Origin of the sequence: Corynebacterium sp. MSK073 (assembly GCF_030232085.1) — a bacterium.
In the GTDB taxonomy this organism is placed as follows: Bacteria; Actinomycetota; Actinomycetes; order Mycobacteriales; family Mycobacteriaceae; genus Corynebacterium.
Genome location: NZ_JASPIY010000008.1, coordinates 1 through 114,375 on the forward strand (window position 1 = coordinate 1; position 114,375 = coordinate 114,375).

109 protein-coding genes and 1 tRNA gene (1 of these 110 only partly in view) are annotated in these 114,375 nt (G+C 60.4%); 65 read left to right on the forward strand and 45 right to left on the reverse strand.

Annotated elements, in window-relative coordinates; genetic code table 11:
- Positions 1-226: 226 nt before the first annotated feature.
- The 3 genes from QP970_RS06655 (at position 227) to QP970_RS06665 (ending at position 4,039) form a co-directional block, all read left to right on the forward strand.
- On the forward strand, positions 227-973 hold the full coding sequence (locus QP970_RS06655) for a Bax inhibitor-1/YccA family protein (RefSeq protein WP_255716968.1): 747 nt from the start codon (positions 227-229) through the stop codon (positions 971-973).
- A 369-nt stretch (positions 974-1,342) separates the two neighbouring features.
- On the forward strand, positions 1,343-2,068 hold the full coding sequence (locus QP970_RS06660) for a DUF3558 family protein (protein ID WP_239267974.1): 726 nt from the start codon (positions 1,343-1,345) through the stop codon (positions 2,066-2,068).
- Positions 2,069-2,374: 306 nt separating this feature from the next.
- Positions 2,375-4,039 carry a hypothetical protein gene (locus tag QP970_RS06665; RefSeq protein WP_239267972.1) on the forward strand — a complete coding sequence of 555 codons (1,665 nt, stop codon included), beginning with the start codon at positions 2,375-2,377 and terminating at the stop codon, positions 4,037-4,039.
- A 57-nt stretch (positions 4,040-4,096) separates the two neighbouring features.
- Here QP970_RS06665 and QP970_RS06670 read toward each other — a convergent pair whose 3' ends face one another.
- The 3 genes from QP970_RS06670 to QP970_RS06680 all read right to left on the reverse strand — a co-directional run bounded on the left by QP970_RS06670 (position 4,097) and on the right by QP970_RS06680 (position 5,538).
- Positions 4,097-4,369, reverse strand: a complete 273-nt coding sequence (locus QP970_RS06670; protein ID WP_239267970.1) for a thiamine biosynthesis protein X — start codon at positions 4,367-4,369, stop codon at positions 4,097-4,099.
- Positions 4,370-4,425: 56 nt separating this feature from the next.
- A complete protein-coding gene (gene greA / locus QP970_RS06675; RefSeq protein ID WP_005280026.1) occupies positions 4,426-4,947 on the reverse strand; it encodes a transcription elongation factor GreA in 522 nt (173 codons plus the stop codon).
- Between the two features lie 120 nt (positions 4,948-5,067).
- A complete protein-coding gene (locus tag QP970_RS06680) occupies positions 5,068-5,538 on the reverse strand; it encodes a DUF4307 domain-containing protein (RefSeq protein WP_239267968.1) in 471 nt (156 codons plus the stop codon).
- Between the two features lie 92 nt (positions 5,539-5,630).
- Between QP970_RS06680 and mca the strand changes: the two genes are divergently transcribed.
- The 3 genes from mca to QP970_RS06695 are packed head-to-tail and all read left to right on the forward strand — an operon-like array spanning position 5,631 to position 7,625.
- Positions 5,631-6,521 (forward strand): mycothiol conjugate amidase Mca, encoded by an 891-nt coding sequence (mca, locus tag QP970_RS06685; RefSeq protein WP_239267966.1) that lies wholly within the window; start codon positions 5,631-5,633, stop codon positions 6,519-6,521.
- 3 nt (positions 6,522-6,524) lie between these two features.
- Positions 6,525-6,836, forward strand: a complete 312-nt coding sequence (locus tag QP970_RS06690) for a hypothetical protein (protein WP_239267964.1) — start codon at positions 6,525-6,527, stop codon at positions 6,834-6,836.
- Between the two features lie 18 nt (positions 6,837-6,854).
- Complete coding sequence (locus QP970_RS06695) at positions 6,855-7,625, forward strand: isoprenyl transferase (protein ID WP_284771501.1); 771 nt, start codon at positions 6,855-6,857, stop codon at positions 7,623-7,625.
- A gap of 3 nt (positions 7,626-7,628) precedes the next feature.
- On the opposite strand, the gene coaA is transcribed toward QP970_RS06695, so the two are convergent.
- On the reverse strand, positions 7,629-8,555 hold the full coding sequence (coaA, locus tag QP970_RS06700; protein ID WP_239267962.1) for a type I pantothenate kinase: 927 nt from the start codon (positions 8,553-8,555) through the stop codon (positions 7,629-7,631).
- Between the two features lie 119 nt (positions 8,556-8,674).
- On the opposite strand from coaA, the gene glyA reads away from it, so the two are divergent.
- A complete protein-coding gene (gene glyA, locus QP970_RS06705; protein WP_284869795.1) occupies positions 8,675-9,958 on the forward strand; it encodes a serine hydroxymethyltransferase in 1,284 nt (427 codons plus the stop codon).
- Here glyA and QP970_RS06710 read toward each other — a convergent pair.
- Complete coding sequence (locus QP970_RS06710; protein ID WP_438802133.1) at positions 9,955-10,359, reverse strand: DUF5997 family protein; 405 nt, start codon at positions 10,357-10,359, stop codon at positions 9,955-9,957. The two genes, glyA and QP970_RS06710, sit on opposite strands and share 4 nt — an antisense overlap.
- A gap of 35 nt (positions 10,360-10,394) precedes the next feature.
- Here QP970_RS06710 and QP970_RS06715 point away from each other — a divergent pair, with 35 nt between their 5' ends.
- From QP970_RS06715 to QP970_RS06735, 5 genes are all read left to right on the forward strand, one after another.
- A complete protein-coding gene (locus tag QP970_RS06715) occupies positions 10,395-11,069 on the forward strand; it encodes a LysR family transcriptional regulator substrate-binding protein (protein WP_239275742.1) in 675 nt (224 codons plus the stop codon).
- 146 nt (positions 11,070-11,215) lie between these two features.
- Positions 11,216-11,824: an LGFP repeat-containing protein gene (locus QP970_RS06720; protein WP_239267958.1), complete on the forward strand. Its 609-nt coding sequence runs from the start codon at positions 11,216-11,218 to the stop codon at positions 11,822-11,824.
- A 236-nt stretch (positions 11,825-12,060) separates the two neighbouring features.
- Positions 12,061-13,425, forward strand: coding sequence for an RNA 5'-3' helicase PhoH2 (gene phoH2 / locus QP970_RS06725; protein ID WP_239267957.1), 1,365 nt, complete (start codon positions 12,061-12,063; stop codon positions 13,423-13,425).
- Positions 13,426-13,502: 77 nt separating this feature from the next.
- Positions 13,503-14,081, forward strand: a complete 579-nt coding sequence (locus tag QP970_RS06730) for a GNAT family N-acetyltransferase (RefSeq protein WP_005280037.1) — start codon at positions 13,503-13,505, stop codon at positions 14,079-14,081.
- Positions 14,082-14,116: 35 nt separating this feature from the next.
- Positions 14,117-14,260 (forward strand): hypothetical protein, encoded by a 144-nt coding sequence (locus QP970_RS06735; protein ID WP_239267955.1) that lies wholly within the window; start codon positions 14,117-14,119, stop codon positions 14,258-14,260.
- Here QP970_RS06735 and QP970_RS06740 read toward each other — a convergent pair.
- From QP970_RS06740 to glpX, 4 genes are all read right to left on the reverse strand, one after another.
- Positions 14,257-15,825 carry an MDR family MFS transporter gene (locus QP970_RS06740; RefSeq protein WP_239267953.1) on the reverse strand — a complete coding sequence of 523 codons (1,569 nt, stop codon included), beginning with the start codon at positions 15,823-15,825 and terminating at the stop codon, positions 14,257-14,259. The genes QP970_RS06735 and QP970_RS06740 overlap by 4 nt on opposite strands.
- Positions 15,819-16,442, reverse strand: a complete 624-nt coding sequence (locus QP970_RS06745) for a TetR/AcrR family transcriptional regulator (protein ID WP_239267951.1) — start codon at positions 16,440-16,442, stop codon at positions 15,819-15,821. Before QP970_RS06745 ends, QP970_RS06740 begins: the two co-directional genes overlap by 7 nt.
- Positions 16,443-16,659: 217 nt before the next feature.
- Complete coding sequence (locus tag QP970_RS06750; RefSeq protein WP_239267949.1) at positions 16,660-18,060, reverse strand: class II fumarate hydratase; 1,401 nt, start codon at positions 18,058-18,060, stop codon at positions 16,660-16,662.
- A 108-nt stretch (positions 18,061-18,168) separates the two neighbouring features.
- The gene (gene glpX, locus QP970_RS06755; protein ID WP_239267947.1) at positions 18,169-19,182 is read right to left on the reverse strand and encodes a class II fructose-bisphosphatase; all 1,014 of its coding nucleotides are present in this window, start codon (positions 19,180-19,182) and stop codon (positions 18,169-18,171) included.
- A gap of 217 nt (positions 19,183-19,399) precedes the next feature.
- Here glpX and QP970_RS06760 point away from each other — a divergent pair, with 217 nt between their 5' ends.
- The gene (locus QP970_RS06760) at positions 19,400-19,969 is read left to right on the forward strand and encodes a DUF4245 domain-containing protein (RefSeq protein WP_239267945.1); all 570 of its coding nucleotides are present in this window, start codon (positions 19,400-19,402) and stop codon (positions 19,967-19,969) included.
- Here QP970_RS06760 and QP970_RS06765 read toward each other — a convergent pair.
- Genes QP970_RS06765 through xseA form a run of 3 tightly spaced genes read right to left on the reverse strand, consistent with a single transcriptional unit; the run spans position 19,953 to position 21,876 of the window.
- Positions 19,953-20,333, reverse strand: a complete 381-nt coding sequence (locus tag QP970_RS06765; protein ID WP_239267944.1) for a hypothetical protein — start codon at positions 20,331-20,333, stop codon at positions 19,953-19,955. The two genes, QP970_RS06760 and QP970_RS06765, sit on opposite strands and share 17 nt — an antisense overlap.
- The gene (locus QP970_RS06770) at positions 20,333-20,611 is read right to left on the reverse strand and encodes an exodeoxyribonuclease VII small subunit (RefSeq protein WP_023026190.1); all 279 of its coding nucleotides are present in this window, start codon (positions 20,609-20,611) and stop codon (positions 20,333-20,335) included. The genes QP970_RS06765 and QP970_RS06770 overlap by 1 nt, the downstream gene beginning before the upstream one ends.
- A gap of 23 nt (positions 20,612-20,634) precedes the next feature.
- Positions 20,635-21,876 (reverse strand): exodeoxyribonuclease VII large subunit, encoded by a 1,242-nt coding sequence (gene xseA, locus QP970_RS06775; protein WP_239267942.1) that lies wholly within the window; start codon positions 21,874-21,876, stop codon positions 20,635-20,637.
- Positions 21,877-22,029: 153 nt separating this feature from the next.
- Between xseA and QP970_RS06780 the strand changes: the two genes are divergently transcribed.
- Positions 22,030-22,980, forward strand: a complete 951-nt coding sequence (locus QP970_RS06780) for a 4-hydroxy-3-methylbut-2-enyl diphosphate reductase (protein WP_239267941.1) — start codon at positions 22,030-22,032, stop codon at positions 22,978-22,980.
- 74 nt (positions 22,981-23,054) lie between these two features.
- Here QP970_RS06780 and QP970_RS06785 read toward each other — a convergent pair whose 3' ends face one another.
- The 3 genes from QP970_RS06785 to QP970_RS06795 all read right to left on the reverse strand — a co-directional run bounded on the left by QP970_RS06785 (position 23,055) and on the right by QP970_RS06795 (position 26,524).
- Positions 23,055-23,864, reverse strand: coding sequence for a DUF6542 domain-containing protein (locus tag QP970_RS06785; protein ID WP_239267939.1), 810 nt, complete (start codon positions 23,862-23,864; stop codon positions 23,055-23,057).
- A 65-nt stretch (positions 23,865-23,929) separates the two neighbouring features.
- A complete protein-coding gene (locus QP970_RS06790; protein ID WP_284771503.1) occupies positions 23,930-25,000 on the reverse strand; it encodes a DNA recombination protein RmuC in 1,071 nt (356 codons plus the stop codon).
- A gap of 36 nt (positions 25,001-25,036) precedes the next feature.
- A complete protein-coding gene (locus QP970_RS06795) occupies positions 25,037-26,524 on the reverse strand; it encodes an AI-2E family transporter (protein ID WP_284771504.1) in 1,488 nt (495 codons plus the stop codon).
- Positions 26,525-26,553: 29 nt separating this feature from the next.
- Between QP970_RS06795 and ychF the strand changes: the two genes are divergently transcribed.
- From ychF to QP970_RS06810, 3 genes are all read left to right on the forward strand, one after another.
- Positions 26,554-27,639 (forward strand): redox-regulated ATPase YchF, encoded by a 1,086-nt coding sequence (ychF, locus tag QP970_RS06800; protein WP_284771505.1) that lies wholly within the window; start codon positions 26,554-26,556, stop codon positions 27,637-27,639.
- Positions 27,640-27,737: 98 nt separating this feature from the next.
- The gene (locus tag QP970_RS06805) at positions 27,738-28,271 is read left to right on the forward strand and encodes a type 1 glutamine amidotransferase domain-containing protein (protein WP_005282146.1); all 534 of its coding nucleotides are present in this window, start codon (positions 27,738-27,740) and stop codon (positions 28,269-28,271) included.
- A 310-nt stretch (positions 28,272-28,581) separates the two neighbouring features.
- Complete coding sequence (locus QP970_RS06810; RefSeq protein ID WP_474897287.1) at positions 28,582-29,496, forward strand: cation diffusion facilitator family transporter; 915 nt, start codon at positions 28,582-28,584, stop codon at positions 29,494-29,496.
- A gap of 45 nt (positions 29,497-29,541) precedes the next feature.
- On the opposite strand, the gene QP970_RS06815 is transcribed toward QP970_RS06810, so the two are convergent.
- Positions 29,542-30,903 (reverse strand): dicarboxylate/amino acid:cation symporter, encoded by a 1,362-nt coding sequence (locus QP970_RS06815; RefSeq protein ID WP_284771506.1) that lies wholly within the window; start codon positions 30,901-30,903, stop codon positions 29,542-29,544.
- A 505-nt stretch (positions 30,904-31,408) separates the two neighbouring features.
- Between QP970_RS06815 and pcp the strand changes: the two genes are divergently transcribed.
- From pcp to nrfD, 4 genes are read left to right on the forward strand one after another with little or no spacing between them, the layout of a single operon-like run.
- Positions 31,409-32,005: a pyroglutamyl-peptidase I gene (pcp, locus tag QP970_RS06820; protein ID WP_284771507.1), complete on the forward strand. Its 597-nt coding sequence runs from the start codon at positions 31,409-31,411 to the stop codon at positions 32,003-32,005.
- Between the two features lie 47 nt (positions 32,006-32,052).
- Positions 32,053-35,328 carry a formate dehydrogenase-N subunit alpha gene (gene fdnG / locus QP970_RS06825; RefSeq protein ID WP_284771508.1) on the forward strand — a complete coding sequence of 1,092 codons (3,276 nt, stop codon included), beginning with the start codon at positions 32,053-32,055 and terminating at the stop codon, positions 35,326-35,328.
- Entirely contained in the window at positions 35,329-36,387 is a 1,059-nt protein-coding gene (locus tag QP970_RS06830) for a 4Fe-4S dicluster domain-containing protein (RefSeq protein WP_284771509.1), read from the forward strand. It abuts the gene before it with no gap.
- Positions 36,384-37,499: an NrfD/PsrC family molybdoenzyme membrane anchor subunit gene (nrfD, locus tag QP970_RS06835; protein WP_284771510.1), complete on the forward strand. Its 1,116-nt coding sequence runs from the start codon at positions 36,384-36,386 to the stop codon at positions 37,497-37,499. Before QP970_RS06830 ends, nrfD begins: the two co-directional genes overlap by 4 nt.
- Before the next feature lie 16 nt (positions 37,500-37,515).
- Here nrfD and QP970_RS06840 read toward each other — a convergent pair whose 3' ends face one another.
- Both QP970_RS06840 and selD read right to left on the reverse strand, forming a co-directional pair.
- On the reverse strand, positions 37,516-38,097 hold the full coding sequence (locus QP970_RS06840) for a hypothetical protein (protein ID WP_284771511.1): 582 nt from the start codon (positions 38,095-38,097) through the stop codon (positions 37,516-37,518).
- A gap of 1 nt (position 38,098) precedes the next feature.
- The gene (gene selD / locus QP970_RS06845) at positions 38,099-39,088 is read right to left on the reverse strand and encodes a selenide, water dikinase SelD (RefSeq protein ID WP_284771512.1); all 990 of its coding nucleotides are present in this window, start codon (positions 39,086-39,088) and stop codon (positions 38,099-38,101) included.
- 76 nt (positions 39,089-39,164) lie between these two features.
- Between selD and QP970_RS06850 the strand changes: the two genes are divergently transcribed.
- The 3 genes from QP970_RS06850 to selB all read left to right on the forward strand — a co-directional run bounded on the left by QP970_RS06850 (position 39,165) and on the right by selB (position 42,396).
- A tRNA-Sec gene (locus QP970_RS06850) sits at positions 39,165-39,259 on the forward strand.
- Between the two features lie 23 nt (positions 39,260-39,282).
- Positions 39,283-40,611: an L-seryl-tRNA(Sec) selenium transferase gene (gene selA, locus QP970_RS06855; RefSeq protein ID WP_284869796.1), complete on the forward strand. Its 1,329-nt coding sequence runs from the start codon at positions 39,283-39,285 to the stop codon at positions 40,609-40,611.
- Positions 40,612-42,396 carry a selenocysteine-specific translation elongation factor gene (gene selB / locus QP970_RS06860; RefSeq protein ID WP_239267922.1) on the forward strand — a complete coding sequence of 595 codons (1,785 nt, stop codon included), beginning with the start codon at positions 40,612-40,614 and terminating at the stop codon, positions 42,394-42,396.
- A 15-nt stretch (positions 42,397-42,411) separates the two neighbouring features.
- Here the strand turns inward: selB and QP970_RS06865 are convergent, their stop codons facing one another.
- Positions 42,412-43,518, reverse strand: a complete 1,107-nt coding sequence (locus QP970_RS06865) for a hypothetical protein (RefSeq protein ID WP_239267919.1) — start codon at positions 43,516-43,518, stop codon at positions 42,412-42,414.
- 250 nt (positions 43,519-43,768) lie between these two features.
- On the opposite strand from QP970_RS06865, the gene QP970_RS06870 reads away from it, so the two are divergent.
- Together QP970_RS06870 and zupT are read left to right on the forward strand one after the other, a co-directional pair.
- Positions 43,769-45,685, forward strand: coding sequence for a BCCT family transporter (locus QP970_RS06870; protein WP_370657776.1), 1,917 nt, complete (start codon positions 43,769-43,771; stop codon positions 45,683-45,685).
- A 35-nt stretch (positions 45,686-45,720) separates the two neighbouring features.
- A complete protein-coding gene (gene zupT / locus QP970_RS06875; RefSeq protein ID WP_239267918.1) occupies positions 45,721-46,518 on the forward strand; it encodes a zinc transporter ZupT in 798 nt (265 codons plus the stop codon).
- Between the two features lies 1 nt (position 46,519).
- Here zupT and QP970_RS06880 read toward each other — a convergent pair whose 3' ends face one another.
- The 3 genes from QP970_RS06880 to QP970_RS06890 are packed head-to-tail and all read right to left on the reverse strand — an operon-like array spanning position 46,520 to position 48,729.
- A complete protein-coding gene (locus QP970_RS06880; protein ID WP_239275750.1) occupies positions 46,520-47,461 on the reverse strand; it encodes a DUF808 domain-containing protein in 942 nt (313 codons plus the stop codon).
- A gap of 3 nt (positions 47,462-47,464) precedes the next feature.
- Positions 47,465-48,001, reverse strand: coding sequence for a ribonuclease FAU-1 family protein (locus QP970_RS06885; protein ID WP_239267914.1), 537 nt, complete (start codon positions 47,999-48,001; stop codon positions 47,465-47,467).
- On the reverse strand, positions 48,001-48,729 hold the full coding sequence (locus tag QP970_RS06890) for an Rv1157c family protein (RefSeq protein ID WP_239267912.1): 729 nt from the start codon (positions 48,727-48,729) through the stop codon (positions 48,001-48,003). Before QP970_RS06890 ends, QP970_RS06885 begins: the two co-directional genes overlap by 1 nt.
- A gap of 271 nt (positions 48,730-49,000) precedes the next feature.
- On the opposite strand from QP970_RS06890, the gene typA reads away from it, so the two are divergent.
- The gene (gene typA / locus QP970_RS06895; protein ID WP_239267910.1) at positions 49,001-50,911 is read left to right on the forward strand and encodes a translational GTPase TypA; all 1,911 of its coding nucleotides are present in this window, start codon (positions 49,001-49,003) and stop codon (positions 50,909-50,911) included.
- Positions 50,912-50,923: 12 nt separating this feature from the next.
- On the opposite strand, the gene QP970_RS06900 is transcribed toward typA, so the two are convergent.
- Positions 50,924-51,580: a GPP34 family phosphoprotein gene (locus QP970_RS06900; protein ID WP_239267908.1), complete on the reverse strand. Its 657-nt coding sequence runs from the start codon at positions 51,578-51,580 to the stop codon at positions 50,924-50,926.
- An 89-nt stretch (positions 51,581-51,669) separates the two neighbouring features.
- On the opposite strand from QP970_RS06900, the gene QP970_RS06905 reads away from it, so the two are divergent.
- The 7 genes from QP970_RS06905 to QP970_RS06935 are packed head-to-tail and all read left to right on the forward strand — an operon-like array spanning position 51,670 to position 57,426.
- Positions 51,670-53,289, forward strand: a complete 1,620-nt coding sequence (locus QP970_RS06905) for an ABC transporter family substrate-binding protein (protein WP_239267906.1) — start codon at positions 51,670-51,672, stop codon at positions 53,287-53,289.
- A complete protein-coding gene (locus QP970_RS06910; protein WP_284869797.1) occupies positions 53,279-54,148 on the forward strand; it encodes a PIG-L family deacetylase in 870 nt (289 codons plus the stop codon). The genes QP970_RS06905 and QP970_RS06910 overlap by 11 nt, the downstream gene beginning before the upstream one ends.
- Positions 54,148-54,525: a hypothetical protein gene (locus QP970_RS06915; protein ID WP_239267902.1), complete on the forward strand. Its 378-nt coding sequence runs from the start codon at positions 54,148-54,150 to the stop codon at positions 54,523-54,525. The genes QP970_RS06910 and QP970_RS06915 overlap by 1 nt, the downstream gene beginning before the upstream one ends.
- Positions 54,526-54,579: 54 nt before the next feature.
- Positions 54,580-54,903: a ferredoxin gene (gene fdxA, locus QP970_RS06920; RefSeq protein ID WP_023017724.1), complete on the forward strand. Its 324-nt coding sequence runs from the start codon at positions 54,580-54,582 to the stop codon at positions 54,901-54,903.
- A gap of 3 nt (positions 54,904-54,906) precedes the next feature.
- Entirely contained in the window at positions 54,907-55,995 is a 1,089-nt protein-coding gene (dapC, locus tag QP970_RS06925) for a succinyldiaminopimelate transaminase (protein ID WP_239275754.1), read from the forward strand.
- A gap of 52 nt (positions 55,996-56,047) precedes the next feature.
- The gene (locus QP970_RS06930; RefSeq protein ID WP_239267986.1) at positions 56,048-56,836 is read left to right on the forward strand and encodes a pseudouridine synthase; all 789 of its coding nucleotides are present in this window, start codon (positions 56,048-56,050) and stop codon (positions 56,834-56,836) included.
- 29 nt (positions 56,837-56,865) lie between these two features.
- Positions 56,866-57,426, forward strand: coding sequence for a GtrA family protein (locus QP970_RS06935; RefSeq protein ID WP_005280100.1), 561 nt, complete (start codon positions 56,866-56,868; stop codon positions 57,424-57,426).
- A gap of 431 nt (positions 57,427-57,857) precedes the next feature.
- On the opposite strand, the gene QP970_RS06940 is transcribed toward QP970_RS06935, so the two are convergent.
- From QP970_RS06940 to QP970_RS06955, 4 genes are all read right to left on the reverse strand, one after another.
- Positions 57,858-58,109, reverse strand: a complete 252-nt coding sequence (locus QP970_RS06940; RefSeq protein ID WP_239275756.1) for a hypothetical protein — start codon at positions 58,107-58,109, stop codon at positions 57,858-57,860.
- Entirely contained in the window at positions 58,061-58,339 is a 279-nt protein-coding gene (locus tag QP970_RS06945; RefSeq protein ID WP_239267898.1) for a hypothetical protein, read from the reverse strand. The genes QP970_RS06940 and QP970_RS06945 overlap by 49 nt, the downstream gene beginning before the upstream one ends.
- A complete protein-coding gene (locus tag QP970_RS06950; RefSeq protein ID WP_023017728.1) occupies positions 58,332-58,541 on the reverse strand; it encodes a helix-turn-helix transcriptional regulator in 210 nt (69 codons plus the stop codon). The genes QP970_RS06945 and QP970_RS06950 overlap by 8 nt, the downstream gene beginning before the upstream one ends.
- A 65-nt stretch (positions 58,542-58,606) precedes the next feature.
- Positions 58,607-59,452 (reverse strand): type IV toxin-antitoxin system AbiEi family antitoxin domain-containing protein, encoded by an 846-nt coding sequence (locus QP970_RS06955; RefSeq protein WP_239267896.1) that lies wholly within the window; start codon positions 59,450-59,452, stop codon positions 58,607-58,609.
- Between the two features lie 106 nt (positions 59,453-59,558).
- Between QP970_RS06955 and QP970_RS06960 the strand changes: the two genes are divergently transcribed.
- Positions 59,559-59,768, forward strand: coding sequence for a hypothetical protein (locus tag QP970_RS06960; protein WP_284771517.1), 210 nt, complete (start codon positions 59,559-59,561; stop codon positions 59,766-59,768).
- A 145-nt stretch (positions 59,769-59,913) separates the two neighbouring features.
- On the opposite strand, the gene QP970_RS06965 is transcribed toward QP970_RS06960, so the two are convergent.
- The 3 genes from QP970_RS06965 to QP970_RS06975 form a co-directional block, all read right to left on the reverse strand.
- Positions 59,914-61,263, reverse strand: coding sequence for an amino acid permease (locus tag QP970_RS06965; protein ID WP_350309408.1), 1,350 nt, complete (start codon positions 61,261-61,263; stop codon positions 59,914-59,916).
- Between the two features lie 101 nt (positions 61,264-61,364).
- The gene (gene dapD, locus QP970_RS06970; protein ID WP_239267892.1) at positions 61,365-62,336 is read right to left on the reverse strand and encodes a 2,3,4,5-tetrahydropyridine-2,6-dicarboxylate N-succinyltransferase; all 972 of its coding nucleotides are present in this window, start codon (positions 62,334-62,336) and stop codon (positions 61,365-61,367) included.
- A gap of 17 nt (positions 62,337-62,353) precedes the next feature.
- Positions 62,354-63,712, reverse strand: a complete 1,359-nt coding sequence (locus tag QP970_RS06975; RefSeq protein WP_239275294.1) for an amino acid permease — start codon at positions 63,710-63,712, stop codon at positions 62,354-62,356.
- A gap of 88 nt (positions 63,713-63,800) precedes the next feature.
- Between QP970_RS06975 and dapE the strand changes: the two genes are divergently transcribed.
- From dapE to QP970_RS07010, 7 genes are read left to right on the forward strand one after another with little or no spacing between them, the layout of a single operon-like run.
- Positions 63,801-64,889, forward strand: a complete 1,089-nt coding sequence (gene dapE, locus QP970_RS06980; protein WP_284869799.1) for a succinyl-diaminopimelate desuccinylase — start codon at positions 63,801-63,803, stop codon at positions 64,887-64,889.
- A gap of 2 nt (positions 64,890-64,891) precedes the next feature.
- Complete coding sequence (locus tag QP970_RS06985; RefSeq protein WP_239267886.1) at positions 64,892-65,656, forward strand: LOG family protein; 765 nt, start codon at positions 64,892-64,894, stop codon at positions 65,654-65,656.
- A gap of 14 nt (positions 65,657-65,670) precedes the next feature.
- Positions 65,671-66,483, forward strand: coding sequence for a dihydropteroate synthase (gene folP, locus QP970_RS06990; RefSeq protein ID WP_239267984.1), 813 nt, complete (start codon positions 65,671-65,673; stop codon positions 66,481-66,483).
- On the forward strand, positions 66,480-67,202 hold the full coding sequence (locus QP970_RS06995; RefSeq protein ID WP_239267884.1) for a glucosyl-3-phosphoglycerate synthase: 723 nt from the start codon (positions 66,480-66,482) through the stop codon (positions 67,200-67,202). Before folP ends, QP970_RS06995 begins: the two co-directional genes overlap by 4 nt.
- Positions 67,203-67,205: 3 nt before the next feature.
- Entirely contained in the window at positions 67,206-67,511 is a 306-nt protein-coding gene (locus tag QP970_RS07000; RefSeq protein WP_239267882.1) for a DivIVA domain-containing protein, read from the forward strand.
- An 11-nt stretch (positions 67,512-67,522) separates the two neighbouring features.
- Positions 67,523-67,690, forward strand: a complete 168-nt coding sequence (locus QP970_RS07005; protein WP_005280113.1) for a DUF3117 domain-containing protein — start codon at positions 67,523-67,525, stop codon at positions 67,688-67,690.
- A gap of 9 nt (positions 67,691-67,699) precedes the next feature.
- On the forward strand, positions 67,700-68,566 hold the full coding sequence (locus QP970_RS07010) for a methyltransferase domain-containing protein (protein ID WP_239267880.1): 867 nt from the start codon (positions 67,700-67,702) through the stop codon (positions 68,564-68,566).
- A 533-nt stretch (positions 68,567-69,099) separates the two neighbouring features.
- On the opposite strand, the gene QP970_RS07015 is transcribed toward QP970_RS07010, so the two are convergent.
- Both QP970_RS07015 and QP970_RS07020 read right to left on the reverse strand, forming a co-directional pair.
- Positions 69,100-70,542 carry a GH32 C-terminal domain-containing protein gene (locus tag QP970_RS07015; protein ID WP_239267878.1) on the reverse strand — a complete coding sequence of 481 codons (1,443 nt, stop codon included), beginning with the start codon at positions 70,540-70,542 and terminating at the stop codon, positions 69,100-69,102.
- A 190-nt stretch (positions 70,543-70,732) separates the two neighbouring features.
- Entirely contained in the window at positions 70,733-71,380 is a 648-nt protein-coding gene (locus QP970_RS07020) for an O-methyltransferase (RefSeq protein WP_239267876.1), read from the reverse strand.
- Positions 71,381-71,531: 151 nt separating this feature from the next.
- Between QP970_RS07020 and sigE the strand changes: the two genes are divergently transcribed.
- From sigE to QP970_RS07035, 3 genes are all read left to right on the forward strand, one after another.
- On the forward strand, positions 71,532-72,161 hold the full coding sequence (gene sigE / locus QP970_RS07025; protein ID WP_239267874.1) for an RNA polymerase sigma factor SigE: 630 nt from the start codon (positions 71,532-71,534) through the stop codon (positions 72,159-72,161).
- A gap of 65 nt (positions 72,162-72,226) precedes the next feature.
- The gene (locus QP970_RS07030; RefSeq protein WP_239267872.1) at positions 72,227-72,703 is read left to right on the forward strand and encodes an anti-sigma factor family protein; all 477 of its coding nucleotides are present in this window, start codon (positions 72,227-72,229) and stop codon (positions 72,701-72,703) included.
- 21 nt (positions 72,704-72,724) lie between these two features.
- Entirely contained in the window at positions 72,725-73,258 is a 534-nt protein-coding gene (locus QP970_RS07035) for a twin-arginine translocase TatA/TatE family subunit (protein WP_239267870.1), read from the forward strand.
- 12 nt (positions 73,259-73,270) lie between these two features.
- Here the strand turns inward: QP970_RS07035 and QP970_RS07040 are convergent, their stop codons facing one another.
- The gene (locus tag QP970_RS07040) at positions 73,271-74,401 is read right to left on the reverse strand and encodes an Mrp/NBP35 family ATP-binding protein (RefSeq protein WP_239267868.1); all 1,131 of its coding nucleotides are present in this window, start codon (positions 74,399-74,401) and stop codon (positions 73,271-73,273) included.
- 123 nt (positions 74,402-74,524) lie between these two features.
- Here QP970_RS07040 and QP970_RS07045 point away from each other — a divergent pair, with 123 nt between their 5' ends.
- Positions 74,525-75,271: a hypothetical protein gene (locus QP970_RS07045; RefSeq protein ID WP_239267866.1), complete on the forward strand. Its 747-nt coding sequence runs from the start codon at positions 74,525-74,527 to the stop codon at positions 75,269-75,271.
- Positions 75,272-75,644: 373 nt separating this feature from the next.
- On the opposite strand, the gene QP970_RS07050 is transcribed toward QP970_RS07045, so the two are convergent.
- Together QP970_RS07050 and QP970_RS07055 are read right to left on the reverse strand one after the other, a co-directional pair.
- Positions 75,645-79,400 carry a multifunctional oxoglutarate decarboxylase/oxoglutarate dehydrogenase thiamine pyrophosphate-binding subunit/dihydrolipoyllysine-residue succinyltransferase subunit gene (locus tag QP970_RS07050; RefSeq protein WP_411697121.1) on the reverse strand — a complete coding sequence of 1,252 codons (3,756 nt, stop codon included), beginning with the start codon at positions 79,398-79,400 and terminating at the stop codon, positions 75,645-75,647.
- 169 nt (positions 79,401-79,569) lie between these two features.
- Positions 79,570-80,301, reverse strand: a complete 732-nt coding sequence (locus QP970_RS07055; RefSeq protein ID WP_239267862.1) for an EcsC family protein — start codon at positions 80,299-80,301, stop codon at positions 79,570-79,572.
- A gap of 143 nt (positions 80,302-80,444) precedes the next feature.
- On the opposite strand from QP970_RS07055, the gene QP970_RS07060 reads away from it, so the two are divergent.
- The gene (locus QP970_RS07060) at positions 80,445-82,148 is read left to right on the forward strand and encodes a carboxylesterase/lipase family protein (RefSeq protein WP_239267860.1); all 1,704 of its coding nucleotides are present in this window, start codon (positions 80,445-80,447) and stop codon (positions 82,146-82,148) included.
- A gap of 81 nt (positions 82,149-82,229) precedes the next feature.
- The gene (locus QP970_RS07065) at positions 82,230-83,084 is read left to right on the forward strand and encodes a DNA primase (RefSeq protein ID WP_239267859.1); all 855 of its coding nucleotides are present in this window, start codon (positions 82,230-82,232) and stop codon (positions 83,082-83,084) included.
- A 4-nt stretch (positions 83,085-83,088) separates the two neighbouring features.
- Here QP970_RS07065 and QP970_RS07070 read toward each other — a convergent pair whose 3' ends face one another.
- Positions 83,089-83,601 carry a hypothetical protein gene (locus tag QP970_RS07070; protein ID WP_239275302.1) on the reverse strand — a complete coding sequence of 171 codons (513 nt, stop codon included), beginning with the start codon at positions 83,599-83,601 and terminating at the stop codon, positions 83,089-83,091.
- A gap of 112 nt (positions 83,602-83,713) precedes the next feature.
- Here QP970_RS07070 and QP970_RS07075 point away from each other — a divergent pair, with 112 nt between their 5' ends.
- Entirely contained in the window at positions 83,714-84,949 is a 1,236-nt protein-coding gene (locus QP970_RS07075) for an MFS transporter (RefSeq protein WP_239267855.1), read from the forward strand.
- Between the two features lie 39 nt (positions 84,950-84,988).
- Positions 84,989-85,216: a hypothetical protein gene (locus tag QP970_RS07080; RefSeq protein ID WP_239267853.1), complete on the forward strand. Its 228-nt coding sequence runs from the start codon at positions 84,989-84,991 to the stop codon at positions 85,214-85,216.
- Here QP970_RS07080 and QP970_RS07085 read toward each other — a convergent pair.
- The 3 genes from QP970_RS07085 to QP970_RS07095 form a co-directional block, all read right to left on the reverse strand.
- Complete coding sequence (locus QP970_RS07085) at positions 85,213-86,505, reverse strand: Nramp family divalent metal transporter (RefSeq protein WP_239267851.1); 1,293 nt, start codon at positions 86,503-86,505, stop codon at positions 85,213-85,215. The genes QP970_RS07080 and QP970_RS07085 overlap by 4 nt on opposite strands.
- A 93-nt stretch (positions 86,506-86,598) precedes the next feature.
- Positions 86,599-89,721 carry a DUF3427 domain-containing protein gene (locus QP970_RS07090; protein WP_239267849.1) on the reverse strand — a complete coding sequence of 1,041 codons (3,123 nt, stop codon included), beginning with the start codon at positions 89,719-89,721 and terminating at the stop codon, positions 86,599-86,601.
- Between the two features lie 12 nt (positions 89,722-89,733).
- Positions 89,734-90,120, reverse strand: coding sequence for a (deoxy)nucleoside triphosphate pyrophosphohydrolase (locus QP970_RS07095; protein ID WP_239267847.1), 387 nt, complete (start codon positions 90,118-90,120; stop codon positions 89,734-89,736).
- Between the two features lie 127 nt (positions 90,121-90,247).
- Between QP970_RS07095 and QP970_RS07100 the strand changes: the two genes are divergently transcribed.
- Positions 90,248-91,594, forward strand: a complete 1,347-nt coding sequence (locus tag QP970_RS07100) for a YjiH family protein (RefSeq protein ID WP_239267845.1) — start codon at positions 90,248-90,250, stop codon at positions 91,592-91,594.
- A gap of 3 nt (positions 91,595-91,597) precedes the next feature.
- On the opposite strand, the gene hutG is transcribed toward QP970_RS07100, so the two are convergent.
- On the reverse strand, positions 91,598-92,536 hold the full coding sequence (hutG, locus tag QP970_RS07105) for a formimidoylglutamase (protein ID WP_239267843.1): 939 nt from the start codon (positions 92,534-92,536) through the stop codon (positions 91,598-91,600).
- A gap of 62 nt (positions 92,537-92,598) precedes the next feature.
- Between hutG and QP970_RS07110 the strand changes: the two genes are divergently transcribed.
- The 3 genes from QP970_RS07110 (at position 92,599) to QP970_RS07120 (ending at position 95,634) form a co-directional block, all read left to right on the forward strand.
- A complete protein-coding gene (locus QP970_RS07110) occupies positions 92,599-93,342 on the forward strand; it encodes an IclR family transcriptional regulator (protein ID WP_239267841.1) in 744 nt (247 codons plus the stop codon).
- 74 nt (positions 93,343-93,416) lie between these two features.
- On the forward strand, positions 93,417-94,970 hold the full coding sequence (gene hutH / locus QP970_RS07115) for a histidine ammonia-lyase (RefSeq protein ID WP_239267838.1): 1,554 nt from the start codon (positions 93,417-93,419) through the stop codon (positions 94,968-94,970).
- A 1-nt stretch (position 94,971) separates the two neighbouring features.
- Positions 94,972-95,634 (forward strand): flavin reductase family protein, encoded by a 663-nt coding sequence (locus QP970_RS07120; RefSeq protein ID WP_023021803.1) that lies wholly within the window; start codon positions 94,972-94,974, stop codon positions 95,632-95,634.
- On the opposite strand, the gene QP970_RS07125 is transcribed toward QP970_RS07120, so the two are convergent.
- On the reverse strand, positions 95,617-96,423 hold the full coding sequence (locus QP970_RS07125; protein ID WP_239267836.1) for an SGNH/GDSL hydrolase family protein: 807 nt from the start codon (positions 96,421-96,423) through the stop codon (positions 95,617-95,619). The genes QP970_RS07120 and QP970_RS07125 overlap by 18 nt on opposite strands.
- A 181-nt stretch (positions 96,424-96,604) precedes the next feature.
- Between QP970_RS07125 and hutU the strand changes: the two genes are divergently transcribed.
- The 4 genes from hutU to QP970_RS07145 all read left to right on the forward strand — a co-directional run bounded on the left by hutU (position 96,605) and on the right by QP970_RS07145 (position 102,754).
- On the forward strand, positions 96,605-98,281 hold the full coding sequence (gene hutU, locus QP970_RS07130) for a urocanate hydratase (protein ID WP_239267834.1): 1,677 nt from the start codon (positions 96,605-96,607) through the stop codon (positions 98,279-98,281).
- Positions 98,282-99,451 carry an imidazolonepropionase gene (gene hutI / locus QP970_RS07135; protein WP_284869800.1) on the forward strand — a complete coding sequence of 390 codons (1,170 nt, stop codon included), beginning with the start codon at positions 98,282-98,284 and terminating at the stop codon, positions 99,449-99,451. It abuts the gene before it with no gap.
- Positions 99,452-99,497: 46 nt separating this feature from the next.
- Positions 99,498-101,369: a DEAD/DEAH box helicase gene (locus QP970_RS07140; RefSeq protein ID WP_239267830.1), complete on the forward strand. Its 1,872-nt coding sequence runs from the start codon at positions 99,498-99,500 to the stop codon at positions 101,367-101,369.
- A 146-nt stretch (positions 101,370-101,515) separates the two neighbouring features.
- Positions 101,516-102,754: an HNH endonuclease signature motif containing protein gene (locus QP970_RS07145; protein ID WP_284869801.1), complete on the forward strand. Its 1,239-nt coding sequence runs from the start codon at positions 101,516-101,518 to the stop codon at positions 102,752-102,754.
- 8 nt (positions 102,755-102,762) lie between these two features.
- Here QP970_RS07145 and QP970_RS07150 read toward each other — a convergent pair whose 3' ends face one another.
- Genes QP970_RS07150 through putP form a run of 3 tightly spaced genes read right to left on the reverse strand, consistent with a single transcriptional unit; the run spans position 102,763 to position 105,435 of the window.
- The gene (locus QP970_RS07150) at positions 102,763-103,206 is read right to left on the reverse strand and encodes a hypothetical protein (RefSeq protein ID WP_005282326.1); all 444 of its coding nucleotides are present in this window, start codon (positions 103,204-103,206) and stop codon (positions 102,763-102,765) included.
- Positions 103,207-103,262: 56 nt separating this feature from the next.
- Positions 103,263-103,829 carry an HNH endonuclease family protein gene (locus QP970_RS07155; RefSeq protein ID WP_255716798.1) on the reverse strand — a complete coding sequence of 189 codons (567 nt, stop codon included), beginning with the start codon at positions 103,827-103,829 and terminating at the stop codon, positions 103,263-103,265.
- A gap of 34 nt (positions 103,830-103,863) precedes the next feature.
- Positions 103,864-105,435 (reverse strand): sodium/proline symporter PutP, encoded by a 1,572-nt coding sequence (gene putP / locus QP970_RS07160; RefSeq protein WP_239267824.1) that lies wholly within the window; start codon positions 105,433-105,435, stop codon positions 103,864-103,866.
- 180 nt (positions 105,436-105,615) lie between these two features.
- On the opposite strand from putP, the gene QP970_RS07165 reads away from it, so the two are divergent.
- The 7 genes from QP970_RS07165 to QP970_RS07195 all read left to right on the forward strand — a co-directional run bounded on the left by QP970_RS07165 (position 105,616) and on the right by QP970_RS07195 (position 114,262).
- Positions 105,616-108,633, forward strand: a complete 3,018-nt coding sequence (locus tag QP970_RS07165) for a DEAD/DEAH box helicase (RefSeq protein ID WP_502869338.1) — start codon at positions 105,616-105,618, stop codon at positions 108,631-108,633.
- Between the two features lie 4 nt (positions 108,634-108,637).
- Complete coding sequence (locus QP970_RS07170) at positions 108,638-109,459, forward strand: SWIM zinc finger family protein (protein WP_239275312.1); 822 nt, start codon at positions 108,638-108,640, stop codon at positions 109,457-109,459.
- A 2-nt stretch (positions 109,460-109,461) separates the two neighbouring features.
- Positions 109,462-110,577: a metallophosphoesterase family protein gene (locus tag QP970_RS07175; protein WP_239267818.1), complete on the forward strand. Its 1,116-nt coding sequence runs from the start codon at positions 109,462-109,464 to the stop codon at positions 110,575-110,577.
- Positions 110,578-110,582: 5 nt separating this feature from the next.
- Positions 110,583-113,168 carry an AAA family ATPase gene (locus QP970_RS07180; protein ID WP_239267816.1) on the forward strand — a complete coding sequence of 862 codons (2,586 nt, stop codon included), beginning with the start codon at positions 110,583-110,585 and terminating at the stop codon, positions 113,166-113,168.
- A gap of 5 nt (positions 113,169-113,173) precedes the next feature.
- On the forward strand, positions 113,174-113,680 hold the full coding sequence (locus tag QP970_RS07185; protein ID WP_239267814.1) for a MarR family winged helix-turn-helix transcriptional regulator: 507 nt from the start codon (positions 113,174-113,176) through the stop codon (positions 113,678-113,680).
- Positions 113,667-113,987: a molecular chaperone GrpE gene (locus QP970_RS07190; protein ID WP_239267812.1), complete on the forward strand. Its 321-nt coding sequence runs from the start codon at positions 113,667-113,669 to the stop codon at positions 113,985-113,987. The genes QP970_RS07185 and QP970_RS07190 overlap by 14 nt, the downstream gene beginning before the upstream one ends.
- Positions 113,988-114,058: 71 nt before the next feature.
- On the forward strand, positions 114,059-114,262 hold the full coding sequence (locus QP970_RS07195; protein ID WP_023017763.1) for a hypothetical protein: 204 nt from the start codon (positions 114,059-114,061) through the stop codon (positions 114,260-114,262).
- 96 nt (positions 114,263-114,358) lie between these two features.
- Here the strand turns inward: QP970_RS07195 and QP970_RS07200 are convergent, their stop codons facing one another.
- Positions 114,359-114,375, reverse strand: the 3' end of a protein-coding gene (locus QP970_RS07200; protein ID WP_284869802.1) for an ABC transporter permease. It continues 1,114 nt past the right edge of the window; 17 of the gene's 1,131 nt are visible here — the last part of the coding sequence; its start codon lies beyond the right edge, outside the window; its stop codon occupies positions 114,359-114,361.

Below are 114,375 nucleotides of genomic sequence, written 5' to 3' on the forward strand. Positions count from 1 at the left end.
TACCCCCGGTACCCGATATCCGCACCGGTCGGTACTCGATACCGCCCTACCGGTACTAAATAGCGTCGCGCGTCAGGAGAGACCTGTTCAGTAATAAATTTCTTGGAATCTTGAACAAATTATTCTAAATGAGGAACTTTGTGGGGCGTGATGACGTTGATCTCCATGAGAAAGATGATTCGTACATCACTGAGAAAGGACAACCGTGCGTTCAAGCAATCCGGTTATGACCTCGCTGACTGAAACTAACCAGCAGCAGAACCCCGGCTACGCGAGCGAAGCCCCTCGCCCCATGACCGTGGATGACGTCGTCACCAAGACGGGCATCACCCTCGGCGTTATTATCGTGGCCGCTGCTATCAACTTCTACCTAGGCACCATGAACCCAGGCACCGCGATGATGCTTATGCTGGTCGGCGGCATCGGCGGATTCATCACCGTACTGGTGGCCTCCTTTGGTCGTAAGTGGGGTTCCCCGGCTGCGACCCTCATCTATGCGGTATTCGAAGGCCTTTTCGTTGGTGGATTCTCCTTCGTCTTCGCTAACAGCACCATCGGTGGTTCTAATGGCATGGCGCTGATCGGCCAGGCAATCGTTGGCACCATCGGCGTGTTCATCGGCATGCTCATTGTTTACAAGACCGGTGCAGTAAAGGTCACTCCAAAGTTCACTAAGATTTTGGTCGGCCTCATTGCAGGTGTCGCGGTAATGGCTCTCGCTAACTTCTTGGGCGCCATCTTCTTCGACTTCAACCCGCTGCGCGATGGTGGCCCCCTCGCCATCATCTTCTCCTTGGTCTGCATTGTCTTGGCTGCTCTGTCCTTCCTGACCGACTTTGACCAAGCAGACCGCCTTATCCGTGCCGGCGCTCCTGCCAAGCAGGCATGGGGCGTAGCCCTTGGCTTGGCCGTGACCTTGGTCTGGCTCTACACCGAAATCCTTCGCCTGTTGAGCTACGTTCAGCGCAACTAAGCCTCTCTACGCTTTCGGCCCGCACTTCGGTGCGGGCCATTTTTGTGTTTTCCTTTGGCTTACGGGCGTGTAATTATTGGGGTAATTCAGGGGGTATTAAGCCGTTCTTTAGGTTTTAAGCGGGTAGGAGCGGGCTTTCAGGTCAAAGACAGTCAATGAGCAGTTAATTTCACCATTTGAAAAGATTTAAATGTGGCGAATGAGGATAATGAGATAGTTAAATATTGACTAATTTGCGCTCTCAACGAGAAATTCTTGCACGATTCATGCATGCTATGTGGCGGGAACGGGAAACCGGAAGGTAGAGAGTTCTCTCCTCTATTTTCTTCTCGTTCCAGCTCGTCTAAAAGGAGTAACCGAAGGATTGTTGTGAAACGTCAGGCAACCGTAGCAGCGCTGGTAGTCAGCTCGGTCACGCTGAGTGGCTGCGCTGCGGAAGTCGGCTCGAAGAGCGCATCAGAAGATGCCGCGATGACGGCAGAAACTGATGGCACTAGTTCGGTCGATGGCGCGGGTAATGCCAACGGGAGCCAGGGGGATGATGTGGAAGACAATCCGGGGGATTCGGAACACCCCGAAGGCGAGCATTCGAGGGCCGGCGCCGGTCTTCGGGGGGAGACCGGCGCCACGGGAGATGAGGATTCCGGGGCACTACCGCCACCGGGAGAATTTGATCCTGCTGATCCAGATTTCGAGCTATTCGATCCATGTACGGAAATTCCGCCGGACAGGCTGGAGGAAATTGGTTTAGAACCACGAATACTCGATTATCGAAAAGAGCCGGGGCACTATTTTTGCAATTTTGCATCGAATGGGAGGAATTTTTCTGAAAGCATTCTAGTCTCTGCAGCTAGCGATTCAACTGCTATTGATGGGCTAGAGTTAAATGAAGATCTTCGACAAAAAGATGAAACAGCAGATATCGAAGGTATTCACCTATTTAACTCTGAGCTTTTTAAAGATTCCCAGTGTAATGGATATCTTTCTACCAGCCGAGGAACGATTACCGTCGGCATAAATGATGTCACACCACAGTCAAGTGCAATGAAGAGATGTCAATTGGTTGCTGAACTCATTACTAATCTCAAACAATAGTCGTGTTTTGGGGGAAACATGCTTGTTAGTGTCAAAAATCTACAACGAAATACCAGCATAATATCTGATCTATACCGTCGAGCTCAGTCACTAAAGGACCGAGTAAATAGCCCTCTTAATTCGGGCTTTTCGAATGTGTCGGGAATTGATCACGTAGGGGGTGTGCACGAAAGGACACTTACCACCGACCCGGGGTCGGCTAAAGGGACGCTCCTGGACTATGCCTCGCAAGTCGAATGGTTGTCGCAGGCTCTTGCCCGAGAAGCTCGAGGCTTTGAAGCCCAAGAAACTGCAAATAGTAGGGCGATGGATATCGCTGATGCGGGTGGTGAGATTGGCGTTGAATCGATGCCGATTATGGATCAGCCGGAGCCGGGGTATAGCCCCTTCGCCTTTACTCCTCCGGTAGTTAACGTCGGCACGTCGATTACCAAGTTGGCAACGGACTTGATGTCAACGCAGATTTGGAGTGTGTCTGAAGCTAATGCGCGTTGGGCGTCGTTAGGTTCTGAGGTTCGGGAGATCGTGAGCGGTCTTGAAGAAGCCGCAGGCTCCTTGGAAAGTGAGAATGACAGCGAAACCACGTCGCGGGCGGCGGCGAAGATTAGGGAAGTGGCAGCCTCCGGGAAACACTTTGTGGCCAATGCCGCAGCAATGGGAGAAAAGCTTACTGGGTTCCACTCGCGGTTGATGATGATTCAGCCTTCGGCGATGGCCATGGCGATGGATATTATGAAAATCCCTGATCCAGCGAAGCGAAAAATTGCAGAGAAGGCGGCGTTGGCAAAGCTGCAGCCGGATCTCCAGAGGTTTGCCATCGACGCCATGCCTAATCAACATCCGCTGATGGAACAGTCGCCGGCATCCGGAGGCGGCGGCGTAGATGCTGGCTTGTCAGGTGTGGAGGGCGATGGCCAGAAATATAACACCGACAACGTCGTCTGGCCGCGTGCAATTCAGGAAGCTATTGCTCGCGGCGATGTGGGCCCGGGAAACTTCGACGTGGCTAATGGTACGGTCCACGATTTGGAATCCGTCGGCATGACTCCTGAGGAAACTGCCGCGTTCCAGGAGCAATTGCATGCAGATGGCAGAAGGGCGCTTTCTGAGCTAGGCGTGGGCGACGGTATAGATATCAGCGGTCGCGATATCGCAACCAGTGGGGCCTCACTTCCTGGGGCGACGGCATCGCATGGCCACTTAGGATCTATGCCAACGGCAGGTGCCGCTCCCGGTACCTCGGGTATTGGTGCTGGAGCTGGCAGCGGTAGCGGCGGACTCGGTTCTACCGGGATGGGAGCACCGCTTGGTGTTGGACGTGGAACTGGTTCTGGTAACGGAGCCGGATCCGGGGTCGGCACAGGAACCGGTATTGCCGGTGCAGCAGGTGGTCCTGGCGTCGGCGGGCGAACTGGACGTGGAAACACTGGTGCGCTTCGTGGTGGCGGATTCAATTCGCTGGCCGGGCTCGGCAGCGGGGCCATCGGTACGGGCGGAAGGCCTGGTTCTGGGGCAGGTGGAAATATGGGTGCACTCGTAAATTCCGCCCCAGGTTTGGGAGCTGGCGGAACTGCTGCGCGCGGCGGAGTAGGAATGCGCGGCGGTGCCGGTGAGGGTGTCGGCGCCCGCGGCGTGGGAGGCGCGCTTCCTCGGGCCGCAGGTGAAGCTGCTGGCAATAGCAGCGGCGGTAACGGTAGCCGCGGACACCTAGAAAGGGGCGCTGCGCGTGAAGCTGTGGTGCGCGGGGGAGGCGCCGCCAATAGTACCGGTGCTAAAACCGGTGCCGGGAGACCGGCCGCTGGCATGCGCGCCCTTGCGCCGATGATGGGAACGCGGGGTCAGGGAAATGACAAGAACCGGGTGAAGGCGGTAACCACGCAGGTGGAGCGCGATCCGAATAAGCGGGATCTGTTGGGCGAGCCGCCGGCGGTCGTGCCTGGGGTCATCGGCAATTGGGCGCGAGAATCCTAGCCAGTGAATTGTGGAAAGAAAAAGGGCTGAAGGAAATAATCCTTCAGCCCACTTCTTTTATTGCGGCAGTTGCGTCGCGGTGGCCTTTGGCTGCTGCTCAGGTTCCTCGACCCCGTTTTGCAGGCCCTCCGGATCCACTTCGGTCTCGGTGGTGGCAGCAGACGAGGACGTCTCGGCATCCTTCTGCGCCGGTGCTTCGCCGGTAAAGGTCGATGCATTGTCGATCTTGCCGGATTCAGAATCTTGCTGATTCGGCGGGTGGCATGCGGCCAAGGAAAGGCCGGCGGCAAATACTAATCCAGCGGTAGCGAAACGGGAGAATTTCTTCATGGGGATGTGCTCTTTCTCCAGAGTAGTGAAGGCGGTAGTGGGGTAGATGGAGGGAATTAGGACTCGCGCGGGGTGGCAGCCTTGGCGGAATCGTACGGGGCGGCCGACTCGATGGTTACTGAGATGGTCTTACCATTTGGTGCGGAGTACTCGCGGGTTTCACCCTCCTGTGCGCCGATGATGGCGGCGCCCAGCGGGGACTGCTCGGAGTAGGTCTCCAAGTCCTTGTTATCGGTCGCAGCAGCGCGGGTGCCGATGAGGAAGGTTTCCTTATCGTCCTTGTTGCCGTTGTAGTACACGTGAACGACGCTGCCGGTGTAGGCAACGCCCTCCTGCATGGTGCCACGCTCGGTGGTGGAGTTAGCCAGCAGCTCAGAAATCTGCTTGATGCGGGCCTCTTCCTGGTCCTGCATCTCGCGGGCGGCATCGTAGCCGGCGTTTTCTTTCAGGTCGCCCTCTTCGCGGCGCTCATTGATTTCCGCTGCAACCTCAGGGCGGTGATCGATAAGCTCCTGCAGCTCGGTCTCGAGCTTTGCCTTGGTTTCTGGGGTGATGTACTGCTTTTGCTGCTCAGCCATTCTAAAACCTTCCGTGCTGTGGAATAGTGGTCAAAGCCCCGCGATGGTGGCGGGACCGAAGTTAAGTATGCAACCAGGCAAATGCCCAGTTCTAGGCTGTACAAATCCTAGCACATGGAGCTAGCGACTTTCCGCGTAGTCGGGGTTGTCCATATCCAGGTAATCCGGGATATTGCCGGAGCAGCCATAGGCGCCACCGGCGACGGCGCGGGCATTGGTGGGGACATCGACGGCAATGCGATGCGTTTCTTTTCCGCCGGCGGGAACGGCAAATTCGCGGCGGCCTACCTCGGATTTGGAGTAATCGTAGGCCTGCACGATGCAATAGGCGTCTTCATCGGTGTGATTGCGGGTCACATCGACCCAGACGCGCGTGGTGTCATCACTGAGAACCTCCTGGGTGACCATAGAGATCTGAGCATTGACGGATTCTTTTTCCCGAAAATACTGGAAACCGTAATAAAGAAGGGTGACGAGCATGGCGGCGAAAATCAACACCAGCGCCTTATTGGTCCAGCTACCAGAGTTCTTTTGTGATTTATCGCGCGAGCCGTAGCGCGCGGCGGAGCGAGAATTTCCGGCGGAAGTCATAGCCCTACTTTAACCGAGGAGTACCATTTTCCCATTATCTACTAAGATAGTGATCTGTTCTAAAAGCTAGTTTTAAAGGGGATGGATTTTCAGTGAGCGACTTTCGCCTCCTAGCAATCCACGCACACCCGGACGATGAATCCTCTAAGGGTGCTGCGACTACGGCCCGTTACGCTGCAGAAGGTGCGGATGTAATGGTGCTGACCTGCACCGGTGGTGAACGCGGTGACATTATTAACCCGGCTATGGACCGTCCTGGCGTTAAGGAAAACATGGCTGAGGTACGCCGCGAGGAAATGGCTAAGGCAGCCCGCGCGCTTGGGGTCCAACACCAGTGGTTAGGCCACGTTGATTCCGGCCTGCCGGATCCTGAGGAAGGCAAGAGCATGGAAGACCTTTTGCCGGAAGGCTGCTTTGCCCTGATGGGTGATGATGCGGCGGCCCAGGAAATGGTGCGCGTTATTCGCTCGTTCCGCCCGCAGGTCATCATTACCTATGACGAAAATGGCGGCTACCCGCACCCAGACCACCTCATGGTCCACCGAGCATCTATGATTGCGTGGGAAAAAGCCGGTGACCCTGACTACCACCCAGAATTGGGCGAGCCCTGGGAGCCGCTGAAGCTGTACTACTCGCATGGCTTTGTGTACCAGCGCATGAAGATGTTCCACGATCTCCTCCTTGAGGAGGGCAAACCCAGCCCGTATGGTCCTATGCTGGCGCGCTGGGATACGGCTTTTGGCGATATCATGGCTCGCGTTACCACGCAGGTGGAGTGCGCCGATTACTTCCAAAACCGCGACGATGCGCTGCGGGCGCACGCGACGCAGATCGATCCTGCGGGCGCATTCTTGGCCACCTCCGTGGAGGTTCAACAGCGTCTGTGGCCTACAGAAGAGTTTGAATTAGCTAAGACCCGAGTATCGACGTCGCTGCCGGAAAATGATTTATTTGCGGGCATTGAAAAGAACGAGGAGACTTAAAGCATGAGCGTCTATGACTCCCTTTTCTTGGCTGCGCACGATGTCACTGTCCTTGCGCAAGGCACAGAAGGTGCTGAGGGTGGGCCAATGGGGCCCGAGTTTGGCAAAGCCTCGCCCATCGGACTGCTCATCTTGGCCATCTTGGGCGTTGCCGTGCTGGTAGCGGGCTGGAACTTCCACCGCCGCTATTCGCGCTTCCGTCGGCGCACCATGTTCGCTGAAGACCACGGAATCGATCCATTCGACGAAGAAGCAGTGGATGCGGCGCTCAAGGAAGCTGGCCTTTACGATAACCGCAAGAAGTCGATTTTCTAAGCGGCTGGAGTAATCAACGTGACATTTCTCAAGCGGCTGATGTACCCCTTGTATGAAGCACGCCTCGTGCGGCTTATCAAGGGCAGACCGCAGCCGAAGCACGTGGCGATCATGGCTGACGGCAACCGCCGCTGGGCGCGGGAAGCCGGGTTTACAGATATTAGCCACGGCCACCGCCAAGGGGCGAAGAAAATTGGAGAGATGATCGCGTGGTGCCGCGATACCGATATTGAGGTAGTCACCATCTACCTCTTATCCACGGAGAACTTGAAGCGCAGCCAGCAGGAAGTGCAGCTACTTTTTGACATCATCTCTGATGTGGTCACGCATCTGTCCCAGGGAGATCTGGATTGCCAGGTTCGTCTTGTGGGTAACTTAGGGTTGTTGCCCGCGCCGGTAACACAGCGCATGGTCGATGCCGCCGAGGAAACCAAGGATAACCAAGGGGTCATCGTCAATGTGGCTGTGGGCTACGGTGGGCGCCAAGAAATCGTTGATGCCGTTCAGAAGCTGGTGCGCAGCGAGGCTGAAAAGGGCACCAGCGCTGCCGAGATGGCGGACCGAGTCACCGCAGACTCGATCACGGAACACCTATATACCAAGGGCCTGCCGGACCCAGACTTGGTGATCCGCACCTCCGGCGAGCAGCGTCTTTCCGGATTCCTGCTGTGGCAAGCGGCCTATTCAGAAATCTGGTTCACCGATACCTATTGGCCGGCGTTCCGGAAGGTAGATTTCCTGCGCGCGCTGCGTGATTATTCGCAGCGTTCGCGCCGCTTTGGTAAGTAGCGGCTAGATTTTTCGCATGCGGACCTGTTCAACCAGGTGATGCGATCCCTTCTTCAATACCAGCGATGCGCGCACGCGGGTGGGTAGGATATTTTCCACCAAGTTTGGCAGGTTAATGGATTGCCAAATCTCGCGGGCCTGGGCGCGCGCCTGCTCGTCGTTCATATCGGCATAAGCAGCGAAGTGGGCATTGGGCCGGCGGAATTCGGTGTGGCGCAGCGTGAGGAAGCGGTCGATGTACCACTGTTCAATATCGTCCGTGCGGGCGTCGACGTAGACGGAGAAATCAAATAGATCCGCGATGGTTAAGGTGGGGCTGGTCTGGAGGACGTTGAGGCCTTCCAAAATCAAGATATCCGGCTGATTGACCTCTTGATAGCGATCTTTGACGATGTCATAGGTAATATGCGAATACAGCGGCGCTTTGACCACGGGTTTTCCGGATTTGACGTCGGTAACAAAGCGCATAAGTGCACGGCGGTCATAGGATTCGGGGAAACCCTTGCGCTTCATCAGTCCGCGGTCTTTAAGCGTTTGGGTGGGAAAGAGAAACCCGTCCGTGGTCACTAGGTCCACCTTCGGGTGAGAGTCCCATCGCTGTAGGAGCACTTGGAGGAGGCGGGCGGTGGTGGATTTACCCACGGCCACGGAACCGCCCACGCCGATGACGAAGGGCACGTGCGTGGGTGGGTTGCCCAAGAAGGCCTCGGTGGCGGCGGTGAGCTGCTGCCGGGCGGTGACCTGCATGTGGATAAGGCGGGAGAGGGGGAGGTAGACGTCTGCCACCTCGTCCAAATCAATGCGGTCGCCGATGCCGCGTAGCTCTTCTAGCTCGTTTTCTGTCAGCACCTGCGGCATGGATTTGCGGAGTTCACGCCAGGTTTCACGGTCAAAGTCGAGGTAGGGGCTTGAATCCAGGTTGCGCGCCATAACTTAATTGTCGCACGCGGCGATAAGGGAATGAAAAATTTGCCCCCTGTAAGGTAGCCGAAAGGTTATGATATGTAATAGTTCATACTGCTTCCTACCGAGAAGAGGACTAGTCTTTTATGGCTTCTTTTAATACTGACCTGCGCGATCTTGACCCAGATGTTTTCGGTGCTATCCAGGGAGAAATTTCCCGCCAGCGCGAAACCCTGGAAATGATCGCGTCTGAAAACTTCGTGCCGCGCGCCGTCTTGCAGGCACAGGGCTCTGTCCTGACCAATAAGTACGCCGAGGGCTACCCAGGGCGTCGTTACTATGGCGGCTGCGAGCACGTCGACGTCGTTGAGGATCTTGCCCGCGACCGCGCGAAGGCGCTCTTCAACGCGGAATTTGCCAACGTGCAGCCGCACTCCGGCGCGCAGGCTAATGCCGCAGTCCTGTCCAGCATCGCGGAACCGGGCGATAAGATCCTCGGCCTGTCCTTGGCCCACGGTGGACACCTGACCCACGGCATGAAGCTGAACTTCTCCGGCAAGCTTTACGATGTCGCAGCTTATGGCGTGGACCCAGAGACCATGCGCGTGGACATCGATAAGCTGCGCGAGCAGGCACTTAAGGAGAAGCCAAAGGTTATCATCGGCGGTTGGTCCGCTTACCCGCGCACCCTGGATTTCGCGGCCTTCCGCGAAATCGCCGATGAGGTGGGCGCTTACCTGTGGGTTGATATGGCCCACTTCGCGGGCTTGGTTGCCGCGGGCCTGCACCCGAACCCTGTCGAGCACGCCGATATCGTCTCCACCACCGTGCACAAGACCTTGGGCGGTCCGCGCTCCGGCATGATCTTGGCCAAGCAGGAGTACGCAAAGAAGCTGAACTCCAACGTCTTCCCGGGTCAGCAGGGTGGACCGCTGATGCACGCGGTGGCGGCAAAGGCCATTTCCATGAAGATTGCGGCCAGCGAGGAATTCAAGGAGCGGCAGGAGCGCACCCTTGAGGGCGCCCGCATTCTGGCCGATCGCCTCTTGGCAGAAGACACTCAGGCAGCTGGCGTGGACGTTGTGTCCGGCGGCACCGATGTCCACCTCGTCTTGGTCGATCTGCGCAACTCGCAGCTCGATGGTCAGCAGGCAGAAGACCTCCTGCACCAGGTAGGAATCACCGTCAACCGCAATGCGGTCCCGAACGATCCTCGTCCGCCGATGGTCACCTCGGGCCTGCGCATCGGCACCTCCGCCCTGGCCACCCGTGGCCTCGATGCGGAAGCCTTCACCGAGGTTGCCGATGTCATCGGTACCGCCTTGGCGCAGGGCAATAACGCCGATGTCGAGGCACTTCGCCGGCGCGTCGACAAGATCGCGGAGGACTACCCGCTGTATGAGGGCCTCGAGGACTGGAAGCTGGTTTAGTCCTTATCTTCTAAAGCATCCTCTGCGGCGTCCTTGTGAACGTCGTGGCCGCGAGCCTGCGCCAGCGTGGCGCGGGCTTGCTGCAGCCACTCCGGCTGCTTTTCCAAAAGCTCGCTGATTTCCGCGGTGGTCAGCGGCTTATCCATGTCGTTCTTCTTTAGCGCGGTAACGGAAATGCCCAGTTTGTGGGCAACTTCTTGCCGGGGGTGGGGGCCTTCGCGGCGCAGCGTTTGCAGCCACTGCGGGGGATTGTGCTGCAGCTCACGCAGTTCCTCGTGGCTGACCGCGCTATTTTGAAATTCTTCAGGCGCGGCGGGCAGATAGATATTCAGCTTCTTAGCGGCGGTCTGCGCGCGCATCGCGGTACCGGACGGTTGCTGTTGGTTATGTTGTTCACTCACGGTTTAACCGTAGCACTTTCAGTAGACTGTGCTCCATGCTGCGCTTAGCCTTTGTGACCGGTACGGAACCTGGAAAATGGTTTCAGAGATTTCAGGACAATACTGCCCACGGCGGTTTATCCACCGTCGATGCGGATGACAGCATGGCAGAATTGCTCGCAGGTCACGTGGATCTGGCGCTAACGCGCCTGCCGGATCCGCGGGTGGATGACTCTTTCCACGTGGTGCGCCTTTATGAGGAGGCCCCCGGCCTTGCGGTTCCAAAAGACTCGGTCTATGCGGAGGTGGGTGAGGCGCTTGCGCTTGCCGATGTCTCCGATGAGCACCTCAACTACCGCCTCACCGATGCCGGCGAGGTCGATATCGCCGCCGTACGAGAGGCCCTGCAGGTGGTCGCGGCCAATGTGGGCATCGCCATCGCACCGCTGCCGCTATTAAAAATCCTCAGCAAGAAACAGGTGGTTCCGCTCGCGCTCAAGGATAGCGGCGTGCCGGTGACGGAAATTGCCTTGGTTTGGCGGAAGGCGGAGGATGGCGAGGCCATCCAGGACTTTGTGGGCATCGCTAAGGGCCGCACCGCTCGCTCCTCCAGGCAGGAAAAGCCGAAGCGCACCGCCCGTGAAAAAGCTAAAGCCAAACAGTCTCGAAGGATTGTTAACAATCCGTTACAGAAACAAAAGAAGTGCCCTAAGCAGCGCAAACGACGATGATATGAGGGTTGATCCGCGCTAACCCCGTTGCACACGGTGGCAAGGAAGTGCATTTGGGGTATACCGTTGGCTGCGCTCGCCACAATGGCGGCTTAAACCTACAACGAACTAATATTTCAGCTGAAAATCGAAAGGTAGATCCAGAAATGCGCAAGATGACTCGTCGTATTGCAGGTGGCTTCGCGGCCGCAACCCTTTCCGTTGCTCTCGTTGCATGCTCGGACGCAGAGGACGCCGCCGATGACGCTAAGGATAGCGCTGGCTCCGTAGCCGCAGACGCCTCGGATGCTGCCGGCTCTGCCGCATCCGATGCCACCGACGCCGCTGGTTCCGCCGCCGAAGAGGCAACCGGCTCCAAGGACGGTGATGCAGAGGGCGCCAAGGGCGAAACCCAGACCATCACCACTGCACATGGCGAAGAAGAAGTTCCCGCTGATCTTGCAGCTGCCATCGAGGAAAAGCAGGCCGAGTGGGGCGACGTGCAGAGCATAGAGTCCTCCGATGAAGGCACCCTGGCTACCTTCGAGGGTGGCAAGTACTTGGCATACTCTGAGGAGACTGGTGCGCAGCCGGTCATCGGCAAGATTGCTGAAACCTGGGTAAACGAGGGCGGACTCGCTTCCTCCGTTGGCCTGCCTACCAAGCCAGAGGCTGACGCAGTCGAGGCGAACGGCTGGACCCAGGAGTTTAGCAACGGCACCATCTCCTGGACTGAGGGTGAAGACGGCACCTTCGCGGCCGATATCAACGCCTAAAAGCTAAAAGTCGGCGCCCTGCCCACGCGGCGCGTCGATTACCTCTCGCCACGATCCCTGCGGCTTTCCCGCAGGGATCTGTCGTTTTCTTAAAGTTCATCTTCCACCCATGTGATTTCAACCTTGGGTGCTTAGGTTGGGTGGCAGCCCCTAAGAGTTCGCAGCACTAGCGGCTCTAGGGGGCAGACAAGGAAGAACAGCTTTCTACCGCTTTACAAAGGAAGATTCCTGCCATCATGACTCGCCCCTCTGTACTTTCTACTGCACTAGGCACCACGGAAAATGACGTCGCTACCAAGACCTACGTGCTTGATACCTCGGTTTTATTATCTGACCCGTGGGCGCTGCGAAAATTTGCCGAACACGAGGTCGTCCTTCCCGTCGTGGTTATCTCTGAATTGGAAGGAAAACGTCATCACCCAGAGCTTGGCTGGTTCGCCCGCCAAGCTCTTCGCTTTTTGGAAGAGCTGCGCGCTACCTATGAGGCGCTCGACCAGCCCGTTCCGGTCAACGTGGACGGCGGTACCTTGCGGGTAGAGCTCAACCACCAAGACCAATCGCTCTTGCCGGCCGCATTCCGCGGGCCGGAAGGAGACCACCGCATCTTGGCCTGCGCCTTGAACCTGGCACACGAAGGCAAGGACACGGTTCTTGTTACCAAGGACGTGCCGCTGCGCGTTAAGGCTGGCGCCGTGGGCGTGCAGGCCGATGAATATCACGCTCAGGACGTCATTTTGACCGGGTACTCCGGTATGGCCACCGCCTATACCACCACGGATGTCATCGATGCCCTCTACAGCGATGGGGAAGTGCTGCTCGATGGGGTCGTCACGGACGATGACACCCCAGTGGAAGACTTGCCGGTGCACTGCGGCATCACCTTGGTCGGCGGCGCGCAATCTGCCCTGGGCCGCATTCTGCCGGACGGGGCGGTGCGCCTGGTGCGCGGCGATCGAAATGCCTTTGGCCTGCAGGGGCGTTCGGCGGAACAGCGCATCGCCCTCGATCTCCTGTTGGATCCGGAAGTCGGCATCGTGTCCATCGGTGGTAGGGCAGGCACCGGCAAATCCGCGCTGGCCTTATGCGCCGGCTTGGAGGCGGTCTTAGAGCGCGGTGAACATCGCCGCATCGTGGTCTTTCGGCCGATGTACGCCGTCGGCGGGCAGTCGCTGGGTTACCTGCCGGGCTCTGAGTCAGAGAAGATGAACCCGTGGGCCCAAGCGGTCTATGACACCTTGGAAGGCTTAGTCTCTGACAACGTGCTGGAGGAGATCCACGAACGCGGGCTCATCGAGGTCCTGCCCCTAACCCATATTCGCGGCCGTTCTTTGCACGATGCCTTCGTTATCGTGGACGAGGCGCAGTCGCTGGAGCGCAATGTTTTGCTTACCGTGCTCTCGCGCTTGGGGGAAGGCTCGCGAGTAGTGCTCACCCATGACGTTGCCCAGCGCGATAACCTGCGGGTGGGCCGCCACGATGGGGTACAGGCGGTCATCGAAAAGCTCAAGGGCCATGAGCTTTTCTCGCACATTACCCTTCAGCGATCGGAGCGCTCTGCCATTGCGGAGCTAGTAACGGATCTATTGGAGGGCAATGATTAAGGGAGAGATGAAAGCGTGTTCGCAGACAGCGAATTTAATCAAATTTATATGGCAAAAATCACCTAAGACCAGTAATAATGGTGCCTATGAGCGAGAACGCCAAGCAGACGTCTGCGGACGAAAAGAAAAAGGATTTCCGTATCCGGCCTTTCACGTCGGCCGATTACCCGCAGATGCGGGAGATCTACGAGCAGGGCCTGCAAACCGGCCATGCCACCTATGAGACCCGTTCCTTGACCTATGAGGAGTTTACGAACTCCAAAATCATGGCTTCGGTGCACGTAGCCGTTGAGGCGGACGATGATTCCAAGGTATTGGGGTGGGTTTCGGCCGCCCCGATTTCATCGCGCACCGTCTTCCACGGCGTGGTGGAGGATTCCATCTACTTGGGATCTGATGCCCAAGGCCGTGGCATCGCCGGGGCCTTGCTCGATTGCCTCATTGAGGTGTGCAAGGATCTGCACAAGTGGGCCATCCACTCCTGGATTTTCCCGGAAAATGAAGGCTCTGCGGGCCTGCACAAGTCCCGCGGCTTTGAAAAGGTCGGCACCTACTCCCACATGGCCAAGATGACCTATGGCGAGTTGGCCGGTCAGTGGCGCGATACCGATGTCTACGAGCTCCTGCTCCCCAAGCCGGAGGAAAAGAACCGCTAAATACACTGTGCCTAGTAACCACGAAGGCCGTAGCGATGCCGAGGGAATTAATAATCTCGGCCGCTACGGCCTTTAGTCGTTTTCTACTTCGCGAGGCCGCCGGGTGGGTAGCCGAGGGCGGACTCGATGGGGGCATCGGCAAGCAGCAGGCTATCGCGCAGCGCATGCAGCTCCCCTAATCGATCGTCTCCTTCAGGCGCTCTTCGCGCAGGGGAAGCAGGACGATCAGGGCGATGATGACGAGCGGGACCATCAGCGCGATGACCGGGGTGAGGCCATCGTTATAGGAATTGAGGATCGCCTGCTCGAGGGGCTCTGGCAGGGAAGAAACCATATCCGGGGTGAGGCTATTGGCATTGCCATTGGCGTTATTAAACTTTTCAGCATAGGCCGCGCCCTCGGGGCCCAGCTGCTGGATGGCCCGCGGCAGGCGGTTGGCCATCTCATCCTGCATGTTGTTGATGAACATGGAACCGACCAGGGAAGCGCCCAGGGCAGAACCGATCTGGCGGAAGAAGTTATTCGCCGCGGTGGCCGTGCCCACCTGAGACAGTGGGAAAGAGTTCTGGACGATGAGCACGAGCACCTGCATGACCATGCCCAGGCCGATGCCGAAGGCGAGGAACTCGAAGCCGAGCTGTGTGAGCGAGGTGTCTACCGAGAGGCGGGACATCCAGAACAGGGCGCCTGCGGTAATGGCTAGGCCGATGAGGGGGTAGATCTTGTAGCGGCCGGTGCGGGCGATGATGAAGCCAACTCCGGTGGAGGTGCCGATAAGGCCAACCATCATTGGAATCATCATCAGGCCAGCGTTGGTGGGCGATAGGGTGTGGACCATCTGCAGGTAGGTGGGCATATAGCCCAGCACGCCGAACATGGCCAGACCCAAGATGACGCCGGACAGGGTGGTTAGGGCCATGTTGCGGTTCTTGAAGAGGCGAACCGGGATGAGCGGCTCGGCAGCGCGCAATTCCACGATGGTGGTAATGATCGCGCCGACGAGGGTGATGGCGCCGAGGGTGAGGATCATGGAGGAATCCCAGTCGTACTCGGTGCCGCCCCAGGTGGTCATGAGGATTAGGGAAGCGGTGGTAATGGCGATGAAGGTGGCGCCGAGCCAGTCAAAGCGCTTCATATCGGCCTGGCCCACGCGCAGGTTGAGCACCAGGATGCAGACCACCATGGCCAGCAGGCCGAGCGGGATATTCATCCACATGCCCCAGCGCCAGCCGGGGCCATCAGTAAACCAGCCGCCCAAGACGGGGCCAAGGACGGAGGACAGGCCGAAGACACCGCCCATAATGCCCATGAACTTGCCACGCTCGCGGGAGGAGGTGACCTCGGCGATGATGGACTGCGAGGAGATCATCATGAACCCGGCGCCGAAGCCTTGCACGGCGCGGGCGATGATGAGCACCGTCATGGAATCGGCGAAACCGCCGATGGCGGAGCCCACGACGAAGACGGCGATGCCGCCAATGTAGAGCCACTTGCGGCCCAGCATGTCACCCAGCTTGCCGGAAATCGGCATGGCGATGGTCATGGTGACCAGGAATGCGGAGATGACCCAGCTCATGTGGTCAACGCCGCCAAGCTCACCAACAATCGTTGGCAAAGCGGAAGAGAAAATCATCTGGCCCAGCGAGCTCATCAACATGGTGAGCACCAGCGCAGAGAAGATGAGCCCCAGGTTATCCGCCCGCGACTGGCCCTGCGCAGGAGCCTTTTCGACTGTATCTACCATCGGATTCCTTTCATAACATCATTAATCAAAGTCAGTGAATCATTCAGACGCGAACTCAGGGCGTCGCTGCAATCGCTATCGGGGGCGGCGATGGAAAGCCACAGGGCCTCGCGGACCACACCGGCGATGACCATGGCCTCCGTTGCCGTGGAATGACCCTCCAGGATGCGCAGTTCCGGTTCCCGGTCAAGGCGCTCCTCAATGAGTCCAATAAGCTCGATGGATTTCGCCCGCTTGCGACTAATGGAGGCGGCGGCCGCCTCCGGGTCATTAGCAATGCGCTTGCGTCGCTCCCGAATCGTGGGATTAACGTGATGGCCCTCCATGTGCTGCTCCACCAGGTTAAGGACGAGCTCCATGATGTTGGTGGTGGGCTCGTGGAGGAAATACTCGCGCATTTCCGCGGTGAAGTCAGCGCTTGGTGCCCCGAGCACGGCGGATTCCTTCGAATCGAAATAATTAAAAAATGTGCGCCGAGAAATACCGGCTAGTTCGCAGATCTCTTCAATAGTGACCTCGCCAAAGGAATGCTTATCCACCAGTTCGGTGGCGGCATCCTCAATGCGTAGCCGTGTTTCTAGGCGTTTCTGCTCGCGTAGTGATAGTTCTTCTTGCACAGAATGCAACTTTACACTCGGTGCAAACTTGCACCAAGTGCAAAATGAGTGATTTTGTAGATGTGTACGCTGAATTTATGGCGCAAGTCACGGCATGTGCTTGCCGATGCCCCTTTTCTTTGCGCGCACTTCCCGTACCCGGTCATGTTCCCGGGCATGCAAAACCCCGCTCAGAAGCGATTTCCGAGCGGGGTTGCAGCGCTAAAGGCGGCTGAGGTTAGATATTGTCGCGCTCGCGGTTGGTCATGCTCAATACGTCCAAGCGCTTGTCCAGCTCTTCCTCGGTGAGGTTCTCGCCGTCAACAAAGCCCAAGTCGATTACGGCCTGGCGGACGGTGATCTTCTCATTGAGGGCGTGTTTTGCGGCCTTGGCGGCATTCTCGTAGCCGATGGCGGAGTTCAGCGGGGTCACGATGGAGGTGGAGGACTCCGCGAAGTGCTTCATTCGCTCCTCGTTGGCCTCGATGTGGTCGACGCACTTCTCAGCAAAGACGCGGGCGGAGTTGGCCAGCAGGCGAGCGGACTCGAGCACGTTGCGCGCCATCATCGGGATGAAGACGTTGAGCTCGAACTGTCCCTGCGCGCCGCCGAAGGCAACGGCTGCGTCATTGCCCACAACTTGGCCGGCCACCATGGTAACCGCCTCAGGGATAACCGGGTTGACCTTGCCCGGCATGATGGAGGAACCAGGCTGCAGGTCCTTCAGGTGGATTTCTGCCAGGCCGGTCAGTGGGCCGGAGCCCAGCATACGCAGGTCATTGGCAATCTTGTTGAAGGATACGGCCACCGAGCGCATGGCGCCGGAAAATTCTACGAGGCCGTCGCGGTTAGCCTGTGCCTCGAAGTGGTTTTCTGCTTCCTTCAGGTTCTCAACGCCGGTGAGCTTCTTGAGCTCCTCGGTCACCTTGCCGCCGAAATCAGCGGAGGTATTCAGGCCGGTGCCGGTGGCGGTACCACCGATGGCGAGCTCTCCCAAGCGCGGGAGGGTAGCCTCGATGCGCTCGATGCCGAGCTCCACCTGGCGGGCGTAGCCGCTGAACTCCTGGCCCAAGGTGATTGGGGTGGCGTCCATGAGGTGGGTGCGCCCGGCCTTGACGACGTCCGCGAATTCCTTCGCCTTCTTAGTCAAGGACTCGTGCAGGACCTTTAGGCCCGGAATGAGGTCATTGACAGCCGCTTCCGTAGCCGCCACGTGGGTGGCGGTGGGGAAGGTGTCATTGGAGGACTGGCCCATGTTGACGTCATCGTTCGGGTGAACCTCTACGCCCTGCTTATGCACCAAGGAGGCGATGACCTCGTTGGTGTTCATATTGGAAGAGGTGCCGGAGCCGGTCTGGAATACGTCGATGGGGAAGGCATCGTTGTGCTTGCCATCCGCGATTTCCTGTGCGGCGGCGATAATGGCGTCTGCCTTTTCTGCATCCAGGCTGCCGGAGTCCTTGTTGACCTGTGCGCATGCAGCCTTGAGCAGGCCAAGCGCACGAATCTGCGCATCTTCCAAGCCGCGGCCGGAAATAGGGAAATTGTTTACCGCGCGCTGGGTCTGTGCGCGCCACAGGGCATCAGCGGGAACTTTAACCTCGCCCATAGTGTCATGTTCGGTACGGTATTCGGTCATGAGAATCACCTCGGTTGATTGATTGTGTGCACCTACCCCCAGTATGGCGAAAAGCTAAAAGTCAGTGGGTGAAAAGCCCGAGCCTGCCCCGCCATTTGGGGGTGAGGTTTAGTTCTTGGTGGGGTCCGAGTAGTCCACCACTGAGTATTCCTGCAGTTTAGCCAGCTTGTGGAAGGAATCGACGTAGCGAATGGTGCCGGACTTGGAACGCATGACCAGCGAACGGGTGGAGGCACCATTATTGCGGTAGGAAACACCGCGCAGCATGTCACCATTGGTCACGCCGGTAGCGGCGAAGTAGCAGTTCTTCGACGAAACCAAATCATTGGTGCCCAAGACCTTATCCAAGTCGTGTCCGGCAGCGCGGGCCTTTTCTGCTTCTTCTTCATCCTTCGGCCACAGCTTGCCCTGGATCTCGCCACCCATGCACCGCATGGCGCAGGCGGTGATGATGCCCTCAGGGGTACCTCCAATGCCCATCATTATGTCGATGGAGTTGGAATCCTGGCAGGCGGCGATGGCACCTGCCACATCGCCATCCATAATGAGGCGCACCTTTGCGCCTGCCTCGCGGATCTCCTGGATGAGCTTTTCGTGGCGCGGGCGGTCCAATACCACCACGGTGATATCGGCGGTGCGCAGGCCCTTTGCCTTGGCCACGGACTCGATATTCCATTGCACGGACTGGTTGATATCGATGGATCCGACGGCTTCTGGGCCCACGGCGATCTTTTCCATGTAGAAGACCGCAGATGGGTCATACATGGTGCCGCGCTCTGCGGCGGCGATTACGGAAATGGCATTGGGGCGGCCCTCGGCCATCAATCGCGTGCCATCTACCGGGTCCACAGCAATGTCCATCGCCGCGCCTTCGCCCGTGCCGACCTCTTCACCGTTGAAGAGCATCGGGGCCTCATCCTTTTCGCCCTCACCAATGACGACAACGCCCTTCATCGCCACGGAGTTAATCAGTTTGCGCATGGCATCGACTGCCGCGCCATCGCCCTCATTCTTCATGCCACGACCAACCCAGCGGCCAGAGGCCAAGGCGGCGGCTTCGGTCACGCGCACCAGCTCCATGGCCAAGTTACGGTCGGGCAAATAAGAAGTATTTTCGGACATGTGTAGTGGTTGCCTTCCATGTTTTCTCACCGTGGGGGTAATTCCCACGCGATTAGTGTTCTACTTGTCCTATTCTGGCACTTTTTGGCGTCAATAGGTCCGATTTGGGGCCCCTTTTGCGGGGTTTTTCCTTTCTCTAGGCAGCATTATCGGCGCGAATGTGCGCACGCGGGAGGCATGTGGCACTTTCACGGTGGCTCATGCGATACTAAGGCGCGTGGCTGCAGAACAAAGACCGAAGATTTTCGAAGGCGCTCGCGACATCATTTTGTCCCTTTCCGTAGTGGTGGTCATGATGTTGCTCGTGGTGGGCGCGACGGGGCTTTGCTCGGTGAATCCGGAAACAGAGCAAGGCCCAGTTCAAGAGGTAGACGAGGAGACCTTCCTGGATACGCAGGCTCGCGCCGGTATTGGTGCTATCCGAGATCCCCAGATGCCCGAAGGCTGGCAGGCCAATGCGGCCCGCCGTTCGCAGCTAGGCGGCGACACAGTCACCGTCGTCAGCTGGCTTACCGCGGATGGAAACTACGTGGAATCCACCCAAACCCAGGTTTCTGCAGAAGAGGCGGGCGAAAAATACGACGCTAACTATCGCGGGCTGAACTCAATGCGCGAGGTAGCCGGCCATCAGGTGCGCGTGCTGGCAAGTGACGACGATTCTGTGCGCCGCTTGTGGATCGCCGACTTGGGCGATGCCCGCCTCATCATCTCCGGTGCAGCCCCCGATGAAGAATTCGCCGCCGCCACCGAGGCCTTTATCGAGGCCAAACCTATAAGCGGAAAGTAACCTCGCTGAGCCCCTCGGCGTCCGCTTCCACTGTGATTCCCTCAGTGTCACCGGTGGCTTCGTCCAAGGCAGCGGCATCCAGCCCGCTCAAACGCGTCTTTTCTAGGTAGACGTCCACGCGCTCGCGCTGGGAACGGCGCGGGTAGATGGAGACTTGGACCACTTTGGCATCGGCAAGCAGCAGCACGATGGACCGGGAAAAGTAACTCAATTCCTCTTCTGTGGCCGAAACCTGGGTGCTGGTATGCGCCGGCCCGAAAAATTCCTCTACCAGCGCGCGGGAATCGCCGCCCATGATGGAGCCTGCCGATGCCGATTTGGAGACGAAATCAATCCGCCTTCCCGGGTAACCATAAATCTGCATTACTCTTCACCCTCCTCAGCCTGCTGCTCGCTGTGTTCCGCCTTTTCAAGGGCATCCTCCACCCGCTTGGAGGCGCCATCCAAGTGGGACTCGCACGTGCGAGCAAGCGCCTCGCCGCGCTCCCAGTATTTCAGGGACTCGTCCAGGCCCATTTGGCCGAGCTCTAAAATCTTGACAGTTTCAATGAGCTCATCGCGCGCCTGTTCGTAGCTCAATTCCTCTACGGGAGTAAAGGCATCTTGGCCTGGCTGGCCGGAACCAATGGTTTCATCTGACATCAGCATTCTCCTACTATTTCTGGCTAATCGGCGGCCTGGGAGGCCATGGACACGGCGGTGATGGAACCATCGCCCACGCGAATGCGCAATTGCGCGCCGGGCGGTGATTGCTCATAAGAGCTAACGACCTCCGGATCGCTGCCATCTTTGGGCAAGACCTGGACAATAGAATACCCACGGGCAAGCGTCGCCGAAGGACCTAAAGCAGAAACCCGCGCGCGAAGGGACTCCACGTGCCGGGTCTCACGGTCTAAGAGCACCCGCAGTTCGCGGCGCATGCTCGTGCGCATGCGCTCGACCTCTTCGCGCCGAGCGCGGATTGGCGTCATCGGATCGGCCAGCACTGGGCGCGAGCGGATATTATCCAATCCACGGCGCTCGCGTTCTACCCAGCCGCGCAAGGCCGCCGCCATGCGGGATCGCGCCTCAGCGATGACCGCGCGTTCCTCTGCCACCGACGGGACCACGCGCTTGGCGGCGTCCGTCGGGGTAGCCGCGCGCAGATCTGCGACGTTATCGAGCACCGGACTATCCGGCTCGTGGCCAATCGCGGAGACCACCGGGGTGCTGGCGGCCACGACGGCGCGTTGCAGGGCTTCTTCAGAAAAGGGAAGGAGATCTTCGACGGAACCGCCACCGCGGGCGATGATGATGACATCGATCTCCGCATCGCCGTCGAGCTCCTGCAAGGCGGAAATCACCTCGGGGACGGTATTCGCCCCCTGAACAGCGGTATTAATGACGCGGAATTGCACGGCCGGCCACCTGTCGCGGGCTACCGCCACGACATCGCGCTCGGCGGCAGAACCGCGGCCGGTAATCAGGCCGATTTTCTGCGGGAGGTAGGGAAGCGGGCGCTTGCGCGCGGGATCAAAGAGGCCTTCTGCGGCAAGCTGCGCGCGCAGCTTTTCGATGCGCGCCAATAAATCGCCGATGCCCACGTGCCGAATCTCCGTGGTCCACAGGGAAAAGGATCCGCGGCCGGCATAAAAGGCGGGTTTGCCGTGCACGATGACGCGGTCGCCGTCTTTTAGCGGCGTGGGCAAGTTGTGCAGCATTGAGGAAGAGCAGGTCAATTGCACCGACTTTTCCTGCTGCACATCGCGCAGGGTGAGGTAGGACAGCTTCCAGGTGGGCTTGTAATTGATCTGCGTTAATTGGCCTTCCACCCACAGGTATCCAAGGCGCTCGATCCATCCCTTCACCTGGTCATTGACCTGGCCCACGGGCCACGGGGTCTCTGGAGTATTTGCCGGTTGATTCACGCAGCCACCCTTTCCATCTACAGCGCCATACGGTGCCCTTTAGTGTAGGTGCTCAAGGCACGTGGCGCCCCGCTTGGGTGGCCTAGATGGGCGCTTTCCCTGCTGGATAGCCCTTACTATTGTTTTGCTTTACCTTTCGATACTCTGGGAGGCATGACTGATGGTAAAAATGTTCTCCTCGCGGCACCGCGCGGTTACTGCGCTGGAGTGGACCGCGCCGTCGAGACCGTAGAAAAGGCGCTAGAAAAATACGGCGCACCCATTTATGTGCGCAAGCAAATCGTCCACAACCGTTATGTCGTTGAATCTTTGGCCAAGCGCGGAGTCATCTTCGTTGAAGAGGCCGCCGAGGCCCCGGAGGGTGCTCACCTCGTCTTTTCCGCCCACGGCATCTCCCCGGCGGTGCGCAATCAGGCACAGGAGCGCAAGCAATTGACCTTGGACGCTACCTGCCCCTTGGTGACTAAGGTGCACAAGGAAGCCCAGCGTTTCGAGCGCGATGGTTACCACATCCTCCTCGTGGGCCACGAAGGCCACGAGGAGGTAGAAGGCACCGCGGGCGAGGCCCCCGATGTTACGCATCTGGTCGATGGCGTCGACGGCGTGGACAAGCTGCCAGACTACCTGCAGGATGAGAAACTCATCTGGCTTTCGCAGACCACACTCTCGGTGGATGAGACCGTTGTCATCGTCAATAAGCTGCGCGAGCGTTTTCCGCACCTAGAAAACCCGCCGTCAGATGATATCTGCTACGCCACTCAAAACCGGCAAGAGTCCGTCAAAGCCATTGCACCGAAGTGCGATCTTATGATCGTGGTGGGGTCTAAGAACTCGTCCAACTCCGTGCGCCTCGTAGAAGTCGCGCTCGAGGCGGGTTCACGCGACTCCCACTTGGTGGATTTTGCCGACGAGATCGATGAATCGTGGCTAGACGGCGTAGAGACCGTTGGCGTGACCTGTGGCGCCTCCGTGCCAGAACTTCTTGTGCGCGAGGTGCTCGAATACTTGGATGAGCGCGGCTTTAATGACGTGGAGCAAGTGACCACCTCCACCGAATCCATTACTTTCGCGCTGCCGCGCGATCTGCGTCCTGCCCGCACCTAGCGCTGCAACGCCTAAAACGACAACAACCGTGAGCCTGGTGGCCTCTTAAAGAGTGCCGGGGCTCACGGTTTAGTTTATTCGTAGAGGTTATCGTCCCAACGCTGTTTCTTGGCAGTGTCTTTTGTCGAGGAAGCGAGATCTGGTTCGGGAGCCGGTGGTATCACGTCCCCTGCGCGCCGGTGCGGATCCGGTTGCAAGCGATTTTCGCGTTCCGCCTGTTGCTCGCGACGGCGCTCTTCTCGGTCGCGGCCACGGATGCGGTCCTGCGGCTTCCGCGGAGGTTGCGCCTGTGCGTGTGATCTGCGGCGGGAGGCGCGTGGAGAGGGGGCCTGCGGGTTTTCGGATCTATTGCGCGCCATGAGTTCCGCCACGGAAAGCCGTTCAGCGCGGTTCTGGCGATCCCGCTTCATGTCCGCGCGCCGCGCGACCTTTTGCTGATTCACAGCGCGTTGGGCGGCCTTGCGGAAGCGCATCCAGCGCAAGACGCCGATTGCGGTCGCGCCGAGAACCGCGATAAGCAACCACAGGAAGTTCTGGACCAGCGGATACACGGAGGTCAGCAGGGACGTTTTAGAAAAACTGGTGCCTTCCGGAGCATTGGACTTGGTGATGAAGATTCCCGCCGTCACCACGGTTACCGCGTACAAAATGGGGATGGACGCGATGGACAGGAATAATCCTCGCTCCTCAACGATGAGCGCTATGAGCAGGGAGCTGATGATGAGAAAGGCAAAGTACATCCAGCCTATGGAGCCGACAAGAATGGAAATCAATGCGCCGGTGAGCAAAAGTGCCGCCAATAGTCCAAGGCCCTTCAGCAGCGAGATGCTCGGCATGCTCAGGCTTTGCGCGGCGGTAGGCTTTCGTTGTTTGGCTAGTGACACGTCGCAAAATCCTACCGTCTGGCGCGGGCCAATGGCTATATCCACGCAGTAAAACTGCCTAGATTTTAAGAAGAATTTGTCCCGCGCGGCCACGTATCAATGGGGGAGGGCTCGCGCGGCGCTCTGTTCGTACGGCCGGGAATCTCCATTTCGTGCAGCTTGCGGGCGGTCACGCCCACGCGCGAATCAAGCGAGGAGAGCGTGGAATTATAGGCTTCTACTGCCTTTTCGAGTCCTTGGCCCACCTTGCCATAGTGCTCCGAAAGGGTATTGAGACGCGAATAGAGCTCACGTCCCAAGCGTTGGACTTCTTTTGCCTTGGCGGAAATATCTTCCTGGTGCCACCCCATAGCTACCGTGCGCAAGAGCGCGAAGAGTGAGCTCGGGGTCGCGATGACGACGTTGCGTTCAAAACCGAACTCGATGAGCTCAGGATCGACCGATAACGCAGCATCGAGGAAAGGATCCGCGGGTACGAAGAGCACCACGAATTCCGGGGTGGGTTGGAAGGCCTCAATATAGTCTTTGTGGGATAGCGCCTGGATGTGACTGCGCAGCTGATGCGCGTGGCGGCGCAGGTAGCCGGCGTGTTCTTCTGGATCGTCGGTTTCTAGCGCATCGAGGTATGAAGAGAACGGAACCTTGGCATCGACGATGATATGCCTGCCACCGGCCAAGTTGATGAGCATATCTGGGCGCACGATGCGGCCATTTAAGGGGGCAGAGACTTGGGAATCGAAGTCCACGTGCCGTCTCATGCCGCCGAGTTCGACGACGCGCTCTAGCTGGATCTCGCCCCACCGCCCGCGCACATTGGGCGAGCGGAGAGCCGTAACGAGCTGATCCGTGCGCTCTGTTAGCCGGGACGAGGTGCGGGTCACCGCCTGCACTTGGCTGGACAGGGAGGCTAAGTGGGCGGTGCGGTCTTCTTCCAGTTCTTGTAGCTGGAATCCGAGCCTATCCATGGCCTTTTCTAGCGGTTGCAGCTCGGCCTGGCGGCGCTGCGATTCCTGCAGCGCCCGGTGCTCCTCGCTCGGCGCGGAGCGGGACACGGAATGGGAGTGGGCCAACCAACCCAGCACGGCGCCCAATAGGAGACCGATGAACAGCAGCAGCACAGGCAAAGTGGATGTCATGGAATCCACTATGACACGTGCTGCCGACATGGCACACTATTTATTCGAATCTCCGTTCAAAAGATTTTCGAAGGCATCCCGCGCGCGGCGCAGGTTGGAGCGCATGCTCGGATCGTCATAGTCGTCCGGGGTGGAATCGACGTCGACGGAATCATCCAGGGTGTTAGACGCGCCATCGGATGCGGCATCGGCGCCTGCGATATCGGGGTTGGCGTGTTCTGGAACCTTGCGCCACTGCTCGCGCTTGTATTGCGCCTGCTCTTCGGTATAGCGGCCGATGAGATAGCCCGCGACGGTGGAGTAATTGAGCTCGGAGGAGTGTTTTTCCCCGGACTGCAGCTTCATCATGTCCTGCACGTAGCGATAGGCAACCGCGATCATGGCGGCGGTCGGCACGGCCAGGAATCCACCGATGAGTCCAAAGAGCGCGGAGCCGACGATGACGGAGACCAAAACAATAACTGGGTGCAGGTTCATGGCCTTTGCCTGCAGCCACGGCGAGAGTACATTGCCTTCAAGCTGCTGGACCAAAATAACGAGGCCCAAGACCAACAGTGCTTGGGTAAAGCCCAAAGATACCAAGGCGATAACCACTGCGAGCGCGCCAGAGACAATGGCGCCGACGAACGGGATGAAGCCGGCGATGAAGGTAATGATCGCCAGGGCCATCGCCAAGGGCACGCCGATAAGCACGAGGCCGAGGCCGATAAAGATGGCATCGATAAGCGAGACCACCGCCTGCGCCCGAATGAATCCGCCCAGGGTATTCCAGGCGCGCGTGAGCAATTCCGTGAGGTGCCAGCCGGCGCGCCGGCCTGTGGCATCGCGCAGCCACGGCAGGAATTTGGTGCCGTCCTTGAGGAAGAAGAAGGTGAGCACCAAGACAATGAACACCGTGACGAAAAATGAGGTGGCATTGCCGATACCCGTAAATACAGACCCGGCGATAACGCCCGCACGCTCCTGCAACCAGCCTGCGGCCTCGTCGATATAGGTGCTCATATCGTCGCTATCGAGGTTCAAGGGTGGGCCCTGGGCCCAAACCTGGAGCTGCTGGATGCCGGAGACCGTTTGTAGGTAGAGCGACTGGGATTGCCGCATGAAGTCCGGCGCCACCGAGGCGATGAGCCCACCGACGGCGGCTGAAGAGAGCAGGATTGTCACAATCGCTGCCAGGCCCGCGGGTAGTCCCTTTGTTCGCATCCAACGCGCCATGGGGTTAAGCACTGTACAGATAATAAGAGCCAAGAGCACTGGAAGGATGCCTTGCCAGAAGCTACCCAGGACCTGATATACAGCAAAAAGGAAAACGCCGATTATCAGCAGGCGCACGGCCCACAGGGAGGTCGATTTCACCATTTCGCCCGCAATGACGGAGCGATCGACCTGATTGCCCGGGGGATGTGGCGATACGTCGTCCAATTGGCTGGTGTCGAAGTCACCGTCCATCTTATCGCCCGGGCTCGCCTGCGGCTTTTCGGGTGTTGGTTGCTTATCAGAACTCACCCCACCATCTTGCCTCATAACGCGGTAGGTGCGTTAGGATTAGCCCCGTGAGTCTTACACTAGGAATCGTCGGCTTGCCCAATGTGGGCAAGTCCACTTTGTTTAATGCCCTGACCCGTTCCGAAATCTTGGCGGCTAATTACCCATTCGCCACCATCGAGCCCAACGTCGGCTTGGTGGAGCTGCCGGATCCCCGTTTGGACACCCTCGCTAAGATGTTCAACTCCGAGCGCATCTTGCCGGCAACCGTGTCCTTCGTGGATATTGCCGGCATCGTCGCAGGTGCCTCGCAGGGCGAGGGTATGGGAAACGCCTTCCTAGCCAATATCCGCGAGGCCGACGCTATCTGCCAGGTGGTCCGCGCCTTTTCTGATGACAATGTCATCCACGTCGATGGCCAGGTAGATCCCGGCAATGACATTTCCGTTATTAATACAGAGCTGATTCTGGCGGATCTGCAGACCATCGAGAAGGCCCTGCCGCGCCTAGAAAAGGATGCCCGGAAGAATAAGGACTTGGCGCCTGTGGTGGAGGCCACCAAGAAGGCGCAGGAAATCCTAGAGGATGACCGCACCCTCTTCGCCGCCGCCAAGACCGGCGAGATTGATCTTTCCCTCGTGCGCGAGCTGCACCTGATGACGGCTAAGCCCTTCCTCTATGTCTTTAACTCGGATGAGGCTGTGCTTACCGATGCCGCCAAGAAGGAAGAGCTGCGCCAGCTCGTCGCCCCAGCAGATTGCGTCTTCCTCGATGCACAGACCGAGTCTGAGCTCTTGGAGCTGGATGAGGACGAGGCAAGCGAGTTGCTCGAGGCAGTAGGCCAAGAAGAGCCCGGCTTGGCTACCCTGGCCAAGGCCGGATTCTCCACCTTGGGCCTGCAGACCTACCTCACCGCTGGTGAAAAGGAAGCCCGCGCGTGGACCATTAAGCAAGGCGCTGCCGCACCCCAGGCCGCTGGAGTTATCCACACCGACTTTGAAAAGAAGTTCATCAAGGCTGAAATCGTCTCCTTCGACGATCTCGTTGCCGCCGGCTCCATGGCCGAGGCGCGCGCCAACGGCAAGGTCCGTCAAGAAGGCAAGGACTACATCATGCACGATGGCGACGTGTGTGACTTCAAGATCGGTGGCTAAATCCTAGCTTGTTGCAGGTTGCGAAAGTAAACGTGGCGAGCGCGCGAATGTAGAGTTATCCTATTTGCGTACCCAACAACAATAAGGAGATCATAATAATGGCTGAGCTAGAAAACAAGACGATCGCAATCATTGCTACGAATGACTTTGAAGACTCCGAGCTGACCTCTCCGCTAGAGGCTGTGCAGAAGGCCGGCGCTACCGTGAAGGTTCTGGCGCCTAAGGCTGGCACCATTACGGGCAAGAACGGTACCGAGATTAACGTTGATGCTACGACCAAGGACTCCGAGGGTGAGACCTTCGACGGCATCATCTTGCCTGGCGGCACCAATAACGCTGACCTCATCCGCCTGGATGAGGCAGCCGTTAGCATCGTGCGCAAGCACATGGGCGAGGACCGCCCCTTGGGCGCCATCTGCCACGGCGGTTGGATTCTAGCCGATGCAGAGGCCCTCAAGGGTCGCACCTTGACGTCCTTCCCGTCCCTGCAGACCGATCTCCGCAACGCAGGTGCTACCTGGGTTGATGAAGAGGTCCACTGCGATCAGGGCTTGGTCTCCTCCCGTACCCCGGATGACCTGCCTGCATTCAACGCGAAGTTGGTTGAAGAGTTCGCCGAGGGCCAGCACTAAATTAGGCTAGAGCCTTCATTACTCCCTACGCGCCAGATGGTGAGAAACCTCCTGGTTCGTAGGGAGATTTTTCGTCTATAGCGGCATTTTTGAACTCGCTAGGGCGGATCAAGGATTTGGTTGAATGTTTAAGGATTCTCGCCGTCTGCTAACCTATGAACCCAGAAGGGGAGTAGTTCCTACGGTGCCCACCCGCGCCGCGATGACTGGTCGACACACTGGCTTAATAGCCCGGCCACTCAGCATCGATGCATCGATGCGAACGAGACCTTCGGACTGATTCTGGTTGCCGAAGGGAGAGTAGTGGACCTTGTCTTCTTTAAGTACTGAGCAGCGTATTTTAGAGCGCTTTATGATGTTGTCCATCGCCGCGGCGGTGGCGACAATTGTCCTGAAATCCTTGGCGGCGTGGCTGACGGGCTCGGTTGGTTTCTTCTCTGATGCCCTCGAATCCCTCGTGAACCTCGTGGCAGCCATCGCTGGCTATTGCGCTTTGCGCATTGCCGCTAAGCCTGCCGATGATAATCACCACTTTGGCCACGGCAAGGCGGAGTATATTTCCGCGTTGGTAGAAGGGGCGATGATCTTCCTCGCAGCAGGGGCCATCATCTACACCGCGGTCCAACGCCTTTTTACTCCCCAGCCCGTTGAAGAAGGCGGTTGGGGTTTAGCGCTGTCGCTCTTGTCCTCGTTGTTCAATCTGGGCGTCGGTCTAGCCTTGATCAAGGCGGGTAAGCGCTACCGGTCTGCGACGCTAAATGCGGATGGGCATCACCTGATTACGGATGTGTGGACCTCCGCCGGCGTCCTCGCGGGCATGGCTGCGGTGTATCTCACGGGCTGGTTGTGGCTCGATGCGCTTGTGGCCTTGGCCGTTGGCATCAATATCTTGTGGACTGGATTTAAGATTTTGCGCGATTCTGTCAGCAGCCTGCTTTCTGAGGCCCTTCCGCAAGAAGAGCAAGATCAAATTTGGGATCTTTTAGCTGAACTGGAAAAAGAAAAGTCCGTGACCTTCACGGACCGGCGCACGGTAGCCTCTGGCAGGCAAAGAATGGTCTACCTGACCATGGAGGTGCCGGCGAACTGGAGCGTTTTATACTCGCACGAGATTGCCGATGACGTCGAAGTCGCCCTTGACCAGCTTTTCCCCGGATGCAGTGTGTTTATTCACGTGGAGCCGGCCGGCGTTGCACATCGCCGCCCACTTCCATTCCGGCAATAAATAAAGGTCCAAGGCGTACTGCCCGGGGCCTTTATTCGCGTTTTATTAAGCCTTGACGCTTACTTCCTCGTCGGAGTCTTCCTCCATGATGTGCTTGACGCCGTTTTCGGCTTCATCCCACACCTCTTGGTTTTGGATGCCTGCGCGCTTGGCGACGACCGTCGCGCACAATGCCTGACCCGTGACGTTCAGCGCCGTACGGCCCATGTCAATGATGGGTTCAACGGCCAGCAGCAAACCGACGCCAGCCAGCGGCAGTCCCAGCGTGGACAGGGTCAGCGTGAGCATAACCGTCGCGCCAGTGGTACCCGCGGTAGCCGCGGAACCAATGACGGAGACGAAGATGATGAGTAGGTACTGCGTGAAGTCCAGGTCTACGCCGTAGAATTGCGCGACGAAGATCGCAGCAACAGCGGGGTAGACGGAGGCGCAGCCATCCATCTTCGTGGTAGCGCCGAGTGGCACTGCAAAGGACGCATACTCGGTGGGAACGCCCAAGGCACGTTCGCTAAAGCGTTGCGTTGCGGGCATAACACCCATGGAAGAACGGGTGACAAAGCCCAAGGACGTTACCGGCCAGATGCGCTTGTAGAAGCCCTTGACCGGAATATTGTTGAACTTCAGCACTGCAGGGTAGACCACGGCGAAGACGATGGCTAGACCCACATACATTGCCAAGACGAACTTGCCCAGCGAGCCAAGTGCGTCCCAACCGTAGGTAGCAACGGCCTTACCGATAAGCGCTGCGGTACCAATCGGTGCCAGGCGGATAATCCACCACAGGACCTTCTGGATGACCTTGAGGAAGGACTCCGTAAAGTGCAGGAAGGGATCGGCAGCCTTACCGGTCTGTACGGCGGCGATGCCAATGGCCAAGGAAATAACCAGCAGCTGAAGCGCACCGAAATTGAGGGTAACTTCGCCATCGCTAGCAGAGGCCGTAAGCCCGATGAAGTTTTGAGGGAGCAGCTGCTCGAAGAAGGCAGTCCACGAACCAACGCTAGACGGATCCCCCGCAGTGGATGCATCGACGCTCGTGCCAGCACCGGGCTTCAAGACTAATGCCACGACGATGCCCACAAGGACGGAGAAGAACGCCGTAATGGCGAACCACACCAACGTAGAAATGGCCAGTGACGCTGCATTGGCAACCTTGCGCAGGTTGGCCACCGAGGTGACTACCGCGGCGAAGATGAGCGGCGGAACCATGACCTTCAATAGTTGGACATAGGCGCCACCAACTCCGCTGAGCAGGCTGGTCAGCCACCCTGGATTATCTGGATCGGTATCCATTCCAGATGCAATCAGTCCCAGGATAAGGCCGATGATAAGGCCCGCAATGACTTGCGCGCCAAACCCCGTTGCCCAGCTAGGCAGCTTGGGGCGAGAGGAAACTTTTTGTGTCATAGAACGTCCTTTAGAAATCAACTGAACAGGTCTGACTATTTGTTGAGTACGGTTCTGTTCAACTTCAACTAGTTTCACTTTATTCCACACGTCAAACCGCAAAGAAAAAGGGTCTCGTTTGCAGCAGGGGAATCGCAAAGACCGCTTTGCAGACAAAGCAGTTCAGTACCTACTCTCGCTTTCGCCTTCAGCCGCGACCTCCATCCCCGCCTTTTATTCCCTCATCCTGCAGACCCGCCCTTCGCGCTCACCGCGAAAGTCGGATGGCCCGATTGAGCGCTTCCCCGTGAGCGCGAAGGGCGGCGGGGCGATTCATAAGGTTTCGATTGAACACACTGTTCGCCCGCTCGAATTCGTTCACTTCACCTTCGCGCTCACCGCGAGCACGGTGCCCCGTTAAAGACCGCCGCCCGTGAGCGCGAAGGTCGGTGGTGCACCACGAGGAAACTAAGAGAACAGCGCTGAATCAATGCAGCGGGGCACCGTCAGCTGCCATACTGGAACGATGAAGATTCTGGTAACTGCTTTTGATGCCTTTGGTGGCGAAGAAATTAACCCTACGGAACGCGCGCTGGATAAGCTGCCGGACGAAATTGGCGGAGCGCAGATTATTAAGCACCCTGTGCCAACAGTGTTCGGTGAAGCACTGAAGCAGGCGATTGCTGTGGCCGAGGAAGAAGACGTGGACGCGGTGGTCTGCCTGGGGCAAGCCGCTGGGCGCGGCCATATCACTCCGGAACGAGTAGGTATCAACTTGGCGGATGCCTCCATTCCGGATAATGCTGGTAACCAGCCCAGCGATGAGTCAGTGGTTGAAGGTGGCCCTGCCGCGTACTTTTCTACCCTGCCGGTTAAGGCAATGGTCACAGCGATTCAGGAGGCGGAGATTCCGGCACGGGTCTCGACTACCGCGGGAACATTCGTCTGCAACCATCTGCTCTACGGCCTGTTGCACCATTTCAAAGATATGCAGGTAAAGGTAGGCTTTATCCACGTGCCGTTTATTAAGGAACAGGCTAAAGAACACAGCCCGATGCTGGAGCTTACGGAGGTCGTTCAGGGCGTGGAGCGCGCGATTGGCGCAGTGGCGAAAAACGCTTAGGGTCACCTTGCTAGAGAAATTTTCCGCCCAAATATAGATTTAAAGTCATGTCTCGCTTAAGTCCTCTCAACTGGCCGGTTGTGCGCCAGCTGCGTAGCGGCGATCCCTTTGGCAGGGATATCAATACGCAATCAACCAAGAGTAAGGAAAAGCACGGGCGCACGGTAGAAGCTGACCGCGTGGTGCAATCCGTGTGCCCATATTGCGCGGTTGGTTGCGCCCAGCGCGTATACGTCAAAGATAACCGAGTCATCCAGATTGAGGGCGATCCGGATTCGCCGATTTCGCGCGGGCGTTTGTGCCCCAAGGGCTCGGCATCGGAGCAGTTGGTCAATTCCGCAACGCGATTGACCAAGATTAAGTACCGCGCACCGCACTCCACCGAGTGGCAGGAGCTGGATGAAGACACCGCGATGGACATGATCGCGGATCGCTTCTTGGAGGCGCGCCGGAAGGGCTGGCAAGACACCGATGACTCGGGGCGGACTCTAAACCGCACGATGGGTGTCGCTGGACTTGGTGGCGCGACCTTGGATAATGAGGAAAACTACCTCATTAAGAAGCTTTTTACCGCTGCCGGTGCGGTGCAGCTCGAAAACCAGGCGCGCATATGACACTCCGCCACAGTTCCTAGTTTAGGAACTTCGTTTGGCCGCGGCGGCGCAACCCAACCGCTGCAGGATATGGCGAATGCTGATTGCATCGTCATCGAGGGCTCGAATATGGCCGAGTGCCACCCAGTGGGATTCCAGTGGGTCGTAGAAGCCAAAAAGCGTGGTGCCCGCATTATTCACGTGGACCCGCGTTATACGCGTACCTCTGCGTTCTCCAACCGTCACATTGGCATTCGCGGAGGTACCGACGTGGTGCTGCTAGGCGCGGTTATCAACCATATGCTCCAAAATGAGCTGTACTTCCGCGACTATGTCGTTGCATATACCAATGCGCCGATGATTATCTCGGAGGACTACCAGGACACCGAGGAACTGGACGGACTGTTTTCTGGATATGACCCAGAAACCGGCACGTACGTGACCGATTCGTGGCAGTACGTGCAAAAGCCGGAAGGTTCCTCCTGGAATGTCGAGCGCGATGACACTCTGGAGCACCCGAATTCAGTCTTCCAGATTCTCAAGCGCCACTATGCGCGCTATACCTCTGAGCTGGTAGAAGAAACCTGCGGCATCGCCCAGGAAGACTTCTTCTACCTGGCGGATTCCATTGCGCAGAATTCCGATCCGGAACACACCACGTGTTTCGCCTATGCCTTGGGCTTTACCCAACACACCTTGGGCGCGCAATTCATCCGCACCGCTGCGATCCTGCAGCTTTTGATGGGCAATGTGGGTCGCCCGGGCTCGGGAATCATGGCCCTGCGCGGGCACGCCTCCATTCAGGGCTCCACCGATATTCCGACGCTCTTCCACTCCCTGCCTGGCTACCTGCCCATGCCGAGCGTGGAAAAGCAGACGTGGCCGGAATTTGTGGATGAGATCCGGGATGAGTCCCAAAAGGGCTTCTGGCAGATTGGCGAGAATTACGCCGTGTCCTTGATGAAGTCCTACTGGGGAGATGCGGCGACCAAGGAAAATAACTGGGGCTATGACCTCATGCCGCGCATTTTCGGCGCGCATTCTACCTATGAAACCCTGCAGGCCATGCTCAATGGTCAGGTAGATGGCTACTTCGTCTTCGGGCAGAACCCGGCGGTGGCGCAGTCCAATGGTGGCATGCAGCGCCGCGGTTTGGCATCGCTGAAGTGGCTGGTCGTGCGCGATTTCCAGGAAATCGAAACCGCATCGTTCTGGAAGGACGCGCCGGAGATTAAAAACGGCGAGCTGAAGACGGAAGACATCGAAACCGAGGTCTTCTTGATGCCCGCTGCCACCCACGTGGAAAAGGCTGGTACCTTTACCCAGACGCAGCGCATGCTGCAGTGGCGTTTCCAAGCGGCACCGCCGCCAGGCGATGCCAAGAGCGAGCTGTGGTTCTTCTACCAGCTGGGTAAGAAGCTCAAGGAACGCCTGCGCGATTCCACTGATCCGCGCGATCTCCCGCTCCAGAAGGTGACGTGGGATTATGCGGAAAATGAGGAAGGCGAGCCGAACTCTGAGGACGTCCTCAAAGAGATCAACGGCTACTACTTGGATGGTCCCAAGAAGGGCCAGCTTTTGCCCACCTTCGTGGAGATGAAGAATGACGGCACGACTTCCGGCGGCTGCTGGATCTACACCGGCGTGTACAAGGATGGCGTTAACCAGTCCGCGCGCAAGGTCCCGGGGTCGGAGCAGAACGAGGTCGCGCCCGAGTGGGGCTGGGTTTGGCCTGCTAACCGCCGCATTTTGTATAACCGCGCTTCGGCCAAGCCGGATGGCACCCCGTGGTCCGAGCGCAAGAAGTACGTGTGGTGGGACGAGGCCCAGGGCAAGTGGGTAGGCGATGACGTCCCTGACTTCCCTGTGACGAAGTCGCCGGAGTACAAGGCACCTGCCGATGCCGTCGGTCCAGACGCCCTCGATGGCACGGACGCTTTCATCATGCAGGCGGACGGTCGCGGTTGGCTCTTTGCGCCTTCCGGGCTTTCCGATGGCCCCTTGCCTACCCACTATGAGCCGCAGGAGTCCCCGGTTACGAACGTGCTGTATAAGCAGCAGCAATCGCCGACGCGCTTGGCCATCAAGCGCCCGGATAACCTGCAGCGCCCAGAACCGGGTATGCCTGGTGCGGAGGTTTTCCCGTTCGTATTTTCTACTTACCGCCTAACAGAGATGTATACCTCGGGTGCGATGTCGCGCCGCCTGCCTTATTTGGCGGAGCTGCAGCCAGGCCTATTCTGCGAGGTGGATAAGGACTTGGCCGCAAAGCGCGGCCTGGAAAATGGCGAGTGGGCGACGATTATCTCGCCGCGCGGTGTGATTGAGGCGCAGGTCTTGGTCACCGATCGCATGCAGATGTTGAAGATCAATGGGGAAGAATTCCACCAGATTGGCCTGCCCTTCCACTACGGCGAGTCCGAGACCACCGCTGTGGCAGGCGACGGCGTTAACGATCTCTTGGGCCTTACGCTCGAGCCGAATGTGTTTATTCAGAACTCGAAGATCGGCGCCTGCGATATCCAGCCGGGCCGCCGACCTAGGGGAGAAGGCCGCTTGAAGCTGCTCAAGCAGTATCAGGAGCGGGCTCAGTTAAGCGTGGATTCTGGCAATGATTTGTTGTCGGTTCCGGACTCGTTTACCTATAACCCGGAGCCCGAAAAGCATGGCCAGCCTGGGGCGGAAAGTAGTGACGGCGATACGGCGAGTAATGGCGAAGAAGGTAAGTAAATGACTAATCTACTGACCGAGGACGCGGGCCGGCACGGCTATGATTCCTACCGCCGCATGGCCTTTTTCACCGATACGTCTGTGTGCATCGGCTGCAAGGCCTGCGAGGTCGCGTGCAAGGAATGGAACCGCAACCCGGTAGAAGGATATGACGTCACCGGTGATTCCTATGACAACACCGGCGCGCTAGGTGCTAATACGTGGCGGCACGTGGCCTTTGTGGAGCAAAACAATGACCGCATTGAGAAGGCGCGCGAAGAGGGAAAACAGCTTATTTCCCTTGGCATGCCTACCATCGGTGGCACACCGGACGAAGTCGATACCACTCCGCCGGATACGGATACGTTCCGGTGGTTGATGTCCTCGGACGTCTGCAAGCACTGCACGCATGCGGGGTGTTTGGACGTGTGCCCCACGGGCGCGCTCTTCCGCACAGAGTTTGGCACTGTGGTCGTCCAAGATGACGTGTGCAATGGCTGCGGAACCTGCGTGGCGGGGTGCCCCTTCGGCGTCATCGAACGCCGCGATGATGGCGGGGTATCGCTGAAATACGATAAGACCGCGACGGTGGATTATCAGGATAATTCGCACGCCGGTATTAATGTGCTGAAAAAGCTCAAGCAGCGCAAGCCCCAAGGCGCGGACCACACGCCGGGTGAGGCAATGCCGATTAAGAATGTGGGCGTCGCCCAGAAGTGCACCATGTGCTATGACCGCCTGAAACAGGGCGAGCAGCCGGCGTGCTCCAAGACGTGTCCTACCGATTCCATCCAATTCGGTACCTATGAGGACATGCTGGCCGCGGCGAAGGAGCGCGTGCGCGTCCTGCACGAACAAGGCATGACGGAGGCGCGGCTCTATGGCGCCAATGATAACGATGGCGTGGGCGGAACCGGCTCTATCTTCTTATTGCTGGATTCGCCAGAGGTCTATGGCTTGCCGCCGGATCCGCGTGTGCCCACCGCGGATTTGCCGAGCATGTATAAAACCGCGGCGAAGGCCATCGGCGGGATGGCGCTGGCCGTGGCGGGTTCCTTTTTGATTGGAGGGCGCAAATGAGCGGTTTTGATGAGTACCGGCCACCGCAGCCGGAGCGGCCGAATCGCTACCGCAACTTCGACGGGCCGAAGCGCAAGAAGAAGCGCAAGCGCCCGGGGGCGGGTGCGCAGGATGGCTCCAAAGAGGAGCGGATGGCAGAAGACTTCGAGTTTTCTTCCTATTACGGCAGGCCGGTAGTCAAGGCCCCGCCGTGGGAGTGGCCCATCGGTGGGTATTTCTTCTTGGGCGGCATTGCCGGCGGTTCGGGCCTTTTGGCTACCGGTGCACAGGCCGCGGGCAACGCGCCCTTGCGCCGGGCCACGCGGGTAGCGGCCTTTGGCGCGGCGGCCGCTGGATCGGTCTTTTTGATTTTGGATCTGGGCCGACCGGAGCGCGCGTTAAATATGTTCCGCGTATTCAAGGTGACCTCGCCGATGTCGCTCGGATCGTGGCTGCTCGCGGGCTTTTCCACCGCGGCGGCCATTCCTGCCGTGGTAGAGGTGGATGACGCGACCAAGCGGAAGCTGCCGCTGCCGAAGTGGCTGCGCGCGAGCCTAGGGAAGGCCGCGACTCCGGCCGGAGTGGTCACCGGTGTGCTCGGTGGCCCGCTGGCCGGATATACGGCGGTATTGTTGTCTAATACGTCCAACCCGGTATGGAATGACATGAAGCGGCACTTGCCCTATGTCTTTGTATCCTCTGCCTCGGCAGCGGCGTCCGGCCTGGCCATGGTGACCACCCCGGTGAAATACGCCGGTCCCGCCCGGGCCTTGGGCATGGCGGCCGCAGCCAGCGATATCGCGGCGACGAAGGTGCTAGAAAACAACATGGAGCCAGAGCCCCGCGAGGAATTGCATCACGGCACGCCGGGAAAGCTCATGCGCGCCTCGGAATACCTGATCGCCGCTGGCGGCGTGGGCAGCGCGGTGGCGGCGGCGACGAAGTCCCGCGCCGTGTCTGTGGCCTCGGGCCTAGCCTTGCTTGCCGGATCCGCGTGCACGCGCTTTGGCGTGCTCAACGCGGGCCTGGAAGCAGTCAAGAACCCGGCCACCACGATGGGCCCGCAAAAACGCCGCGCGGAGCGGCGCCGGCGCGAGCAGGGGCTTGCCACCGACGTGCTCAGCGCAGGCTAGCGAGGGCGAGCCAGGCTTAGTCGAGGTTGGCAAAGGAATCGGCGAGTTCTTCGCCGATTTCCTGCATGCGCGATTGCTCGGCCTCTAAGGACTCGGAATCGCGGTGGAGGTAGTAGTTCACCGCCGCGTCATGGACCGTGGTCACGCAGGTGGTCGAGATGGCATCCTCGACCTCCCAGGCCGAGCAATAAAAATGCCGGTCCGCGGCGGTGAAATCGAATGGCTTGTACTCATTTCCCGCGCGGCCTTGGGCGGCATTTTGCTTATCGATGTCCTCATTGACCAGTTCCAAGTAGCGCTCCGCCGCCGCATCTGGGTCATCGGGGCATACGGCCTCATTATCGGACTCGTATTTCGTGCCCAGCACGCTAATCTTTTCCGGCGAATCGCCGCCGTAGAGCACGGAAAAGGAATCATCCTCCTCGCTGGTGGAATCGGGATCCTGGTTAGCGCCTATGAGGGTGTCTGGCAGGGAAGTGCGCAGTTCCGATAATTCGATGGGCGAGCAGCTGCGGTTGGTGGTCTCGTCGGCGCAGGCGACAAGGCCCGCGCCGAGGGCGAGGGTGGCAAGGGGCAGGCTAAAAATACGGTGTTTCATCTTAGGAAATGGTGATGTAGGCATCGTTAGAAAGCGGCGTAGTGCGACCGATGACCGGGTAGCCAGGGACCTCGCCGATGATGAGGAGGCCGCCGGAGGTTTGGGCATCGGCAAGCAGCACTAGCTCTTCCTCCGAGAGGGAAGAGGGCTGCAGGTGTGGGCGCACCCAATCCAGGTTGCGGCGCGAACCGCCTGGGATAAAGCCTTCCGCGAGAGCGTCGGTGGCACCGTCTACGGTGGGCACGGCGGAAAAGTCCAGCTCGGCCGACACCCCGGAGGCGCGGCACATCTTGTACAGGTGGCCGAGCAGCCCGAATCCGGTGACATCGGTGGCCGCGCGCGCACCGGCGGCGACCGCATCCTGGGCGGCCTGGCGGTTGAGCGCGGTCATGGAATCGATGGCGGCCTGGGATACCTCGCCGGTGGCCTTGTGCTTATTATTCAAAATGCCCACGCCGATGGGCTTGGTCAGCGTAATGGGCAGCCCGGCCTCAGCGGCATCGTTGCGCATGAGATTATCGGGATCGACGATGCCCGTCGCCGCCATGCCGTACAAGGGCTCTGGGGCGGTAATGGAGTGGCCGCCGGTGATGGAAATGCCCGCCTCGGTGGCCTTATCCATGCCGCCGCGCAGCACCTCGCGCAGGACGTCCAAGCCGAGCTTCTCATTGGGCCAGCCCACGAGGTTGATGGCGGTAATGGGGGTGCCACCCATGGCGTAGACATCAGATAGCGCATTGGCCGCGGCGATCTGGCCCCAGGTATAGGGATCATTGACCATGGGGGTGAAAAAGTCTGCGGTAGAAATCACGGCGAGGCCGTTGTCGATCTTGACCGCTGCGGCATCATCGCCATCGTCGAGGCCGACCAAGACGTTGGGATCGGCCTTGCCGATGAGCCCTTCTACCGCCGATTCCAATTCCCCGGCGGGAATCTTGCAGGCGCAGCCGCCACCGGCTGCGAAAGAGGTTAGATTAATCTGCTCCGTCATGCTGGTCATTTTACCCGTCGGAAAGTGGTGGGGCGGCGGCGGTGGGCCGCGCGCGGGATCTGTAAAGTAGCCAGGCGGAGGCGTACGTGTCCTGGTGGGCGCCCCGGTCTTCAAAACCGGTGAGGCCGAGCATCTCGGTCTGGCAGGTTCGATTCCTGTCCGTCTCCGCCAAAAGCGCGCAAGGAGGAAAACGAGTGCCGAGCCATAACGCTGGTCGCCCCGCGAATAATGCCCGTGATCCCCGCCGGAATTTACCCCGCATGGATGAGCTCTTGCGGCTCCCCGCGGTAGAAAGCGCGCGGGAGATAATCGCCGAACATGCCATCCGCGCCATGATTCAAGGCGTGCTGTCCGCCGCCCGCCGCGGGGACGTGCCCGTTGCCGGCGTGGAGGAAGAAATAGCGCGGCGCTTGGCAGACCACAGCACCCATTCCTTGCAGCCGGTCATCAACGCCACCGGCGTGATCATCCATACGAACTTGGGACGCGCACCGCTGCCTGATGCCGCGATCGACGCGCTGCAGGCAGCGGCCGGATATACCGACGTGGAAATGGATCTAGACACCGGGCGGCGCTCGTCCCGGCGCGGTGCCGGTGCCACCCAGGCGCTTTTGGCGGCGTGCCCCGGCGCGGAGGATGCGCTGGTGGTCAATAACGGTGCGGCGGCCTTATTGCTGGCCACGGCCGCGCTGGCGCCGGGCAAGGAGGTCATCATCTCGCGCGGCGAGCTCATTGAAATCGGTGCGGGGTTCCGCCTGCCGGAACTTATTGAATCCACCGCGACGCGCCTGCGCGAGGTGGGCGCGACCAACCGGACGCACCTCCACGATTATGAAGGCGCGCTGGGGGAGGAGACCGGTGCGATTGTGAAGGTGCACCCGTCCAATTTTCGGATTGAGGGGTTTATCTCCTCGGTGGGCGTGGGCGAGCTGGCGCGCCTGGCGAAGAAGCAGGGTACACACCTCATTGTGGATCTCGGCTCGGGCTTGCTCACCCACGATCCGGTGCTGCCAGACGAGCCCGATATTCATGCGCAGCTCAAGGCCGGGGCGGATATCGTCATCGCCTCGGGCGATAAGCTTTTGGGCGGGCCGCAGGCCGGCATTTTATTGGGCACCAAGGACGCGATTGCGGCGGTGAAAAAGCACCCGTTGGCGCGGGCGGTGCGCATAGATAAGCTGCGGCTTAATGCCCTGGAGGCTGCAATCACAACGCCCGCCAATGCGGTGCAGCAGGCCCTCCACCTTGACCCGGCGCGCCACCGCGCGCGCACCGAGGCCATCGCCGCGGCGGTGGGCGGCGAGATTGTTGAGCACGCTGGCCGCGTGGGCGGGGGAGGAGCCCCCGAGTACCCGCTGCCCGGCGTTGCGGTGGCGCTGCCGGAGGAACTTGCGCCAAAACTGCGACAGCACACCCCACCGGTGGTGGCGCGCCAGCACCAAGGCCGCTGCCTCATTGACGTGCGCTGCGTGCCCGAGGCCCAGGACAAGGAGCTCATCGCGGCCATCCGGGCGGTGATGTAGGTGTACGTCATCGCGACCGCCGGCCACGTCGATCACGGCAAGTCCAGCCTGGTGCGCGCCTTAACGGACATGGATCCGGATAGGTGGGCTGAGGAAAAGCGCCGCGGGCTGACCATTGACTTAGGCTTTGTGTGGACGTCGCTGCCTTCCGGTGCGGACGTGGCCTTTGTCGATGTCCCCGGCCACGAAAAGTTCTTTGGCAATATGCTCGCCGGGGTGGGGCCTGCCTCCGTGGTGCTCTTCGTGGTCGCCGCGGACGAGGGCTGGCAGGCCCAATCCACCGACCACCGCGACGCGCTGCACGCGCTGGGTATCGAGCACGGCATTATCGCCCTGACCCGCAGCGACCGCGCCGATGAAAAGCGCCGCGCGGAGGTCACCGCCCAAGTGCGCACGCAGTTTTCTGCCACGCCGCTTGCCGATGCCCCCATCATCCCCGTTTCCTCCCACACCGGCGAGGGCCTGGCGGAACTGGGCGCGGCGCTCGATGATTTGGTCGCCCGCGTGCCCGCACCCGACACCGATGCCCCTGTGCGCCTGTGGATCGACCGCGCTTTTAGCGTCAAGGGCGCGGGAACCGTGGTGACCGGGACGCTGAGCGCTGGCACGCTGCGCACCGGCGATGCCCTGGTGCTCTCCACCGCAGAGGGCGCCAATCGCGTGGAGATCCGCGGCCTGCACAGCGAAAATACCGCGCAGGAATCCTTGGGCCCCGTAACACGTGCCGCGGTTAACCTGCGCGGGGTCGATGCCGCCGATATCCACCGCGGTGACCTGCTGCTGAGCCCCGATGCGTGGCGCGGCGTCGATACCGTGGACGTCCACCGCACCTTTGGCACCGCGCTTGATGAACTGCCCGATAACCTCGTGGTCCACTGCGGCACCGCCGGGATAGAAGCGCATCTGCGGCCGCTGTCAGCGGATTTTGCCCGCCTGCGCCTAACGCGCGCTCTGCCGCTAGTCCTCCTGGATCGCTTGGTTGTCCGCAGCCCCGGTGGCCGCCATGTCAGCGCCGGCGTGGAGGTCATCGACGTGCGCCCGCCGGAGTTAGACCGCCGCGGTGCCGCCCGCAAGCGGGCTAACGCACTGGCTGAGTTAAGCTCCTTCCGCAATCCTTCCTCCTACCTGCAGCGCGTGGGCTATGCCCGGCGCGTGGACTTGGAATTCGATGGTTATGACACCGACGCCGCCCCGCAGGGCGTCATTAACTTCGACCAGTGGTGGATTGCCGCCCGCCAGGTAACGCGCTGGAAAGAAGCGCTGACTACCGCGCTGCAGGAACACGCCGCGGCTAACCCGCTCGCACCCGGGATGCCCCGCAAGGCGGCACTCGATGCCTTGGGGCTCACGGACAACGCGCTCCTGCGCCTGGCGGTAGCCGCCGCGCACGCGGAGGAATCCGAAGGGCTTATCCGCCTGCCCGGCCACAGCGTGGATCTCGGCGCCGCCGAGACCGCCGTGGCCGAATTGGAGAGCAGGTTAAATAAGGATCCCTTCGCGGCACCAGAGGCGCACGAACTTAAAGAGCTGGGGTTGAGCGAGAAAGAACTGGCCGCCGCCGAGCGCGCCGGGCGCCTGCTACGCCTCAAAGACGGCATCATCCTCTTACCGGACGCACCGGGCAAGGCACGGGAGCTCCTAGAAGAACTCGAGCAGCCCTTTACCCTGTCCGCCGCGCGGCAAGCGCTGGGGACCACCCGCCGGGTGGCCATCCCTCTGCTGGAATACCTCGATGCCCACGGCATTACCCGCCGCGGCGAGGGCGGCAAGCGCACGCTGCGCTAAACAGAGGCGGCCGACCTATTTGCGGTGGTTTCCGCCGCGCGGGCGGGACTGCTCGCGCGCCACGCGCCGGGCGCGCACGCGGGCGGACTCGGAAGAAAAGCGGCCCGGTTCCTCCGCTACGGGAAGCGCGCGCCAGCTCAGGTTCTGTGAGCCCGGCATGGACGAGACCAAGTCAGCCAAGCCGCTGCTAGCAGGCGGTGCCGCAGCCTCGCCCTCGTCGCGGGCACGAGGTGCGGGCGAGGCTTCGGCAGAACCAGTGACCGCAGTGTCTACATTGGTATCGGGACTGACCGGGCGGCGGGAGCCGGTGGGAAGATCGCCGGCAATGTCGGCGGACTCCAGCGCGAACTCCCATTCCTCGGGCGGGGCTGGGGTGGTAGGACGGGAAGTGGTGGCATTAGGCAGCACGGTGCGGCCGGACGGCACGCGCAGGGGCGGTACCGCAGGGGAGAATAATTCGGCTTCTGTGGCATCCGCTACCGGGATATCTATCGCGATCATCCCGCCGCCGCTATAGGCACGGGCGGCCAACACAGTACCGGCCTCTTGCGCCGCCGCATACGCGGTGCGCAGGCCCGGCAGCTGGCTTAATGCCCCGCACGGTCCCAGCACAGTATCGCCACAGGAGGCCACGACGGCGTTATCGATGACCTTGAGCGTGACAAAGAATTGCTGCGTATCAAAGTGAGATAGCTGCTCATCGGTCAGATCGCCTGCCCCAGTATCAATCACTGCACCATGGCCGCCGGCAAGAAGTACTGATTCGGCCGGTTGGTCATTGACCGGTAGCAGCCACGGCCACAGCCCGAGGGAGACGGCGACCTCGAGTTCGCCGTCAACGATGCCGACCGTGGCCACCGTCTGCGGGGTGGCCTGTGAGGCCTTCAATCGGTGCAGGTCAGGGTATTCGGCCGCCTCAACCTCATCGAGAAAACCGATGAAGCCAAACTCCGAACGCACCCGCCAGCCGTTGGAGTAGGTATCGGGCTCTAAAGAGACATCGATAAGAGCAGGCTGACTACCCACGCCAGGAATGCTCAGCACCGTGCCGGAGATGACATGTTCCAAGATGGCGACGTGTTCGACGCCGAAGTAGCTGGTCGCAAGCGGGTAGGGCACCATAGGAAAAGTAACTCCAAAGCTTTAAAGCGGGGCGTAACGTACGGATCTCATTTTACGCATGTGGGGGTAAAACAGCGCTTAGTCGGTGGTTTTAGCCAATGTTCGTTAACGTATTAATGATTCCCTCAAGTTGAAAAGTGCATAACGAAATAGGAGTAGGGCTTTGTCATCTAATTCATCGCCCCGGCCCGATAACGGAACCACCAATGGGCTGGAAAACGTTAATAATACGGAAGAAAGCCAAAAGCGCGTGCGCGGTGCCAAGCGCATCCTGCACGACATCATCTACCCGCACAATATCCACCCCGCCTTGGTCCCTGGCGTATCCATCGAGGACCAAAAGGTTAAATACGGTGTGGATAAGACCATCCTGAGCGTCGTCGGTGGGCTCGTTATCGCCTTCGTGGTGTGGGGAGTGCTCGCCCCCGAACAGGTCTTTAATACCTCCTCTACGGCCCTGGACTGGGTTATGCGCAACCTAGGCTGGATCTTTACGGCGCTGGCCACCTTCCTGATGTTCCTGCTGCTGATTCTGGCCTTTTCCAAGTACGGGAAAATCCCACTCGGCGTGGATGGCGAAAAGCCGGAGTTTTCCACGATTAGCTGGGCCGCCATGCTCTTTGGTGCGGGCATCGGCATCGGGCTTATCTTCTTCGGACCCTACGAACCGCTTACCCATTATCTCTCGCCGCGCCCAGGTGCCTATGAGGCCGCCAGCGATGAAGCGGTGCTTGGCGCGCTGGCCCAATCGGCCATGCACTGGGGCCTTAATGCGTGGGCCATCTACGCCATCGTCGGGCTGTGCGTGGCCTATGTATCCTTCCGCCGCGGGCGCGTACCCCTGATGAGCTCTATCTTGATGCCGCTTTTTGGCAACCGCTCCACCGATTCCACACCGGCGCGCATTATCGATGGCCTGGCTATCATCGCCACCCTCTTTGGCACCGCGGCCACTTTGGGAATTGGCGCGCTGCAGATCGGCCGCGGCGTGGAAATCGTCAGCGGCTGGTCCACCGCCGGCAATACCGCGGCGTTGGTCATCATCATTGTGCTGTCCATCGGCACCATCTTTTCCGCAGTGTCTGGTGTGGCTAAGGGCGTGCGGTGGCTATCCAATATCAACCTGGCATTGGCGCTGGGCATCGCCATCTTCTTCTTCGTCATCGGACCAACCGCCTTGCTGGCCAATATGATGCCCGCGGTCATCATCGAGTACCTCGATAACACCCCCGAAATGTTGTCCGCCAACATGGGCGAGGGCGAAGATATGGTCTCCTTCCTATCCTCGTGGACCACGTTCTACTGGGCGTGGTGGGTATCCTGGTCGCCGTTCGTCGGCGTATTCGTGGCCAAGATTTCCCGCGGTCGCACCATCCGCCAATTCGTCCTTGGCGTGCTGTTTATTCCTTCCGCTATCATCATCGCCGCTTTTACCATCTTGGGCGGCACCACCATTTGGCTGCAGCGCCGCGATGGCGATATCGCCCCCGATGGCACAATCGATTCCATGCCGGCGGCCGAAGACATCTTCTTTAACGTCTTGGACCATTTCCCCGGATCCAATTGGATGGCCCCGCTGGTCATTGTCATGCTCGTGGTATTTTTCATCACCACTGCGGACTCAGCCTCGCTGGTCAACTCCCAGCTCACCCAGCGCGGCAACCCACAGCCGAAAGCCACTGTTACTGTCTTTTGGGTGATTTGCATGGCGGGCATCGCCGTGGTCATCCTCATGTCCGGTGGCAAAAACGCGCTGCAAGGCCTGCAAAACCTCATCACCATTACGGCGCTTCCCTTTGCCGTCATCATCGTGTTGATGTGTATTGCCCTGATTAGGGAACTGCGCCACGATCCGGCCTCCATCCGCCACTATTACGAGCACCAAGCCGTGTCCAATGCGGTCATTCACGGCGTGCGCGAATACGGCGATAACTTTGCCCTGTCGGTCGAGCCCACTGCGGGAGACTCCGATTACGCCACCGGCGGCGAATTCGATTCCACCGCCGCCGAGGTCACCGAGTGGTACGCGCGTACCGATGAGGAAGGCCACGCCATCGGATATGACTATGAAGCCGGCCGCTACGTGGATGATGATCCTTCGGTGGCCGATGGCGAGTTCGTCTCTGGCTCCACCGATGACGATGCACAGACCCCGCCCGCTCATTAAGGCTCGATAATTTTAGTTAGGTACAGTCACAGACCATGACCTTGTCCACGTTCGCCTTCGCCTTTGGATTGGTGCTGCTCTCGGGCCTGTCCACCTCCATTGGCGGGGCGCTGGCGGTGGGAAAGCGCCAGCCAGGGCCCGCATTTATGGCCGCGGCCCTGGGCCTTTCGGCGGGTGTGATGCTCTATGTTTCCTTCATGGAAATCCTGCCGGAGGGTATAGAGCAGCTTAGCGACGCCCTCGGGGGCGAGAAACCCGGCACCTGGGCCGCGGTAGGGGCCTTCTTCGCCGGTATTGCGGTCATCGCGATTATTGACCGAATGGTGCCAGAAGAAATTAACCCGCACGAACCCGGCACGACGGAAGAAGATGCCCGGCGCGGCAGGTTGATGAAGACGGGCGTATTTACCGCGGTCGCGCTGGGCCTGCACAATTTTCCGGAGGGCTTTGCTACTTTCTTATCGGGCCTGGAGTCCAAGGAGATTGCGGTGCCGGTGGCCGTGGCGATTGCCATCCACAATATTCCGGAAGGCATCGCCGTCGCGGTGCCGTTGCGGGAGGCGACCGGCTCGCGCAAGAAGGCCTTCTGGTGGGCCACGCTTTCTGGGCTTGCTGAGCCGCTCGGCGCGCTCATCGGATTTGGCCTGCTCTTACCGGTATTGGGGCCGGCCACCATGGGCATTAGCTTTGCCGCAGTGGCTGGCATCATGGTGTTTATTTCGCTGGATGAGCTGCTTCCCACCGCGGAAGAAACCGGCGAGCACCACTACGCCATCTACGGCCTTATTGCCGGCATGGCCATTATGGCGGTATCGCTCATGCTGTTTATGTAATTTAGTGCTGCGCTGCCGAGGTGGCAGAGGGCGAGCCGGTCGAGGCCTTAACGGCCATGACGATGCTGGCGATGACAAGGCCGAGGATGAGCCCGCACACCATGGACAAGCCGGTTTCGGCGAGCCAGCTCAGCGCGCCGTTGTGGATGTGTTCAGTGGCGGCCTCGATAAGTCCATGCGGTTGGTCTACCCCGAATTCGTGCAGGCCTGTGGTGACGATATGCCCGCCTACCCATAACATGGCGGCGGTGCCGATGACGCCGATGATGTCCAGCACGATCGGCATACCCTTGACCAAGGCATTGCCCAGCGGGGAGTTGCCATCGCGGCGCCGGGTTAAGGCCAAGCCGATGTCATCCATCTTGACCAGCAATCCCACGGCGCCGTAGACGCTCAAGGTCAAGATGATGCCAACGGCGATAAGCGCGCCGAGACGCAGCCAGAAGGGCTGATCGATGACTTCATTTAAGGAAATCACCATGATCTCAGCAGACAGGATGAGGTCGGTGGTAATGGCGGATTTCACCAAGCTATCTTCGGCCTCTGGACCCTTGTGCTGGACGGTATCGGTTGCATCGCTAGGGGAGGAGTTGAAGAAGGAGAGGATCTTTTCCGCGCCTTCGAAACACAGATAGGTACCGCCGCACATCAAGATGGGCGTGAGCGCCCATGGGGCGATCCAAGACAGGATCATCGCAATCGGCAAGATGATGACGAGCTTGTTGATAAGCGAGCCCTTGGTGATGCGCCAGATCATCGGCAGCTCGCGCTGCGGTTTAATTCCCTCGACGTATTGCGGGGTTACTGCGGCATCATCGACGACGACGCCGATGGCCTTCATAGATGTCTTGCCGCCTAAGGCGGCCACATCGTCGACGCTGGAGGCGGCGGCGCGGGCTATGAGGGCGACATCGTCAAGCAGGGCGAAAAGGCCACCGGCCATGGCTTATCCTTCGGGGGCTAAAGTTACGTTTTCTGACCAGGACAAGTCTATGCCGTGGTGGGCAAGCCAGGCCATTGCATCGTCGCCGTGGCGGGTAATTCCCTCGACCGCGTCCAGGGTGGTGTCGATGGCGAGCTCGGCGTCCTCGGCGGAAATGAGGCCCGCGGACGTCGCCGCGGAGAGCTCGTCGATGTCGAGGACGGTAATCGGCTCGCCGGTGGTGGTGACCAGGTCGACGTAGAGATCGCGGGTGGTCCACTCGTTGCCCTGGCGCTGGATCTCGGCGACGTCGATATAAAAGTCCTGCTCCACCTCGATGCCGGGGCGGAAGTGGAAGATATTCGCGCGCAGGTTCAGGCTGGGCAGCAGCCAGGATTCGAGGTAGCCAAAGCGCGGGTGATCGGCACCGCGTGCCATATACAGGCCAAACTCGGTTTCGGTGTAGGTATCGACCTGGCGCAGGTAGCCCTTGGGATCGGTATTGGTGAAGTTCCCGGTATTAAAGGTCTCCCGCTTGACTGGGTGGAGATCAACGGCCATTACTTCACCTCTAGGAAGGCGGCGGTGGGGGCGAAATCGCAGCGCGCTTCGGTGGTATTCACGGAACCGGAGAGCAGCGCGACGACCAGGCCCTTGCCCGTGTGGGCCGTGCCGGACAGCGTCGTCGGACCATCCTGATTGATACCGTTATTGTGCAGCGGGGTAATGCCGCTTTGCAGGGTGTTGATATTAAACCACTGCACGTTCATGCCTTCTTGGTCCGGTGCTGCCGGAGGGGTGCCCAGGGCGGTAAAGAGGAAGGCGGTCTCGCCCTCGCCGGCGCCGGGGGCAGGAATTTCCGTAGGGCCAGGTACCGCGATGGCAGAGCCTGTGGCGGCGTTGGTGCCACCGATGCAGTGCGCGGAGACGGTAGGCCAATAAAACTGCCGGAAGTGTGGATTATCGCCCTGCGGCATAGCGACACCGCCACTACCGTCGCCGTTGCCGGCAAAGAAGTCCAAGGCAGACAAGATAGCATTGCGGGCCTCTTCGGGGATCCACGGCTGCGCGGCAAAGGCGCGCACGCGGTCTTGGGTCTCCTGAGTGGGGCGGCCGAGCTCATCCAACGGGCTGGCGGGCATGTGTTGTTGTGCCAGCGATGAGAGATCCGGGGCGAAGGCCTGTGCGGGCGCTACCAGGGGAGAAGCGAGGCCAATAAGCGCGGCGGTGGCAGCGGCGATGTAGCCGGTGCGTCCGCTTAGGCGCCAGGAAGTTCGGGCGTGGCTCACGGTATCAGGTCCTTATTGTCTCGCGGAGGGGAAGCAGTATAGTCCCACCAGTCACAGCAGTAACAGTAATAACTCTAGTAACGATAGTGATCCGCTGGGAAGTGTCAAGTAGTAGGTCGTTTCAGGCGCGCGTGACGTTACGGGGTTGCCTGGGTCGCGTCTTGGCTCCCCAATGCTGCACTATGCCCTGTTAGGGGGTATCGTAGGACGTCGTTCAAGAACATTTCTCGCGCACCAGCGCTTGTAGATCCTCCGAAGGAGAACCCAACTAGTGAGTAATACCGAGTTCCGTAATGTTGCCATTGTCGCGCACGTTGACCATGGCAAGACCACGTTGGTCAACGGCATGCTGGAGCAGTCCGGTGCTTTTGGCGAACACGGTGAGCACACGGACCGCGTCATGGACTCCAACGATCAGGAGCGCGAGCGCGGCATTACCATTTTGGCCAAGAACACGGCCATCCGCCGCCAGGGTCTGGGCAAGGACGGCGCAGACCTCATCATCAACGTCATCGACACCCCGGGCCACGCCGACTTTGGCGGCGAGGTTGAGCGCGGCATTTCCATGGTGGACGGCGTCGTGCTGCTTGTCGATGCCTCTGAGGGCCCCCTCCCACAGACCCGCTTCGTCCTGACCAAGGCGCTAGAGGCCAAACTGCCGGTCATCGTCTGCGTGAACAAGACCGACCGCCCCGATGCCCGCATCGACGAGGTTGTCACCGAGTCCCAGGACCTGCTGCTGGAAATCGCAGCTGGCCTCGAGGACGAGGAAGCCGCAGCCGCCGCTGAAGAGCTGCTCGATCTCCCGGTTCTGTACGCCTCCGGCCGCGCCGGCGTTGCCTCCACCGAGAACCCGGGCGACGGCAACGTCCCCGATAGCAAGGACTTGCAGGCGCTTTTCGATGTCATCTACAACGTCCTGCCAGAGCCTTCCGCTACCGTCGATGCCCCGCTGCAGGCGCACGTCACCAACCTTGACGCCTCCGACTTCCTCGGCCGTATCGCGCTGCTGCGCATCTACGCCGGCCGCATCAAGAAGGGCCAGCAGGTGGCCTGGATCCACTACGATGATGAGGGCAACCAGCACACCAAGACCGTCAAGGTTGCCGAACTACTGCGCACCGTCGGCTTCGAGCGCCAGCCGGCCGAAGAGGCCATCGCCGGCGATATCGTCGCCATCTCTGGTATTTCCGATGTCATGATTGGTGACACCATCGCAGATCCGGAAAACCCAGAGGCTCTGCCGCGCATCACCGTTGACGAGCCGGCCATCTCCATGACCATCGGTGTGAACACCTCGCCGATGGCAGGCCGCGGGGGCGGCACCAAGTTGACCGCCCGCATGGTCAAGGCCCGCTTGGAGCAGGAGCTTATCGGTAACGTCTCCCTGCGCGTGCTGCCCACAGAGCGCCCAGATACCTGGGAGGTTCAGGGTCGCGGCGAGATGGCTCTGTCCGTGCTCATCGAGTCCATGCGCCGCGAGGGCTTCGAGCTGACCATCGGTAAGCCGCAGGTTGTTACCCAGCAGATCGATGGCAAGACCTACGAGCCTTACGAGATCCTCACCATCGACTCCCCGTCGGAGCACCAAGGCGCCATCACCCAGCTGCTGGCTTCCCGCAAGGGCCAGATGCAGTCCATGGACGTGCGCGAGGGCGACTGGGTGCGCATGATCTTCCGCGTTCCCGCCCGTGGCCTCATCGGCTTCCGTACCCAGTTCATGACCGAAACCCGTGGCGCCGGCATCGCCAACTCCATCTCCGATGGCATCGATGTCTGGGCCGGCGAAATCAAGTCCCGCGCCACCGGCTCCCTGGTGGCTGACCGCACCGGCCAGATCACCCAGTACGCACTGATGCAGCTGGCTGACCGCGGCAACTTCTTCGTCGAGCCAGGTGCTGAGGCCTACGAAGGCATGGTGGTGGGTGCCAATAACCGCGATGAGGATATTGACATCAACATCACCAAGGAAAAGAAGCTGACCAATATGCGCTCTGCCACCGCAGACGCCACGGTCACCCTGGCCAAGGCCCACACGCTCTCGCTGGAAGAAGCGCTGGAATTCTGTGGCAACGACGAGTGCGTCGAGGTTGCTCCAGACGTGCTGCGCGTGCGCAAGCTCGAGCTTTCCGCCACCGACCGCAAGCGCGCCGCCTCCCGCGCTAAGCAGATGAAGAAGTAATCTGCCCTCGGTCTAAGTCGTGGCTGCGGTTGATGCCGCAACCGCCGTGATAATCGCCGTCGTCTCCTGCAGTATGGTTTTTACCGCAGAGGCGGCGGCATCGTCGTAATCCACCTGTTGTTTTAATTCTTTGATGCGGTTGCGCATCTCTCGGCGTTTCATTTCGGGCGCGTCCTCCTTGAGCAGGGGATAGGCCCCTTTAACCTCGCGGAGAATATCCAAGATAATCATGTCTTTGACGCTTGGGTTTTGGGTGCCATCAAGCACCGCAGCGAGCCTCTCGCGCACCTCATCTTCTAGCGCCGTGTCCGTCATGATGTAGCGGTCGCCACCCAGCTGCCACCACGCGGCATCCTCAATCTCCAATTGGCCGTGGTCCCTAAAATCCTGGGCAATCTTCTCGCGCGGGGAGAACCACCTCGCCTGCAGTAGCGTCTTGACCGAGCTGGTCCGGCGCTCGTGCAGGCCATCCCACGCCCAAGCAAGCACTGGGTGCTCTGGCTTTTTATCCGTGGCGTGCACCTTATTCTTTGCACTTATGCCAACCGCGTCATGCATGAGTAAATCGCTAAAAAGGCCGGCGCTCAAGGCGGTCTCGTTATTGGTCACTGCCTCCTTTTTACCGTTGTCCTTGGTCAGCAGGAGGAACATTTCTTGGCAGATAAGCATGGTGGGGTAATCCCTTCAACAGTGATTTTGTCCGAGTTTAGCGCGCAGAATCTTCGTGTGGCGGGAAGTAGGTACTAAAGTAGTCCGCGATGAAAAATAGTCTCAAGGCTCGTGCACTTGCTGCCACTGCCGCCATCGGCCTCGCGTTTGTCAGCGGGTGTTCGGCCAATCCTGGCCCACCGCCGGTGGTAGAAGATTCGGACGACCAGGAATCTACCGTCCAAGAAACGGAATCAACCACGGCCGCGACGGACGATGGTCCGCCGCGCGCGGAGGAAGACGATTCGCGGCCCACCATTTCCATCGGCGTCGATCCACTGCGCGCTGGCCTTAACCCACACTTGGTGGCCAATAACTCCGAGCTCGTGGATCAAATCGCGGAGCTGGTCTTGCCCTCGACATTCCACTGGGGCCGCATGGACACAGACGTTCTGGAATCTGCCACGGAGGTCACCGCGCCGGAGGGCGTGGCCCAACGGGTGCGCTACGTTATTGCCTCTCCCGCGCAGTGGTCTGACGGCACCCCGATTTCCGGTGCGGATTTCAACTACTTGTGGAAGAAGATGACCACGACCGCAGGCGTCAAGGACCCGGCGGGCTACCGCGCCATTTCCGCGGTGACCACATCCGATGGCGGCCGCGTGGTCACGGTGGATTTTGCCGAGCGGGTTAAGGATTGGAAGCAGCTATTCAACCAGCTCCTTCCCTCGCACCTGCTGCAAAATGCCGATTTTGATTCGGTGCTGGCCAATGACATCCCTGCCTCCGCCGGCCGCTTCGCGGTCGATAGCGTGGACCGCAGCCGCGGGGTCATCACGCTCAACCGCAATGATCGCTTTTGGGGCGCTGACCCCGCCCACATCGATGTCGTCCAGCTGCGCGAGGTACGCGATAGCACCCAGGCGCTGAATATGCTGCGTTCCGGTCAAATTGGGTTCGCGGACTTTACCCCGGACCAAACCTCGCAGGAAGCGCTCGGACTGCTGGGCCACGTAAGCGATAAGACGGTCACCCGCCCGCGCCAGCTGCGCTTGCACATGTCCACCGAGCAGGGTGCGTTAGAGGATGCGGCTGCGCGGCGCGGTCTGGCCTCGCTTATCGATACCGGGCAGGTTGCCCGGCTGGCCACCGGCCGCGCCTCTAACCTGAAGGCCGGGCATAATCCGGTCTCCGGGGAAGCAAACCTGACGGCGCTGCGCGAGCGCGCCAGCAAGAAGCCCATCCGCTTCGCCGTCGATCCGACCAGCCCCACGGCTTTGGCTGCGGCAAATACGCTTTACGATGTCCTCGAGGCCCACGGCATCCCCGCTGAGGTCACCACCGATAGGCTTACCACAATTACCTCTAAGCTGCTTCCTGAAGGCAAGGTGGATGCGGTGGTGACCTGGGAGGATATCACCCTAACTTCGCTCTCTGCGGCGAGTATCTTCAATTGCGCCGAAGACCAGCCGCTCGCCGGGGACCTCTCCGGATTCTGCCCCGACAACGCCGCCGAGACGCGCATGGACATTCTCTCCGGAAAAATCAGCCCCTCAACCGCGCTGGGCCGAATCCGCGAGATCAATGCCCAGGACGTGTTGTACGTCCCGCTCTTAGATGAAACGCGTGTGCACGCGCTAGGGGAGGGTATTGTAGGCCCCGGCCAAAGTATTGATGATTGGGATAAAGGGCTGGTCACAGCGCCGGTTTGGAGGAAAGATGAGGACTAAGGACTTGGCGGGCTACCGCGTTGTTGCGGTGCACGCGCACCCTGATGATGAGACGCTTTTTACCGGCGGCACCCTTGCCACCCTGGCCGCGCGCGGTGCGCAGGTCACGGTCATCACCCTTACCCTTGGCGAGGACGGCGAGGTCATCGGTGCGCCCTATCAAGGCCTGGCCGAGCACCACCAGCTCGGTGGCTTCCGTGCCCGCGAATTGGCCTGTGCCCTCTCCGCCCTAGGAGTAGAAGGCATACAGCTGGGCGGATTCGGCCACTTCCACGATTCCGGCATGGTGGGTTCTCCTTCTCATGACAACCCCCGCGCGCTGGTCAATCGCCTGGATGAGGCCGTAGACCTGCTCCGCGCGGAATTAGATGTTCTCCAGCCGCACGCCATCCTGACCTATGGGCCAGACGGTGGCTATAACCACCCGGACCACGTGGCGGTGCATAGGGTGGTGGAGAAGGCGGCATCGGCAAGCGCGCGCATCTGGTGGGCGATCTTTGACCGCGCCGCCAATTACGCCGGCCTGGACACGCTCGACGCGCCCGCGGGTTGGCGCAAGCCCGATGCCGCGTACCTGGATAACTTCACCACCGCCGGCGCGGATCTGGCCTTCGCGCTTGACGATGCTGCCCTAAACGCCAAACGCGCCGCCATGCGCGCCCACGCCACGCAAATCTGGCTGGCCGATGGCACCACCACCGCCACCAACCCCGAGGCCGCCGTGGCCGCCGTGCACGACCCAGCCGCTGTGCCAGGGGCCTACTGCCTGTCCAATAGATTACTGATGCCGTTGCTGCGCGCCGAATACTTTCAACTCGGCCGGGGCGAGCCCGCAACCGACCTCCTAGGGGAGCTGTAATGCGCACTGATTTTAGCCGCGGTGAGCAGGTCACCGGCCTCATCTGGCTCTCCCTCGGCGCCCTGCTATCGCTGTTCCTAGAGGTCATTTACCTTACCGCCCGGATTCCCCTGGCTGATGGCGCGAGCATCGCGTTTCCCATCACCATCGTCATCGCCGCCGCCTTTAACGTGGTGCTAACCCGTACGGCGCGGCTGTGGAGTGATCGAACTTATATCGTGGCCATCCCGCTCATAGTGTGGGGCCTGGGATTTTTCGCGCTTATGCTGCTGGTTCCGATTACCGGTGATGTCATCGTCGGCAATAATATTCTCAGCTTGCTCCTGCTTTTGGCCGGAATCGGCGGCGGCGTTTGGCCTTTCCTAAAGCAGAAGTGACATACTATATTTCATCCCCAAACCCATGAAATCAGGAAGATTCAAGGATTCTCCATGACTTATACAATCGCTCAACCTTGCGTTGATGTAATGGACCGCGGCTGTGTTGAGGAATGCCCCGTCGATTGCATTTACGAAGGCAAGCGCATGCTCTACATCCACCCAGATGAATGCGTGGACTGCGGCGCCTGCGAGCCCGCATGCCCGGTAGAGGCCATCTTCTACGAGGACGACGTTCCCGATGAGTGGATCGATTACAACGATGCCAACGCAGCATTCTTCGATGACTTGGGCTCACCCGGTGGAGCGGCAGCCCTCGGCCCGCAAGATTTCGATGCGTCAATGGTAGCCGCGCTGCCCCCACAGAATCAGGAGTAATTCATGGCCCGCACACCGCTAGGACAATCGCTTCCAGATTTCCCCTGGGACTCGCTGGCTGGCGCCAAGAAGAAGGCCCAGGCGCATCCAGATGGAATCGTTGACCTTTCGGTAGGCAACCCCGTAGATCCGGTCGCCCCTGGCGTGCAGCTGGCGCTGTCCTCTGCCGCCGAGACCCCCGGTTATCCGCAAACGCAGGGCACGCCCGAGCTGCGCGAAGCCATCGCCTCCGCTCTCCGCCGCCGCTATCACATGGACGTGGACCGCGTCCTGCCCGTGGTGGGCACGAAGGAGGCCATCGCGTGGCTGCCCACCCTGTTGGGCATGCGCGGCGAGACCGTCGCCTTCCCCTCGGTGGCCTATCCCACCTACGAGGTCGGCGCCCTCCTCGCTGGGGCCACTCCGCTGCGAGCCGACGACGACTTCCAGGACGCCTCCCTGGTATTTATCAACTCCCCGTCCAATCCTACCGGCCGCGTCGCTGGGGTAGAGGAGCTGCGCTGCATCGTGGCTTGGGCCCGCTCGACGGGCGCCATCATCGCCTCCGACGAGTGCTACATGGGCTTGGGCTGGAACGATGACAACCCGCCGGTATCCATCTTGGATCCGCGCGTGACCGACGGCGATAACACCGGCCTTATCTCCATGCATTCGCTGTCCAAGTCCGCGAATATGGCCTCCTACCGCGCCGGATTCTTCGCCGGCGATAACGACCTCATCGCGGAGCTCTTGGAGCTGCGCAAGCACGCCGGCCTCATCGTGCCAGGCCCGATTCAGGCGGCCATGGTTGCCGCGCTTGACGATGACCCCACCGAAGCCCTCCAGCGCCAGCGCTACGCCGCGCGCCGCGCCGAATTGATGCAGGCGCTTATCAAAGCGGGCTTTACCATCGACCACTCGGATGCCGGCCTGTATCTCTGGGCCACCCGCGGCGAAGGCTGCCGCGAGACCATCGACTGGTTGGCTTCCTTGGGCATCCTCGCTGCACCTGGCGACTTTTACGGCCCCTCGGGTGCGCAACACGTGCGCATCGGCTTAAACGGTACCGACGAGCGGGTGCGCGCCGCTGTCGAACGCCTCGCCAGTGCCTAACTCGCCTCGCGCGTTTCGCCCGCCTGCGCGGGAGGGGATTTCTCCCCGCAAGGTGGTCTTGCGCGATCGCGTTCCTTTAGAAGGCGAGTACTGGGCCGCCCGTGCCGGGGACTCACCCTTTCCGGAGGGAACCCTCCTTCCCGCGGACACGGTACTTTCGCGGCCCATTCCCGCGTGGTATCACCCCTTCGTCCCGCCGGAGGAACCGATCCCCTATGTCTACACCGTCGTCCACGCGGATGAAAACATCATTGTTGCCGATAAACCGCACTTTCTTCCCACCACCACGAATGGCCGTTTGCAGCGCGAAACCCTGCAAACTCGCCTGCGCGTGGACTTCGGCGAAGACGAAATCGTGCCGCTCCACCGCCTTGACCGCCTCACCGCAGGCCTTGTCATCTGCTCGCGCAATCCCGCGACCCGCGCGCCCTACCAGCGCATCTTCCTGGAGGGGAGGGCGGTGAAGAGGTATAGGGGCATCGTCAAGCAGCCGCTTTTCTGCGATGAGGAAATCAGGCTGCCTATGCACAAGCCGCGGGGCAGCAGGCAGGTGCTCGTGGCTGATAATGGCACGCCGACCTCGACGTATGTGCGCGCTGCGGGGCGGGAGGTGACCATGTGGCCGCGGACGGGGCATACGCACCAGCTGCGGGTGCTACTGAACCATCTTGGGCGCCCGCTCATCGGCGATGACACCTATCCCACGCCGCGTCCGCTCAGCCTCTACGATTTCTCGCGCCCGCTTTCCTTGCTGCACGAAACTATATCTTTTAGAGATCCTTTATCACATTCGGAGCGTCAGTTTTTCAGTTCGCGGGGCTTAGGAACTACAATCAGGTAATTACTAACCTCCGGCAAGAAAGGCGGCCCATGGCAGACCTCAGCGTTGCGCGCTTTGCGTCCAATTTTGGGCAATTCCTTAAGTTCGGTCTTGTCGGCGGCTCGGGTACCGCGGTTAACCTCTTCGTGTATTTTCTCGCGCAGAAACTCTTTGGTGCGGCGGATATCTTTGCCGAGGACCCCTTCATGAACCTCTTCGGTTCTGCATTCCACATCCGCTGGTACCACGTCTTTGCCACCATCTCCTTCCTCGTGGCCAATACCTGGAACTACCAGCTCAACCGCATGTGGACCTTTCGGACCGTGTCCAAAGTGTCCTGGATTCGCGGTTTCTTCCCGTTCCTTTTGGCGGGAATCGGAGCGTTTATCGTCAGCCAGGTCATCCTGACGCTGCTAATGAACCCCAACTCGCCCGTGGGCCTGCCCACCGATGTCTTTGATAACTCCACCGGATTGCGCACCAAGTCCTATTGGGCGCAGGCCATTTCCATCGTCGTGGCGATGCCTATCAACTTCATCATCAACAAGCTCTGGACGTTCCGCTCCAAGCCCAATAAGCCAGTCGTCGTCGACGAGGTCGCGCCGGTTTAACTACCCGCCCTTCGCCGCCGGCCACGGCCCTGCCATCCGCACAGCCCCAGCCGCCCCAGCCGCCCTTCGCGCTCACCAGCGTGGGGCGCTGGGGTCTTTTTGTGCCCGCCGGTGAGCGGCAAGGGCAGGGAGGGGCATCGCCAAGCAGGTGCGTGTGAGGCACCCTTCCCTTCGCGCTCACGGGGAGGTGGACTTCGTGCGCAGCGCTCGCCCCCGGTGAGCGGCACGGGAGGCCTCGCCCTTCGCGCTCACCGCCAACGGTTGCCGTCGGCGAAATCTCCTCCCCGTGAGCGGCAAGGGTGGGGAGGCCGGGAGCCGCTGACGCTAGCACCCCTTCGCGCTCACGGGGCGTAGAAAACGGAAACCACCCGCCGTCCGCGGTGAGCGCGAAGGGCGGGTGGTGGAGTGCGTGATAGCGGTGGGAGTGAGCATTAGTCCTCGAGCTCGGCGTCGAGGCGGGACTGGTCGCGGCGGTTTTGTTTCCGTCGGAGTGCGGGGGAGATGAGGACGGCCGTGACGGCGCCTACGGTCGAGCAGATGAGGTAGGGGGGGGCGGCAGGGACATCGGAAAGCGTGAAGGCGTGGTAGGCGATGCCGGCGAAGCAGAGGAACATCGGGATGAGGTAGAGGGCGGTCAAAGTCCAGTTGGAGTGGACGGTGGGGGTGGCGATGTGCCTGCGCATCCAGGCGGCGCTGAGGGACGTGCCGGCGAGGGAAGGGACGATGGCGAGGGGGCGAGGAGGCTGAGGCGGCCGGGGAGGGACCAGGCGAGGATGGCGGCGACGATGAGCTCGAGGAAGGTGATTGGGGTGAGGGTGATGGCGGAGGCCTTGGTGAGGATGTCACGTTCGAACTCGTCGGTGGAGGCGCGCTCCATCTGGTTGAGGGATATGTTGGCGATGGCGTTAATCATGTTGTTCAGCTCCAAAGATTTCTTCGACTGTTTTGTTTAGTTCGTGGCAGATGTCCAATGCGAGGTGCACGGACGGGGAGTAGTTGCCGCGTTCGATATTTGCGATAGTTTGCCGGGAGACGCCGACGCGCTCTGCTAGTTCGCCTTGCGACCATTCGCGCCAGCGCCGCCACTTGCGGACCATGTTGGGTTGTCCGGCCACAACATCACCTCTCGTGTCGTGTTTACATGACCTAATGTAAAGCAAACTTTACATTATGGCAAGGGTTAGACGCACAGATGCCAGCGCCAATATGGCTGGGTGGCGGATATAGGCAGCTGTGGCTTGCGGCCTTTGAGCAGGTCACGGGTGGCTTTGATGAGGAGAATGACTTGGTCAAGGTGGTGCGTGACGTCATCGGCAGTAAAGCGCAAAACCGTGTACCCGTGCGCGGTTGCGGCGTTCTGCTTGGAGCGGTCGGCCTGAAACGCGACGCTGTGGCTGTGGTAGGTCCAGCCGTCGATTTCCACGATGAGCTTGCCCATCAATAGGTCGAACCGGTACCCACACACCAGGGCGTTGTGAACAGGGAAAATGCCTTCTGCGCGCAGCGCGCGGCTGACTTTTCGCTCCGGCGGGCTATCCGCGCCGATGGCCGAAATCCGAATCGTCTCCTTCAACGCGCGCGGTGTCCGGCCCATTCGCTTGCGGTCCCGCTCCAGCCGGCCGGGCCCCTTCTCTCCGCGATAAAACTCCTCCAGCAGCGGGCTACAGGCCCTAGCAATCTTCCGAGCGGCCCACAGGACCTGCACTACCGGCAGCCCCTTGACCAGGCTCGTTGCCTTGAGCCGGGAATGCGAGACACGGAAATTCTTGCCCCTCAGCGTCCGCGGCCCCTCCGCTTCCAGCGGAAAGGTCAGCGGCCGGTCAAGGTGAATCTCCTGCGCGGTCTTCCCCGTAAAATGAATGCGGCTCAGCCCATGCACTAGCGCCTTCGCCACCGCCAGCGGCGACCACTCGTCGGTATAAATTCCCCGGTGAACGCGGTGCAGCTTGCCCGCGCGCACCCGCCGGCGAATCGCGTCCTTGCCCAGCCCCTGCTCGCGCAACTGCGCAGTCGTCCATGCCCCCATGGCTTCAACCTAAAGAAGCAGCCGCCTCCCCGTCCATACGGCTTTCGCCAGCCTGTGGATAACCGTCCCATTTCACGGTCCCACGGTCCATTTTCGTCGCCGCCCTGTGGATAACTCCCTCCATGCCTCCCTCGACGTCCCCTTCGCGCTCACCGGGGGCCACTTAGATGCGCTGGAGCGTCCCCTGGTGAGCGCGAAGGGCGAGTGTGGTCCCAGCCCGCCCTTTGCGCTCACGCCCACGCTTTCCGATGTCCATTTCCTCATCCCCGTGACCGCGAGGGGCGGTCCCACACCCGTCGCGCTCACCGGGAGGTGAAAACGCAGTGCCCCGCCCAGCGCTGGTGAGCGCGAAGGGCGGGGTAATGGGGCGTGAGGGCAGGGACGGGTGTCAGCGGTAGGGCGTGCGGGCGGGGTAACGGGGTGTGAGGCAGTGATGGTGGGCCGGAGGCGGGGAGCGGCCGCTAGGTCAGCGGGAGCGTGGAGGTCGGGTCGATGCCGCGAACCTTGGAATTGAGCACACCCGCGATGGCGAGCACCGTGAACATGGCGGCAGCGGAGAGGAGTTGGGTGCGGGCGGTGGCATCGGTAAGCATGAGCACCGCGATGGCCGCGAAGAGGGCGAGGGCGAACCAGGTGAGGTAGGGGAAGGCCCACATGCGGATGGGGAGGGGATGCAGGGCCTCGAGTTGGCGGCGCAGGCGCAGCTGGCTGACTGCGATGAAGACCCACACGATGAGCAGGGAGGCGCCGGCGGCGTTGAGCATGAAGGTGAGCAACCAGCCGGTATCGGCGTAGTTGAGGACGACCATGAGCGCGGACAGTGCGACGGATAAGGCGATGGCGGTAGTGGGCACGCCCTCGGTATTGGTGGCGGCGAAGATGCGCGGGGCCTCGCCGCGGGAGGCGAGCGAGTGCATCATGCGGGAGGAGGCGAAGATTTGCGCGTTGAAGGCGGATAGCAGCGCGAGGACGATGATGACCTCCATGATGCCGGCTGCGCCGGGGATGCCGGCTGCGCCGGGGATGCCGGCGCGGTCGAGGACCATGGTAAAGGGCGATTCGGCGGCGGTGGAGGCGGCGTCCAGGCTGGAATAGGGAAGCAGGAACGTGATGACGAGGACGGAGCCCAAGTAGAACACAGAGATGCGCAGGATGGTGGAGCGCACGGCGTTGACGAGGGACTTTTCGGGATCCTCGGATTCGGCGGAGGCGATGGCGACGACCTCGATGCCGCCGAAGGCGAAGGCGACGGCGAGCAAGCCGGCGGCGACGCCGCCGAGGCCGTTGGGCATGAAGCCATCGGCAAGGAAGACGGATGTGCCCACGAAGGTGTGGCCGGGCAGGAGGCCGAAGATGAGGAGGACGCCGATGATGAGGAAGGCGATGATGACGACGACCTTGATGAGCGCGAACCAGTACTCGAACTCGCCGAAGGTGCGCACGCGCAGCAGGTTGACGAGGCCGAAGACGGCGACGCAGATGGCGGCGGGGATCCAGGGCGGGACGTCGAACCACGAGCCGATGAAGCCCGCGGCGCCGGTGATTTCGGCGCCGAGGACGGCGACGGTGGCGCACCAGTAGATCCACCCTTGGGTAAAGCCCGCCCAGCGGCCGATGCCGTGCTCGGCGTATTCGGAAAAGGAGCCGGAGGCGGGGATGACTGTTCCCATCTCTCCGAGCATTTGCATCACGAGGATGGCGAGGAAGCCGGCGATCGCGTAGGCGATGATCACCGCTGGGCCAGCGGCGGAAATGCCGACGCCCGTGCCAAGGAAGAGACCGGCGCCAATGGTGGAGCCAAGCCCCATCATGGTCAGGTGGCGGACCTTCAGGCCAGAACCAAGGGCAGAAGAGTTATCAGACACTTCTCCATGGTATTTCTCGGCCGCAGGGCACGGGAATTGGGGTGGCGTTAATTCTTGTGGAGGTCCTCGTTCAGCGCGACGGCCTCGGCATTCCACTCCACGGCCTCGACGGCACCAGAGACGGAATTGCGGCGCAGCAGCAGGCCGGAGGCACCAGAGAGCTGGGAGCCCTTGACGGCCTCGCCATTGCCGACGCCCAGGGCCTCAGCCACCTTGCCAAAGACGGCGACCTTGGTGCCGGCGGTGACATAGAGGCCGGCTTCGATAACGGCGTCATCGCCAAGCGAAATGCCGATGCCCGAGTTAGCGCCGAGCAGGCAGCGCTCGCCGATGGAAATCACTTCCTTGCCGCCGCCGGACAGGGTGCCCATGATGGAGGCGCCGCCGCCGATATCGGAGCCATCGCCCACGACGACGCCCGCGGAAATGCGACCTTCCACCATGGAAGCGCCCAGGGTACCGGCGTTGAAGTTGACGAAGCCCTCGTGCATGACCGTGGTGCCCTCTGCGAGGTGGGCGCCTAAGCGGACGCGGTCGGCGTCACCGATGCGCACACCGGAGGGGACAACGTAGTCCACCATGCGGGGGAACTTATCCACGGAGTAGACCACGACGGGGCCGCGGGAGGCGAGGCGGCCGCGCACCATCTGGAAATCGGACACGGCGCAGGGGCCGTAGTTGGTCCACACCACGTTATTGAGGTGGCGGAAGATGCCGTCCATGTTGAGGCCGTGCGGCTTTACCTCACGGTGGGAGAGCAGGTGGAGGCGCAGGTAGGCGTCGTAGGTATCGGTCGGGGCCTCGTCGAGGTCAGCGATGGAGGTTTCCACCGCCACGCGGGCCACGCCGCGCTCCTCATCGGGGCCGACGAGGGCGGAGAACTGCTGCGGAGTCTCCTCCAAACGCGTCGTGCCGGTGGTCTCTACTTGCTTATCGGTATGAACTGCTGGGAACCAAACGTCCAAGACGGTGCCGTCGTGGGTAATGGTTGCCAGGCCACGTGCGGATGCAGAAGTCATGGTGGCTAGCTTAGCAATTACTGTCGTACTTGTTCGCGCTTGCCCGCGGGAACCACAAAGGACAAGGCGACGAGTGCGGCAAAGAGGATGATGACGGCGATGACTTGGTTGCGGGCGGAGGGATCAAAGAGCATGAAGATGGTCAGCGCGGCCAGCGCGGCGGCGGTCGCCCACGGCAACCAGGGGTAGCCGGGCACGCGGATATCCGTGAGCTCGCCGTTTGCTTTCAACTGCGGGTGAAGCTTGAGGAAGGAGGCGACGATAAACGCCCACACAACCAAGAGGCAGCCACCGACGGCGTTGAAGAGGAAGGCCAGCAGTCCCGGCGGGTTCCAGAATTGGAGGCCCACCGAGGCGAAGGCGAAGATCATGGACAAGATGACGGCGTTGATGGGGGAGCCGGAGTGGTTGGTCTTGAGGAAGAACTTGGGCGCGCAGTGGTCCTTGGCCATGTCAAAGACCAAGCGGGAGGTGGCGTAAATTTGGGCGTTAAAGGCGGACAACAGGGCCAGCGCGATGATGGCCTCCATGAAGCCTGCGGCGAAAGGAATCTTGGCGGCCTCGAGCACCAAGGTAAACGGCGAATCGGCGGCGGCATCGGCATCTTGAATCTGGCTAAATGGCAGGGCCATGGTGATGACCACGATGGAGCCGATGTAGAAGATCATGATGCGCACGATGATGGCGCGCACTGCGGTAGCCACGTTGCGGGCGGGGTCCTCCGACTCGGCGGCGGCGATGGTGACCAGCTCGATGCCGCCGAAGGCGAAGGCCACGGCGAGCAGCCCCGCGGCGAAGCCCGGCATGCCATTGGGCAGGAAGTTATCGGTGAAGTTGGTGCCGGCGCGGGAGAGATCCATGCCGGGCAGGATGCCGAGTGCCATGAGGATGCCGACGACGAGGAAGGCGAGGATGACGGCGACCTTGATGATGGCGAACCAGAACTCGAATTCACCGAAACCGCGGACGGCGGCGAAATTCACCACGGCGAAAAAGGCCACCGCGATGAGCGCGGGAATCCACGGGGCGATATCGAACCAACTGCCGATGATCGCGGCGGCGCCCGTGATCTCGGCACCCATGACCATGATGAGCATGAACCAGTAGATCCAGCCCATCGTAAAGCGCGCCCAGTGGCCGAAAGCTTGGCCGGCGTAGGTGGAAAAGGAACCCAGGGAGGGACGCGCCGCGGCTATTTCCCCGAGCATCCACATGATGAGCGCGATGAGGACGCCGGCGACGGCATAAGAGATGAGCACCGAGGTGCCGGAGATTTGGATTCCCAATCCGACGCCCAAGAAGAGACCGGCACCCACCGCGGAGCCAAGGCCCATCATGGTGAGGTGTCGCGATTTCAATTGTGTGGCTTCGGCCATAATTACCACCTTGTGAGAGGTTATTTTTTGCAGTGAAGTGAACATTACACAATGCAACGGACCCAGCGGGGCGCTACCATGGCGGCTTGTGACTTTAGATCTATATGCCGACCCCATTGAAGTGACCAAGGCGCTCGTCGATATCCCGAGCCCCTCCCACCACGAGGAGGCCATCGCGGATGCGGTGGAAGAAGCCCTGCGTGGTCTCAACGTGGAGGTCGCCCGCTTTGGCAATACCGTGTGCGCGCGCACGAACCGCGGGATGGATTCCCGCGTGGTTCTTGCAGGCCACATCGATACCGTTCCATTGGCAGATAACGTACCGCATTGCATGGACACCGCCGAAGATGGCGCCGAGATCATGTTCGGCTGCGGCACTGTGGACATGAAATCCGGCATGGCGGTATACCTCAACGCCTTTGCTCACCTGCATGAATCGGAAGAGCTTCAGCACGACCTGACCGTCATCGCTTATGAGGGCGAAGAGGTATCCACTGAATTTAATGGGCTGGGCCACTTGCAAAAGGACCACCCCGAGTGGTTGCAGGGCGATTTCGCGCTCCTGGGTGAGCCCTCCGGCGCCATGGTCGAGGCCGGCTGCCAGGGCACGATTCGCCTGCGCGTGACGGCGCATGGCACCCGCGCGCACTCGGCCCGCGCGTGGCTCGGCTCCAACGCCGCGCACAAGCTTGCCCCCGTCATGACGCGCATTGTGGACTACGAGCCGCGCGAGGTCACCATCGATGGCTGCACCTACCACGAGGGGCTGAACATCGTCCACCTCGAGGCCGGCGTGGCCACCAATACCCTGCCGGACGAGGCCTGGATGTTCGTCAACTTCCGCTTCGCCCCGGACCGCAGCACGGAGGAGGCACTGGAGTACATGAAGGGGGTCATCGGCAAGCATGAGGACGTCACCATCGAGATCGACGACATTGCTGGCGCCGCCCTGCCTGGCCTGGGGCAGCCTGCGGCGCGTGCGCTTGTCGATGCCGTCGGTGGCAACGTCCGCGCCAAGTTCGGCTGGACCGATGTCTCGCGCTTTGCTGAGATGGGCATTTCGGCCGTGAATTTTGGCCCCGGCGATCCGGGCTTTGCGCATAAGAAGGACGAGCAGGTGCCCACGGCGCAAATCACCGAAGTTTCTACCGCTCTGCTTAATTACTTGAAGGGATAAAAATGACCCCTGACCACATGCGTACCCTGCGCGGCCCGCTCTTGCTGCGCAGCGAAGGAGAACAAGGCTCCACCTTTGACCAGCGCCTGTTGGAATCCGGCGCGGACCACGAATGGCAGCATGCCGATCCGTGGCGCGTGCTGCGCATCCAAGGCGAATTCGTCGCCGGCTTCGATGCGCTGGCCAAGCTGCCCAAGGCAGTGACGGTCTTTGGCTCCGCGCGCACCAAGCCTGAGGATGCGAGCTATCAGATGGCCGAAGAACTCGGCCGCAAGCTCGCCGAGTGCGCCTACGCCGTCATCACCGGCGGCGGCCCCGGCATCATGGAGGCCGCGAATAAGGGCGCGCACGAGGGCGATGGCCTCTCGGTGGGACTCGGCATCGAATTGCCGCACGAGCAGGGCCTCAACGAGTACGTGGACTTGGGCCTGAACTTCCGCTACTTCTTTGCCCGCAAGACCATGTTCTTGAAGTACTCCCAGGCCTTCGTCTGCCTGCCCGGCGGCATGGGCACCATGGATGAGTTCTTCGAGGTTCTCTGCATGGTTCAGACCGGTAAGGTCACCAACTATCCCATCGTGCTCATGGGCACCGATTATTGGTCTGGCCTGCTGGAGTGGATGAAAAATACCCTCGCCGCTGGCGGGTACATCAACGAAGATGACCAAGAGCTTTTCCTGCTTACCGATGACCCCGATGAGGCCGTCGCCCACATCATCGAGCGCCACAAGGTGATGAGCGATAAGCGCATTAGGGAGCCGCGTTGAGCCTCGCGCGCGTGATGGCGATAGTCAATCGCACCCCGGATTCCTTTTATGACAAGGGGGCCACCTTTGACATGGACCCCGCCCTCAAGCGCTGCGATGAGGCCATTGCGGCGGGAGCCTCCATCATCGATATCGGCGGGGTCAAGGCCGGACCGGGCGAGGAGGTGGATAGCGCGGAGGAAATCGACCGCGTCGTGCCCACCATTGCCCGCGTGCACGAGCGCCACTCAGAGGTACTCATTTCCGTGGACACCTGGCGCAGCGAGGTCGCCGAGGCCGCCATCGCCGCCGGGGCCGGGCTGGTCAATGACACCTGGGCCGGCTGGGATCCGCAGCTTATCGAGGTCGCCGGCCACCACCGCGTAGGCTACGTGTGCTCGCATACCGGCGGGATTACCCCGCGCACCCGCCCACACCGCGTGCACTTTGATGACGTCGTTGCCGATGTCATTGCTGAGACCACCGCCCTGGCAGAAAAGGCTGCGGGGCTTGGCTGCCCGGAAGATCTCACCTTCATCGATCCCACGCATGACTTTGGTAAAAACACCTATCACGGCCTAGAACTTTTGCGGCGCATTGATGAGATCGTCGACACCGGCTGGCCCGTGCTCATGGCGCTATCCAATAAGGACTTCGTGGGTGAGACCCTCGCGCGCGGGGTAGGAGATCGCGTCGCTGGAACGCTCGCCGCCACCGCCTGGGCCGCAGCGCACGGGGTGGCCGCCTTCCGCGTCCACGAGGTTGCTGAAACCATAGACGTCATCCGCATGACCGCCGCCATCCAGGGCACGGCCGCGCCCCTTGACACCACCCGTGGACTCGCATGAGCGTTTCCGTCATCATCCCCGCCCTCAACGAGGAGCCCACCGTGGCCGGCGTTATCCGCGCCTGCCTTGCCGATGACCCCCTCGAAGTGCTCGTCATCGACGCCGATTCCACCGACGACACCGCCGCAGTGGCGCGCGCAGCCGGTGCCGACGTGCGCAATTGGCGCGATATCCTGCCCGAACCGCCGCGCCCCGGCAAGGGGGAATCCCTGTGGCGCGGGGTCGCCGCCGCGCGCGGGGACATCGTCGTCTTTATTGACGCCGATCTAGAATCCGCCGCGCCCGGCATGGTCACAGCGCTCGCGGCGCCCTTTAAGGATCCGGGTGTGAACATGGTCAAGGCCCGCTATCGCCGTAGTCTCAATGGCCAACCCACCGGCGGCGGGCGCGTGACCGAATTGACTGCAAAGCCGCTCATCCGGCAATTCTTCCCGGAGCTAGCCCACATCGATCAGCCTCTGGGCGGCGAGTACGCGCTTCGCCGCTCTGCCGCGCTAGAAGTGCCCTTCGTGGAGGGCTATGGGGTGGAAGCGGGGCTGCTGGTGGACATCGGCAAGCGCGGCGGGCTGACAGAAGTCGACCTAGGCACTCGTGTCCACCGCAATCGGCCGCTTGATGAGCTCGCGCCGATGGCGGATATCGTGGCGCGCACGCTGCTCTCGCGCGCCGGGGTGAGTGCGCCGATTGCTCAGCGCCCACCGCTGCTAGGTAGGATTTAAGTCATGCTGTCCTGGATTGTGCTCATCGTGGTGCTCATTGCGTTCATTGTGATCGGAACGTGGCTGTGGGGTTCGATTTTTGGCCCCGGGACCGTGATGGACCCGCCCGATGAGCCGCAGAAGGTGCTGGAAAATAACCGCGCCGCCGCAGCTCAGGGCCGTTTTGAGGACGTGCAATTCGAGGTCGTGCCGCGTGGGTACCGCCAAGATCAGGTTGATGATCTGCTCGCGCAACTGGAGCTGGAATTAGCGGCCGCGCGGAAAAGCGGGCAAAAAGGGACTAAGCTGGAAAGAAACGAAGAAAGTTAAGGAGCCCAACTATGGCAGCAATGAAGCCACGTACCACTGGCGGCGAAATGGAAGCGGTGGTGGAATCCCGCAAGATCGTCATGCGCATCCCATCCGACGGCGGCGGGCGCATCGTTATCGAGCTGAACAAAGAAGAGGCCGCGGAGCTCGGTTCTTTGTTGACCGAGGTTTCTAGCTAGTCTGGATACATGCTTTCTCATATCGTCGACATTCTGGCCGATCCAAACGACGGCACGGCGCTTTCCGGCGCCGATGATTTTTCCCGCCTCGTTTCGGAATCCGGCCATTCCTTTGATGTGGCCAAGCAAGGGTATGTGACCTTAGCGGCCGGTGCTGGCCTGAAGCACAAGGGCGATGACATGGATATGGTCAACGCCCGCGAAGCGTACCTAGCCACCGGCCATTTCGCGCCGTTCGTTGAGTCTGTGACCGGCGCAGTACAAGACGCGCTCGATGCCAGCTCGCTGTCTGCCTCTACGCCCGCCTCGCTTCTCGAGGTCGGCGCCGGAACCGGCTACTATCTGGCCCACACGCTTGACTCCATCGACGGCGCGCGCGGCGTCGGCCTCGATATTTCCCCGCATGCGGCCAAGCACTTGGCTAAGTGCCACCCACGCGTGGGTGCCGTGGTTGCCGATGTCTGGCAGCAACTTCCCATCCGCGATGAATCCATCGACGCGATTTCCGTGGTCTTCGCCCCGCGCAACCCATCCGAATTCCAGCGCGTCCTCGCCCCCGGCGGCCAGGTCATCGTTCTGACCCCGGGCGCGGGGCACCTCGATGAGCTGCGCGAACCCCTCGGCATCCTCGGCGTGGAAGAGGGCAAGGTCGAGCGCATGTATGAGCAGGCAGAAGGCCACCTCGAGCAAGCGGCCGACCCGGTCGATATTTCCTTCCCCATTCACCTGGATAAAGCGGCCATCGCCGCACAGGTAGGAATGAGCCCGTCCGCCCGCCACATCAGCGCCGATGAGCTCGCCGAGCGAATGGCCGCCCTTCCTCCCACGCTGACGGTCACCGCCCGCGCTCGCCTAGACCGCCTCCGCGCGGTTTAATAAACGCAGGTTCACCTCGCCTTCGGCATACATACCGCCCTTCGCGCTCACCAGCAGCGCCCGGGGCGGTTCATTTGTGTTTCCGGTGAGCGCAAAGGGCGGGTGTGGAATAGGCCAGTCACCGTACCCTCCCTTGGCGCTCACAGGGAACAGCTTGCCGATACCCCTCCACCTTGCCCGTGAGCGCGAAGAGCTGGTGGCATCGGCAGGGCGGTGGCTGACGGAAAACGAGGGTGCAGAATGCGGCTAAGGACGGCATCATTTGACTCGTGCGGTCGGTCCTAGGGACAGATGGAAGGAATACTCGCCCTTCGCGCTCACGGCAAGCACATTCTGATGGCCGGAGTCGCTCGCCGGTGAGCGCGAAGGGTGGGTGTGGAGTCAGCCAGCCACCGTTGCCTCCTTTGGTGCTCACGGGGAGCTGCTTGCCGATGTCGCGACGCCTCGCCGGTGAGCGCGAAGGGCGGGCGCCGAAAGGCGGGTGGCGAGAGGCTGGCCAAAAGGCGCGTGGCGGCAGGGGGAGGGTAGCAGTATTAGAGCTTGGAACCGGAGCGCTGCCAGTCTTGTTCGATGACTGCGTCGCCGGTGGTCTCGACATCCATGCCGGAGCAGCCGCCGTCGAAATAGACGCGGGAGGCCATGGCGATGAGGCCGCCGTCGACGAAGACCTCCACCGTGGAGCCGTCTTGGATGATGGTGAGGGTGTCGGAGTCGCCATCGGCAAGCGTGGCGGTGGCGGGAGCGGAATCGGCGAAGAAGTGATCGAAGGCCTTGTTCATGGAACGATCGAGGCTGATTTCCTCGCCGGAGTGGCAGATGGTGGCGGCGGGGTTGCCGTTGCCATCGCGAAGGGTGATGGTGACGCTGGAGCCGGTGGGAACCTCCATGACGCCGGTCCAGGAGCGCGCGTAATCCGAAAGCTTGACCGCCTCGGGCAGGCCGGTGGCCGGTGCCTGGTACAAGACGCCGCCCTCGAGCGTGACCTGGCGCGGCAGGGAGAGGGCATTCGACCAGCCTTCGGCATCCCAAGAGGCGTGCTGGGTGGCGTCATCGCCGCGGCCGTTGCCGTTGAGCAGGCCGAGGATGACGGCGCGCTCGTAGCGGCTTTCTTCAGGAATCGTGCCTGCGGTGGCGTTGGTATTGCGCGGGCGGGAGAAATCGTGGCCGAAGTCCACGCGGCGGAAACCGGAGACCACCGTGAAGGTGGTATCTTCCAGCTGGCCCACGAGGTAGCCGGAGACATCGCGGCCGTCGCGCTCGAGGGTGACGAAAAGCACGTCGTAGATTTCCTCGTCGATTTCATCGCGCAGGCGCACGATGCGCGGGGAAACCACTGGGGGAATGGGGGAATCGGCGGGCACCTCGCCGTCGAGGAAGCCTGGGTCACCCTCGAAGGTGAGGCTGCCGCGCAGGGACCATGAGATGCCGTCGTGGCTTTCTAGAATGACCGGCTGCGGGGTTTCGGTGCGGCCGGATAGCGCCAGCATGAGCCAACCCATGTGGCCGTCTTCGCGGTCATCGGTGGCCCAATCGGGCACGACGGAAGGCGAGCGGAAACGGGTGTGGTCGGTGGTATTGCCGGCCACCTCGCCAAAGCGCACGACGTTGGGGTCGAGGGCTGAGGAGTCATCGGAGACCTCGCAGACATCGTCGATGCCGGAATAGCGCGCGAGGCGAATGGAGGTGCCGGTCGCGGTCACAGAGGTGAAATAGAGGTTGATGGCGTCCTCACCTTGGGCCACGGAACCCGCGCGGAGGGCGAGCTCGCCGCCGACGGGCGCGAGGACGTCATCGCAGTCCAGCCAGTTAAACGGTACTTCCTCCGAGTACGTGTGTCCCCAGCGGGCCGGGGCATCGGGAGTGGGGCGGTACTGGTAGAACATGTGCCATGTATCGCCATCACGAAGGACGCCGGCGGGCGCGTCTAGGATGCCGGCATCGGGGATGAAGTGGAGTTCGGGGCGGTGAGTCGTCACGGCATTCCTCTCTTAAATCAGGTGCGGGTTACAAGCTTGGGTTGGGGTGGCAGCTACGCCGGGGAGGAAACTCGTTGACCTGCCACGCGGTGCTTTCGCGAACTTTATGGGCCAGTGTCCGGCTGTCATGTACACCCAGAATACGGATATCTTTTAGCGCGTGCAGGGGCCCTTGCTTGCCGATGCTCCCTTAAAGCTTCGTCACCAATGTCAGCCCCGATCCCAGTGGGAGCCGGGTCACGGTGGCGCCTTCGAGCTCGCGGAGGTATTCATCGGCTTCGCGCGCGGCGGCGGTATCGCGGTCGGTGCGGGAGGTGTCGGCAACGGTGCCATCGAGAAGCGCATTGGCAAGCACCAGCGTGCCGTGCTGGTGCAGCAGGGGCCAGGCCGCCTTGATGAGGGCAGGGAGGTCGAGGGCAGCGACGTCCGCGTAAATGATCTGGTAGGCCTCGGTAGCCAGGCGTCCGAGCACGTCGAGGGGGCGCGAGGGAAGGAAGCGACCGCGGGTGGGGGCGTAGCCGGCCTCGCGGAAGGCGGCCTTGGCGCTGCGCTGATGCTCGGCCTCAGGGTCGATGCACGTGAGGATGCCGTTATCCGGCATGCCCGCGAACAGGTAGAGGCCCACGACGGAGGCGGCGGGGGTAATCGCCACGGCCTGGGGGCGGTCTACCACACCGGAAGACGTCGCCGTCAGCGTCGTGAGAAGCTGGCCGGTGGATTCATCCGGGACGGGCAGGCCGTATTCCTCGGCGTGGTCGCGGGCGCCGCGGAGAGCCGCCGAAGGCTCACTGGTGGAATCGATATAGGAGCGCAGTGCGTCATATGCGGTAGTAGTCACGATTAAGACAATAGGTAAAGTTGCGCGCAAGGGTGGCAAAAACGCGCCTAGCCAGCGAAATTGTGGTCTGTGGGAAGTATGTGACGGACTCACAGGATATTATCAGCGCAGCAGCTGGAGTTTCCGCGCCGAGTATAGAAAAATGACACCCATGACAGAAACGAAGCGCGATGCCGAGTCCGTTGCCTCCACCGATGCGAACGTGGAGTTGACCGGTACCGCGGCGTTCGATGCTGGGGAAGCTACGATGCCTTCGTGGGCCGAATTGGTGGCAGAGCATGCCGATGGCGTGTACCGCCTAGCCTACCGTTTATCCGGTGACCAGCAGGATGCCGAGGATCTCACCCAAGAGACCTTCATGCGTGTTTTCCGCTCCTTGGATAAGTACCAACCGGGTACCTTCGGCGGCTGGCTGCACCGCATCACTACGAACCTCTTTTTGGATATGGTGCGCCACCGCTCCAAGATTCGCATGGAGTCCCTGCCAGAGGATTATGAGCGCGTTCCGGGGACGGATATGACCCCGGAGCAGGCCTATACCGTGGCGAACCTGGACCCGGTGCTGCAGTCCGCGCTGGATAGCTTGGCGCCGGATTTCCGCGTTGCCGTGGTTCTGTGTGATATCGAAGGCATGAGCTACGACGAAATCGCCGAGACCCTCGGCGTAAAGATGGGCACGGTGCGCTCGCGCATCCACCGCGGCCGCTCCCAACTGCGCGCGGCGCTGGAAAAAGAGGCACAGACCAATGCGGAAGCGCGCATCTTGCTGCGCACGCGCTAGAATCGAATCATTACCTCCCCTGCCGCGTGGCAGGGGGACTTAAGTGTGAGTAATCCGTCTGTGGAATGAACGTGAGGAGGGTGTCGATGGACTCACTGCGAGGACGCCGCACCCTCTCCAGGCTCAGCGTACGGGGCGAGTTCACCCCCGCGCAGGCGAAGGCCCGGGATAAGGCAAAGGCGCGGGCGCGGCGCAGCGATTCCATCGGTCACCTTGGCCCAGAGGCCGTCGTTGCCTTCGTCGATGGGGAGATGGAACCCAAAGCCATGCACCGCGTGCGCATCCATCTAGTACACTGCGCGGAGTGTCGCGCCGACGTGCACCACCAGCGCCACGCCTCCGAGTGGGTACGTCACTGCAGCGATGATTCCGCGGTGAAGGCCCCGCAGTCCTTATTGGCTAAGCTGGCGGGAATGGCTACGGAGGGCGTGGCGCCGGGGCCCGATGCGTCGACCCCGGCGCACCGGCCGGAGCAGGATTTTCTGGATAAAGTCGAGACGGTGGTACGCGCGATTAAACACAATCAGCGCGGGCAGAACTAAACGGAGGGCGAGGATTTAATCGTGTTTTCTTCCATTGGCTGGCCTGAGATTATTGTCATTGTCCTCCTCGGCATCGTCATCATCGGCCCGGAGCGCATGCCGGAGGTCATCAAGGACGTGCGCGCGGCCATCTATGCCGCCCGCAAGGCCATCAACAACGCGAAGGCCGAGCTCAATGGCGAAATGGGGTCGATCTCCGCGGAATTCGATGATATCCGCGGCCCGCTCAATCAGGCGGCGCAGTGGACGCGGCTAGGCCCCAAAGGCGCTATTACCAAGGCGCTTTTCGATGGCGATGATTCCGCCTGGGACGACTTCAACCCCAAGAAGATGGCCGAAGACATCAAATCCGGCACCGCGCCGAAAGAACCCGAACAGCGCGCGCAGGACAACAGTGGTGCTACCCGGCCCACCTTTAACTATGCCGAGGTATATGGCGATACCACCGAAACGACCCAGCAGCCGGCGCAGCAGCCGCCCCAGCAACAACAAAAGCCGCAGCGCGGTGGGGAAGATTCCACCGGCGGCGGCTCTGAGTGGAGCGACGTTACCTAATACAACGCGCTCTTAGTTCACACCCAAGTTGAGGCTCTTGCCCACGAGGGAATCGGAACGGATGGCGAGCTGATCAGCCACCGCCCTGATTTCCTTGGCGGCAGGGGAGTCAGGTGCCTCGAGTACGATGGGTGTGCCGGCATCGCTATTCGAGCGCAGGGCCGGATCCAGCGGCACGGAGGCCAGCAGTGGCACCTCGTGGCCCAGGATGACGCCGAGGCGGTCTGCAACAATCTGGCCGCCGCCTTCACCAAAGACGTCCATGGTGGAGCCGTCCGGCATGACCATGGCGCTCATGTTCTCAATCACGCCGGCCACCCGCTGGCGCGTTTGCTGGGAGATGGAACCGGCGCGTTCGGCCACTTCTGCCGCAGCTGCTTGCGGCGTGGTGACGATGAGCAGCTCTGCATTCGGGATGAGCTGCGCAACGGACAGCGCGACATCGCCGGTACCCGGAGGCAGGTCGAGGAGGAGAACATCGAGATCGCCCCAGAATACGTCCGCCAAGAACTGCTGCAGTGCGCGGTGGAGCATAGGTCCGCGCCAGACGACGGGCGCGTTACCCTCCACGAACTGCCCAATCGAGATGTGCTTAATGCCGTGGGAGATGGGAGGCAGCAGCATTTCATCATCAAGCACGGTGGGGCCGTCGGTCGAGCCGAGCAGGCTGGGCACGGAGTGGCCGTAAATATCGGCATCGACAATGCCCACCTTCAGGCCCTTATCCGCCAGCGCGGCGGCTAGGTTGACGGTCATCGAGGACTTGCCGACGCCACCCTTACCCGACGCCACCGCAAAGACGCGGGTCGTCGAATCGGGCTTCGCAAAAGGAATCTCGGGTTCGGCCTGGCCGCCGCGCAGCTTCTGTTTCAGCTCGCGGCGTTGCTCATCGCTCATCGCGTCCATGGTCACGGTAACCTTGCCAACGCCGTCGATGTCCTCGACCGCGGCGCGGGTATTGGTCTCGATGGTGGACTTCATGGGGCAGCCCGCGATGGTCAGATAAACGCCAACGGTGACGTCGTTTCCTTCGATATCGACCGATTTCACCATATTCAGTTCGGTGATGGGGCGGCCGATTTCTGGATCCTGTACGTGGGAAAGAGCCTCGCGTACGACTGATTCGGTAATAGAGCTAGACATAACTCTTGCCATCTTAGTCACGGCGCTACCTCAGGTAAACACGCTTGCACGGTAGACTCTGTGGGACACTTAAATCCATCCGTTTGTATCGGTGACCTAGCAGAATCAGAAGGAGCACACTCAGTGAAGCGCAGCCCCGCCCGTCGATATGCCCGCGCTACTGTTACCGCGGTGGTAGGCGCTGCATTGCTTGCTGGGTGTTCAGACAAAGTCGATACCAGTCCCGCTGCGGCACAATCCGAGCCGGAACAGGTGCAGATCGTCGTTGACCCTGCAGAAACAGATCAGCTCATCTTGGGCGAGGTATTCCGGCAGTCGCTCTTGGAGGAAGGACGCACAGCCGAGCTGAAGGAAGAAGAAACCTTCAAAACACATGGAGGCAAGGGCAGTTCCCTAAACCCGGAAGGCAACTTTTACGTCGGCTGCACCGGCAACTTTTTAAGCCACTTTAATCCCGGTGAGGCGCGCGATATCTCGGCGGAATATAAAAAGGCAGAAGAAGACAGTGAGCCGGGCGGGGAAGACTTTCTTGCCCGCACCCATATCGCGCTCATGTCTACCTTGCCCACCCAACTTGCTACCGTCGAGCCATCCGGCGCTCACGGTTGTGAGGATGCACAACCAGAGCTGCCAGAAAACTTCGTGGTCATCTATAGCGACAGCCTCTTTGACCGCGAAGAAGAAAAATCCGTCGCCGCGGTCACCAAATTCATCACGCAAAAAGACATCTCTGACATGGTGGAGGCTCTAGAGGATGGCGAAGAGCTGAAGAAGGTCGTCCACGAATGGATGGAAGCCTCCGGACTGGACATTGTCAATGAAGAAAGCGACTCCGGCTCCTCCGGTGGCTCGGATCTGAGCAGTTCTTAAGTAAGCGGCGCGGTCCGTGCTACCCACTTACCGCCCTTCGCGCTCACGGGCAGCCGCCCTTTAACATGCGATCGCCCCCTCCGTGACCGCGAAGGGCGCCCGGCGTCGCCATCAGCTACCGCCCCGCCCTTCGCGCTCACGGGCGCAGCTTGTCGATGCCCCTACCATCTCGCCGGTGAGCGCGAAGGACGAGTAGGTGACCGGTGTGAGGCGAAGGAGGGGAGCTGAAGGTAGGGAGAGCAGGAACGGCGGCGAGGTAGGAGGACCGAGGAGAAGGCAGCAGAAACCATGAAAATGCCCCAGTGAGGAAATAACCTCACTGGGGCATTCAGCGCTGCAGCGCGCTAGGTGCCTTTTCAGCGGTTACACGTGGTTAAACGTCGAAGGCCTCTTCAAGCAGGTTCTTCTGCTCAATCTGGTGTACCTTGGCGTTACCCGTAGCCGTAGAGGACTGGGCGCGGCGGGAGACGCGGACCATTTCCGGCATATCCGGAATGAGGTCGCGCAGGTGCTCGTTGTAGAACGGCCATGGGCCCTGGTTGGCGGGCTCATCCTGTACGAACCGGACCTGGGTGGCGTTCGGGTACATCTCGAATGCCTCGCTTAGGCGGTTGAACGGAATCGGGTGGAGCATTTCCACGCGGACGATGGCGATGTCATCGCGGCCGTCGGCCTCGCGCTTCTTCTCCAAGTCCCAATAGAGCTTGCCGGAGACCAGCATGATGGTCTTGACCTTGTCCGTGTCGCCGACCTTCTTGTTATTGACGTCCACGAAGTGGGGGTCATTGATAACGGAGCGGAACTTCTTGACCTCGGTGAACTCCTCAACGGAGGAGGTAGCGGCCTTGTTGCGCAGCATGGACTTCGGGGTGAAGACGACCAACGGACGCTTCATCTCGCCCAAAGCCTGGCGGCGCAGCAAGTGGAAGTGGTTAGCCGGGGTGGACGGCTGGGCCACGGTCATAGAACCTTCCGCGCACAGCTGCAGGTAGCGCTCGATGCGGGCGGAGGAGTGGTCCGGGCCTTGGCCCTCGTAGCCGTGCGGCAGGAGGAGAACCAGGCTGGACAGCTGGCCCCACTTGGCCTCACCGGAAGACAGGTACTCATCGATGATGGTCTGGGCACCGTTGGCGAAGTCGCCGAACTGAGCCTCCCATGCCACGAGGGCATCGGGGTTACCCACGGTGTAGCCGTATTCGAAGCCCATGCCGGCGAACTCGGTCAGCGCGGAGTTGTAGACCATGAACTTGCCGCCGTTGTCCTTGGACACGGCCAAGGAGTTGAGCGGGTTGTACTCGTTGCTATTGCGGGGATCGAAGGTCACGGCGTGGCGCTGGGTAAAGGTACCGCGGCGGGAATCCTCGCCGGCCAGGCGCACAACCTTGCCCTGGTTAGCCAGGGAACCGAAGGCGAGCAGCTCGCCCCAGCCCCAGTCGATGCCGCCTTCGCGGACAGACTTCGCACGGTCCTTGGCTACCTTGGCCACGCGTTTGTGGTACTCGAAGTCCTCGGGTGGGTTGCCGTAGGCATCGCCAAGCTCGACCATCTCTTCAGCGGTGATGGAGGTATCCAGACCGTGGGTGAGCTCCTGCGAGGAGGTAATACCGGTCTGTTCCTTCGGGCCGGCCTTCTCGGCTTCCTTGTGCTCGGTGAACACGGACTCCATCTGGTCGTGGAAGTCGCGCGCCGCTGCCTCGGCGTCTTCAGCAGACAAGTCGCCACGGCCGATGAGCTCGTTGGTATAGTGCTCGCGCACCGGCTCGTGGTTCTCGATGACCGAGTACAGCTGCGGCTGGGTCATGGATGGGTCATCGGCCTCGTTGTGGCCGCGCAGGCGGTAGACCACGAGGTCAATGAAGACGTCCTTGCCAAACTGGCGGCGGTATTCTGCGGCCATCTGGCCTACCCAGACAACGGCCTCTGGGTCATCACCGTTGACGTGGAAGACCGGGCAGTCAAAGCCCTTGGCCAGGTCGGTGACGTAGTGGGTGGAGCGGCCGGAGTCCGGGGTGGTGGTAAAGCCCACCTGGTTGTTGACCACGATGTGGACGGTACCGCCGTTGGTAAAGCCGCGCAGCTGGGAGAGGTTGATGGTCTCCTGCACGACGCCGAGGCCGGTGAAGGACGCATCGCCGTGGAGCATGACGGGAACGACGGAGTAGCCGTCCTTGCCCTTGTCCAAGATGTCCTGCTTGGCGCGGGCGATGCCCTCCATGACTGGGTCGACGGCCTCGAGGTGGGACGGGTTGGCGGCAAGGGTGACCTTGATTTCGCCATCGCCGAACATCTGCAGGTGCTCGCCCTCGGAGCCCAAGTGGTACTTCACGTCACCAGAGCCGCCGAGCTGGCCGCCCTTGTAGTTGCCGTCGAACTCGCCGAAGATATCTGCCAGCGGCTTGCCGACGATATTGAACAGCACGTTCAGGCGGCCACGGTGCGGCATGCCCATGACGACCTCGTCGAGGCCCTGGCCCGCAGCGGTGTCGATGATGGAATCCAGCAGCGGGATGAGGGTCTCGGCACCCTCGAGGGAGAAGCGCTTTTGGCCCACGTACTTGGTCTGCAGGAAGTTCTCGAATGCCTCGGCGGCGTTGACCTTCTGCAGGATGTACTTCTGCTCGGCATTGGTCGGCTTTGGCATGCCGGCCTCGAGGCGGTCCTGCATCCAGCTGCGCTCGTCGCGGTCCAAGATGTGGGTGTATTCGGAACCGACCTTCAGGGTATAAGCAGCGCGCAGGCGGGAGAGCACCTCACGCAAGGTCATCTGTTCCTTGCCACCGAAGCCGCCGACGTTGAAGACGCGGTCCAGATCCCAGATGGTCAGGCCGTGCGTAGCGATGTCGAGGTCGCGGTGATCGGGGCTAGGCAGGCCGGGCTGGGACCAGCCGAGCGGGTTGACATCGGCAAGCAAGTGCCCGCGGGAGCGGTAGGACTCGATGAGCTGCATGACGCGGGTGTTCTTGTCCACGCCAGAGTTGGGGATGTCCTGAGCCCAGCGGAAGGGCTCATAAGGAACGCCCATGGACTCGAAGAGCTCGTCCCAGAAGGCGTCATCAACGATGAGCTTGCCGATGGTGCGCAGGAACTCGCCGGACTCTGCACCCTGGATGACGCGGTGGTCGTAGGTGGAGGTCAGCGTGACTAGGCGACCGACGCCGAGGTCAGCCAGGCGGTCAGCGGAGGCGCCGGCGAACTCTGCCGGGTAATCCATGGAACCAACGCCGATAATGGAGCCTGCGCCCTTGGTCAGGCGGGCAATGGAGTGGCGGGTGCCGATGCCGCCCGGGTTGGTCAGGTTAATGGTGACCCCTGAGAAGTCATCCATGGTGAGCTTGTTCTTACGGGAACGGGTAACGATGTCTTCGTAAGCCTCAATGAACTCAGCGAAGGACTTGGTCTCGCATTCTTTGATGGCGGCAACCACGAGGGCGCGGGAGCCATCCTTCTGCGGGAGGTCGATTGCCAGGCCCAGGTTGATGTGCTCAGGCTGGACGACGAAGGGTTTGCCGTCCTTTTCCTCGTAGCGCACGTTCATGCCAGGGTGCAGCTGTACGGCCTTGACCATGGCGTAGCCAATAATGTGGGTAAAGGAGATCTTGCCACCGCGGGTGCGCTTCAGGTGGTCATTGATCATGGAGCGGTTTTCCCACATGAGCTTGACCGGCATATCGCGCACGGTGGTAGCGGTAGGAATCTCAAGGGATTCTTCCATGTTCTTAGCAATAGCCTTGAACATGCCCTTGAGCTGGCGCTCGTCGCCGCCCTTATAATCTTCTAGGTTATCCAGCGGAGACTGCGCATTCTTGCCCGCAGAATGCTTTGCCTTCGCGGACTTTTCTTTGGCCCTAGATACAGACTCTTTCACGTTGGTATCGCGGGCCTCTTGCTTGCGGGCGGTGGTAGTGCCTTCGGTCTTCTTGGCCGAGGACTTAGACTCTGCCTGTGCCTTCTTTGGCTGTGGCTTAGATGCTTGAGAAGGAGCCGCAGCTTCTGGCTGCGCCTTGGGCGCGCCGTTTGCTTCGAAATAGTCGCGCCACTCCTTGTCTACGGAGCTAGGATCCTTGGAGTACTGCTGGAACTGCTCGTCTATCAGCCACGCATTCGGGCCGAAGATGCTCGATGTGCTCACGGCAGGTATTCGCCTCATTTCTCTGCTTTAAAATGGTCGTTTATTCGACTTTAGTCCGGACTTTGTACGAGCGCATTTCTCACCCGCCAAAGTGTCTGCCTATATGATACGGGCCAATCCCTCACCTTCACTATGTCAGGGGTAGCGAATTCGCTCTAAACGATCACCACTAACCCGCCTTTGTGTGGGAAAGAGGGGAGAGCTGCTGGCGGGCGTATTCGATGACCTGATTGGCCAGCTTGCGGTTGGCCTTTGTACCGATGACCGCCCCGATGCCCATAGGCATGAGCTTGCCCACCCATGCCCACTTCATGCGCTTGGTGATCTGCTTGGTAAATACCTTGGTCAACCTGCCATTGATGCCAGATAGTGTGGGCCCGGAAAAGCGGGAGAGCGAGGCAACCGAACGCGCCCCCGTGACCGTGCCGAGGTCTCCAACGAAGGTATCGACCACCGCGGAGCCCTTCGAGCCTGTCAATACCACCAGTACGAGGGCGCGGCGACGCTCGGGCGAGGAGATATCGTCGCCGCGCAGGTACGCGGACGCCAGGATGTACCACGCAGCGGCTTCAAGAAAGACTACGGATTCCGCACCAATGGTGGCCGCGCCCGTAAATAGCCCAATGCCGGGCACGGATGCGGAGGCACCAGCGGCCGCGCCCGTGCCGGATGTGATATTGATGAAGTGTTTGTTAATAAAGCCCTGCAATTCTTGGTCAGTGGCTTCTGGGTGGTGCTTCTTTAGGCTCGTGACGTATTTGGAAATAACACCAGATTGCACGGATACGGCGCGGTCCAAGGAATTCAGCAGCGCCTTGGTAAAACGGCCGCTGTGCTCCGGATCGATGTCATATGTGTCAGTAGCTGCTTTATCCGGGGTGGATTTTTTAAATATGGACATGCCTTCTCCCACACCAATCCTTAGTTTGTTGGGGTAGTGGTATCAATTGATTTTTTACCTAGCATAGCCCTGACCTTGAAAGAAGGGGCCGCCAGGTGCGATTCAGATCGCCACCGGCGCGCAACCTACCTAAGGTAGGGAGTATGCCTTACCCGCAGGATGGTCAACGCGACAGTAGGGACTCTTATTCCGAAGAGTCCACCGCTGCCGCGCGCTTGCGGGCCATGCGCGCACACGAGCGCGCCCGTCAGGCCCACGAGCGGGCACAGAATGCCTACGCGGATGAGGTCACCGTGCGCACGACCTCCGGCTGGGTGCGCGGGGTCATCGAAGAAGACCTGCGAGTAGATCGCCCCATTAGCGCCGGGCCGGTGCGCACGTGGCGCGGCATTCCTTTCGGTGCCTCTACGGCCGGCGACAGCCGCTTTCGCGCCCCACGCCCGGCACCGCGTTGGGAGGGCGTGCGCGATTGCAGCCAATTCGGGCCAATTGCCCCACAACCCACGTACTCCTGGACCGACCGCATTGTCGGCTCCGAGGACTGCCTGTACCTCGACATCGTGCGCCCCCGCACGGAGGAAAAGCTGCCCGTGGTGGTGTACCTGCACGGCGGCAGCTTCATCATGGGCTCGTCCCACATGCTCATGCTGCGCGGGTTTGAGCTCGCCACCCGCATGAACGTGGTCTACGTATCCATCAACTTCCGCCTCAACGCCCTGGGATATCTCGATCTGCGCAGCCTCGGCGGCGAGTGCAGCGCCAACCCCGCCGTGGCGGATCAGATTCTGGCCCTGAAATGGGTGCGGGAGAATATCGCTGCCTTTGGCGGCGACCCAGACTCGGTCACCCTCATGGGCGAATCCGCCGGCGGCGCCGCGGTGCTGGCACTGATGACCAGCCCGCCCGCCGAAGGGCTCTTCCACCGCGCCATTGCCCAGTCCCCACCCATTGCGTTGGTGCATTCCCGCGCCCAATCCACCTTGTGGGCCCGCGAACTCGCACGCCGGGTGGGCCTGCCGCGCCGGGTGAGCGTGGATGACCTGCGCCAGGAAGACTGTGCGGATGTGGTGCGCTCCGGCCAATCCATGATGTGGCGCGCCGGCGAGCTACTGCACTTAAACTCCTGCTACGCGCCCACGGTGGACGGCGAGCTATTGCCCGAGCACCCCATCACCGCCTTTGAGCAGGGCCACCAGCACAAAATCCCGCTGCTGATAGGCACGAATTCGGACGAAGCCAGCTTTGGCAAGTTCCTCTTTCAGCGCCAAAGCGCCCGAGAGCGCGCCGCCCTGCGGCTCTTGGCCTCCTACGATCCCCACCACGCCCCCGAGGTCGTCGCCGCCTACCGCGGTGCGGTCCGCCGGGAAGATTTTGCGCACTTGCTTGCCGATGCCCTCTTCTGGGCACCTTCCACCCGCATCGCCAGCGCCCACTCTGAAGTGGCCGATACGTGGATGTACCGCTTCGACTTCGCCTCTGCCGTCTTGAAGTGGCTGGGCTTAGGCGCCATGCACTCGATGGAATTGGGCAATGTCTTTGGTGATCCCCGATCCTCGCGCGCCTCCTTGCTAACTGGCTGGGGCTCGCGGGCTGAGATGGAGGAATTGACCTCCACCATGCAGGAGCACTGGGCCGCGTTCATCCACGGCGGCAGCCCGAAGGCGCAGTGGCCGCGCTATGAGGGCGGTGAGCGCGCGACCATGATCTTTGATGAACAGGCCTATATCGTGCACGCCCCCAATGACGGTCGCCGCAAGGCGTGGGAGGATTACCACATGGTGGAGTGGGGAAGTGGGCGCCCAGAGCTGGTGCGCTCCCTTGGTTTCCAACCACACCGGCGGGATTAGCGGTAGAATCCAGGGTGACCGCGGGCGGCGTCTTGCCCACCGCGGGGACCTCTGCTTCCGAAGGATGGATTTTTCACCACCATGAGCTTTTTCGAAGATATCGCTTCCGCATTGGACGCCGAGGGCATTGAGTCCCGCGTCAACGAAGACGTCATGTTCGTTCCAATCACCTCTGATTTGGAAATCCAGTTTGTTGAAATCGATCCTCTCTTGCCGGCGGCCAATGTGTACATCGCTGCCGCGGATGTGGATGAAGACGATGAAGAATTCGAGGCCGTCTTGGTCTCCGTCGCCTTTTCCGTCGACGACGCCGTAGAGGCCGTCTCCCGCCACATCGCCACCGACCAGGTTGTTACCGTCCTCCGGGACCTCTTGGAAGGCACCGATGAGCGCATCGCGGAATTGGAGTTTGACCAGGATGAACTCAACCCGCACCTGGTGGTCGCGGAAGTAGGCAACGATTCTGAGCTGCGCGTATTGGTAGAAACCATCGACGGCGTGCCCTCTGCCATCGTGCGCTTCTTGGCCTTCGACTTCGATGAAGAAGACATGGAAGAGCTCGAGGATGAGGCCGTGACGGAGCTGTGGCAGGTGGACGAGGAAGGCGAGGACCTCGATGAAAACGAGCGCCTTGCCCTCTTTGACAACACTGACTCCGATGACATCCCCATCGTGGAAGTCCCCGCTGAGGCCCTGGAACTGGGCACCTACACCGATTTCGACCGCCTCTTTGACGTGCTCGGATTGGTCTCGGAGCAGGCCCTGGACTGGGAAGCCCAGCTCGTCAACTTCGATGAGGACGATTTCGAAGAACCAGACGTCTACGACATCTTCTGCGAAGACGCCGATGATGACGCGGACGAGGCCCTTGAGTTCTTCGATACCTTCACCGAAGACGACGACGCTGACGCTGACGACGAGGGCGACAACAACTAAGCCCCTAAGCCGCTTGCTGGAATCCCGCGAAAAGGGATTCCGGAGAGCGTACGGGCTTAAAGGCGCTATCCACCAGCCACACGTAGGTGGCATTGGGTCCACGGGAAATCTCGTGGACGGCGCCAGCTAACTCGGCGGGGACAAGCGTGCGCACCCATCCTTCCGCCGTGGCGGGATCGACTATCTGCCCAAAGTTATCGGTGATGCGAATGGTGATGAGGTAGGCGGGGATGCGGCTTTCGCCGAACCCGCGGATCCGCGCCTTTACTCGTGCTCCCACGCGGTGGCGGGTAATGCTCATGCTGTAGTCCGCGCCGCCTGGTGTGGGTGGCAGTTGCTTTATGGGCGGGCGCCACGTCGGGGTGGGGCGAGCCAAGGACCGCGGGTGGTGCATGATGGCGGAAATTGAGCTGACGGTCTCATAGTGGTGATAGGCCAAGTCGGCGGCGATTTCCGTAGCCGTGGCGCTGGGCTGACTGGGTACTGTGTGCGAAAAGTTCTTATCTACGTTGTGCATGGCCCTTACTCTAAACCGCAAGGCCGACACGAGTTCGAACAATACAAACACAAGTTCGAAAAGGTAGCTTAAATAGATTTCAGACCTTCAAAGGCATAAGGTTGCACGTGCTATGAAGAGTGCTAATGCCGAACCGGCGCCCTACGAAAAGCCCAAGGTGCCGCGGGAAATCTGGGTAATGGTAACGGCGGCGTTCATTATCGCCTTAGGTTATGGCCTTATCGCACCGCTTTTGCCGCAGTTCGTGGTCAGCTTCGATGTCTCGATGGCCGCCGCCGGCCTGGTGGTCTCTATCTTCGCCGCCTCCCGGCTGATCTTCGCGCCCGTGTCTGGCTCGTTGGTAGACCGCGTCGGCTCGCGCCGCGTCTACCTGGTGGGCCTGATGACCGTTGCCGTGACCACGGGCTTGGTCGCCATTGCCCAAGAGTATTGGCACATCGTGGTGTTGCGCGCCCTGGCAGGTCTTGGCTCGACCATGTTTACTGTCTCCGCGATGGGCCTTATCGTGCGCCTGTCTCCACCGTCGATTCGCGGTAAGTGCTCCGCCACCTATGCCACGGCATTCCTGCTGGGCAATGTCGCCGGCCCAGTGCTCGGCGCCAGCCTGTCCTTCCTGGGCTTTCGCTGGCCATTTTTCATCTACGGCATTGGCGTGATGCTTGCTGCGTTCGTTGTCTGGTGGCAGATGCCGCGGGTCAACCACTCCCAATCCACTACGTCGGACCTGCCTCCCATGCGCCTGCAGGAGGCCTGGGGTGATACCGCTTTCCGCGCGGTGCTGACCTCCAACTTCGCCCACGGTTGGATCAATATGGGCGTACGCGTGTCCGTCCTGCCGCTTTTCGCCGCCGCGATTTTCCATAATGGCGCCGCAGCCTCGGGCCTAGCCCTCGCCGCCTTCGCCGCAGGCAATGCGATTATTCTTCAGTTCTCCGGCCGGTGGTCCGATCTCCATGGCCGCAAGCCGCTTATCTTGATTGGCTTGGTCGGCTCCGCCATCTTCATGGTGCTAATGGGCCTGGCCACCAGCGTGTGGTTCCTCTTGCTCGTATCCGCCCTTGCGGGTGCAGCATCGGGCCTAATCAATCCTTCCCAGACCGCCGCGGTGGCAGACATCGTGGGCAACGAGCGCTCCGGCGGCAAGGTATTGTCCGCCTTCCAGATGGCAGGAGACCTCGGCCAGATCGTGGGACCCATGCTCATTGGGCTGCTTGCCGATGTCTATGGCTTCCCCACAGCCTTCACCGTCTGCGGTGCCATTGCCATCTTCGGCATTATCGCCTGGCTCTTCGGCCGCGAACCCCGCCAGGAGTCCACGGTGGAAGTAGAGCGAATGCCGAAAAAATAGTTGACGGCAACCGCTCAGTGCCGGCTAAGTTATGCGCGTGTGGATGACTTAAACGCGCGCTTTCTTGATGCGGTTAATAACGCTTTGATTATTTGGGTACGGCTTCATAATGCAGACGTAGTTGTAGGCCGCGCCTGGTGGATGGAAGAAAATACTTGGGTGCTTCGCCGGCTTGAGGACGGTACACGCCGGCGCATCCCTCTCTACGAGGTCGAGAGCTTAAGGGTGATCGGCGCGTACCTTGAAGATTACGAGCAACAGGGCTAGAAGAGCCCTGCGACCTGGGACACGCACAGGTAGACAAAGGCCGCAGAAATGATGCCCATCAGGGTGTTGATGAACCAGCCATTGCGCCATTTTTTCGGGGTGTGCTTGGTATTCAGCAGAACCAAGAGAGTAAGTCCCAGGAAGGGCATGAAGAATGCGCCCAAGACGCCGTAGCCAATGATCAACCCGGTGGGCTTGCCCAGCAGCAGGAGCAGCATCGGTGGGAAGGTCAACCAGATGAGGTAAGCGCGGTAGTACTTACCGCCCGTGCTGGTGCTGGGGTGGCCTTGTGGGAGGTTCTTCAGGTGCCCAACGTAGTCCGCAAACATGAGGGACACACCGTTCCACACGCCCAAGCAGGAAGAGAATGCGGCAGCGAAGAATCCGACGATGAACCACTTAGAAATAAAGGTTCCGTAGCGAGCCTCCAGCACGTCCGCCATGTCCACCAAGCCCTGGTCGTTATCGGAGACAGCGACATTAGCGCTGTACAAAAGCTCGGCACCAAGGACCAGCGTAGCTAGGACGAAGATACCGGTGACGGCATAGGCCACCGAGTTGTCCATGCGCATGACCTTCATCCACTTGGGCGTGAACCACTTCTTTTCTCGCAGCCAGTAGCCATAGGCAGCAAGGGTAATAGTGCCGCCGACACCGCCGGCGATGGAGAGCACGTAGACGAAAGACCCATCCGGGATGGTGGGGACGAGGCCGCGCAGAATCTCTGGCAAATTAGGCGCTGTAATTGCGGCGATGCCCACCACAGTGACGAACATGATGCCAACTAATACGGCGGCAAGCTTTTCAAAGAGCTGGTATTGACCCAACCACGTAAGCGCAAAGCACAATACGCCGGTCAGGATAGCCCACATGGTCAAGCTTGTCCCGGGGAAGAGTGCGCTCAATGCCAAGCCGGTGCCGGACATGGCGGCGGCGCCATATACCAATCCCCAGATGACGATGTAGGGCGCGAAGTACCACGAGGTCCAGCGCCCTAGTTCCCGCCAGCCGTGGAACATGGTGTTTCCGGTGGCCAAGCTATAGCGGCCGACGCCTTCCACCAGCACGATTTTCATAATCGTACCGACGATGACGGCCCACAACAGTGCGTAACCGTAGCGCTGGCCGGCAATCATGGTTGCCACCAGGTCGGCGGCACCGACGCCGGTAGCTGCGGCGACCAAACCCGGACCAACGAGGGTCCATTTCACCTTTGCTTGTGGCTCAGAGTTGTGTGTCTGTTGGCCTTCGGCGGATGTTACGCCGGTGTGGTTATCTGAATGGCTCATGACACTTCCTTAAGTGGCTATGGTGTGAATCACTTAAGAGAAATGTATCACTCTTGACTGGTAGAGTGCAGCCCAATTATTCAACCATGCGTGCTAAGCGACGGTCCGGCCAGCAGCGTACAGCGCCTTTGGCATGGTTCTTTGCAGCTTCCATTGGAACTGAATGGGCTTTTCACCGTGGTGGGAAACATAATCCACAGCACCCAAAAATGTATAGGCGCTCGCGGTGCCCACTGAGTTCTTCTTAGTAAAGCGAGAGGCGATAAGAATCTTCCCGCCGAGCTCATCATGCCGAATATAACGACGTGCGGCCTTCGATTTTAGAGTTGTTGTCGATTGCGATTCCCAGTGGAGGAGATCCGGTGAAATCGGGTAGTCCCGGTAATTCGTGGTGGCGCTAACTTGATCGTCTTTTTGGAAAGTCACCAAGAATAAGTCCATGTTCATCTCGGGGAAGTATTTCACTCCCTCGCGCGGAAGGCTGACCAGTTTTTCTAATTCGCCAGTTTGCAAGGCGCCGACTAACTCTGCCAGAGAGTAGTCTGCGTGAGTTTCCAGAACGGTGTCGTCACTAGGCTGCGGGATAATGCGCGAAGCATCGTTTTGTAGCCGCATGACGTGTTCAAGTTCCCAAATAACTCGCGGGTGCTCTCGCAATATCCCCAGCGCTTGGTCAAAAGAAGACGGGCTGGGTGCATTGGAATTAGCCCAAAAGCCCAAGACCAGCATTCGTGCAAAGGCTTGATCAGTGGGCGACATATCGCCGAATTGCGAAGTGGAGGATTTTAGGATTCGAAGATAAGCCTCAATGCGTGTCGCATCATTGACGTGGAGGAAAACTTTAATCCGGTTGAGTAAGAAGCTTTCCATCTCATCGTCACGTGGCTCGAGGAGGCCTTCCTCGCGCAGGAGGCGGGTCCAGGAGTATTTGTTGGGGCGATAAATATCCTCCAATTCGAGGTTTGCCTCGTCGAGGAATTCTTTGAGATCGGTAGTTCGCAATTCCGCCACCAGCGCACGCACTTTCCGCAAGTTGCTCCGTGTCGTCTTCTTTACGTTGTTGAGGACCTGTTCCGTCGTCGATTCATCGAATTGGATGTGCGTTCCCGGCGGCGTGGTGGGAAAGCCCTGCTCTATCTCGGTGAGTAGATGTTTCCCGCGTTTTCTCGTTAATGCATTGAATTTACGCTCAAAATCGTATTCAACATGCTGTTGGCCAATGAAATCGAATACGGTACAAGAATCCTTTCCGGGAGCAAGGCGAAGACCGCGGCCAAGTTGCTGTAGGAAGATAACCGGGCTTTGGGTTGGCCGGAGCAAGAGCAGTGTATTGACCGCTGGGATGTCGACGCCCTCATTGAAAATATCAACGGAAAAGAGAGCCTTGATGGCGCCGCTTTCGAGTTGTTGAATGGCTTCTGCGCGTTCAGAAGAAGTTAATTTGCTCGTTACGGCCTGGGCTGGAATTCCAAAGTGCTGAAATTGCTGGGCCATATGCTCTGCGTGGGCAATGGAGACGCAAAAGCCGATCGCCTTCATTTCAGAAAGATCGAAAATCCGTTTATCCAGTTCATTAAGAATAAAGCGCGTCCGTTTTTCACCAGACTTGATATAAAACTCTGACAACTCGTTGGTGTTGTAATCTTTCTTGCCCCTGTTCCACGTAAGCGAAGAAAGATCCGTACCGTCTGCAATTCCGTAATAATGCATGGGAACCAAAAGTTGCAGGCGCAAAGCATCCCAGAGGCGAAGCTCATGGGCAATGCGGTAGTCAAAGTACTGTTGGACATTTTTGCCATCGCCGCGCTCAGGTGTTGCGGTCAGCCCAAGTAATTCGTCTGGTTCAAAATGGCTAAGAAGCGCGTTATATGTTGGAGCTTCTGCATGGTGGAATTCGTCGATGACCACCACATCGAATTGATCCGGCGCGAGCTTTTCTAAGCGAGTGGAATTGAGCGACTGAACGCTCGCAAATACGAAGTCCCAGCGCCGGGGCTCGGTGCCATCGACAAGCAACTCGCCAAAGTTGGCATCCTTGAGCACCTCGCGGTACGTACGCCGCGCTTGGTGAAGAATTTCTTTGCGGTGTGCGACGAAGAGCAAACGTGGGCGACGCTTCCACTGCCGGCAAAGATTGAGGTAATCCAGGGCAGCTACGACGGTCTTGCCGGTGCCTGTCGCCGCAACGAGTAGGTTTTTGTGGCGATCCTTTACCTCACGTTCGGACCGCAGCGCCTCGAGCATCTCTTCTTGATAAGGATAGGGAGTAACTTCTAGGCCAGAAAGCTCTAATTGGCGCAAAGCTTGTGGGGACTCCGTGCCTTTTGCAATGCGCAGGGATTCCTGCAGGCGATCCATATCCCTGGCGGGGTCAAAAGTCTTGAAGTGGCTATCGTGCCAGTAGCTGTCGAAAGTCTTTATGAATTTTTCGATGACCTCAGGCGTCGCCGTAGCAGAGCCGCGCACGTTCCATTCCCAGCCATCGATAAGAGCAGACCTCGAAAGGTTCGAGCTTCCAATAAAAGCGGTGTCGAAGCCAGAATCCCGTCGGAATAGCCATGCTTTGGCGTGCAGGCGTGTGGATTTATGCTCATAGCAAATCTTTACATCGGCGCGATATTTTTCTACCAGGCGTTTAAGAGCCGCCGCATCGGAAGCCCCACAGTAAGTAGAGGTCAATAGGCGGAATGGAATCTGGTTGTCGCGCAGGAACTGCAATTGCTGGTCAAGGACACTGATTCCGGAGCTTTTGATGAAGGCACACAATAAGTCGACGGAATCGGCTGTCTTTATCTCCCGCTCAACCTCGCTGGTCAGGCTGGTCTCGCCCTGGGCATTAGTAAAAAGCGCGCTCTTAGTCAGCGATACATCCGGAAGCAGCGGAGGCTCGGCTAAAGAAGTGTTGTAGACGGCGTAGAGGAGTTGCTCGGTATCAATATCTTCGTCCTCGCCAAGCATTCCAGCGATTGTATTGATAAGGGCTACTCGGTCTGCTGAGGATTTGAGCCCCATGAGGCGTTGCTCTAGTAAATCGCCGATGTGTTGAGACATGGCCGAGGTATAGCGCCCGCGAGCGCTATCATCTGTGCCGTTTCCTACCCCGAATCCCGCCGATGGGTGTCGGCTTTGCGTTTCCTCCATTCGCTCACGAATGCGCGAGGTCACCGGGGTTTCGTAAACGCCGAAGGGGAGCGAGGAATCCAAGGAATGACTCATAGCTACAAGATTCTAAGGGCAAAGTTTTTCCACGGCTGGAATATCTGCTGGCGCCCAGGTCAGCTCCATTGCTTCTGCGGGGGTAACCCACCTGGTTGCGTCATGATCGCTCAGGCGAAGCTCGCCGCTGGTGAGCGTGCAATAAAAGGTGGTTAGTTCGATGGTGGCAAAGTCGTACTCGTAGATGGTCGTCGTGAGTTTGCTGCCTACGCGGGCAGTAAGGTTGAGTTCCTCGCGAATTTCGCGGGCTAAAGCCTGTTCGGGTGATTCTCCCGGTTCGATTTTTCCGCCCGGAAATTCCCAATGTCCTTCTAGGGGTTTTCCGGGTTTCTTGCGGCAGGCGAGGAAGCGATCGCCATCGTGAAAGACGGCGCCGACGACGCGGATGGGGTTAGACATAGTCCCATTGTGCCTTGAGCTAAGAAACGCTAGACAAGAAGATGTAATTTAGCTAACATAATCGCAATGTTCGCGTCAGGCTGTCGCGCGGGCTTGATCATCATGCAAGCTTGAGGGGCGGTCTATCGTGACTTCTACTGATTCAGTTAATTCCTCCATCCAGAGCCATGACGGGGAAGTCCCGCGGCCTGAGGGACGGTGGAAACTCTTTGTTTATAGCGCCATTGGCGCGTTCGTGTTCTTCTTTCCTGTGACGTATAAGGAAAAGAACTCCATTCCTTTGGACCACATGGTCACCATCGTGCGCGATAGCATTCCGGCGGTGGTGCCGTGGCTTATTTTTGCGCTCGCCGTGTATGGCACGGTCCGTAGCTTTAGCACTGGGGCGTTTAAGCAAAGTGCGCTGCAGGCGGTCTTTGCGGTCCTCAATATCGCCGGTGCGGTCATTTCCTTCCTCATGGTCATTGACGCGCTGCCGTGGGTATTGGGCGATGAGGACTTGGTTCCCTTCTTGTGGAACTCCATTGCCACACCGGTGGGGCTTATCGTGCCCATCGGCGGTACCTTCCTGGCATTTCTCATTGGCTTTGGGCTCTTGGAATTTGTTGGGGTGCTGATGCAACCCATCATGCGTCCGCTGTGGAAGACGCCGGGGCGCTCCGCCATCGATGCGGTGGCATCCTTTGTCGGGTCGTATTCGCTGGGCATCTTGGTCACGGACCGTGTCTATCAAAAGGGCGGTTATACCGGCAGAGAGGCTGCAGTTATTGCCACGGGGTTTTCCACGGTATCGGCGGCGTTTATGGTCATCGTGGCCAAGCAACTGGATTTGATGAATATCTGGGGCACCTATTTCGCCGTCACGCTGCTGGTGACGTTCCTGGTTACGGCCATTACCGTGCGCATCCCGCCGCTGCGGACGATTCCGGATGAATACTGCGCGGGTGTAGAGCCTGACCCAGAAAAGCCGGTGGAAGGATCGCGTTTTAAGAATGCGTGGCGCGAAGCGATGCTGGCTTTGCAGCGCGCGCCGTCGCTGCCGCAGGCCATTTGGGATAACCTGCGCGATGGCGTGCGCATGGCCGCGGCCATCGTGCCGTCCATCATGTCGGTGGGCCTTATTGGCTTGCTGCTTGCGCGGTTTACCCCGATCTTTGAATGGATTGGGTACCTGTTTTATCCCTTTGCTTGGATAGTGCAGCTGCCGGAGCCGGCACTTGGCGGCAAGGCCGCGGCGATGGGCATTGCGGAGATGTTCCTACCCGCCACAGCGGTGGCCGACAGCGATTCCATGGTGCTGAAATTCGTCATCGGGGTCGTGGCGGTCTCTGCCATCATCTTCTTCTCCGCCCTGGTGCCGTGCATTTTGGCCACCAAGATTCCGGTGAAGCTATCTCACCTGGTCATCATCTGGTTTGAGCGGGTGGCCCTCACCATCGTGATTGCGACCCCGATTGCGCACCTGCTGTTTTGAGGTTTATTGCCCGCTTACCGCAGTGAGGTGAGCGTTAACGATGTCATCGATAAGCCGTGCCGCTGCCTTGGCGGTGCGGTTGTCTATGTCGAAGGTGGGGTTGAGCTCGACGACATCGACAAGCGCGAGCTTGCCCGTCGCGGCGATGGCGACCGCCAGGGCGCGGATGCGCTCGTAGGCAACGCCGAGGCTGGCCGGAGCGGATACACCCGGCGCGGTGGAGGCGGGAAGGACATCCAGGTCGATGGAGAGGTGGACCTTGTCCGCAGCGGCGGTGGCCTGGGTGGCGAGCGCGCCGCATTCGGCCGGGGTGAGGTTCACCAGCTCCTCATCCAGGGTGTAGTTGACGCCGAGCTTATCGGCATCGTTGAAGAGCACCGCGGTGTTATTGGGGCGGGAAATACCGAAGACGGTGTACTCAAAGTCATCGGTGAGCTGGGAAATCTGGGTAAAGGGCGTGCCGGAGGTGGCGTGGTCCGCGTGGCGGAGATCGAAGTGGGCATCCAGGTTGATGATCGGGGTGGCACCGCGCGCGCGGAACAGGCCGCGGTGGGAGCCGAAGGCGGTTTCGTGCCCGCCGCCCAAGATAATCGGCAGGGTAGCGCTGCGGACGAGTTCTTCGACCTTGTCAGATAGGGCCTCGTGGGCGCCGTCGAGATCGTCGGCTTGGGTGGTGATGGTTCCGGCATCGGCAAGCGCATGGCCGTGGTGAACCGCGAGGGATCCGAGGGCTGTGCGCAGGGCGGCGGGGCCGGCGGCAGCACCTTGGCGGCCGCCGTTGCGCAGCACGCCCTCATCGGAGGCAAACCCCAGCAGGGTTACGGGCGCGGATTCGGCTTGGTTGATAACGCTATGCCAGCGCGCGTGCTCGGGGCCGGGACCATCGGAGCGGCCGGACCACTCGGGGGCGGGAGTAAAAAGTGGGGCTGATTCGGTATTCATAGTGCCGATACTAGAAGCGTGCGGTGAGTTTGTCTGGCAGTAGCGGAATATAATTGGGCGCTGTGAGTGCTAATCGAGTCCCCGCTGCGCGCCATGCCCTGGACATCCTCAAGCTGCTATCGACTATCGATGTCCCGATTTCCGCCGCCCGCATCCAAGGCGAGCTCGGCCTGCCGCGCTCGACCACGTACCACCTGCTCGCGGAGATGGTCGATGCCGGCTTCGTTGCCCACCTGCCCGAGCACAAGACCTACGGCCTGGGGCTGGCCGCGTATTCGATGGCCTCTGCCTATGTAACCCAGCAGCCGCTAGTGCGCATGGCAACGCGCGACCTGGAGGAATGCGCGCGGCTGGTAGGTGGATCTGGGCACCTTTCGCGTATGGCGGGCTCGGAGATTTTATACCTGCAGGAGGTCCGCGCGCCGGGCGCGACCTCGTTGGTTACGGAGGTCGGGGTGCGCCTGCAGGCGCATAAGACGGCCTCGGGCAGGGTGATGCTGGCGCACCTGCCGGAATCCGAGGTCAAGGCCGCCTTTGATACCGCGGGCGGGGAAAATTTTGGTTTCCTCAAAGAGCAGCTGCACCTGGCCCGTGCGCGCGGGTGGGATCAGGAGGTGGAAGAAATCTCGCGGGGCCAGGCCTCGGTGGCGGTGCCCATCCTGGACCACTTGGAGCGGCCTGCGGCGGCCATTGCGGTGACCTATCCCGTGTCCACGCCGGCGGATAGGGTAGAGGAGCTCATTGCGGCGCTGCGCCAGGCCGCGGAGAAAGTTGCGGGGAAAATGTATCGCCAGCGCGAAAAGTGAGGTACCATGCGGGCTAGCGCGTTAGGCTGTGACGTGAGCTATATTTTGTTGCCCTAAAGACACTAGGAGTCATCATGCCTAATGCATACCCATCCACCGTTACAGTCGGCGTCGGAGCGCTGACCATTGAGGAAGTCGTGGCCGTTGCCCGCTACGGTGCCACGGTAGAAATCTCCGCCGAGGCTTTGGACGAGGTCGCCTCCACACGCGACCGGGTCGAAGAACTGGCCCAGGATCCCACGCCGGTCTACGGAATCTCCACCGGCTTCGGCGCGCTTGCCCGCCGCCACATTCCAGAAGAGATGCGCGCGCAGCTGCAGCTGTCCCTGGTGCGCTCCCACGCGGCCGGCACCGGCCCTGAGGTGGAAGAAGAAGTAATTCGCGCGCTCATGCTGCTGCGCCTATCCACCCTGTGTACCGGCCGTACCGGCGTGCGCCCCGTGGTGGTAGAAACTTATGCCAAGGCGCTCAACGCCGGCATCGTGCCGGTGGTGCGCGAATACGGTTCGCTGGGCTGCTCCGGCGACTTGGCCCCGCTGGCTCACTGCGCCCTAGCGCTGTTGGGTGAGGGTGAGGTACGCGTGGGCGGCGAGCTCAAGGACGCCGACGAGGCTCTTGCCGCCGCCGGCATCGAGCCGCTGGAGCTGCGCGAGAAGGAGGGCCTTGCGCTTATCAACGGAACCGATGGCATGCTGGGCCAGCTCTGCCTGGCCATTACTGACCTGCGTGCGGCCGCCAAGACCGCCGATATCGCCACCGCGATGACGGTAGAAGGCCTGCTTGGCACCCTCGTGGTCTTTGCCGATGACCTCCAGCAGCTGCGCCCGCACCCGGGCCAGGCCGATTCTGCCGCCAATATCCGCCAGGTGGCGGACGGCTCCGAGATCCTCGCCGCAGCGCTGGAGGAGTTCAAGAAGAACCAGGTCCAAGACGCCTACTCCGTGCGCTGCGCGCCACAGGTGGCCGGCGGTTTCCGCGATACCTTGGCGCATACCGCACAGGTGGCAGAGCGCGAGCTCGCCGCCGCCGTGGACAACCCGGTCGTGGCTAAGGACGGCCGCGTGGTCTCCAACGGCAACTTCCACGGCGCCCCGGTGGCTTATGCGCTCGATTTCCTGTCCATCGTCACCGCGGACCTAGCGTCCATTTCTGAGCGCCGCACCGACCGCTTCTTGGATCCGGCCCGCAACCGCGGCTTGAACGCCTTTCTTGCCGATGACCCCGGAGTCGACTCCGGCCACATGATCGCCCAATACGCCCAGGCTGGCATCGTCAGCGAATTAAAGCGCCTGGCCACCCCGGCCTCGGCCGATTCCATTCCTTCCTCTGCCATGCAGGAAGACCACGTATCCATGGGCTGGTCCGCCGCCCGCAAGCTGCGCAAGGCCGTCGATGGCCTACAACGCGTGCTTGCCGTAGAAATCCTCACCGCTGCCCGCGCTATCGACATGCGCGAGGGTACCCCGGCCAAGGGAACCGGCGCGGTAATCGCCAAGCTGCGCGAAACCGTCAAGGGGCCAGGTGTGGACCGCTACCTCTCGCCGGAAATCGAGGAGACCGTGCGCCTAGTCAAGGAGGGCGCGCTTGTCGAAGCTGTCGAGAATGCTACTGGAAAGCTGCGTGATTAATATGTCGACCATCTCTTGGCACCCGCAATCTGAGCCCAACCCTTTGCCGTTTTCCCCTTTCAAAGCCAGCACGGTACCGCGCCCCATTGGATGGCTTTCCAGCGTGGATGGTGAGGGCCGCGAAAATATCGCTCCTTATAGCCAGTGGCAAAACCTCACCTTCGATCCGCCCATGGTGATGTTTTCGGCCAACCAGTATCCGGATGGTCGTCGCAAGGACACGGTGCTTAACGCGGAGGAGACCGGCTGGTTCGTGTGGAATATGGCCACCTATGATCTTCGCGAGGAAGTCAATAAATCCGCCCAGGTGCTCGACTATGGCGACAGCGAGTGGGACCGCCTGTCCGTTACCAAGGAATATGCGGACAATTACCGCATTCCCATGGTGAAAGAATCGCCGGTGAAGTTCGAGTGCCAGTACAAGACCACGCTGCGCGTGCCTGGCAATTCCAAGGTGGGCAGCATCGACCTCGTGGTGGCGGATGTAAAGACTATCCATATCGATGAATCTGTCATCGATGAGGAAGGCAAGCTTGACATCCTCAAGATTAAGCCCATCGCGCGCATGGGCTACTTTGACTACACCGTGGTCACAGAAAAATTCGAGATGCGCGTGCCCGGCTCCGACGACGCCGCGCGCGCCGGACTAGAGGGCAGCGCGTAGCGCATCGGCCATAGCCCGCTGGCCCGCGTGGGTGGGGTGCATGGGGAAGGAATCGGTATCCTGCCCCGTAAAGTCCACCCACGGTTTGCCTGAGCAGGCGGAGTGCTGCGGGGCATCGTCAGGCAGCACGTAGGTGGCGCCGTTGCGCTCGGCGGCCTCGCGCACCGCTTGGTTGATGCGCTGGATGGTATTTGCCAACCACTCCCGGTCTGTGGCCGGGATTTTTTCTATGAAGGGGCAGGTCTCGCCGGGGTTGATGAGGGGGATATAGCCGGTGGCAATGACCTTTGCCTCGGGCGAGCGGTGGGCGATTTCCCCGTAGACCTTGTCCAGGCGTTGGGGTAGATCGTGTAGCTCCAGGTCTATCTGCGCTCCCGATTCGTCTTGGCATATATCGTCCGTTGCGCATTGGGTCAGGCGCACAAAGCTTACGTCGTTGCCGCCGATGCTCAAGGAGACAAGGGATGTATCCGCGGCCAGTGCGTCCACCTGGGCGGGGTGCTCGCCCGCGGAGGATAAAACATCCAGCGTGCTCGCGCCCTGGCAGGCGACGTTGCGGAAAGAACTGGTGGTGATCTCCTGCGCGGCGAGTTCTGGATAGGAATCTTGTGCGCGTGCGCAGGAATCGGGCGGATCGAGAGGGAGCGTCGTCGAGCCCATCGCCGCGTAGGAATCCCCGAGGGCCACATAGTTTTCGGGGTCTTCTGTGGCTTCTTGGGCTTCTTGCGGCTGCGAGGAGCATCCTGCCAGCAGGCAGGCGGCGGCGAGGGCGGGCAATACGTGGCGCATGACTGCCATCGTAGCCGTCGAGTCTGAAATGCCAGACAGTTGGTGATTGTGAATGCTCTAAATACGTTGTGTATCACACTAAATTGATATCTGTGACGCTCGCCAAGCCCCCGGGAGACAGCCCCGGGAAACCGGCCTTGGGGTAGGGCACGGCGTCGATAAGCACGAGCGAAAGGAAGCCATGTCTGAACCACGCGAAGTCCGCGCACCCCGCGGCACCGAACTCAACGCAAAATCCTGGCAAACCGAAGCGCCACTGCGCATGCTGATGAATAACCTCGATCCCGAGGTTGCCGAGCGCCCCGAGGACCTCGTGGTCTACGGCGGTACCGGTCGTGCAGCGCGCAGCTGGGAGGCCTTCGATGCCATTGTGGAATCGCTGAAGGACTTAGAAAGCGATGAAACCCTCCTCGTCCAATCCGGAAAGCCGGTGGGCATCTGGAAGACCAATGAATGGGCACCGCGCGTGCTCATCGCCAACTCCAACCTGGTGGGCGACTGGGCCAACTGGGAGCACTTCCGCAAGCTCGAGGACGAGGGCCTGATGATGTACGGCCAGATGACGGCCGGCTCCTGGATCTACATCGCCACCCAGGGCATCCTGCAGGGCACCTACGAGACCTTCGCGGCCGTGGCCAAGAAGCGCTTCGAGGGCAGCCTGGCCGGCACCCTGACCCTGACCGGCGGGTGCGGCGGCATGGGCGGTGCCCAACCGCTCGCCGTGACGCTGAACGGCGGAGCAGTGCTCATCGTGGACGTGGATGAACACCGCCTGCGCCGCCGCCAGCACAAGCGCTACCTCGATGAAGTGGTCACCGACCTGGACGAGGCCCTGCGCTTGGTTCTCGATGCCAAGGAAAACAAAAAGGCCCTTTCTGTCGGCCTGGTGGGCAATGCCGCCGAGGTCTTCCCCGAGGTGCTGCGCCGCCAGCGCGCCGGGGAATTCAAGGTAGACATCGTCACCGACCAGACCTCCGCGCACGACCCACTGTCCTACCTGCCCACCGAAATCACCGTGGATGACTGGCAGTCCGAGGCCAAGGCCGATCCCACGACCTTTACCAAAAAGGCCCGCGAATCCATGGCCGCACAGGTCCAGGCGATGGTGGAATTCCAGGACGAGGGCGCCGAGGTCTTTGACTACGGCAACTCCATCCGCGATGAGGCGCGCCACGCCGGCTACCAGCGCGCATTTGAGTTCCCCGGCTTCGTTCCCGCCTATATCCGCCCGCTGTTCTGCGAGGGAATGGGCCCGTTCCGTTGGGCAGCGCTGTCCGGCGACCCCGAAGACATCAAGGTCACCGACGAAGCCCTGAAGGAGCTCTTCCCAGAGAACGAGCACCTGCACAACTGGCTGGACGCCGCCGAAGAATACGTCGAGTTCGAGGGCCTGCCCGCCCGCATCTGCTGGCTTGGCTACAACGAGCGCCACAAGGCCGGCCTGCTCTTCAATGACTTGGTGCGCGAGGGCAAGATCAAGGCCCCCATCGTCATTGGCCGCGACCACCTCGACTCCGGCTCGGTTGCCTCCCCGTACCGCGAGACCGAAGCCATGCTCGATGGCACCGATGCCGTCGCTGACTGGCCGCTGCTTAATGCCATGACCGCCGTATCTTCCGGCGCGACTTGGGTCTCCCTCCACCACGGCGGCGGAGTGGGCATGGGCCGCTCCATCCACGCCGGCCAGGTCACGGTTGCCGATGGCACCGATCTCGCCGCCGCCAAGCTGCGCGCCGTGCTGACCAATGACCCAGGCATGGGTGTTATCCGCCACGTCGATGCCGGGTACTCTCGCGCAGAGGAAGTAGCCAAGGAGCGCGGCGTTCGCGTTCCCATGGAATTTAAGGCAAGGGATTAAATGAGCACACTTTTTACCGGAATTTCTGAACTCCGCACGGTCAGCGAGCACGGCACGCTTAACGATGCCGCCCTTATCGCCGACCACGGCACCATCGCCTGGATTGGCCCCGCTTCCCAGGCGCCTGCCGCCGATGACCAGGTGGACTTGGGCGGGCGCGCCGTCCTGCCGGGCTGGGTGGATTCGCACACCCACATGGTCTTCGACGGTGACCGCTCCGCCGAGTTCGAGGCCCGCATGTCCGGCGGTTCCTACGAGGCAGGCGGCATCGCGGTGACCATGGACGCCACCCGGGAGGCGGGGGCAGACCGCTTGGATAAGCTCGTCGCCGAGCGCGTGGCAGCCGGCCGCCGCGGTGGCACCACCACCTTCGAGACCAAGACCGGCTACGGCCTCAACACGGAATCTGAAGTGGAAGCCGCGCGCGTGGCATCCCAGCATGTCGATGACGTCACCTTCCTGGGTGCCCACCTCGTGCCGCCGGGAGCGGATGCGGAAGACTACCTCGATGAGGTCGTCGGCCCCATGCTGGACAGGGTTGCCGAATACGTCCAGTGGATCGACGTCTTCTGCGAGCGCGGCGCGTTCAATGAAGAGCAGTCGCGCCGGGTTCTCGAAGCCGGTAAAAAGTTGGGGCTTGGCCTGCGCGTGCACGGCAACCAGCTTGGCGAGGGCCCGGGGGTTAGCCTCGCGGTCGATCTCGGCGCCGCCTCGGTGGACCACGTGAATTACCTGAGCGATAGTGACATCGAAAAGCTCGCCGCATCCGAGACCGTGGCCACCATGCTCCCGGCCTGCGATCTCTCCACGCGCGAGCCCTTGGCGCCTGGCCGTGCGCTTCTCGATGCCGGCGCCACCCTCGCCATCGCCTCCAACCTCAACCCAGGTACCTCCTATACTTCGTCGATGAACTACTGCGTGACCACGGCCGTCCTGCAGCAGCACCTATCCGTCGACGAGGCCATCCACGCCGCCACCACCGGTGGTGCCACGGCGCTGCGCCGCCATAATGTGGGCAACGGACTCGACCCGCAGGGCCGCCCCGCGAAGGGCACCCTGGTGGAAGGAGCTGCCGCTGACCTGCACGTGCTCGATGCTCCCAGCGCGGTGCACTTGGCCTACCGGCCGGGCATGCCGCTGAGCTACCGCACGTTCGTGGCGGGGGTATAGCGAGGAATGGAGTTTGCCGCCGGTATCGCGTAGGGTTGGATGAGCAATGAGCATTACCGATAACGCCACCGGCGGCGTAAACGAGCCGGAAGATTTTAATAAGTCGGAATCTCAGGACAACTCGCAAGGTGTCAACCAGGACACCAGGGCTGCGAATACTTCTGAGGGCACCGGCGCTGAGTCCAAGGACTCGGCCAACGACAACTCCCAGGGGTTCGAGCACCTCGGCCTGCCAGATAAAATTCTGCAAGCCGTTGCGAAAGTAGGCTTCACCACGCCGTCCCCCATCCAAGCAGAAACCATCCCGATCCTGATGGAAGGCCGCGACGTCGTGGGCCTTGCACAGACCGGTACCGGCAAGACCGCAGCCTTCGCGCTGCCGGTCTTGTCCCAGCTTGACCCGCATGCGCGCCACCCGCAGGCACTCGTCCTCGCGCCTACCCGCGAGCTCGCCCTGCAGGTTGCAGATGCCTTCCAATCCTTCGCAGAAACCCTCAAGGGTATCGAGGTTCTTCCCATCTACGGTGGCCAGGCCTACGGCATCCAGCTGTCTGGCCTGCGCCGCGGCGCCCAGGTCATCGTGGGTACCCCGGGTCGCGTCATCGATCACTTGGAAAAGGGCTCGCTTGACCTGTCCCAGCTGCAGTTCCTCGTCCTCGATGAGGCCGATGAGATGCTGAACATGGGCTTCCAGGAAGACGTCGAGCGCATCCTCGAAAGCACCCCGGACCGCAAGCAGGTGGCGCTTTTCTCCGCCACCATGCCTAATGCCATCCGCCGGCTGTCCAAGCAGTACCTGCACAACCCGGCGGAAGTAACCGTTAAGTCCGAGCGCCGTACCAACGACAACATTAAGCAGCGTTTCCTGCTGATTCCGCACCGTGCAAAGATGGATGCGTTCACCCGCATCCTCGAGGTCATTACCTATGACGCCATCATCGTCTTCTGCCGCACCAAGCACGAGACCGAAGAAGTGGCCGAGGCCCTGCGCGATCGCGGCTACAGCGCTGCTGCCATTAACGGCGACATCGCCCAGGCGCAGCGCGAACGCACCGTCGACCAGCTCAAGGATGGCCGCCTAGACATCCTCGTGGCCACTGACGTCGCCGCACGTGGCCTCGACGTGGAGCGCATCACCCACGTGGTGAACTTCGATATCCCGAACGATACCGAGTCCTACGTGCACCGCATTGGCCGCACCGGTCGTGCTGGCCGTTCCGGTGAGGCAATCCTGTTTGTCACCCCGCGCGAGCGCCGCATGCTGCGTTCCATCGAGCGCGTGACCAACGCACGCCTCGAAGAGATGGACCTGCCCTCCGTCGATGAGGTCAATGAAAAGCGCAAGGAAAAGTTTGCGCAGGCCATCACCCAGTCCATGGACAACAAGCAGGCCGATTTCTTCCGCAACTTGGTGCGCAAGTACTCGGAAGAAAATGACGTCGCGATGGATGACATCGCCGCGGCGCTGGCCGTCATGCACCAGGGTGGCAAGAACTTCCTATTGGAAGACAAGCCTTTGCCCAAGCCAAAGAAGGACCGCCGCGATCGCGATGACCGCAAGCGCGACCGTGACTTCAAGGGCGGCGGCAAGAACCGCGGCGGCTCCAAGCGGCCGGATGGTGACTTTGAGACGTACCGGTTGGACGTCGGCAAGCGCCAGAATGTCCGCCCAGGTGCCATCGTCGGTGCAATCGCCAACGAAGGTGGCCTGTCCGCCAAGGACTTCGGCCGCATTACCATTGCGGTGGGACACACTCTCGTGGACCTGCCGAAGAACATGGACCCAGCTGTGCTGGACCGTCTGAAGGATACCCGGATTTCTGGGCAGCTCATCAAGATTCAGAAGGATACTGGTCGCCCGCCTCGCCGTGATGGCGGCGGCGGTGGACGCAAACATGGTGGTCGCTTCCGCGACTAATTAAACCTCCAAAGGGCCTCTTTTAGAGGCCCTTTTTTCATGCCCTGTGACCTGCGCTTTTACTATAAATGGGGGTAGTGTGTCGGGGCGGTTTTGTATGGTGTATGGCGAAAGCATGTTCTAGTAAATCTCTCGAAAGAAAGTCCATGAATGCGCCATATTATGCCAATACTAATCCGGAAAATTCTACCTCCCGTGCAGCTACAGAGATTAGGAAAGCGGAATACCAGTTCTGGGAGAGGCTTCACCCTGACCCGGATGATGATATCGAAGTTATTAGCCAATCCCTGTCTGACTTAACTGGGGCGCGTCAGTCCCGAATTAGAAATATTATCTTCGCCTTCGAGCGATTAAAGGAGCTGCCGCGGCTGCGCGCCCGGCAAGAACAGCATTTCCATTTAGATTTAGACCGCCTGATTACGATTGACCAAACCCTAGCCAAGCTCGGCGCCATTGATGCGGAGAAGAAGTTTACTATCGATGACGCCCTGACCAACTACTTGACCCCAACCCGCCCCAATCAAAAGCTGCCCTCGCACCGCAATCTCCGCCGCAAGTTACGCGAGCTCATCGTGCGCCTCGATCCCTCAATTGCCGCGCGGGATCCGCGCCGCAAGCAAGCCTATAGCGTTGAACCTACAGGCGGGGAGTGGGCTGCGGTTTGTCTGGACGTCGGGTCAGAAACCGCGGAGATAATCGACCGCAATATTCGGGATATCGCTACGGACAAGGACCTCACGATGGCTGAGGCCGCAGTGGAGCTGCTGACCGGAAAGGCGCAACCAAAGGCCAAGGTCGTGTTGAATATGTATCGCTGCGACCTGCCGGATGCACCCGCGTTTGTACAAAACTTAGGCTGGGTATCCCCGGAGACCGCGGATGACCTAGAGGCTCGGGCGACAACGACAAGGGACATGGAGAAGGCCGGTCAGGCGGAGAGCCCGAATTATGTGACTCCGCCAGATATCCGGGCGTTTGTAGAGGGCTTGGATGGCACGTGCCGGTGGCCAGGCTGTACGCGGCCGGCGGTGGCGTCCCAGATGGACCATCGGCACGACTTTGCAGATGGTGGGCCGACCTCGGCGGCAAACCTCACTTGCCTGTGCCAGCACCATCACAATATAAAGACCGATGGGAGGGCGTTTTATATCAAGGACCCGATAAGTGGGGACATCGTCTGGCTTTTCGATGACTCTACGTGGGTCTACGACTCCGCGAGCGGACCGTTGGCGCCGAAGAACCGCAGGTGGGCGCAGACGGTGGCGCAGGCCACGCAGAAGCGGCGGGAGAATGCGCATGCAGGTGCGCAGCAACTAAAAGAAGAGCTTAGGGAGGAGTCCACGCATGAAAAAGGGGACAGCGATGACACTGTCCCCGAAAAGTAAATGGCTTCCTAGAGGTACATCAGGATAAGGCAGATGATCCACAGGAGGTTGAAGACGCCGCCGAAAGCGGACAGCGACTTCTTAATGGAGCCCAGGTTGGCGGTATCGCCGGACTCTAGGGCTGCCTGCGCCGTGCGCTGCTTAGGAAGGATGAGGAAGAAGAGCAGGCACCACGCGATGATGGCCACAAGGATGGCGATGTGGAAGTTGACCTGGCTCTTAAAGGTTTCGATATCAGACAGGAACACAGCAAGACCAAGGACCGGCACGAGGGCGGAAATGTAGCCGTAAGTATTGGTGATGTTGTGCAGGTTGCGGGCGGCTCCGAGGGCCGTCTTATCGCCCTGCGCTGCGCCCTGCAGCTGAGTCTGGTAGATGGAGGTGGAAATGCACACGGGGCCAAGTAGGACGATGGCCGCTGCCACGTGCAGGAAGATGAACAAAGTAGTCATGGAGGATGCCCTTCAGTTAAGAAAAGTTGCCTTGTTCACCCTAATCAATTTCCCTGCTAGAAATCGAACCGACATTGCCTTCTCATTGCACGGACGTCCGCGCGGGACAAGGGCAGCTCGTACTTCCGCGCGATCTCTGCGAGGCGCCGCGAGTAATCGCAGCGGTTGGCAGGCGGCAACCATTCGGAAGGAAGGGAATCGGACTTTTCTTGATTGAGCTTCCGGCTGGTGGCCACCAAGTTGAGAGGATCGTTGGCAAAACGCCTCTTGGTGTCTTGGTCCCATTCTGCGGCACCCATGTCAAAGGCGGCAGAAAGAGGGAAGATGTGGTCGACCTCAATGGGGGAGGTGGCTGAAATCGTCTCGCCCGCGTAGGGGTCATAGATCGTGCCGGATTGTGGCCGGCAGTCAGCGAAGGCCTCGCTGGCTTGGTTCTCCATGATGGCCTCCCGCGTAGTGCATGCGCCGTTGGGCTGCCAGCCGCCGAACTCGTCGCGGTCGTAGCCTTGCAATTCCGTGCGAGCTGGCACGGTGGAGACATCAAAACGCGGAAAAGGCCACGCATACCATGCGATAACGAGAGCGGTTATGCATGATAGCGCGGCCAGGTAATAGGACTTCATGTCCTATTGGACTCCGCGAGGTGCGGGAAGGTTCCTACTTGTTATCGGAAACCTTTTCTGCTGCTTCCTCGAAGTCCAGGGAGTCGTCCTTTTCAACGAGCTTGGCAAGCTTCTCGGCTTCCTCGAACTCGTCCAAGACCTCCTGGTCTGGCTGCTTGGTAGCCAAGGTGACCAGAACGGTGACGATGAGTGCGGAGAAGAAGCCCGGAACCATCTCGTAGAGGGAATCGCCGAGCGGGGACATGCCCCAGCCGATGGCGACGACTGCACCGGTGACCATACCGGCGATTGCACCGGTTGCGTTGAGGCGCTTCCAGTACAGAGCCAGGATGACCAGCGGACCGAATGCGGAACCGAAACCAGCCCATGCGAAGCCGACCAGGCCAAGAATGGAGTCGGACGGGTTGATAGCCAGGAGTGCGGCGATAACCGCGATGACCACAACGGCGGTACGGGACAGGTTAATCAGGATGCGCTCGTCAGGCTTGCGCTTTGCGATGATGAGGTAGAGGTCCTCAATCAGGGAAGAGGAAACCACGAGCATCTGGGAGGACATGGTGGACATGATCGCTGCCAAGACTGCGGTCAAGATGAAACCAGCAGGCAATGGGTGCATCATGGCCTGAGCCATATCCAAGAAGATGGTCTCGAAGTTCTCTTGGTCAGTAATGGTTTCACCGAACTGGGTGAAGTACACAGTACCGGTCAGCGCAACGAAGATAGCGCCGATGACGGAAAGGCCCATCCAGGTGATGCCGTAGAAACGGCCCTGCTTGGCGTCAGAAGGCTTACGCAGCGCCATGAAGCGCACGATGATGTGCGGCTGACCAAAGTAGCCAAGACCCCAAGCGGCGTTACCAACGATAACACCAGCGGAAACGCCAGCGAAGAGAGAGAAGTAGTTATCGTTTGGCTCTAGTGCGCCGTCGGTAGCGTAGTTGTTTTCGGTAGCGAAGGAGAAGATCGCGCCGGCATCGTCAAGAGCGAAAAGCGCCATGATTGGCACGATCAGCAGGGCGACGAACATGAGCATGCCCTGCATAGCATCGGTGTAGGACACTGCCAAGAAGCCACCGATGAAGGTGTAGAAAATGGTCACTGCGGCGATGACCAACATACCGGTGATGTAGTCGCCACCGAAGGTGGACTCGAAGTAACGACCACCGGAGACCATGCCGGAAGAGACGTAGAAGGTAAAGAAGAAGATAATGATAACTGCGGAGATAATACGCAGCAGGCGCGACTTATCGCGCAGACGGTTCTCGAAGAAGGAGGGGACCGTAATGGAATCGCCCGCAACCTCCGAGTACGCGCGCAGACGCGGCGCAATCCACTTCCAGTTTGCCCATGCACCGATAAGGAGGCCGATAGGCATCCACAGCTCGGAAAAACCGGAAAGGAAGAGCGCGCCAGGCAGACCCATGAGCAGCCAGCCGGACATATCAGATGCACCGGCGGAGAGAGCAGCTACGAATGGGTGCAGGCCACGGCCGCCCAAAACATAATCGTCGTATTCGTCGGTTTGTTTGTAGCTCCAGTAGCCAATGGCTGCCATTACGAGGAAATAGACAATCATCGCAATGACGTACCAAGTTGATTCTTGCACGTTTCACTCCTTGTAGTGATTTGTCGGACATTCTTACGTTAACGGTGACTTAAGGTTCAACCAAGCTAAAATCCAGCTGTGGCATAGATCTCTGGTGATATTTTTCACCGTTTAACTGCGTAAAGACGTGAATATAACGAGCTTGTAACAAAACTTTGCCGGGCTGCTATGCTGGCGGCTATGGCTTCTTACCTTGTGCATGGCCTTTGGCTGCCGGTCTCGGGGCTTGGTCTATGGATTGAGCAGGTAGAAGGGCACAAGATTGTTATGCCTTCGGCCGTGCCAGAAGGGACGTTTCCGCAGGCTATTGATGCCATCTTGGCTAAGAAATCATTCCGGAACCGGGCGCGAGTATCACTACGGACGCCAAAGGGTAAGGACGTCTCGCTCATGGTGCCCATGGCCATGTTTGCCCCGGAAGAAGCGGTAGAAGCCCTAGCCCAGCTGGAATACCTGGATCATCATCCACCGGCATCAATTGCGCCGGATCTGCACTGGCTCATTCACGCATATAGCGGCCTGAGCAAGTTTGTCCGCGCGGGCAGGGTGACGTTCCGGCTGGCCTACCAGGCCAACGAGTGGTTCCCCATGTGGCAGTTGGCCTCAGGTTTGGGCGAGCGCGGTTGGCTCGCAGAGATGATGGCCGCGGCACCCGGGATTCTCCATATAAATAATAGAGCCCTTTCAGATGACCTAGCGGATGAACTGACGCATTGGATTGCCAACCGGGAATTGCAGCCGCTGCTCAATGAACCCCGGTCAATGCCGTGGCACGACTTCGCCCGTGCACTACTGACGACGTCGCCCATTCGCCGCGGCCGCGCGCAACTACTGCGCGCGCTCAATGAATGGAAAAATTCCATTTACCAGGTGGAACTCCAACTCGTCTACATCGTGGAGGAGCCTGAAGAACAGGACCCCGAGGATGCAGCGTGGCCGATTCGGGTGCGGGTGCGCTCGGGAACGGATTCGCCGCGGCCGGTGTTGGCGGAGGAGCTGGATCGGGCGAGCATCGAGAAGCTGCGCGAAAACCACCGCAAGGCCCTGCACGCGGCGCCGAGCCTGGGCCAGAGCACGCAAATGCCCCAGCCAGGCGACGGCGATTGGGACGTCTACCTGGACACGGAACAGCTCACGCAGTTTATTGCGCACGAGGTACCCGAGCTGAAGAGGCGGGGCATTACCGTCATGCTGCCCAAATCGTGGGCGCAGATGGATACGAAGGCCAAGCTAGAAACCCGCGAGGCACGGGATCCGGCAGAGGCCGCGACAAAGAAGCACATCGGTATGAACCAGCTGGTGGACTATAACTGGCGCATGTCCGTGGGCGATGTGGAACTTACCGAATCCGAGATGAATGAGCTGGTCAATTCCAAGTCCGGGCTCATTCAGCTGCGCGGCAAGTGGGTCATGGCCGATACCCAGGTCGTGTCCAAGGTTTCTTTTTATATGGAGGAGCTGGCGGATAAGTCCCGCGAGCGCGCCAAGAAGGAGCTCGAGCAGCTGGCGGCCTCGGCGGAGATGGCCAAGAAGCTAGGTGAGCCGGGCTGGCAGCAGCTCATGGCAGAGGTCGAGCGTCGCCGAGCAGAGTTCAACGAGAAGAGCGAGCACCAGGTCACGGTGGCGGAGCTGCGGGAGCTGGCGCTCGAGTCGATGGCTCAGGAGCCCATCGAATTTACTGGCAGCACGTGGCATACCGCGTTGCTCGGCGGCATGGATACGGTTGCGCCGAAGCGCGTGGACATTCCGGAGGCCGTCCACGCGGAGCTGCGCGAGTATCAGCGCACTGGCGTGGACTGGCTGTATTGGATGTCGCGCAATAATATTGGTGCCGTGCTTGCCGATGACATGGGGCTCGGCAAAACACTCCAACTACTGTCCCTTTTGGCGGTGGAGAAGGAACGCGGTGAACAGACCGGGCCTACCTTGGTCGTCGCACCCACCTCCGTGGTGGGCAACTGGGCTCGCGAGGCCCGTCGCTTCGTGCCGGATTTCGAGGTCATGGTGCAACACGGCGCGGGACGGCCGAGCGGGGAGAAGTTCCTCGAGGCCGCAGGAAAAGCAGATCTCGTCATTACTACCTATGGCACCGTGAGCCGGGATTTCAACCTCTTGGGTGAGGTGTCCTGGCAGCGGGTGGTCCTTGATGAAGCGCAGGCCATTAAGAACTCGGCCACGCGTTCCTCCAAGGCGGTGCGATCGCTGCCGTCTGAACACCGCGTGGCGCTGACCGGTACGCCGGTAGAAAACCGCCTGTCCGAGATGCGGTCCATCTTGGACTTTTGCAACCCAGGCATTTTGGGCACGGCGTCCTTTTTCCGCAATCATTTTGCCAAGGCCATCGAGCGCAATAATGATGAGGAGATGTCCGAGCGCCTGCGCGCGCTGACCGCACCTCTTATCCTGCGCCGCGTCAAGACCGATCCCAATATCATCGATGACCTGCCGGAAAAGTCCGAGCAGATTCTTACGGTATCCATGACTACAGAGCAGGCGGCTTTGTATAAGGCGCTGGTCAATGAGGTGAAGAAGAGCTTGGAGGATGCTACGGGCATCAGCAAGCGCGGGATCGTCTTGGCCTCCCTGACGCGCATTAAGCAGATCTGCAATCACCCGGCGCATTATTTGGGAGACGATTCGCCGGTGGTTATCAAGGGCAAGCACCGCTCGGGCAAGGTGAAGGAGCTGATGCGGATTGTCGATGCCGCCACCGAATCCGGCGAGCGCCTGCTGATCTTTACCCAGTACAAGGCCTTCGGTGATATCTTGCAGCCCTACCTGAGCGGGCAACTGGGCCACGAGATTCCCTTCCTGCACGGCGGGGTGACCAAGAATAAGCGCGACCAGATGGTGGAGGACTTCCAGGCCGATGATGGCCCACAGGCGATGATCCTTTCGCTCAAGGCAGGCGGCACGGGCCTGAACCTAACCGCGGCGTCCATCGTGGTGCACATGGACCGCTGGTGGAACCCCGCGGTGGAAAACCAGGCCACGGACCGCGCCTTTCGCATTGGTCAGCGCCGCAACGTGCAGGTGTATAAGATGATTACGGCTGGCACGTTGGAAGAATCCATCCAAGACATCTTGGATGGCAAGACGCAGCTGGCTGGCGCCGTCGTCGGCGAAGGCGAGGGCTGGCTCACGGAACTGGAGCCGGACCAGCTGGCAGAGCTCATGAGTTACCGGGGAAAGGAGTAAGCGGATGGCCGTTAAGGGCGATGACAATGTCATCTACGCGAACTTTGGTACCCGCAAGCGCGTGAGTACCCCGGACGAGGTCAACCATGTCGACCGCAGCGGGCGGCTGCTGTCCAAGACCGCCGCCCGGATTTCGTCCTTTACCAGCTATGATGCGGACCGGGGGCGGATTAGCCGCGGGCGCCAGTACGCCGAAGGCGGTCACGTCGTTGGTTTGGAGATCCGCAATGGTGCCATCCATGGGCGCGTGGCTGGTTCCCAAAACGAGCCTTTTTCCATACTCATTCAGCTGCCGTACCGCGATAATGACGATATTGCGGCACTCGCCGGCCAATTCGCGCGCACCCCTAATTCCGTAGCGAATGCGCGCAAGGGCCTGTTATCTGAGGAAGCGCTGGATACGCTTTTTGCCAGCGAGGCCGAAGAACTGCGTCTATCCTGCACGTGCCCGGATTCCGCCTATACCTGCAAGCACATTGTGGCGGTGGGAGATAGGCTCGCCACCCGCGCGGATGCGGATCCAGCCGTGATTTTCAATATGCGCGGGCTGGATTTTGCGCGTTTGGAAAAGGCCGTCATGGAGCAATCGCAGCAGATCTCCCGTGAAAGCTTTGGCGCCAGCGATTTATCCGCGGAAGAAAAGAACGACGTGTTCTGGAATGGCCGCGAGATGCCTAAGCTGCCGCACCCCAAGGTGGCCCCAGCATTGGAAGATTCCGATCCTGACCTCTTGCGCAAGGCCCTTCGAGCCGTATCGCATACCAATATTGATCTCTTGCGCGCCGTGTCCGATATTGAAGACCTCTACTACCACTTAACGCACTGATTATGACTGCAACGACCTTTATCCACACGTCCGACTTCCAGCTGGGAATGACCCGCTGGTTCTTAAAGGGGGAGGCGCAAGGTCGTTTCAACGATGACCGCGAGTCCGCCATCATGCACCTAGGCCAGCTCGCGGAGGAGGTTGGCGCGCAGTTCATCGTCGTTGCGGGCGATGTATTTGAACACAATGCGCTCTCCCGGGAAATCTTGGCGCGTGCCACCGAGATGTTTAAGCGCTTGCCCGTGCCTGTATATGTGCTGCCGGGAAACCACGATCCGCTGGTCGCGGACTCGGTATTTTATCGTACCAGCGCAGATAATGTGCACGTCATCGCGGATTCAGAGCCCATCGAGGTGGGCAAGGGCGTGGAATTGGTGGGCGCGCCGTACCTGTCTAAGCGCGCCAACCACGATTTGGTGCGCCAGGCGTTGGAGCCGCTTGAACCCACGGAAGGAATCCGAATTGCCGTGGGCCATGGCCAGGTGGATTCGCGCTCTAGCGGGGGAGATGCCGATACCATCGACCTGGAATTCGTAGAGCAGTGCTTGGAGCGCGGGGTGATCGATTACTTGGCGCTGGGCGATACCCACTCGACGGCCAGCCTGGGAAAGACCGGCCGCGTCTGGTTCTCTGGCAGCCCGGAGACTACGGACTTTAAGGAATGTTCCACCGGTGGCGGCGAGGCCGATTCCGGGAATGCGCTGGTGGTAAGGATTGAGGGGGAGGACATAGACATCGATAAGCGCAGCATCGGGCGCTGGACTTTTGAAGCCCTCGATGCCTCCGTCAATTCCACCGAGGACGTCGAGCGCTTCCTGCGCAGCCTGGAGGAGTACCCGGATAAGGTGCGCACGGCGATTAAATACAGCCTGCAGGGGACCCTCGGTATTGCGGCGCACGCCCGGCTGCAGCGCGGGCTGGATGAGTTGGAGGCGGTCTTCGCCTCGCTGCGCCCGCGCGAGCGGACCATGTACCTGTTCTTGGAACCGAGCGAAGACGAACTAGCCAACCTGGATATTTCCGGCTATGCCGCCGACGCCCTGCAGGAGCTGCTGGATAACCGCGAGGATCCGGTGGCCCGCGACGCCGCCAACCTGCTATTTCGCCTGGAAGGATAAACCACATGCGCATCCACAGCTTAGAGATTAAAAATGTTCGCGGCATCGAGCACCTGGTTTTAGATGACCTTCCAGAAACCGGGGTGGTGGTCATCCACGGCGAGAACGAGGCCGGTAAGTCCACCATCGTGGAGGCCCTCGATGTGGTGCTGACGGAAAAACACACATGGACGAAAGCTACAAAGGACTTGCAGCCGGTAGGCAAGGACGTTTCACCGGAGGTCATCGCGGATATATCAGTGGGGGAGTACCGCTTTCGCATTGCCAAGCGCTGGCTGAAGAAGAAGTACAGTGAATTGGCCATCTCGTCCCCGCGCCACGCGCAGTATACCGGCCGCCAGGCCGATGATGAGCTGGATCAGATCTTAAGCGAGAACCTGGACCGCCAGCTTCTCGATGTCCTCTTTATGCGCCAGGATGACTCCAATGACGCCATCTCCGCAGCGGGCATTCCCACGTTGACGCAGGCCCTCGAGCAGGAGTCCGGCTTGGCTGAAGACGAGGTATCCGGCGACGACTCCCAACTTTTGGGCAAGGTAGATAGGGAATATAAGCGCTACTACGGAGCAAGGTGGGGCAAACCGGCTGGCGAATACAAGAAGGCCCAGGAGACCTTGGAGCGTGCCGAGCAAGAGCTGGAGGAAGCAACCGCTGCGGTGCGCGGGCTCGATTCCGTGGTGGAGCGCTACGAGCACCTGGAACACCAGCAAGAAGAGGCGGAAGCGCAGCTTCCCGCTGCCCGCAAGGATCTCGCAGAGAAACAGTCCGCCGCGGACGAGGCCGTGAAGGCCCAGCACCAGGTGGATGCACACAAGGCCGAGCTCACCCGCGCCAAGGAGGATTTCCAACGCGCGAAGGATGCGCAAACCCAGCGCCGGGAGATGGCAGAGGCGCTCGAGGCCGCTGGCACGGCGCAGGCGAGCGCCTCGGATAAGCTCGCGGCCGCCCGCGAGAAGGCCGCAGAGGAAAACGAGAAGAAAGAAGCGGTGGAAAAGAAACTGTCCACCGCGAAGGAGGACTACGCCACCGCGCGCGCAACGCTCAAACAGGCGCGGGCGTATCAGGACAAGGAGACCTTTAAGCGCCTGGATAAACGCCTGCTCAAGGTAGAAGAATTGGTACGTGGCGTGGAGAAGGCCCAAACGGAGATAGCCCAGCGCGGGCGCGAGATGACCGCCGCGGATGTCGAGGAACTCCGCAAGGCGGATGCCGATCTGTCGCTGGCCAAGCGCCTGCACGATGCCACCGCCGCTAAGGTGGAATTTTCCGGGCCTGAGGGCGCGGAGATTGGGGTGGATGGGACGCAGGTGGACATCGGCAAGCAGCCCGCAATTGAGCTTGTCGATGGCCGCGAGATCACCATCGGCGATATCACCGCCCGCTTCGTGGCTGGCGCGTACTCTTCCGATAAGACCCAGCGCGAGGTGGATCAGGCCGAGGCGCGTTTGCAGGAGCTTTTCGATGCCACCGGCGTGGAATCCATCGCCGCCGCAGAGAACCTGCACGAGGCGCACAGCGAGCAGAATGCCGCCTTGGATGTGGCAACGCGCAAGCTCGAAAGCGAGTTGGGGCCGGATGATTTAGGTGAACTGCGCGCCCAACACGCGGCGCTCAAGGAGAAGGTCGCCGGCCTCGATGATGCCCCTGCCAAGGATTTATCCGCTGCGGAGGAGGCGGAGGAAGAGGCGCGCGAGCTTGTCGATGCCCTCGACCGCGAGCTTATTCCCTTCCGCGATAGCCGCATCGCCCACGACGTGGTGCGCTTAGAAGCCGAGCTTGAGGCCGCCAACGAGAAGGCCGAGCGCGCCGAGCGCGAGCTGGCCGAAGCGCGGGAGAAAACTTCCGATGCCGGCTTGGCAGAAGAAGCGGAGCGGTTGGGTGCGCTGGTGACCCGGCTGCAGGAACAGCTATCTGAGATGGAGGCCGTGGACCTGGCCACCGCTCAGAGCTTGGTGGAGGGTGCGCAATCGCACCTAGAGTACCTGCAGAACCAGGTGCAAGATACCAAGGTGGAGCTGGGCAAGCTGTCGAGTGAAATTAATTATCACTCCGGCGCGGCAGAGCGCGAGCAGCAGGCGCAAGCGGAAGCAGAAATGGCGCAGGCGGTGCTAGAAAGCGTGGAAAAGCGCGCGCTGGCGGCACGCTACCTGCGCGAGTTGCTGCTCAAGCACCGCGATGCCGCGCGCCAGCGCTATGCCGAGCCCTTCGTGGCGGCGCTCGCCCAGCTGGCCCGCACTATTTACGGCGGGGATATCAGCTTTGAATTGGCGGACGATCTCTCTGTTACCGCGCGCACCCGCGATAATGAAACGGTGGCCATGACCAGCCTGTCTGGCGGCGCGCGCGAGCAGCTGGCCATCCTTACCCGCTTTGCCATCGCGCGCTTGGTGGCGGGGGAGGAAACCGTGCCGGTCATCGTCGATGATGCGCTAGGCTCCACCGACGCCCACCGCCTGCAACTCATGTCCACCTTGTTCTCACAGGTGGGCCGCGAGAACCAGGTTTTGGTCTTTACCTGCATGCCGCAGCGCTATTCGCGGGTGCTCGGGCGCAGCGAGCGCGACATCGCCATGCTGAAGGGGGTAATCTAGTCCTTATGTCTGAACAAACCCGCTGGTTAAACGATGATGAACAGGAGCTATGGCGCCTATTATTGGCTGCGACCCGCAAGATAGATAGGGGCATGGACGAGACCCTTAAGGCGGGCGGGGAGATTTCCGTCTCGGAATTCGCGGTCTTGGCATCCCTTTCGGAAGCCCCAGATCAGCACCTGCGCCTGCGCGACCTGTGCACGGAACTGGCCTGGGATCGCTCGCGCGCCTCCCACCAGGTCACGCGCATGGAAAAGCGCGGGCTCTTGGTCAAGGAAAAGACCACCGATGATGGCCGCGGGGTCAACGTGCACATCACGGAGGCTGGGCTCCACCACCTCGAGCGCGCGGCCCCCGAGCACGTGGAATCCGTCCGGCGGTTGGTCTTCGACCACCTCCACGAGGATGACGTTCCCGCGCTCAAGCGCTTTTTCCATGGGGTATTGCAGGTCAATAATATCCCCGGCTATTCGGGATTCGTCCCGGATTCTTTATTGAATGGAGGAAAATAATACCGCCATGATGGGCCAAGAACTTTTCGAGTACCCGAAAAAGCAGCATAAAACGTATGGCTTGACGGCCTTGGGTGAGCTGGGCCAGCGTATTGGCGATCCAGAGGCTTTTGCTGAGGACCGTGCCGATGCCGATCAGCTTGCTGCGATGGAGGAAGCCCTGGAAACCTATCCCGATTCCGCGGTGACCTTTGATGAGGATGCCAATGCCTGGATCGTGGGCGCGGAAGAGGATATCGAGAAAATGTTCGCGGACCGCGAGGCATTCCTCGAGGCTTTATTAAATGATGAAGATCCGGGGATCTAATGCCACCGCGGAGACCATAAACTGTTAAGATACTTTTAGTTAATCTTCGGTGAAGTGAGAGGTTTATCATTATGAACGAGCGCGAGGCTCAAGAACAACGCGAGGCAGCGGCCCGCCAGCAATCCGAGGGCTGGGTTTCCGTTTTTGTCCAGTGGATTCCCTGCATGCTGCTGTCCGTAGTGCTGCTCGGCGCCATGTTCTTTGGCATGTACTACATCGAGCACGGCACCCTGGATATCACCCAGCCGATCACCAACGAATTCATCGTTGAGTAATTCGGCGCAATAGAAAAATCCGGCCTCCCTTGGAAAGTGGGAGGCCGGATTTATTTTTATTTCTTGAGCACCTGGCGCCAGGTCATCTTCTTGCCGTTATTCAAGATGGCACG

Excerpts from the sequence above, each read along its gene's own strand:
- folP (WP_239267984.1), top strand. The coding sequence starts at position 65,671 with ATGGCGATAGTCAATCGCACCCCGGATTCCTTTTATGACAAGGGGGCC.
- zupT (WP_239267918.1), top strand. The coding sequence starts at position 45,721 with ATGACCTTGTCCACGTTCGCCTTCGCCTTTGGATTGGTGCTGCTCTCG.
- QP970_RS06690 (WP_239267964.1), top strand. The coding sequence starts at position 6,525 with ATGAGCGTCTATGACTCCCTTTTCTTGGCTGCGCACGATGTCACTGTC.
- QP970_RS07155 (WP_255716798.1), bottom strand. The coding sequence starts at position 103,829 with ATGAAGTCCTATTACCTGGCCGCGCTATCATGCATAACCGCTCTCGTT.
- QP970_RS06655 (WP_255716968.1), top strand. The coding sequence starts at position 227 with ATGACCTCGCTGACTGAAACTAACCAGCAGCAGAACCCCGGCTACGCG.
- QP970_RS06995 (WP_239267884.1), top strand. The coding sequence starts at position 66,480 with ATGAGCGTTTCCGTCATCATCCCCGCCCTCAACGAGGAGCCCACCGTG.
- QP970_RS07120 (WP_023021803.1), top strand. The coding sequence starts at position 94,972 with ATGTCGACCATCTCTTGGCACCCGCAATCTGAGCCCAACCCTTTGCCG.
- QP970_RS06715 (WP_239275742.1), top strand. The coding sequence starts at position 10,395 with ATGCTGCGCTTAGCCTTTGTGACCGGTACGGAACCTGGAAAATGGTTT.
- QP970_RS06830 (WP_284771509.1), top strand. The coding sequence starts at position 35,329 with ATGACTAATCTACTGACCGAGGACGCGGGCCGGCACGGCTATGATTCC.
- QP970_RS07185 (WP_239267814.1), top strand. The coding sequence starts at position 113,174 with ATGTCTGAACAAACCCGCTGGTTAAACGATGATGAACAGGAGCTATGG.
- sigE (WP_239267874.1), top strand. The coding sequence starts at position 71,532 with ATGACAGAAACGAAGCGCGATGCCGAGTCCGTTGCCTCCACCGATGCG.
- QP970_RS06910 (WP_284869797.1), top strand. The coding sequence starts at position 53,279 with ATGAGGACTAAGGACTTGGCGGGCTACCGCGTTGTTGCGGTGCACGCG.
- QP970_RS07000 (WP_239267882.1), top strand. The coding sequence starts at position 67,206 with ATGCTGTCCTGGATTGTGCTCATCGTGGTGCTCATTGCGTTCATTGTG.
- QP970_RS06805 (WP_005282146.1), top strand. The coding sequence starts at position 27,738 with ATGGCTGAGCTAGAAAACAAGACGATCGCAATCATTGCTACGAATGAC.
- QP970_RS07175 (WP_239267818.1), top strand. The coding sequence starts at position 109,462 with ATGACTGCAACGACCTTTATCCACACGTCCGACTTCCAGCTGGGAATG.
- hutH (WP_239267838.1), top strand. The coding sequence starts at position 93,417 with ATGCCTAATGCATACCCATCCACCGTTACAGTCGGCGTCGGAGCGCTG.
- QP970_RS07140 (WP_239267830.1), top strand. The coding sequence starts at position 99,498 with ATGAGCATTACCGATAACGCCACCGGCGGCGTAAACGAGCCGGAAGAT.
- QP970_RS06790 (WP_284771503.1), bottom strand. The coding sequence starts at position 25,000 with ATGACATCCACTTTGCCTGTGCTGCTGCTGTTCATCGGTCTCCTATTG.
- QP970_RS07180 (WP_239267816.1), top strand. The coding sequence starts at position 110,583 with ATGCGCATCCACAGCTTAGAGATTAAAAATGTTCGCGGCATCGAGCAC.
- QP970_RS07095 (WP_239267847.1), bottom strand. The coding sequence starts at position 90,120 with ATGTCTAACCCCATCCGCGTCGTCGGCGCCGTCTTTCACGATGGCGAT.
- QP970_RS07010 (WP_239267880.1), top strand. The coding sequence starts at position 67,700 with ATGCTTTCTCATATCGTCGACATTCTGGCCGATCCAAACGACGGCACG.
- QP970_RS06730 (WP_005280037.1), top strand. The coding sequence starts at position 13,503 with ATGGTGCCTATGAGCGAGAACGCCAAGCAGACGTCTGCGGACGAAAAG.
- QP970_RS06670 (WP_239267970.1), bottom strand. The coding sequence starts at position 4,369 with ATGAAGAAATTCTCCCGTTTCGCTACCGCTGGATTAGTATTTGCCGCC.
- QP970_RS07040 (WP_239267868.1), bottom strand. The coding sequence starts at position 74,401 with ATGTCTAGCTCTATTACCGAATCAGTCGTACGCGAGGCTCTTTCCCAC.
- QP970_RS07090 (WP_239267849.1), bottom strand. The coding sequence starts at position 89,721 with ATGAGTCATTCCTTGGATTCCTCGCTCCCCTTCGGCGTTTACGAAACC.
- QP970_RS06905 (WP_239267906.1), top strand. The coding sequence starts at position 51,670 with ATGAAAAATAGTCTCAAGGCTCGTGCACTTGCTGCCACTGCCGCCATC.
- QP970_RS07170 (WP_239275312.1), top strand. The coding sequence starts at position 108,638 with ATGGCCGTTAAGGGCGATGACAATGTCATCTACGCGAACTTTGGTACC.
- dapD (WP_239267892.1), bottom strand. The coding sequence starts at position 62,336 with ATGACTTCTGCATCCGCACGTGGCCTGGCAACCATTACCCACGACGGC.
- QP970_RS06815 (WP_284771506.1), bottom strand. The coding sequence starts at position 30,903 with ATGACACAAAAAGTTTCCTCTCGCCCCAAGCTGCCTAGCTGGGCAACG.
- QP970_RS06680 (WP_239267968.1), bottom strand. The coding sequence starts at position 5,538 with ATGACTTCCGCCGGAAATTCTCGCTCCGCCGCGCGCTACGGCTCGCGC.
- QP970_RS06945 (WP_239267898.1), bottom strand. The coding sequence starts at position 58,339 with ATGATTAACGCCATCGCCAACATATCCCTCAACCAGATGGAGCGCGCC.
- hutI (WP_284869800.1), top strand. The coding sequence starts at position 98,282 with ATGAGCACACTTTTTACCGGAATTTCTGAACTCCGCACGGTCAGCGAG.
- QP970_RS07005 (WP_005280113.1), top strand. The coding sequence starts at position 67,523 with ATGGCAGCAATGAAGCCACGTACCACTGGCGGCGAAATGGAAGCGGTG.
- QP970_RS06885 (WP_239267914.1), bottom strand. The coding sequence starts at position 48,001 with ATGGCCGTTGATCTCCACCCAGTCAAGCGGGAGACCTTTAATACCGGG.
- coaA (WP_239267962.1), bottom strand. The coding sequence starts at position 8,555 with ATGGCGCGCAACCTGGATTCAAGCCCCTACCTCGACTTTGACCGTGAA.
- QP970_RS06770 (WP_023026190.1), bottom strand. The coding sequence starts at position 20,611 with ATGTCAGATGAAACCATTGGTTCCGGCCAGCCAGGCCAAGATGCCTTT.
- QP970_RS07195 (WP_023017763.1), top strand. The coding sequence starts at position 114,059 with ATGAACGAGCGCGAGGCTCAAGAACAACGCGAGGCAGCGGCCCGCCAG.
- QP970_RS06865 (WP_239267919.1), bottom strand. The coding sequence starts at position 43,518 with ATGGTGCCCTACCCGCTTGCGACCAGCTACTTCGGCGTCGAACACGTC.
- pcp (WP_284771507.1), top strand. The coding sequence starts at position 31,409 with ATGAAGATTCTGGTAACTGCTTTTGATGCCTTTGGTGGCGAAGAAATT.
- nrfD (WP_284771510.1), top strand. The coding sequence starts at position 36,384 with ATGAGCGGTTTTGATGAGTACCGGCCACCGCAGCCGGAGCGGCCGAAT.
- QP970_RS07030 (WP_239267872.1), top strand. The coding sequence starts at position 72,227 with ATGAACGTGAGGAGGGTGTCGATGGACTCACTGCGAGGACGCCGCACC.
- dapC (WP_239275754.1), top strand. The coding sequence starts at position 54,907 with ATGGCCCGCACACCGCTAGGACAATCGCTTCCAGATTTCCCCTGGGAC.
- QP970_RS07125 (WP_239267836.1), bottom strand. The coding sequence starts at position 96,423 with ATGCGCCACGTATTGCCCGCCCTCGCCGCCGCCTGCCTGCTGGCAGGA.
- QP970_RS07190 (WP_239267812.1), top strand. The coding sequence starts at position 113,667 with ATGGAGGAAAATAATACCGCCATGATGGGCCAAGAACTTTTCGAGTAC.
- QP970_RS07055 (WP_239267862.1), bottom strand. The coding sequence starts at position 80,301 with ATGTCCATATTTAAAAAATCCACCCCGGATAAAGCAGCTACTGACACA.
- QP970_RS06840 (WP_284771511.1), bottom strand. The coding sequence starts at position 38,097 with ATGAAACACCGTATTTTTAGCCTGCCCCTTGCCACCCTCGCCCTCGGC.
- QP970_RS07060 (WP_239267860.1), top strand. The coding sequence starts at position 80,445 with ATGCCTTACCCGCAGGATGGTCAACGCGACAGTAGGGACTCTTATTCC.
- QP970_RS06940 (WP_239275756.1), bottom strand. The coding sequence starts at position 58,109 with ATGCGCAGGCACATCGCCACCCCCACCGTCCACTCCAACTGGACTTTG.
- QP970_RS06740 (WP_239267953.1), bottom strand. The coding sequence starts at position 15,825 with ATGGTAGATACAGTCGAAAAGGCTCCTGCGCAGGGCCAGTCGCGGGCG.
- hutU (WP_239267834.1), top strand. The coding sequence starts at position 96,605 with ATGTCTGAACCACGCGAAGTCCGCGCACCCCGCGGCACCGAACTCAAC.
- QP970_RS07165 (WP_502869338.1), top strand. The coding sequence starts at position 105,616 with ATGGCTTCTTACCTTGTGCATGGCCTTTGGCTGCCGGTCTCGGGGCTT.
- selD (WP_284771512.1), bottom strand. The coding sequence starts at position 39,088 with ATGACGGAGCAGATTAATCTAACCTCTTTCGCAGCCGGTGGCGGCTGC.
- QP970_RS06975 (WP_239275294.1), bottom strand. The coding sequence starts at position 63,712 with ATGGCCGAAGCCACACAATTGAAATCGCGACACCTCACCATGATGGGC.
- QP970_RS06735 (WP_239267955.1), top strand. The coding sequence starts at position 14,117 with ATGCCGAGGGAATTAATAATCTCGGCCGCTACGGCCTTTAGTCGTTTT.
- QP970_RS07075 (WP_239267855.1), top strand. The coding sequence starts at position 83,714 with ATGAAGAGTGCTAATGCCGAACCGGCGCCCTACGAAAAGCCCAAGGTG.
- QP970_RS06780 (WP_239267941.1), top strand. The coding sequence starts at position 22,030 with ATGACTGATGGTAAAAATGTTCTCCTCGCGGCACCGCGCGGTTACTGC.
- QP970_RS07085 (WP_239267851.1), bottom strand. The coding sequence starts at position 86,505 with ATGAGCCATTCAGATAACCACACCGGCGTAACATCCGCCGAAGGCCAA.
- fdxA (WP_023017724.1), top strand. The coding sequence starts at position 54,580 with ATGACTTATACAATCGCTCAACCTTGCGTTGATGTAATGGACCGCGGC.
- QP970_RS06915 (WP_239267902.1), top strand. The coding sequence starts at position 54,148 with ATGCGCACTGATTTTAGCCGCGGTGAGCAGGTCACCGGCCTCATCTGG.
- QP970_RS06720 (WP_239267958.1), top strand. The coding sequence starts at position 11,216 with ATGCGCAAGATGACTCGTCGTATTGCAGGTGGCTTCGCGGCCGCAACC.
- QP970_RS06765 (WP_239267944.1), bottom strand. The coding sequence starts at position 20,333 with ATGCAGATTTATGGTTACCCGGGAAGGCGGATTGATTTCGTCTCCAAA.
- QP970_RS07065 (WP_239267859.1), top strand. The coding sequence starts at position 82,230 with ATGAGCTTTTTCGAAGATATCGCTTCCGCATTGGACGCCGAGGGCATT.
- QP970_RS07145 (WP_284869801.1), top strand. The coding sequence starts at position 101,516 with ATGAATGCGCCATATTATGCCAATACTAATCCGGAAAATTCTACCTCC.
- glyA (WP_284869795.1), top strand. The coding sequence starts at position 8,675 with ATGGCTTCTTTTAATACTGACCTGCGCGATCTTGACCCAGATGTTTTC.
- QP970_RS06985 (WP_239267886.1), top strand. The coding sequence starts at position 64,892 with ATGACCCCTGACCACATGCGTACCCTGCGCGGCCCGCTCTTGCTGCGC.
- QP970_RS06955 (WP_239267896.1), bottom strand. The coding sequence starts at position 59,452 with ATGGGGGCATGGACGACTGCGCAGTTGCGCGAGCAGGGGCTGGGCAAG.
- greA (WP_005280026.1), bottom strand. The coding sequence starts at position 4,947 with ATGGCTGAGCAGCAAAAGCAGTACATCACCCCAGAAACCAAGGCAAAG.
- phoH2 (WP_239267957.1), top strand. The coding sequence starts at position 12,061 with ATGACTCGCCCCTCTGTACTTTCTACTGCACTAGGCACCACGGAAAAT.
- QP970_RS06900 (WP_239267908.1), bottom strand. The coding sequence starts at position 51,580 with ATGCTTATCTGCCAAGAAATGTTCCTCCTGCTGACCAAGGACAACGGT.
- glpX (WP_239267947.1), bottom strand. The coding sequence starts at position 19,182 with ATGTCCGAAAATACTTCTTATTTGCCCGACCGTAACTTGGCCATGGAG.
- QP970_RS06750 (WP_239267949.1), bottom strand. The coding sequence starts at position 18,060 with ATGACCGAATACCGTACCGAACATGACACTATGGGCGAGGTTAAAGTT.
- QP970_RS06795 (WP_284771504.1), bottom strand. The coding sequence starts at position 26,524 with ATGAGGCAAGATGGTGGGGTGAGTTCTGATAAGCAACCAACACCCGAA.
- QP970_RS07070 (WP_239275302.1), bottom strand. The coding sequence starts at position 83,601 with ATGCACAACGTAGATAAGAACTTTTCGCACACAGTACCCAGTCAGCCC.
- hutG (WP_239267843.1), bottom strand. The coding sequence starts at position 92,536 with ATGAATACCGAATCAGCCCCACTTTTTACTCCCGCCCCCGAGTGGTCC.
- QP970_RS06880 (WP_239275750.1), bottom strand. The coding sequence starts at position 47,461 with ATGGCCGGTGGCCTTTTCGCCCTGCTTGACGATGTCGCCCTCATAGCC.
- QP970_RS06965 (WP_350309408.1), bottom strand. The coding sequence starts at position 61,263 with ATGATGGGGCTTGGCTCCACCATTGGCGCCGGTCTCTTCCTTGGCACG.
- QP970_RS06665 (WP_239267972.1), top strand. The coding sequence starts at position 2,375 with ATGGATATCGCTGATGCGGGTGGTGAGATTGGCGTTGAATCGATGCCG.
- QP970_RS06935 (WP_005280100.1), top strand. The coding sequence starts at position 56,866 with ATGGCAGACCTCAGCGTTGCGCGCTTTGCGTCCAATTTTGGGCAATTC.
- QP970_RS07150 (WP_005282326.1), bottom strand. The coding sequence starts at position 103,206 with ATGACTACTTTGTTCATCTTCCTGCACGTGGCAGCGGCCATCGTCCTA.